The organism is Kocuria marina, assembly GCA_014652975.1.
GTDB lineage: Bacteria > Actinomycetota > Actinomycetes > Actinomycetales > Micrococcaceae > Kocuria > Kocuria marina.
Genome location: BMZV01000005.1, coordinates 1 through 114,044 on the forward strand (window position 1 = coordinate 1; position 114,044 = coordinate 114,044).

The 114,044-nt window shown below is 69.5% G+C and carries 108 protein-coding genes, 1 tRNA gene and 1 riboswitch (1 of these 110 running past the window's edge); of the genes, 53 read left to right on the forward strand and 56 right to left on the reverse strand.

The window, feature by feature from the left end; all coding sequences use genetic code 11:
• Positions 1–136 precede the first annotated feature (136 nt).
• Both IE157_RS10650 and IE157_RS10655 read left to right on the forward strand, forming a co-directional pair.
• Complete coding sequence (locus tag IE157_RS10650; RefSeq protein WP_193519946.1) at positions 137–1,327, forward strand: NAD(P)/FAD-dependent oxidoreductase; 1,191 nt, start codon at positions 137–139, stop codon at positions 1,325–1,327.
• Between the two features lie 52 nt (positions 1,328–1,379).
• Positions 1,380–1,619 (forward strand): VOC family protein, encoded by a 240-nt coding sequence (locus tag IE157_RS10655; protein WP_064845656.1) that lies wholly within the window; start codon positions 1,380–1,382, stop codon positions 1,617–1,619.
• A gap of 209 nt (positions 1,620–1,828) precedes the next feature.
• Here the strand turns inward: IE157_RS10655 and IE157_RS10660 are convergent, their stop codons facing one another.
• The 4 genes from IE157_RS10660 to IE157_RS10675 form a co-directional block, all read right to left on the reverse strand.
• Positions 1,829–3,019, reverse strand: coding sequence for a cystathionine gamma-synthase (locus tag IE157_RS10660; protein WP_193519947.1), 1,191 nt, complete (start codon positions 3,017–3,019; stop codon positions 1,829–1,831).
• A 31-nt stretch (positions 3,020–3,050) separates the two neighbouring features.
• On the reverse strand, positions 3,051–4,358 hold the full coding sequence (locus IE157_RS10665) for an aminotransferase class I/II-fold pyridoxal phosphate-dependent enzyme (RefSeq protein ID WP_193519948.1): 1,308 nt from the start codon (positions 4,356–4,358) through the stop codon (positions 3,051–3,053).
• A 74-nt stretch (positions 4,359–4,432) separates the two neighbouring features.
• Positions 4,433–6,922, reverse strand: a complete 2,490-nt coding sequence (gene metE, locus IE157_RS10670) for a 5-methyltetrahydropteroyltriglutamate--homocysteine S-methyltransferase (RefSeq protein WP_193519949.1) — start codon at positions 6,920–6,922, stop codon at positions 4,433–4,435.
• Between the two features lie 197 nt (positions 6,923–7,119).
• Complete coding sequence (locus tag IE157_RS10675; protein ID WP_318281439.1) at positions 7,120–8,073, reverse strand: methylenetetrahydrofolate reductase; 954 nt, start codon at positions 8,071–8,073, stop codon at positions 7,120–7,122.
• Positions 8,074–8,153: 80 nt separating this feature from the next.
• Positions 8,154–8,270, reverse strand: a riboswitch (SAM riboswitch).
• A gap of 49 nt (positions 8,271–8,319) precedes the next feature.
• On the opposite strand from IE157_RS10675, the gene IE157_RS10680 reads away from it, so the two are divergent.
• Both IE157_RS10680 and IE157_RS10685 read left to right on the forward strand, forming a co-directional pair.
• A complete protein-coding gene (locus tag IE157_RS10680; protein ID WP_193519951.1) occupies positions 8,320–8,724 on the forward strand; it encodes a hypothetical protein in 405 nt (134 codons plus the stop codon).
• A complete protein-coding gene (locus IE157_RS10685; RefSeq protein ID WP_193519952.1) occupies positions 8,724–9,230 on the forward strand; it encodes a hypothetical protein in 507 nt (168 codons plus the stop codon). The genes IE157_RS10680 and IE157_RS10685 overlap by 1 nt, the downstream gene beginning before the upstream one ends.
• 118 nt (positions 9,231–9,348) lie before the next feature.
• On the opposite strand, the gene IE157_RS12965 is transcribed toward IE157_RS10685, so the two are convergent.
• Complete coding sequence (locus tag IE157_RS12965; protein WP_318281440.1) at positions 9,349–10,197, reverse strand: thermonuclease family protein; 849 nt, start codon at positions 10,195–10,197, stop codon at positions 9,349–9,351.
• A 366-nt stretch (positions 10,198–10,563) separates the two neighbouring features.
• Here IE157_RS12965 and IE157_RS10695 point away from each other — a divergent pair, with 366 nt between their 5' ends.
• From IE157_RS10695 to IE157_RS10750, 12 genes are all read left to right on the forward strand, one after another.
• Positions 10,564–11,433: a fructosamine kinase family protein gene (locus IE157_RS10695; protein WP_193519953.1), complete on the forward strand. Its 870-nt coding sequence runs from the start codon at positions 10,564–10,566 to the stop codon at positions 11,431–11,433.
• Positions 11,434–11,605: 172 nt separating this feature from the next.
• Positions 11,606–12,112, forward strand: coding sequence for a MarR family winged helix-turn-helix transcriptional regulator (locus IE157_RS10700; protein ID WP_085106588.1), 507 nt, complete (start codon positions 11,606–11,608; stop codon positions 12,110–12,112).
• Positions 12,109–13,395 carry a polyprenyl synthetase family protein gene (locus tag IE157_RS10705; protein WP_318281441.1) on the forward strand — a complete coding sequence of 429 codons (1,287 nt, stop codon included), beginning with the start codon at positions 12,109–12,111 and terminating at the stop codon, positions 13,393–13,395. Before IE157_RS10700 ends, IE157_RS10705 begins: the two co-directional genes overlap by 4 nt.
• Positions 13,396–13,406: 11 nt before the next feature.
• Entirely contained in the window at positions 13,407–14,306 is a 900-nt protein-coding gene (locus tag IE157_RS10710; protein ID WP_098053666.1) for a phytoene/squalene synthase family protein, read from the forward strand.
• Entirely contained in the window at positions 14,303–15,931 is a 1,629-nt protein-coding gene (gene crtI / locus IE157_RS10715; RefSeq protein WP_035964988.1) for a phytoene desaturase family protein, read from the forward strand. Before IE157_RS10710 ends, crtI begins: the two co-directional genes overlap by 4 nt.
• Entirely contained in the window at positions 15,931–16,296 is a 366-nt protein-coding gene (locus IE157_RS10720) for a lycopene cyclase domain-containing protein (RefSeq protein WP_193519954.1), read from the forward strand. Before crtI ends, IE157_RS10720 begins: the two co-directional genes overlap by 1 nt.
• Positions 16,293–16,712 carry a lycopene cyclase domain-containing protein gene (locus tag IE157_RS10725; protein WP_193519955.1) on the forward strand — a complete coding sequence of 140 codons (420 nt, stop codon included), beginning with the start codon at positions 16,293–16,295 and terminating at the stop codon, positions 16,710–16,712. The genes IE157_RS10720 and IE157_RS10725 overlap by 4 nt, the downstream gene beginning before the upstream one ends.
• Entirely contained in the window at positions 16,702–17,577 is an 876-nt protein-coding gene (locus IE157_RS10730) for a prenyltransferase (protein ID WP_193519956.1), read from the forward strand. The genes IE157_RS10725 and IE157_RS10730 overlap by 11 nt, the downstream gene beginning before the upstream one ends.
• Positions 17,578–17,726: 149 nt before the next feature.
• Positions 17,727–18,089, forward strand: coding sequence for a GntR family transcriptional regulator (locus tag IE157_RS10735; RefSeq protein WP_098053664.1), 363 nt, complete (start codon positions 17,727–17,729; stop codon positions 18,087–18,089).
• Positions 18,086–19,021, forward strand: a complete 936-nt coding sequence (locus IE157_RS10740; protein WP_318281442.1) for an ATP-binding cassette domain-containing protein — start codon at positions 18,086–18,088, stop codon at positions 19,019–19,021. The genes IE157_RS10735 and IE157_RS10740 overlap by 4 nt, the downstream gene beginning before the upstream one ends.
• A complete protein-coding gene (locus IE157_RS10745) occupies positions 19,021–19,734 on the forward strand; it encodes a hypothetical protein (protein WP_193519957.1) in 714 nt (237 codons plus the stop codon). Before IE157_RS10740 ends, IE157_RS10745 begins: the two co-directional genes overlap by 1 nt.
• Before the next feature lie 139 nt (positions 19,735–19,873).
• Positions 19,874–20,689, forward strand: coding sequence for an alpha/beta fold hydrolase (locus IE157_RS10750; RefSeq protein WP_193519958.1), 816 nt, complete (start codon positions 19,874–19,876; stop codon positions 20,687–20,689).
• 125 nt (positions 20,690–20,814) lie between these two features.
• Here IE157_RS10750 and IE157_RS10755 read toward each other — a convergent pair whose 3' ends face one another.
• Positions 20,815–21,792 (reverse strand): LLM class flavin-dependent oxidoreductase, encoded by a 978-nt coding sequence (locus IE157_RS10755; RefSeq protein ID WP_193519959.1) that lies wholly within the window; start codon positions 21,790–21,792, stop codon positions 20,815–20,817.
• A 280-nt stretch (positions 21,793–22,072) separates the two neighbouring features.
• Between IE157_RS10755 and IE157_RS10760 the strand changes: the two genes are divergently transcribed.
• From IE157_RS10760 to IE157_RS10775, 4 genes are all read left to right on the forward strand, one after another.
• Positions 22,073–22,783 carry an alpha-ketoglutarate-dependent dioxygenase AlkB family protein gene (locus IE157_RS10760; RefSeq protein WP_064845637.1) on the forward strand — a complete coding sequence of 237 codons (711 nt, stop codon included), beginning with the start codon at positions 22,073–22,075 and terminating at the stop codon, positions 22,781–22,783.
• 141 nt (positions 22,784–22,924) lie between these two features.
• Positions 22,925–23,452, forward strand: a complete 528-nt coding sequence (locus IE157_RS10765) for a flavin reductase family protein (protein WP_193519960.1) — start codon at positions 22,925–22,927, stop codon at positions 23,450–23,452.
• Between the two features lie 222 nt (positions 23,453–23,674).
• Positions 23,675–24,334, forward strand: coding sequence for a flavin reductase family protein (locus IE157_RS10770; RefSeq protein ID WP_193519961.1), 660 nt, complete (start codon positions 23,675–23,677; stop codon positions 24,332–24,334).
• Between the two features lie 152 nt (positions 24,335–24,486).
• The gene (locus tag IE157_RS10775; RefSeq protein ID WP_193519962.1) at positions 24,487–25,041 is read left to right on the forward strand and encodes a YceI family protein; all 555 of its coding nucleotides are present in this window, start codon (positions 24,487–24,489) and stop codon (positions 25,039–25,041) included.
• 96 nt (positions 25,042–25,137) lie between these two features.
• Here the strand turns inward: IE157_RS10775 and IE157_RS10780 are convergent, their stop codons facing one another.
• Both IE157_RS10780 and IE157_RS10785 read right to left on the reverse strand, forming a co-directional pair.
• Entirely contained in the window at positions 25,138–25,389 is a 252-nt protein-coding gene (locus tag IE157_RS10780) for a hypothetical protein (RefSeq protein ID WP_193519963.1), read from the reverse strand.
• A gap of 40 nt (positions 25,390–25,429) precedes the next feature.
• Positions 25,430–26,185 (reverse strand): cell division protein CrgA, encoded by a 756-nt coding sequence (locus IE157_RS10785; RefSeq protein WP_193519964.1) that lies wholly within the window; start codon positions 26,183–26,185, stop codon positions 25,430–25,432.
• 189 nt (positions 26,186–26,374) lie between these two features.
• Here IE157_RS10785 and IE157_RS10790 point away from each other — a divergent pair, with 189 nt between their 5' ends.
• Positions 26,375–27,016: an anthranilate synthase component II gene (locus IE157_RS10790; protein ID WP_064845633.1), complete on the forward strand. Its 642-nt coding sequence runs from the start codon at positions 26,375–26,377 to the stop codon at positions 27,014–27,016.
• 91 nt (positions 27,017–27,107) lie between these two features.
• On the opposite strand, the gene pknB is transcribed toward IE157_RS10790, so the two are convergent.
• The 7 genes from pknB to IE157_RS10825 are packed head-to-tail and all read right to left on the reverse strand — an operon-like array spanning position 27,108 to position 37,022.
• The gene (pknB, locus tag IE157_RS10795) at positions 27,108–29,078 is read right to left on the reverse strand and encodes a Stk1 family PASTA domain-containing Ser/Thr kinase (RefSeq protein WP_193519965.1); all 1,971 of its coding nucleotides are present in this window, start codon (positions 29,076–29,078) and stop codon (positions 27,108–27,110) included.
• Positions 29,079–29,083: 5 nt separating this feature from the next.
• Positions 29,084–30,895 (reverse strand): protein kinase domain-containing protein, encoded by a 1,812-nt coding sequence (locus IE157_RS10800; protein WP_193519966.1) that lies wholly within the window; start codon positions 30,893–30,895, stop codon positions 29,084–29,086.
• On the reverse strand, positions 30,892–32,334 hold the full coding sequence (locus IE157_RS10805; protein ID WP_193519967.1) for a peptidoglycan D,D-transpeptidase FtsI family protein: 1,443 nt from the start codon (positions 32,332–32,334) through the stop codon (positions 30,892–30,894). Before IE157_RS10805 ends, IE157_RS10800 begins: the two co-directional genes overlap by 4 nt.
• The gene (locus IE157_RS10810; RefSeq protein WP_193519968.1) at positions 32,331–34,061 is read right to left on the reverse strand and encodes an FtsW/RodA/SpoVE family cell cycle protein; all 1,731 of its coding nucleotides are present in this window, start codon (positions 34,059–34,061) and stop codon (positions 32,331–32,333) included. The genes IE157_RS10805 and IE157_RS10810 overlap by 4 nt, the downstream gene beginning before the upstream one ends.
• Entirely contained in the window at positions 34,058–35,650 is a 1,593-nt protein-coding gene (locus IE157_RS10815; RefSeq protein ID WP_193519969.1) for a PP2C family protein-serine/threonine phosphatase, read from the reverse strand. The genes IE157_RS10810 and IE157_RS10815 overlap by 4 nt, the downstream gene beginning before the upstream one ends.
• A gap of 3 nt (positions 35,651–35,653) precedes the next feature.
• Entirely contained in the window at positions 35,654–36,175 is a 522-nt protein-coding gene (locus IE157_RS10820; RefSeq protein WP_193519970.1) for an FHA domain-containing protein FhaB/FipA, read from the reverse strand.
• 1 nt (position 36,176) lies between these two features.
• Entirely contained in the window at positions 36,177–37,022 is an 846-nt protein-coding gene (locus IE157_RS10825) for an FhaA domain-containing protein (RefSeq protein ID WP_193519971.1), read from the reverse strand.
• 281 nt (positions 37,023–37,303) lie between these two features.
• On the opposite strand from IE157_RS10825, the gene IE157_RS10830 reads away from it, so the two are divergent.
• Entirely contained in the window at positions 37,304–38,035 is a 732-nt protein-coding gene (locus tag IE157_RS10830; protein WP_193519972.1) for a hypothetical protein, read from the forward strand.
• 169 nt (positions 38,036–38,204) lie between these two features.
• Here the strand turns inward: IE157_RS10830 and IE157_RS10835 are convergent, their stop codons facing one another.
• Entirely contained in the window at positions 38,205–40,253 is a 2,049-nt protein-coding gene (locus IE157_RS10835) for an NADPH-dependent 2,4-dienoyl-CoA reductase (RefSeq protein WP_193519973.1), read from the reverse strand.
• A gap of 698 nt (positions 40,254–40,951) precedes the next feature.
• On the opposite strand from IE157_RS10835, the gene IE157_RS10840 reads away from it, so the two are divergent.
• Positions 40,952–41,536: a Dps family protein gene (locus IE157_RS10840; RefSeq protein WP_035964961.1), complete on the forward strand. Its 585-nt coding sequence runs from the start codon at positions 40,952–40,954 to the stop codon at positions 41,534–41,536.
• Between the two features lie 172 nt (positions 41,537–41,708).
• Here IE157_RS10840 and IE157_RS10845 read toward each other — a convergent pair whose 3' ends face one another.
• The 4 genes from IE157_RS10845 to IE157_RS10860 all read right to left on the reverse strand — a co-directional run bounded on the left by IE157_RS10845 (position 41,709) and on the right by IE157_RS10860 (position 46,371).
• Positions 41,709–43,331 carry an SLC13 family permease gene (locus IE157_RS10845; protein ID WP_193519974.1) on the reverse strand — a complete coding sequence of 541 codons (1,623 nt, stop codon included), beginning with the start codon at positions 43,329–43,331 and terminating at the stop codon, positions 41,709–41,711.
• Between the two features lie 58 nt (positions 43,332–43,389).
• The gene (gene serA / locus IE157_RS10850; protein WP_193519975.1) at positions 43,390–44,586 is read right to left on the reverse strand and encodes a phosphoglycerate dehydrogenase; all 1,197 of its coding nucleotides are present in this window, start codon (positions 44,584–44,586) and stop codon (positions 43,390–43,392) included.
• A 127-nt stretch (positions 44,587–44,713) separates the two neighbouring features.
• Entirely contained in the window at positions 44,714–45,829 is a 1,116-nt protein-coding gene (locus IE157_RS10855) for a glycosyltransferase (RefSeq protein WP_064845621.1), read from the reverse strand.
• Between the two features lie 5 nt (positions 45,830–45,834).
• The gene (locus tag IE157_RS10860) at positions 45,835–46,371 is read right to left on the reverse strand and encodes an LbetaH domain-containing protein (protein ID WP_193519976.1); all 537 of its coding nucleotides are present in this window, start codon (positions 46,369–46,371) and stop codon (positions 45,835–45,837) included.
• A 564-nt stretch (positions 46,372–46,935) separates the two neighbouring features.
• On the opposite strand from IE157_RS10860, the gene IE157_RS10865 reads away from it, so the two are divergent.
• Genes IE157_RS10865 through IE157_RS10880 form a run of 4 tightly spaced genes read left to right on the forward strand, consistent with a single transcriptional unit; the run spans position 46,936 to position 51,889 of the window.
• Positions 46,936–48,282: a polysaccharide biosynthesis tyrosine autokinase gene (locus tag IE157_RS10865; protein WP_193519977.1), complete on the forward strand. Its 1,347-nt coding sequence runs from the start codon at positions 46,936–46,938 to the stop codon at positions 48,280–48,282.
• A gap of 17 nt (positions 48,283–48,299) precedes the next feature.
• The gene (locus IE157_RS10870; protein WP_064845618.1) at positions 48,300–49,712 is read left to right on the forward strand and encodes a hypothetical protein; all 1,413 of its coding nucleotides are present in this window, start codon (positions 48,300–48,302) and stop codon (positions 49,710–49,712) included.
• Positions 49,713–49,727: 15 nt separating this feature from the next.
• The gene (locus IE157_RS10875) at positions 49,728–50,636 is read left to right on the forward strand and encodes a glycosyltransferase family 2 protein (RefSeq protein ID WP_318281443.1); all 909 of its coding nucleotides are present in this window, start codon (positions 49,728–49,730) and stop codon (positions 50,634–50,636) included.
• Positions 50,630–51,889 carry a lipopolysaccharide biosynthesis protein gene (locus tag IE157_RS10880; protein ID WP_193519979.1) on the forward strand — a complete coding sequence of 420 codons (1,260 nt, stop codon included), beginning with the start codon at positions 50,630–50,632 and terminating at the stop codon, positions 51,887–51,889. Before IE157_RS10875 ends, IE157_RS10880 begins: the two co-directional genes overlap by 7 nt.
• A 482-nt stretch (positions 51,890–52,371) precedes the next feature.
• On the opposite strand, the gene IE157_RS10885 is transcribed toward IE157_RS10880, so the two are convergent.
• The 4 genes from IE157_RS10885 to IE157_RS10900 all read right to left on the reverse strand — a co-directional run bounded on the left by IE157_RS10885 (position 52,372) and on the right by IE157_RS10900 (position 56,291).
• The gene (locus IE157_RS10885) at positions 52,372–52,758 is read right to left on the reverse strand and encodes a zinc-binding dehydrogenase (protein WP_318281444.1); all 387 of its coding nucleotides are present in this window, start codon (positions 52,756–52,758) and stop codon (positions 52,372–52,374) included.
• 120 nt (positions 52,759–52,878) lie between these two features.
• Positions 52,879–53,880, reverse strand: a complete 1,002-nt coding sequence (locus tag IE157_RS10890) for a GDP-L-fucose synthase family protein (RefSeq protein WP_167319209.1) — start codon at positions 53,878–53,880, stop codon at positions 52,879–52,881.
• Positions 53,881–53,939: 59 nt separating this feature from the next.
• Positions 53,940–54,980, reverse strand: a complete 1,041-nt coding sequence (gene gmd, locus IE157_RS10895) for a GDP-mannose 4,6-dehydratase (protein ID WP_035964951.1) — start codon at positions 54,978–54,980, stop codon at positions 53,940–53,942.
• A 51-nt stretch (positions 54,981–55,031) separates the two neighbouring features.
• Positions 55,032–56,291 (reverse strand): glycosyltransferase family 4 protein, encoded by a 1,260-nt coding sequence (locus IE157_RS10900; RefSeq protein ID WP_144998517.1) that lies wholly within the window; start codon positions 56,289–56,291, stop codon positions 55,032–55,034.
• Between the two features lie 523 nt (positions 56,292–56,814).
• Between IE157_RS10900 and IE157_RS10905 the strand changes: the two genes are divergently transcribed.
• The 8 genes from IE157_RS10905 to IE157_RS10940 all read left to right on the forward strand — a co-directional run bounded on the left by IE157_RS10905 (position 56,815) and on the right by IE157_RS10940 (position 66,429).
• On the forward strand, positions 56,815–58,488 hold the full coding sequence (locus IE157_RS10905; protein ID WP_318281445.1) for an alpha/beta hydrolase family protein: 1,674 nt from the start codon (positions 56,815–56,817) through the stop codon (positions 58,486–58,488).
• Positions 58,476–59,621 carry an alpha/beta hydrolase gene (locus IE157_RS10910; protein ID WP_193519980.1) on the forward strand — a complete coding sequence of 382 codons (1,146 nt, stop codon included), beginning with the start codon at positions 58,476–58,478 and terminating at the stop codon, positions 59,619–59,621. The genes IE157_RS10905 and IE157_RS10910 overlap by 13 nt, the downstream gene beginning before the upstream one ends.
• On the forward strand, positions 59,618–60,073 hold the full coding sequence (locus IE157_RS10915; protein ID WP_312918751.1) for a holo-ACP synthase: 456 nt from the start codon (positions 59,618–59,620) through the stop codon (positions 60,071–60,073). Before IE157_RS10910 ends, IE157_RS10915 begins: the two co-directional genes overlap by 4 nt.
• 82 nt (positions 60,074–60,155) lie before the next feature.
• Positions 60,156–60,410, forward strand: a complete 255-nt coding sequence (locus IE157_RS10920; protein WP_064845610.1) for an acyl carrier protein — start codon at positions 60,156–60,158, stop codon at positions 60,408–60,410.
• Positions 60,403–61,608, forward strand: a complete 1,206-nt coding sequence (locus IE157_RS10925; protein WP_082943188.1) for an acyl-CoA dehydrogenase family protein — start codon at positions 60,403–60,405, stop codon at positions 61,606–61,608. Before IE157_RS10920 ends, IE157_RS10925 begins: the two co-directional genes overlap by 8 nt.
• Positions 61,605–62,546 carry a class-II aminoacyl-tRNA synthetase family protein gene (locus IE157_RS10930; RefSeq protein WP_193519981.1) on the forward strand — a complete coding sequence of 314 codons (942 nt, stop codon included), beginning with the start codon at positions 61,605–61,607 and terminating at the stop codon, positions 62,544–62,546. The genes IE157_RS10925 and IE157_RS10930 overlap by 4 nt, the downstream gene beginning before the upstream one ends.
• Entirely contained in the window at positions 62,543–63,652 is a 1,110-nt protein-coding gene (locus IE157_RS10935; protein ID WP_193519982.1) for a DUF1839 family protein, read from the forward strand. Before IE157_RS10930 ends, IE157_RS10935 begins: the two co-directional genes overlap by 4 nt.
• Positions 63,649–66,429 carry a glycoside hydrolase family 2 protein gene (locus IE157_RS10940; protein ID WP_193519983.1) on the forward strand — a complete coding sequence of 927 codons (2,781 nt, stop codon included), beginning with the start codon at positions 63,649–63,651 and terminating at the stop codon, positions 66,427–66,429. The genes IE157_RS10935 and IE157_RS10940 overlap by 4 nt, the downstream gene beginning before the upstream one ends.
• Before the next feature lie 162 nt (positions 66,430–66,591).
• Here the strand turns inward: IE157_RS10940 and IE157_RS10945 are convergent, their stop codons facing one another.
• Both IE157_RS10945 and IE157_RS10950 read right to left on the reverse strand, forming a co-directional pair.
• A complete protein-coding gene (locus IE157_RS10945) occupies positions 66,592–68,343 on the reverse strand; it encodes an alpha/beta hydrolase (RefSeq protein WP_193519984.1) in 1,752 nt (583 codons plus the stop codon).
• A 215-nt stretch (positions 68,344–68,558) separates the two neighbouring features.
• Positions 68,559–69,512: a serine/threonine-protein kinase gene (locus IE157_RS10950; protein WP_318281446.1), complete on the reverse strand. Its 954-nt coding sequence runs from the start codon at positions 69,510–69,512 to the stop codon at positions 68,559–68,561.
• Positions 69,513–69,636: 124 nt separating this feature from the next.
• On the opposite strand from IE157_RS10950, the gene rlmC reads away from it, so the two are divergent.
• Complete coding sequence (rlmC, locus tag IE157_RS10955; RefSeq protein ID WP_193519985.1) at positions 69,637–70,776, forward strand: 23S rRNA (uracil(747)-C(5))-methyltransferase RlmC; 1,140 nt, start codon at positions 69,637–69,639, stop codon at positions 70,774–70,776.
• A 167-nt stretch (positions 70,777–70,943) separates the two neighbouring features.
• Here the strand turns inward: rlmC and IE157_RS10960 are convergent, their stop codons facing one another.
• The 4 genes from IE157_RS10960 to IE157_RS10975 all read right to left on the reverse strand — a co-directional run bounded on the left by IE157_RS10960 (position 70,944) and on the right by IE157_RS10975 (position 74,341).
• A complete protein-coding gene (locus IE157_RS10960) occupies positions 70,944–71,474 on the reverse strand; it encodes a gluconokinase (protein WP_231885481.1) in 531 nt (176 codons plus the stop codon).
• Positions 71,475–71,479: 5 nt separating this feature from the next.
• Positions 71,480–72,709 (reverse strand): D-mannonate dehydratase ManD, encoded by a 1,230-nt coding sequence (gene manD / locus IE157_RS10965; RefSeq protein ID WP_193519986.1) that lies wholly within the window; start codon positions 72,707–72,709, stop codon positions 71,480–71,482.
• Between the two features lie 188 nt (positions 72,710–72,897).
• Positions 72,898–73,476, reverse strand: a complete 579-nt coding sequence (locus IE157_RS10970) for an MFS transporter (RefSeq protein ID WP_193519987.1) — start codon at positions 73,474–73,476, stop codon at positions 72,898–72,900.
• Positions 73,477–73,624: 148 nt separating this feature from the next.
• The gene (locus tag IE157_RS10975) at positions 73,625–74,341 is read right to left on the reverse strand and encodes a FadR/GntR family transcriptional regulator (RefSeq protein WP_318281461.1); all 717 of its coding nucleotides are present in this window, start codon (positions 74,339–74,341) and stop codon (positions 73,625–73,627) included.
• Positions 74,342–74,549: 208 nt separating this feature from the next.
• Here IE157_RS10975 and IE157_RS10980 point away from each other — a divergent pair, with 208 nt between their 5' ends.
• From IE157_RS10980 to IE157_RS10990, 3 genes are read left to right on the forward strand one after another with little or no spacing between them, the layout of a single operon-like run.
• Entirely contained in the window at positions 74,550–75,464 is a 915-nt protein-coding gene (locus IE157_RS10980) for a proline iminopeptidase-family hydrolase (protein WP_193519989.1), read from the forward strand.
• Positions 75,461–76,933, forward strand: coding sequence for an APC family permease (locus IE157_RS10985; protein ID WP_193519990.1), 1,473 nt, complete (start codon positions 75,461–75,463; stop codon positions 76,931–76,933). The genes IE157_RS10980 and IE157_RS10985 overlap by 4 nt, the downstream gene beginning before the upstream one ends.
• A gap of 3 nt (positions 76,934–76,936) precedes the next feature.
• Positions 76,937–77,857 carry an acetamidase/formamidase family protein gene (locus IE157_RS10990; protein WP_193519991.1) on the forward strand — a complete coding sequence of 307 codons (921 nt, stop codon included), beginning with the start codon at positions 76,937–76,939 and terminating at the stop codon, positions 77,855–77,857.
• Between the two features lie 41 nt (positions 77,858–77,898).
• On the opposite strand, the gene IE157_RS13115 is transcribed toward IE157_RS10990, so the two are convergent.
• From IE157_RS13115 to IE157_RS11005, 3 genes are read right to left on the reverse strand one after another with little or no spacing between them, the layout of a single operon-like run.
• Positions 77,899–78,060 carry a substrate-binding domain-containing protein gene (locus IE157_RS13115; RefSeq protein ID WP_368809807.1) on the reverse strand — a complete coding sequence of 54 codons (162 nt, stop codon included), beginning with the start codon at positions 78,058–78,060 and terminating at the stop codon, positions 77,899–77,901.
• Complete coding sequence (locus IE157_RS13120; RefSeq protein ID WP_368809803.1) at positions 77,994–78,191, reverse strand: substrate-binding domain-containing protein; 198 nt, start codon at positions 78,189–78,191, stop codon at positions 77,994–77,996. The genes IE157_RS13115 and IE157_RS13120 overlap by 67 nt, the downstream gene beginning before the upstream one ends.
• A 21-nt stretch (positions 78,192–78,212) precedes the next feature.
• Positions 78,213–78,734: a LacI family DNA-binding transcriptional regulator gene (locus IE157_RS11005; RefSeq protein ID WP_318281447.1), complete on the reverse strand. Its 522-nt coding sequence runs from the start codon at positions 78,732–78,734 to the stop codon at positions 78,213–78,215.
• 7 nt (positions 78,735–78,741) lie between these two features.
• Between IE157_RS11005 and IE157_RS11010 the strand changes: the two genes are divergently transcribed.
• The 3 genes from IE157_RS11010 to IE157_RS11020 all read left to right on the forward strand — a co-directional run bounded on the left by IE157_RS11010 (position 78,742) and on the right by IE157_RS11020 (position 81,227).
• Complete coding sequence (locus IE157_RS11010) at positions 78,742–79,134, forward strand: rhomboid-like protein (RefSeq protein ID WP_318281448.1); 393 nt, start codon at positions 78,742–78,744, stop codon at positions 79,132–79,134.
• 261 nt (positions 79,135–79,395) lie between these two features.
• Complete coding sequence (locus IE157_RS11015; protein WP_064845601.1) at positions 79,396–80,007, forward strand: GntR family transcriptional regulator; 612 nt, start codon at positions 79,396–79,398, stop codon at positions 80,005–80,007.
• Complete coding sequence (locus tag IE157_RS11020; protein ID WP_064845600.1) at positions 80,004–81,227, forward strand: MFS transporter; 1,224 nt, start codon at positions 80,004–80,006, stop codon at positions 81,225–81,227. The genes IE157_RS11015 and IE157_RS11020 overlap by 4 nt, the downstream gene beginning before the upstream one ends.
• A gap of 79 nt (positions 81,228–81,306) precedes the next feature.
• On the opposite strand, the gene IE157_RS11025 is transcribed toward IE157_RS11020, so the two are convergent.
• Entirely contained in the window at positions 81,307–82,056 is a 750-nt protein-coding gene (locus IE157_RS11025) for a sulfite exporter TauE/SafE family protein (RefSeq protein WP_193519995.1), read from the reverse strand.
• 149 nt (positions 82,057–82,205) lie between these two features.
• On the opposite strand from IE157_RS11025, the gene IE157_RS11030 reads away from it, so the two are divergent.
• A complete protein-coding gene (locus IE157_RS11030) occupies positions 82,206–83,222 on the forward strand; it encodes an urea transporter (RefSeq protein WP_193519996.1) in 1,017 nt (338 codons plus the stop codon).
• Here IE157_RS11030 and IE157_RS11035 read toward each other — a convergent pair.
• The 10 genes from IE157_RS11035 to IE157_RS11080 form a co-directional block, all read right to left on the reverse strand.
• On the reverse strand, positions 83,183–84,244 hold the full coding sequence (locus tag IE157_RS11035) for a HoxN/HupN/NixA family nickel/cobalt transporter (protein WP_193519997.1): 1,062 nt from the start codon (positions 84,242–84,244) through the stop codon (positions 83,183–83,185). The genes IE157_RS11030 and IE157_RS11035 overlap by 40 nt on opposite strands.
• An 18-nt stretch (positions 84,245–84,262) precedes the next feature.
• Positions 84,263–85,264, reverse strand: a complete 1,002-nt coding sequence (locus IE157_RS11040; protein ID WP_305142865.1) for an urease accessory protein UreD — start codon at positions 85,262–85,264, stop codon at positions 84,263–84,265.
• The gene (gene ureG / locus IE157_RS11045) at positions 85,261–85,872 is read right to left on the reverse strand and encodes an urease accessory protein UreG (protein ID WP_035964924.1); all 612 of its coding nucleotides are present in this window, start codon (positions 85,870–85,872) and stop codon (positions 85,261–85,263) included. Before ureG ends, IE157_RS11040 begins: the two co-directional genes overlap by 4 nt.
• 34 nt (positions 85,873–85,906) lie before the next feature.
• Positions 85,907–86,728, reverse strand: a complete 822-nt coding sequence (locus IE157_RS11050; protein WP_064845596.1) for an urease accessory protein UreF — start codon at positions 86,726–86,728, stop codon at positions 85,907–85,909.
• On the reverse strand, positions 86,728–87,213 hold the full coding sequence (ureE, locus tag IE157_RS11055) for an urease accessory protein UreE (RefSeq protein WP_144998489.1): 486 nt from the start codon (positions 87,211–87,213) through the stop codon (positions 86,728–86,730). The genes IE157_RS11050 and ureE overlap by 1 nt, the downstream gene beginning before the upstream one ends.
• 146 nt (positions 87,214–87,359) lie before the next feature.
• Positions 87,360–89,087 (reverse strand): urease subunit alpha, encoded by a 1,728-nt coding sequence (gene ureC / locus IE157_RS11060; RefSeq protein WP_064845594.1) that lies wholly within the window; start codon positions 89,085–89,087, stop codon positions 87,360–87,362.
• Positions 89,084–89,407 (reverse strand): urease subunit beta, encoded by a 324-nt coding sequence (locus IE157_RS11065; protein ID WP_098053625.1) that lies wholly within the window; start codon positions 89,405–89,407, stop codon positions 89,084–89,086. The genes ureC and IE157_RS11065 overlap by 4 nt, the downstream gene beginning before the upstream one ends.
• Before the next feature lie 13 nt (positions 89,408–89,420).
• Entirely contained in the window at positions 89,421–89,723 is a 303-nt protein-coding gene (locus IE157_RS11070; RefSeq protein WP_035964916.1) for an urease subunit gamma, read from the reverse strand.
• A gap of 330 nt (positions 89,724–90,053) precedes the next feature.
• Positions 90,054–90,350, reverse strand: coding sequence for a hypothetical protein (locus tag IE157_RS11075; RefSeq protein WP_064845592.1), 297 nt, complete (start codon positions 90,348–90,350; stop codon positions 90,054–90,056).
• Between the two features lie 46 nt (positions 90,351–90,396).
• A complete protein-coding gene (locus IE157_RS11080; protein WP_318281449.1) occupies positions 90,397–91,728 on the reverse strand; it encodes a DUF2254 domain-containing protein in 1,332 nt (443 codons plus the stop codon).
• A gap of 120 nt (positions 91,729–91,848) precedes the next feature.
• Between IE157_RS11080 and IE157_RS11085 the strand changes: the two genes are divergently transcribed.
• A complete protein-coding gene (locus IE157_RS11085; RefSeq protein WP_193519999.1) occupies positions 91,849–92,454 on the forward strand; it encodes a class I SAM-dependent methyltransferase in 606 nt (201 codons plus the stop codon).
• 33 nt (positions 92,455–92,487) lie between these two features.
• Here IE157_RS11085 and IE157_RS11090 read toward each other — a convergent pair whose 3' ends face one another.
• The 3 genes from IE157_RS11090 to IE157_RS11100 are packed head-to-tail and all read right to left on the reverse strand — an operon-like array spanning position 92,488 to position 94,384.
• Positions 92,488–92,835, reverse strand: a complete 348-nt coding sequence (locus IE157_RS11090) for a GNAT family N-acetyltransferase (RefSeq protein ID WP_193520000.1) — start codon at positions 92,833–92,835, stop codon at positions 92,488–92,490.
• Between the two features lie 29 nt (positions 92,836–92,864).
• Positions 92,865–93,875, reverse strand: coding sequence for a pirin family protein (locus IE157_RS11095; protein ID WP_193520001.1), 1,011 nt, complete (start codon positions 93,873–93,875; stop codon positions 92,865–92,867).
• Positions 93,872–94,384: a carboxymuconolactone decarboxylase family protein gene (locus IE157_RS11100; protein WP_193520002.1), complete on the reverse strand. Its 513-nt coding sequence runs from the start codon at positions 94,382–94,384 to the stop codon at positions 93,872–93,874. Before IE157_RS11100 ends, IE157_RS11095 begins: the two co-directional genes overlap by 4 nt.
• Before the next feature lie 304 nt (positions 94,385–94,688).
• Here IE157_RS11100 and IE157_RS11105 point away from each other — a divergent pair, with 304 nt between their 5' ends.
• Both IE157_RS11105 and IE157_RS11110 read left to right on the forward strand, forming a co-directional pair.
• Positions 94,689–95,159 (forward strand): MarR family winged helix-turn-helix transcriptional regulator, encoded by a 471-nt coding sequence (locus IE157_RS11105; RefSeq protein ID WP_064845586.1) that lies wholly within the window; start codon positions 94,689–94,691, stop codon positions 95,157–95,159.
• 129 nt (positions 95,160–95,288) lie between these two features.
• Entirely contained in the window at positions 95,289–96,419 is a 1,131-nt protein-coding gene (locus tag IE157_RS11110; RefSeq protein ID WP_144998483.1) for a DUF808 domain-containing protein, read from the forward strand.
• On the opposite strand, the gene IE157_RS11115 is transcribed toward IE157_RS11110, so the two are convergent.
• Positions 96,397–97,536: a saccharopine dehydrogenase family protein gene (locus IE157_RS11115; protein WP_144998481.1), complete on the reverse strand. Its 1,140-nt coding sequence runs from the start codon at positions 97,534–97,536 to the stop codon at positions 96,397–96,399. The genes IE157_RS11110 and IE157_RS11115 overlap by 23 nt on opposite strands.
• Before the next feature lie 88 nt (positions 97,537–97,624).
• Positions 97,625–98,368, reverse strand: a complete 744-nt coding sequence (locus IE157_RS11120) for a hypothetical protein (protein WP_064845583.1) — start codon at positions 98,366–98,368, stop codon at positions 97,625–97,627.
• Positions 98,369–98,497: 129 nt separating this feature from the next.
• On the opposite strand from IE157_RS11120, the gene IE157_RS11125 reads away from it, so the two are divergent.
• From IE157_RS11125 to IE157_RS11135, 3 genes are all read left to right on the forward strand, one after another.
• Complete coding sequence (locus tag IE157_RS11125; protein WP_193520003.1) at positions 98,498–99,337, forward strand: arylamine N-acetyltransferase family protein; 840 nt, start codon at positions 98,498–98,500, stop codon at positions 99,335–99,337.
• A gap of 239 nt (positions 99,338–99,576) precedes the next feature.
• Entirely contained in the window at positions 99,577–101,064 is a 1,488-nt protein-coding gene (locus IE157_RS11130) for an LGFP repeat-containing protein (protein ID WP_318281450.1), read from the forward strand.
• A gap of 168 nt (positions 101,065–101,232) precedes the next feature.
• The gene (locus IE157_RS11135; RefSeq protein ID WP_193520004.1) at positions 101,233–101,445 is read left to right on the forward strand and encodes a DUF2087 domain-containing protein; all 213 of its coding nucleotides are present in this window, start codon (positions 101,233–101,235) and stop codon (positions 101,443–101,445) included.
• Positions 101,446–101,624: 179 nt separating this feature from the next.
• Here the strand turns inward: IE157_RS11135 and IE157_RS11140 are convergent.
• The 3 genes from IE157_RS11140 to IE157_RS11150 all read right to left on the reverse strand — a co-directional run bounded on the left by IE157_RS11140 (position 101,625) and on the right by IE157_RS11150 (position 103,618).
• Positions 101,625–101,708 (reverse strand) — tRNA-Leu (locus IE157_RS11140).
• A gap of 119 nt (positions 101,709–101,827) precedes the next feature.
• Entirely contained in the window at positions 101,828–102,691 is an 864-nt protein-coding gene (locus IE157_RS11145; protein WP_162230035.1) for a metal-dependent hydrolase, read from the reverse strand.
• 288 nt (positions 102,692–102,979) lie between these two features.
• Positions 102,980–103,618, reverse strand: coding sequence for a YdcF family protein (locus IE157_RS11150; RefSeq protein WP_318281451.1), 639 nt, complete (start codon positions 103,616–103,618; stop codon positions 102,980–102,982).
• 117 nt (positions 103,619–103,735) lie between these two features.
• Here IE157_RS11150 and IE157_RS11155 point away from each other — a divergent pair, with 117 nt between their 5' ends.
• A complete protein-coding gene (locus IE157_RS11155) occupies positions 103,736–104,212 on the forward strand; it encodes an acyl-CoA thioesterase (protein WP_064845578.1) in 477 nt (158 codons plus the stop codon).
• A 33-nt stretch (positions 104,213–104,245) separates the two neighbouring features.
• Here IE157_RS11155 and IE157_RS11160 read toward each other — a convergent pair whose 3' ends face one another.
• From IE157_RS11160 to IE157_RS11170, 3 genes are all read right to left on the reverse strand, one after another.
• Positions 104,246–104,782 carry a DUF2617 family protein gene (locus IE157_RS11160; protein WP_318281452.1) on the reverse strand — a complete coding sequence of 179 codons (537 nt, stop codon included), beginning with the start codon at positions 104,780–104,782 and terminating at the stop codon, positions 104,246–104,248.
• 198 nt (positions 104,783–104,980) lie between these two features.
• Positions 104,981–106,030 carry an aldo/keto reductase gene (locus tag IE157_RS11165; protein ID WP_193520006.1) on the reverse strand — a complete coding sequence of 350 codons (1,050 nt, stop codon included), beginning with the start codon at positions 106,028–106,030 and terminating at the stop codon, positions 104,981–104,983.
• The gene (locus IE157_RS11170; RefSeq protein ID WP_064845576.1) at positions 106,027–106,662 is read right to left on the reverse strand and encodes a tetratricopeptide repeat protein; all 636 of its coding nucleotides are present in this window, start codon (positions 106,660–106,662) and stop codon (positions 106,027–106,029) included. The genes IE157_RS11165 and IE157_RS11170 overlap by 4 nt, the downstream gene beginning before the upstream one ends.
• Positions 106,663–106,767: 105 nt before the next feature.
• On the opposite strand from IE157_RS11170, the gene IE157_RS11175 reads away from it, so the two are divergent.
• Both IE157_RS11175 and IE157_RS11180 read left to right on the forward strand, forming a co-directional pair.
• Positions 106,768–107,214, forward strand: a complete 447-nt coding sequence (locus IE157_RS11175) for a YsnF/AvaK domain-containing protein (protein WP_064845575.1) — start codon at positions 106,768–106,770, stop codon at positions 107,212–107,214.
• A gap of 196 nt (positions 107,215–107,410) precedes the next feature.
• Positions 107,411–107,956 carry a histidine phosphatase family protein gene (locus IE157_RS11180; RefSeq protein WP_193520007.1) on the forward strand — a complete coding sequence of 182 codons (546 nt, stop codon included), beginning with the start codon at positions 107,411–107,413 and terminating at the stop codon, positions 107,954–107,956.
• Between the two features lie 13 nt (positions 107,957–107,969).
• On the opposite strand, the gene IE157_RS11185 is transcribed toward IE157_RS11180, so the two are convergent.
• Entirely contained in the window at positions 107,970–108,803 is an 834-nt protein-coding gene (locus IE157_RS11185; RefSeq protein WP_167318880.1) for a formate/nitrite transporter family protein, read from the reverse strand.
• 341 nt (positions 108,804–109,144) lie between these two features.
• On the opposite strand from IE157_RS11185, the gene IE157_RS11190 reads away from it, so the two are divergent.
• Positions 109,145–114,044, forward strand: partial view of an NAD-glutamate dehydrogenase gene (locus tag IE157_RS11190; RefSeq protein WP_193520008.1) — the 5' portion only. The gene runs 182 nt beyond the window's last position; 4,900 of the gene's 5,082 nt are visible here — the first part of the coding sequence; its start codon is at positions 109,145–109,147; its stop codon lies beyond the right edge, outside the window.

The window sequence follows — 114,044 nt, forward strand, 5'->3', positions numbered from 1 at the left end:
TGGGAGAGTAAGACACCGCCGGGATTAACATGAAAGAAAGAAGTGGTCGAGGCCGCACCCCCTTAGGGGCGCGGCCTCCCACCATTTAACACGCCGGAACGCTGTAGTGTCTGGGGCTATGGTCGTTGAAGCAGCTGTGAAGCCTCCGAACCGAGCGCGCGTCGTCGTGGTGGGCGGTGGCAATGGCGGGATCGCCCTGGCCTCGCGCCTGAATCGCAAGGGCGAGAGCGACGTCGTGATCGTTGAGCCCCGCTCGGAGCATTTCTACCGCCCGCTCTTGTCCTACGTGGGAGCCGGCCTGGCGACCCTGGGCGATGCACGGCGGGAGCAAAGCAAAGTCATGCCGGAGGGATCCACCTGGGTGCGCGACGTCGTGACACGGGTCCATCCCGAACTCTCCACGGTGACCCTGGGCAGCGGCGCGACGATCGGCTACGACCAGCTCGTGCTCGCCGCCGGCTCGCGTCCCGACTGGGACTTCATCCCGGGATCGGCTGAGGCCGTCCTGTCCGAGAACGCGTCCACTAACTATCTGTTCGATCTCGCCCCGAAGACGTGGCGACTCGTGGACGGCGCCACCTCGGGGACCGCTGTGTTCACGATGCCCGACACCACGTGCCCGTGTGCGGGGGCCGCCCAGAAGATTCTCTACATGGCGTGCGATCTGTGGCGCAGCCGCGGTTTCCTGGACGACATGCGGGTGGTCCTCACCGTCCCGGAAGACACGATCTTCGGCGTCCCCGTCGTGGACGATGAACTACAACGGGCGGTCGACGATTACGGGATCGAGCTACGCACGCGTACCCGTGTCCGGTCGGTGGACTTGAGGACGAGCGCGATCACGATCGAATCCGACGGTGCCACGGAGGACATCTCGTACGACTTCCTGCACCTCACGCCCCCGCACATCGCCCCGGACTGGGTGGTGGATTGCGGCCTTTCCACCGAGGGAGCGCGCGGGTTCGTGGACGTGGATCCCGGGACGCTGCGTCATCGTCAGTACGAGAACGTCTGGGCACTCGGGGACATCGCGGCCACCCCGGGCTCCAGTTCCGGTGGTGCGCTGCGGAAGCAGACACCGGTCGTCGCGCAGAACGTCCTGTCCGCGATGCGCGGGCAGCCCGCCACTGCCCGGTACTCCGGGTACACCGTGAGTCCGTTCACCGTCTCCCGCCGCACGCTGGTGCTGGCGGAGTTCACCGCGGACGGCACCCCCAAGCCCAGCAGCAAGGTGTTCGACCCGCGGAAGGAACGCAGGTCCACGTTCCTCTTCGACCGCTGGGGCCTTCCTTGGATCTACTGGCACCGCATCCTGCGGGGTAAGTGACGCTTCGCGCTCCCCCGCCCGGAGCGACCCCGCACCGATCACCGACCCCGAGGTGGGATCCCATGCAGAAAAGATCATCCCGCACGTGTGGTGCCAGGGCACCGCGGAGGAAGCAGTCGCGTTCTACCGGAACGCCCTGCCGGACTGCATGCTCGCCGGTTCGTCCCGGTATCCGTCGGAGGGGGTGCCCGATTTCCAGCAGACGTTCGCCGGCGAACTGCTCACCGCGGATCTGCGGATCGGGGACTACCACGTGGTCCTCATCAACGCGGGTAACGCATGCTGGAGATGAAAAAGCTGAGTATCGCGGGGCTGCGCGGGGACTGACTCCGAGGATCCCGCGCGTCTGCCTCTGGGGCGGCCCGCGCAGGTCGTTTCGGTCAGTTGCACCGGGCAGGTGGCCGACGGCTGCATTCTCGGGGGCCACCTGCCCGGGCCAAGATCGACGGTCCCCTGTCCCAGGTCGGGGTCGACGCGTCCCTCTTCCGGGTCAGGACCGGTTCACCTGGCTGCGCCGAGCGCCCGGTCCAGGTCCGCCAGGTGATCCTCGATGTCCTCGATCCCCACGGACAGGCGCACCAGATCCTCGGGAACCTCGTACGGGGTGCCCACCCGGGAACCGTGGGTCATGCTATGGGGCACGCACGCGAGGGACTCTACACCCCCCAGGCTCACCGAGAGGTTGTAGAGCTCAGTTTCGCGCACGAACGCGTGGGCGGCCTCGATGCCCCCGGCGGGCCGGAATGAGATGATGCCGCCGAATCCGCCGGTGAGGGTTTGTGCAGCCAGCTCGTGCTGCGGGTGTTCCTCGAGACCGGGGTAGTTGACCTCCAGGACGTCGGAGCGTGAGCGCAGGAAGCGGGCCACCTCCAGCGCATTCGAGCAGTGCCGTTCCATGCGCAGCGGGAGGGTCTTCAACCCCCGGGCCGCGAGGAACGAGTCGAACGGGCCGGCCACCGCGCCCCCGGCGAACTGCTGGAACCCGATGAGCTCGGACAGCGGCTGACCCCGCCACTCGGTGTCACCCACGACCACGGCACCGCCGAGCACGTCCGAGTGCCCGCCGATGTACTTGGTCGTGGAATGCACGACCACGTGGGCGCCGAGCACGAGCGGGTTCTGCAGGGCGGGGGACGCGAAGGTGTTGTCCACGACGAGGAGGGCGTCGGCGTCGTCGGCCACCTGCGCCCACGCGGCGATGTCCGCGACGCGCAACAACGGGTTGGACGGCGTCTCGAGCCACAGGACCTTGGTGCGTCCGGGGAGGACGGTCTCCGCGGCGTCGGACGCGGAGGCGGACGGCACGAAGCCGTGCTCGATACCCCACTTGGACAGCACCTGGTCCACGAGGCGGAACGTGCCGCCGTAGACGTCCGAGGCGAGCACGATGTGATCCCCCGGGGCAAGGACCGCGCGCAACAAGGCGTCCTCCGCGGCCATGCCGGAGGCGAACGCGAAGGCCCGGGTGCCCTGCTCGAGGGAGGCGAGCTGTTCCTCGAAACCGTTGCGTGTGGGATTGGAACCGCGGCTGTATTCGTGGCCCCCGGTGCGGAACTGGTTCACGCCGTCCTGGACGAACGTGGAGGTCTGGTAAATGGGCGGGACCACGGCGCCGGTGGTCGGGTCGGGCTGTTGGCCGTCGTGGATGGCGCGCGTGGCGAGTCCGGGCAGGCGGGTGTCGGTGCGGATCATGGGGTGGTCTCCTTCGGGGGGTGCGGGCAGCTCAGTGGGCCGCGGTGGTCGACGCCGAGCGGGGCTGCGGTGCGTGCGCCGGGGCGATGACCGACAGGGCTTGGAAGAGATCGGCCGTGAGATCGGCTTCGTCCTCGAGCCCCACGCTCACGCGCAGGGTCCGCTCGGTGATCCCGCTCGCGCGGAACTGCTCGGGCGTGAGGCGGCAGTGGGTCATGCTCGCGGGGTGCGCCACGAGGGTACGGACGTCACCGATGTTGGCCGCGAGTTTGATCAGACGCAGCGAGTTCACGGCATGCTCGACCTGTTCCGGGGTTCCCTTGAGGTCGATCGAGAACACGCCGCCCACCCCGCGGTAGCCTCCGGTCTCCCGCAGCTGTTGCTGTCGCGGATCCCCGAAGCGGGGGTGGTGGACACGCTCCACCGCGGGATGCTCGGCCAGGGTGAGGGCGAGTCGCTCCGCCGTGGCGGACTGGCGTTCCACGCGCACACCCAGGGTCGTGATGCCCTGCAGGATCTCGTGGGCCGTGGTCGCGCCCATGCACGGGCCCAGGTCGTTGAGGTACTTGCACCGGGCCACACCCAGCAGCGCACGCCGGGCACCGAAGACCTCCACGGGGGAACGGTCCCCCCAGCGGTGGTGCTTGCGGGTCAGCCACGGCCACCGTTCGGGGTCCTCGGTGGGGTCGAAGGACCCGGTGTCCACGAGCACACCGCCCAGGGGCCCGCCGTGTCCCGAGAGGTACTTGGTGGCCGAGTGCACCACGAGGTCCGCACCGTGGCGCCCGGGAGTGTAGAGGTGCGGCGTGGCCACGGTGTTGTCCACGATCACGACCACACCGTTGCGGTGCGCGATCTCCGCGATCGCCTCGAGTTCGGGCAGTTCCGTGAGCGGATTGGCCACGGATTCGAGGAAGAACACGCGCGTGCCGGGGCGCAGGGCATCCTCCCACTGCTGCGGTTCGCGGGGATCCGCGAACGTGACCTCCAGGCCCGTGTCCGCGAGGGTGTCCGTGAGCAGGTCCACCGTCCCGCCGTAGATCCGCGAGGAGACGACGACGTGCGCGTCCTTCGCGGGCCCGGTCAACGTGAGCAAAGCGAGGCTCACCGCGGCTTGTCCCGACGACGTCGCGACCGCGCATTCCCCTCCCTCCAGCCGCGCGACCTCGGCCTCGAGCGCCGCGACGTTCGGATTACCCGTGCGGGCGTACGTGAAACCGCTCGCGCGCTGGGCGAAGACCTCACGGGCGTCGGCCAGGGTCTCGAACGCGTACGCGGCACTGTGGTGGATGGGCCGGACGATGGGTGTGCCCAGCGGTGCGGGGGTGGCTGCGGTCATGGTCTTCTTCCTTCCTCGGCGCACCCGGTGGCCGCGCGGCGGCGGCCACCGGGTGGACGTTCCCTACGGGTGAATCAGCGCTGCGCCGGAGTATCCGCGGCAGGGGTCGACGACGCGGCGACAGTGACGCTCCCGGACACGGTCGTCGCGTCGTTCGGGTCCACGTTCGCCGGTGCACCTGCGGGCGCGCCGGCCGTCCGAGCGGCGTCGTCGGCGGAGAGTTCCGCGCGCACGGTGACCGCCGCGGCGACCAGCCGGTCCAGTGCGGCCTCGGTCTCGGGCCAGCCGCGGGTCTTCAACCCGCAGTCGGGGTTAACCCACACGCGCTCGGCGCCGATCTCGTGCGCCGCGTGGCGGATGCGCCCCGCGACCTCCTCGAACGTGGGGACCCGGGGCGAGTGGATGTCCCACACGCCGGGACCCACGTCCCGAGGGAAGTCGGATGCCGCGAGCCCGGTCACGATGCCCGAACCGGAGCGGGACGCCTCGAGCGTGGTGACGTCCGCGTCCAGGGCGTCGATCGCGTCCAGGACGGTCTCGAACTCCGAATAGCACAGGTGGGTGTGGATCTGGGTGTCCGCGGCCGCCCCGCCCGTGGCCAGGCGGAACGCCCCCACGGACCACTCGAGGTACGCCGGGCGCTCGGCCGCCCGCAGGGGCAGCAGCTCGCGCAGCGCGGGCTCGTCCACCTGGATCACGGGCGTTCCCGCGCGCTCGAGATCCGCGATCTCGTCCCGCAGGGCGAGTGCGACCTGGTCGGCGACCTCGGCGGCCGGAGCGTCGTCGCGCACGAAGGACCACGCGAGGATCGTGACCGGCCCGGTCAACATGCCCTTGACGGGGCGCTCGGTCAGGGACGCGGCGTACGAGGTCCAGTCCACCGTGATCGGCGCGGGGCGCGAGACGTCCCCGAACAGGATCGACGGGCGCGTGCAGCGCGATCCGTAGGACTGCACCCAGCCGTGCTGCGTGGTCACGAAACCGTCCAGGCCCTCCGCGAAGTACTGCACCATGTCGTTGCGCTCGGGTTCGCCGTGCACCAGGACGTCGAGCCCCAGTTCCTCCTGGACGCGCACCGTGTGGGCGATCTCCGCGCGGATCGCGTCCGTGTACTCGGCCTCCGTGATCCGCCCCGCGCGGTGGTCCGCCCGGGTCTTGCGGATCTGCGGCGTCTGCGGGAAGGATCCGATGGTCGTGGTGGGCAGCACGGGCAAGCGCAGACGTTCGCGCTGGGCAGCGCGGCGCTGTTCGGCGTCCGCGCGCTGGCGGTCCGCGTCCTGCACCGCGGCGGTGCGCTCGCGGATCTCGGCCTTGTGAGTTGCCGGGTGCTCGGCGCGGGCCGCGCGGATCGTGGCGTCCTCGTCCAGGGTGTCCCGGATGGCATCCCAGCCGTGCTCGACGCCGCGCGCGAGCCCGACCACCTCGGTCACCTTCTGGTCCGCGAACGCGACCCAGCTGGTGACGTCCGGATCCAGTGCGGTCTCGCGGGCGACGTCGTGCGGGACGTGCAGCAGCGGCGTCGCGGTGCCCACGGCCACCGGCCCGCGGGCCGCGGCGCGCAGCCGGTCCAGGGTCTCGACGGCGCGCGCGAGGTCGGTGCGCCACACGGTGCGTCCGCCCACGACGCCGCCCACGACGGGGCGTTCGCCCCATGCCTCGAGTGCCTTCTTGCCGGGGACGTCCCCGCGGTCGAGGTCGATGGCCAGGGCGTCGACGTTCGTGTGGGCCAGGGCGAGCTGGGCGTCCTCGCCGGCATCGCCGTAGCCCACGGTCACGAGGATCGCGGGGCGCTGTTGCTCGTTCGAAAGTTGGGTGTAGGCGCTCTCGAGGGCGGCCACGAGTTCGGTGCGTTCCACGCTCCACCCGTCCGCGGCGAGGGCCGGCTCGTCGAGTTGCACCCATTCGACGCCGGCCTCAGCCAGGGCTCGCAGGATCGCGGCGTATTCGGCCACGACGTCGTCGAGGCGCTGCAGGGGGTGACTTGCGACGGCATCGGTGGTCTCGGGGCGTGAGAGCAAGAGCAGGCTCACGGGGCCCACGAGGACCGGGCGGGTGGTGATCCCGGTGGTCCCGAGGGTGGTCCGGTAGCGGGACACGAGACTCTCGGGGTTCGCACGCAACGGGGTGTCCGGGCCGATCTCGGGTACGTAGTAGTGGTAGTTGGTGTCGAACCACTTGGTCATCTCGAGCGGCTCCAACCGATCGGTGCCGCGGGACAACGCCGTGATCAGCTCGATCCCGCGGGGCGTGTCCGGGGCGGCGGGCTCGTAGCCGTCCGCGATGAACCGCGCGGGAACCGCGCCCAGCGCCAGGGACGTGTCCAGGACGTGGTCCACCGCGAACCCCTCGGACGGCACAGCGTGATCCGCGGTGAGGCCGAGTTCGGACAATCGCGTGGCGGTGCGCTCACGCAACCGGGCGAGGGTGTCCAGCACGGTGGTGGCGGGGTGCTGTTGCGGGTCCTTCCAATAGGACTCGAGTGCGCGCTTGAGCTCGCGGTCGGGGCCGATGCGGGGGTAGCCCAGGATCGTGGCGGCGGGGAACGGGACGGGCTGGGTGCTCATGGGAACTCCTCGGAGCTGGTGTGGGGTATGGCGGTTAGGGGGTGTGATGAGCCGCGGCAACGGGTGTGCTCCGGCGCGGCGGGGTAAGGGGAACGTCAGCGTGGGTGGTGCCGCTACGAACGATTTTCGGCCTGCCCGGATGTGGCGGTCGAAGCCAACACGATCGGTTCACGGGTCGGTCGGGGCTGGTGCGGCGGTCAGGCCGCGGGGCTGCGGCCTCGGTATTCGCGTGCGGCATCCCGGACCCGCAGGTGCTCCAGGATGGTCAGCGCCGCCTCGGGGCGGTTGAACGTGTACAGGTGGAAACCGGCGCAGCCCAGATCCATGAGGTCGTCGATCAGGGACAGGGTGGCCGCGACCCCTCGGTGGCGCAGTTTCTCAGGAGTGTCGGCGCGCAGGAACCGGGTGAGGCGTTCCGGGACCCGGACCCCGGTGATCTCGGTCATGCGCTGCAACCGTTGCGGGTTGCTCAGCGGCATGAGCCCGGCGACCACGGGGATGTGGATGCCCTCCGAGCGCGCGCGTTCCAGGAACGTGGCGTAGTCCTCGGGTTCGTAGAGCACCTGCGTGATCGCGTAGTCCGCACCGGCCTCCTGCTTGTCCCACAGGGACGCGAGATCCGCCTCGAAGTCGCGGCCTCGCGCGGGGGACGGGTAGCACGCCACCGACACGGACAGCGGTCGCTGACCCGGGCGGAACCCGGTGCCGAAGCGACGTCGTTCGACGTCCCGGATCAGCTCCACCAGTTGGGAGGCCCGGCCCAGGCCACCCGCGGGGGTCCGCCATTCCCCGGTACCCAGGGGCGGGTCGCCGCGCAGCGCGAGGAGGTCGCGAACGCCGTCGTCCAGCAACTGGTCCACGGCGCGCTCGAGACCCGCGCGGTCCGTGCCACCGCACGTGAAGTGCGCCATGACCGGGGTCTTGGTCGTGCGGCGCAGGTGGCGCAGCGCCTCGCGGGAGACGCCGTGATGGCCGGCGTGACCGTGGGTGACGGAGAAGAAATCCGGCCCGGCCTGGGCCATGGCGTCGATGTTGCGCCACACAGTGTCCGGGTCCGCGGTGGGCCGCGGCGGGAACACTTCGAACGAGACGAGCGTGGAGCGGCGCGGGCGCCGGACCAGCCAGGACGTCCCCGTGGGCGGGCCAGTCACGGGCGCGGGTTCTGACGCTGCGAGGGGTGCGGGCATATAAAAAATCCTCCGGCCTTAGGACGCCGGAGGACGAGCTCCGAGCGCCGTACTTGCCGACCACGCGGTTGCGCGGCGGCCGGATCCTCATCTGGGGCACCCCACTACAGCTGGAGGGTTGCCGCCCGGCTAGCCAGAGCTTCGCACCGGGACTCATGATCCTTTGTTACGAGTAAGCGTAGCACAGCCCCGTGACGAGGCCCACGAACGATGACGGAACCGCCGGCCTCCCGCCGCGCTCGTCTTCCCAAGCGGGCGGAATGGACCGCACGGGGGCACCTGGGCCCTGCCGTGGTCATCCTGCCCCACGACGTGCAGGACATGAAGATGCCCGAGTTGGGACCCGAGAACTGGCTCTTGCGCTCGATAGCCGTCGCGCCGTCGACCGCGGAAGCCTCGGAGCAGGACAGTGTGACGCCGTCGCCCTCCGTCACCGCCACGCCCACCGCGAGCGAGGCGGCGGTGACGGCCGGGGCACTCACCCAGACGTTCACGACCCCGGGCGGGACCACGAGTTTCCGATACCCGACGAACTGGACCGTGGCTCCCTCCGCGACCTCCATCCCGAGTACGGTACGAGGGACGTCCGGGATGCCCGCCACGAGAAGGTCCTGATGCTGTCGCTGCGGCCCGACGCCGGCATCGCGAGCCCCGCGATCCCCCCGCACGAGACCACGCTGGGGACTTTCCCCGGGGCGCGCGATGCACATGGCACTCCGTTGCGGATCGCCGCCGGCCCGTTCCCGGGGCAGGCCCCGGGTGTGAACATGGCGGTCGTCTACGGCATCACGCCCGCCGCGGAGGCTGGGGACACCTTCGGGTTCGTCCCGCGGGGTGACGGCACCACGGTCTCGTTCGAGGGCACGCACGAGGGCGGCCGCAACGATGCCGTGGACATGGACGCGGAGACCCGGGAGTTCCTGTCCGGGGGCCGGTTCCGGCAGGAGATCCTCCCGGTCGTGCAGTCGTTCACCATGGCGCCGGCCGCGGGCGGGTCCGCGTCCTCGCAGGCACCCGCTCCGACGACGACGCCGTCCCCCTTGCGCAGCGCGACCGCCAACCCCGGTCGTCACGAACCCTGGGACCTGCCGGGAGCGACGTCGTCCACGCAGGAACCCTGAGTTCGGGCCGCCGTGCATCCGGCGGCTCGCCGGTCGCGTGACGAAAGCGCGGCGAAAAGCAGGGACGCCCACCCGGTCAACCGACCGGTTGGGCGCGCCTTGGCGTGTCATCAGCGACTCAGCACGGGTGCCAGACCTTGCCTCCCGGTTCGTAGCACCGGGGGCCGGTGTAACCGGGATAGCCGCCATCACTCTCGGGAGCCGGGGGCACGTGGGGTGCCGCCGGCAGCTGCGGGGCAGCAGGTACCCGGGGCGCGGCCGGTAGCTGAGGTGCCGCGGGCTGCGCGGGGGCGGGGTCGTAGTTGTAGCTCGGTTGCGGAGCGGGATTGGGTTGGGGTGCCGGATCGCCCACGGCGACCTCGTCCTCCACGACCGCGGGAGGCGCCTCGAGCGTCGGCGTGGGAGTGGGTGTGGAGGACGGGGTGGGACTCGGCGTCGCGCTCGGGCTCGCGGTGCTCGAAGTTGTGGTGCCGGGGGATGCGGATTCCCCCGGCGGCGCGCAGTCCTGCTTCGGGTCGAAGAAACCGACCTGCATGGCCTGGGCCACGTTGTACGCGCTGTCCATCTCTCGCCGGTACGTGCTGTTGGCGCCCACGGTCATGGGTGTTGCCAGGCCCGCCTTGACGAGTGCCTGGTTGACGTTCAACCCGTCGTCGTCGCGGGTCACTCGGGCGAGGGTGCGCCCGTAGCGGTCCGTGCGTTCCACGTCGTAGTCCAGGTGGATCGTGGTTCCCTTGGGCAGGAGGTCCTCAAGCTTGGCCGTGGCCTCGTCCGCGAGGCACTCGCCGGGCTGACCGTCCCGCGCGACCTCCGGGGTATTGATGTTCAGCAGCCGCACCCGCGTGGACTTCCCCGCGATCGTGGCGTCCAGGGTGTCCCCGTCCACCACGCGTTCCACCGTGGCCACCGAGTCGTCCGGGGTGGGCGCGGACTCTGCGGCGCCGCCGCACGCGGTCAGGGCGAACAAGCTCGCCAGGACGACGGTGCTCGCACGGGCCCTCGGACCGGCGGCCCACCGGCGGCGGGCAGGATGGTGAATGGTCTCGGCAGGCATCGCGGTCCCGGGTCTCGGAGGAAGCACCCGGCATCATGTCGGTGCATTTGCAACGACGTTATTGTGCCAGAGGGTGTTCACCCTGCAGGGATCGGCGATCCGTGTCGCGTCACGTGATGCCTAGTGGAGTAAAAGCACCTGGGGGTGCCTCAAAACTGCTTTAGCTCAGTAAAAGCAGAGGGGGGGGTGAGGCGGAGCTAGGTGTCGGGCGGGGGATGCGCTCGGGGCAGCGGGTGGGCGCGGGGTGGTGCGCTGTGCGGCATGGTGTAGACAAGACGCATGGCCACCATCGATGAGCTTCCCGGTGAGATCGTCGCGGACCTGCGTGTGAGCGATGCCCGTCCCCTGAGCGGCGGGGACACCGCCCACGCATACTGGCTCGAGACCCCGGACGGGCCCCTGTTCGCCAAGACCATGCCGGGTGCCCCGGCGGGCGTGTTGGCGTTGGAGGCGGCGGGACTCGAGGAGCTGCGCGCCGTCGCCCCCGCCGAGGTGCGGGTGCCCAGGGTGCATCACGTGGGCGATGAGGCCCTGGTGCTCGAGTGGATCGACGAGGGTCCCGGACGGCAGGACCGTGCCACGGAACGCAGCATGGGGGCCGGTCTCGCGGCCATCCACCGCGCGCGAGCCCCGCACGTCGGGTGGCTCTCGGCGGAGCTGCCGGAACGCATCGGCTCGTTCCCGGTGGATCTCACGCCCACGGACGACTGGGCCGACTTCCTGTTGCACCGCCGCATCGAGCCGTTACTGCGCGCGGCGATCGACGCGGGACACCTGGACCCCGCGGCGTCGGACCTGCTGGCGCGCGTGGCGCCGCGAGCGGACGAACTCGCGGGCCCTCCCGAGCCCCCGAGCCTGCTGCACGGTGACCTGTGGGCAGGCAACCGCGTGGTCGATCGCAACGGGACGAACTGGCTCATCGATCCGTCCTCGTTCTACGGACACCGCGAGTACGACCTGGCCATGATGCAGCTCTTCGGCGGTTTCGGGCGGGAATGCTTCGCGGCGTACGACGACGCCTACCCCCTCGCGGACGGCTGGCACGACCGGGTGCCGTGGTACCAGTTGCCGCCGCTGCTGGTGCATGCGATCAGGTTCGACGGTGGTTACGGCGGGGCGGTCCTACGGGCCCTGCGCAGTCTGATGTGACACTACGGGGCGCGTCCATCACCCGCTGAGGACAGGGCGTTCTCGGCCGATGACTGCTACAAGGCAGGTGCGGACAACGTTTTCCACCCGCGTGACATGGTTGGACACGTCCCCCGCACGTGCAGCATAATGTTTACTAGATTGTCTAGTTATCCACAACGCGAGGGACGCGATGGAGAGCAGTGCAACGTGGTACGGGCCGGTGAGCCCGCAGTCGCGTGCGCTGCGCCGGGTGGTCGTGCTCAACGCGGAGATCGCGTACGAGATCCGCCGCATCTTGGGGCTCAAGGGAACCGATTACGCGGCCATGGCCATGCTCATAGTCCATTCCATGGGGCCCACGGAACTGGCTCACGCACTGCACATCACGACGGCCTCCGCGACCGCGGTGGTGGACCGACTGGTGCGCGCGGGTCACGTGGTCCGGGAGCCCGTGGAGGGGGATCGACGCCGGATGACTGTGCGCGCGGTGACCTCGTCCAGGGAGCGGACCCGGGAGCACGTCGTGCCGGTAATCGGGATGGTCGAGGACGAGCTCGACGCCCTGGATGAGCCCGGGCGTGAGGCCGTCCTCCGGTTTCTGAGAGGTACCGAGTCCCGTCTGGAGGAGTACTTGGAAGACTTGCGCGGGCGCGCGGACCAGGCGTCCCAGGACGATCCCGGGGCGGGTGGGTCATGACCGAACGCGTACGCACCGCCCGGTCCCGTGAATCCCACCGAGCGGCTCCCGGGATCCCGTCCGTTGCCGATCCTGGGGCCTCCCCGAGTGTCGCCCCCGCCGACGACGCCGCCTGGTGCCGTTTCCGCACCGCCGTGGGGGAAGAGCTGGACGCGTTCTTCGCGGCCCCCGCGAATCGAGTTCCCACGAGCCCGGGTTTCGGGGTGCTGTGGGAGCGGGTGCGCGAGCACATGGTGGGCGGCAAGCTCATCCGGCCGCGACTGACTTGGATCGCGTGGTCCTCCTTCGCCGGGGGCGCGGGGGATGGATCGAGCGCGCCTGACCTGCTCGTCGCGCCGGACGCCGGGGATGCCGAGGAGACGCCGGGTGTGCGCGATGCGGCCGGAGACGGGAACCACACGGCGGGCGACCGGGAGACAGAGGTGCCGAACCCCGAGTGCGTGCGCCTGGCGGCGTCGTTCGAGATGCTGCACGCGGCCCTGCTGGTCCACGACGACGTGGTGGACCGCGACTGGCTGCGCCGGGGCATGCCCACGGTGGGAGAGCTGTTCCGCCGTGACGCGGCCCGCGCCGGCGCACCCGAGCACGAAGCGGAACACGCGGGGGCCTCGGCGGCGATCCTCGCGGGGGACCTGTTGTTGGCGGGGGCACTGCGGCTCGCGACCACGTGCGCATCGGACCTCGCGCGGTGTCGCGCCGTGGCGGACGTGGTGTTCGACGCCGTGACCGCCTCCGCGGCCGGGGAGCTGGATGACGTGCTGTTGTCCCTGCATCGCTTCGGCGCCGAGCACCCCGGGGTGCAGGACATCCTGGACATGGAGCGGCTCAAGACCGCCACGTATTCGTTCGAGGCCCCGCTGCGGGCCGGCGCACTGCTCGCGGGTGCTCCCGCGGACGTCGCGGAGCGGCTGGCCCAGGCCGGCGCCATGCTGGGCGTGGGGTACCAGGTGGTGGACGACGTCCTGGGGACGTTCGGTGACCCGGGACTGACCGGCAAATCGGTGGACGCGGATCTACGTTCGGGCAAGGCCACCGTGCTCACCGCCCACGGGATGGGGGTACCCACGGTCCGCCGGGTCCTCAGGGACCTCGCGGCGGAACGCACCACGGTGCATCACGCGCGGGAAGCGCTCACGGCCTCCGGCGCCAAGGACGTGGCCGTGGAACTGGCCACGGATCTCGTGGACCGCGCCCGGACCACCCTGGACGAACTGCCCCTGCCCGCGGCGCAGCGCGATCAGCTCGTCGCGCTGTGCCACCACGTCCTGAACAGACACTCGTAGTGAGGACCCCCATGCCGGATTCGGACGCGCCGCCCCTCTCGTCGCTTCGCCTGTATACCGCCACGGCCCTCGCGGCCTCCGGGTCGGTCATCGGCCGGTACTCCACATCCTTCTCGCTGGCGTGCCGCACTCTGCCGCCCGCCGTGCGCCGGGACATTGCGGGGATCTACGCGCTTGTACGCGTCGCGGATGAGGTCGTGGACGGCACCGCGGGCGCCGCGGGCCTCGAAGCCGCCCGCGTGCGCACCGCCCTGGACGGGTACGAAGCGGCTGTGAACTCGGCCCTGGCCACGGGATTCGCCACGGACCTGGTGATCCACGGCTTCGCGGACGTCGCCCGCCGTCACGGTTTCGGGCGGGAGCTGACCGAACCGTTCTTCGCGTCCATGCGCGCCGACCTGGACGTGGCCGAGCACGACGGCGCGTCGCTCGAGTCGTACATCTACGGTTCCGCGGAGGTCGTGGGACTCATGTGCCTCGAGGTGTTCATGGACATGCCCGGCACACGGGCGGACACCCCTGAGCAGCGGGACATGCTGCGGGCCACGGCCCGTCGGCTGGGAGCGGCCTTCCAGAAGGTGAATTTCCTGCGTGACCTCGGGGCGGACCACGACCAGCTCGGTCGCACGTATTTCCCGGGCGCGGACCCCGCCCACTTGGACGAGACCCAGAAGGCGCAGCTGCTCGCGGACCTCAATGCGGATCTCGACGCCGCGATGCCCGGGATCCTGGCCCTGGACCGGCGCGCTCGCCGGGCAGTCCTGATTGCGCACGGACTGTTCGCGGAACTGTCCCGGCGGATCGAACGCGTCCCCGCGCGGGAACTGACCAGACAACGCATCAGCGTGCCCACCGCGGTGAAACTGCGGATCGCGGCGCGCTCCCTCTCGGATTCGGTGGTGACACGATGACACGGACGGTGGTGATCGGCGGCGGTTTCGCGGGCCTGGCCACGGCGGGGCTGCTCGCCCAGGACGGGCACCGCGTGACCCTTCTGGAACAACAGGACATCCTGGGTGGGCGCTCCGGGCGGTGGTCCGCGGAGGGCTTCTCGTTCGACACCGGCCCCAGTTGGTACCTCATGCCGGAGGTCATCGACCGGTGGTTCCGGCTCATGGGCTCCAGCGCCGCAGCAGAACTGGACCTGCGCACCCTGAGCCCGGGCTACCGCACGTTCTTCGAGGAGCACCTGGACGAGCCACCGACGGACGTGGTCAGCGGGCACGCGGAGGAACTGTTCGAGCAACTGGACCCGGGATCCTCCCGTGCGCTGCGCATGTACCTGGACTCCGGCGCGGAAGTCTACGAGCTCGCCAAGAAGTACTTTCTCTACACGGATTTCGCGCACCCCCGTGAGCTCATGACCCCGCAGGTGCTCAAGAACCTCCCGCGGCTCGGCACACTGCTGACCCGGTCCATGAAGGGCTACATCGACCAGCGGTTCACCGATCCGCGGGAACGCCAGATCCTGGGGTACCCCGCGGTGTTCCTGGGCGCCTCGCCCTCGAGTGCTCCGGCCATGTACCACCTCATGAGTCACCTCGATCTCACGGACGGAGTGCAGTACCCCGTGGGTGGGTTCAGCGCGCTCGTGGACGCGATGGCCGAGCTGGTGCGCGCGGCCGGGGTCGAGATCGTGACCGGGGCGACCGTCACGGGGATCGACGTCGAGCGGGCACCGCGCTCCGTGCGTTCCCAGGTGGCTGCCGCCCGTTCACGACGTCGCTCGGCCGGCTCCGTGCGCGGCGTACGTTACCGTGCGACGTCATCGGCCTCGAATGCGCCGCGGACGGCGGCCGACGGTGCGGAGACCACCGTGCCCGCCGATCTCGTGGTGGGTGCCACGGATCTGCACCACATCCAGACCAGGTTGCTGCCCGAGCGGTACCGGGCCCCGGAATCGCGGTGGAAGCGCCGGGACCCGGGGCCGTCCGGGGTGCTCGTGTGCCTGGGCGTGCGGGGGAAATTGCCGCAATTGGCCCACCACAACCTGCTGTTCACGGCGGACTGGGACGACAACTTCGCGCGCATCGGTACCGGGCGGGAGCTCGCGGAGGAGACCTCGATCTACGTGTCCATGACGTCGGCCACGGACCCCGCTACTGCGCCCGAGGGGGACGAGAACCTCTTCATCCTGGTGCCCGCACCGGCCGTCCCCGAGTGGGGTCGCGGCGGGATCAGCACGCCGGAACGCCACGAACCGGGTTCGGAACAGGTCGAGCGGGTCGCGGACGCGGCCGTGGCGCAACTGGCCCGCTGGGCGAAGATCCCGGATCTCGAGTCCCGGGTCGTGGTGCGGCGCACGTACGGGCCGGGGGACTTCGTCGCCCAGTTCAACGCGTGGCGCGGTTCCCTCCTGGGCCCCGGTCACACGCTCGGCCAGTCCGCGATGCTGCGCCCCGGCGTGACCGATCCCGGGATTCGGGGCCTGTTCTACGCGGGGTCCTCGGTGCGCCCGGGGATCGGCGTGCCCATGTGCTTGATCTCATCCCAGGTGGTGTGGGACGCCATCCGCGAGGACAGCGGGGTGTCCTGATGTATTTGCTCATGCTGCTCGTGTTCCTGGGGTGCTACGCGCTGATCGACCGGCGGTGGAACCTCTACTTCTGGTCGGGGTACAAACTGCGGGCGTGGCTCGTGCTCGTCGTGGGGGTCCTGTTCTTCCTCGCGTGGGACGTTGTGGGGATCGTCAACGGGCTGTTCTGGCACGGCGAGAACTCGCTGACCCTGGGGATCTTGGTGGCCCCCGAACTGCCCCTCGAAGAGGTCTTCTTCCTGGCATTCCTGTGCTACCAGACCATGATCTACGTGCTCGGGGCACCCGTGCTGTGGCGGTGGCTGCGCGACCGGCGGGGCACCGCGGCGTCGTCGTCCGAACTGCGAGGAGGTCACGGAGCGTGACGTACTGGAGCGTGAACTTCATCTTCTTGGGCATCTCGGCAGTGGTGCTGCTTGTGGCCGTGCTCGTGCGGCGGCCGCGGGGGCTGTTCTGGGGATCCCTGGTGGCGTCCTTCGTGCTGCTCGGGGTGCTCACCGCGATCTTCGACAACCTCATGATCGCCGCCGGGATCATGACTTACACGGAGCACAACATCTCCGGCGCGCAGATCGGACTGGCCCCGCTCGAGGACTTCGCGTACCCGTTCGCGGGGGTGCTCCTGCTGCCGGCGCTGTGGTTGTTGCTCGGTGGTGCCCGCCAAGAACGCGGTGCCCGTGAAGAACGTCGTGCCGGCGACGGACGCGGGGCGCACGACGGACGCGGCGCTCGCGGTGCCCGAACGCCGGGGGCTGAGGAAAGGGGAGTCCGTGCTGAGTAAGCTCTTCTGGGCCTCGCGCCCCCTGAGCTGGGTGAACACCGCGTACCCGTTCACCGCGGCGGTGCTGCTGACCAGGGGCATCCCGTGGTGGCTCGTGGTGCTCGGCACGGTGTTCTTCCTGGTGCCCTACAACCTGGCCATGTACGGCATCAACGACGTCTTCGACTACGAGTCCGATCTGCGCAATCCCCGCAAGGGCGGGGTGGAGGGTGCCGTGGTGGACCGTGCCGCGCAACGCCCCGTGTTGCTGGCCTCGTGCCTGGTCCCGGTGCCCTTCGTCCTGGTGCTCCTGGGGTACGCGGTGGCCACGGGCAACTGGGTGTCCATCGCGGTGCTCGCGGTCTCGCTGTTCGCCGTGGTGGCGTACTCGTGGGCCGGGCTGCGGTTCAAGGAACGCCCGTTCGTGGACGCGATGACGAGTGCCACCCACTTCGTCTCGCCCGCGGTCTACGGCCTGACGCTGGCGGGCGCCACGTTCACACCGGGACTGTGGGCGCTGCTCATCGGGTTCTTCCTGTGGGGCATGGCCTCCCAGATGTTCGGCGCGGTCCAGGACGTGGTCCCGGACCGGGAGGGCGGACTCGCGTCCGTGGCCACGGTGCTCGGGGCCCGGCCCACCGTGTGGGTGGCCGCGCTGCTGTACGCCCTGGCGGGCGGGCTCATGGTGTTCACCGAGTGGCCAGGCCAGCTCGCCGCACTGCTCGCGGTGCCGTACCTGCTCAACGTGCTGCGCTTCAGCGGTGTCACGGACACCGATTCCGGGCGGGCCAACGCGGGGTGGAAGACCTTCCTGTGGTTGAACTACCTCACCGGTTTCCTGGTGACCATGCTGCTCATCTGGTGGGCCGCGGTGCGCCCGGGCTGACCCCGGCCGGTCGCTCGACGCCGCTCGCCCCCTCCCGGGGGCGGGCGGCGTCGTCGTTCTCGTCCTGATCCGATCCGTGAACCCTTGACCGCCTCGCCGGTTGTGTGGTTCATTAGTAAAGTAATGAACCAAGGAGCTGGAAGTTCTCCATGACACCCAAACAAGACGGTCGCCCGATCTTCATGGTCCTGGCCGATCAGATCGCGGACGACATCCTCCAGGGCAACTACCCGGTGGATTCCGCGGTGCCATCCACCAACGAACTCGCCGCGTTCTACCGCATCAACCCCGCGACGGCGGGGAAAGCGCTGGGACGCTTGGTGGATCAGGGAGTCCTGGAGCGGCGTCGTGGGATCGGGACGTTCGTGGCCGCGGATGGCCCGGACATCCTGCGAGCGCAGCGCCGGGAGGCGTTCCATGAAGACTTCATCCAACCCGCCGTGGCCGAGGCCCGGAGGCTCGGACTCACACTCGACGACATGGTCGCACTCATCAGAAAGGTCTCGCCATGAGTTCTCCCGTACGACACACGGATCACCGCGAGAGCGCGCCGGGGCAGGGGATCCGGATCAGGAACCTGAACAAGTCCTTCGGCAAGAAGCACGTGCTGCGGGACATCACCGTGGATTTCGCGCCCGATCGGGTGCACGGGCTGCTCGGGGCCAACGGCGTGGGTAAGACCACGCTGATGTCCGTGATCCTCAATCACACGTTCCGCAACTCCGGTGAGGTGCTGATCGACGGTGAGGATCCGCGGGAGAACGCGCGGTTGCTCGAACGCACGTGCTTCGTCCACGAAGACCAGAAGTTCCACGACGACGACACCCCGGCCTCCCTGCTGCGCATCCTGCCCACGTTCTACCCCGCGTGGGACACCGACCTGGCCGAGCGCCTGGCGCCCCGGTTCAAGCTGCCGATGAGCACGCGCACCACCAAGCTCTCCCGCGGGCAGCGCAGCGCGCTGGCGATCGTCATCTCGCTGGCCGCGCGGGCGCCGTACACCTTCAGGGACGAGCCGTACCTGGGGCTCGACCCCGGGCACCGCGCCCTGTTCTACGAGGAGTTCGCCCGCGCCATGGCCGAACACCCGCGCACCGTGATCCTCTCCACGCACCTGATCGACGAGGTGTCCGACCTGCTTGAGAACGTGGTCATGATCGAGGACGGCCGGGTCACGGTGGACGCGGACATCGACGACGCCCAGGACAGCGCGTTCGTGCTGCGCGGACTCGAACCCGTGGTCCGGGACGTCGTGGGCGCTCGCAGGGTCCTGCGCGAGTACCGACTCGGCAACATCCTCTCCGTCACCGTGGACGGCACCGCGACCGCTGAGGACCGGCGCCGCGCGGACGCCGCCAATGTCTCGGTGGAACCCGTCACCTTGCAGGAACTCGTGGCCGCGCGGGGCATGCGCGGCACCGACGACGCAGAAATGAGTGTGTGATGCAGTACGCCCGCCGGAACCTCGCGCTGTACCTGACCAACCGACTCAACTCCTTCGTGGTGGCCCCGGCCATCCTGATCCTGGTCGCGATCCTCACGGTCGTGATCGGGCTGATCATCGGCATCCGCACCGTTCTGCCCCTACCGCGGCCTGTCCAGGACGGATTCCAAGCCAACCTGGCCGTGTTCTGGGCCCTCCCGGGCTTCCTGATCTCCCACGGCGCGCTGACCGCCAACCGGGGTTTCGCCGGCGCGCTCGCGTTCGGCAGCACCCGCCGGAACTTCTGGGCGGGCGCGGCCATGGGTTTCATGATCACGCCCCTGGTGGTCGCAGCCGTGGGTCTCGTGATCCTGGCCGCGGAGGCCGCGACCGGGTTCGGGCTGGGGATCAGTTTCCTCACCATTCACGCCCTGGGTGACGGCAACCCCCTGATCGTGGCCGTGACATTGTTCCTGCTGAGTCTCATGAGCCTCTTCGCGGGCATGAGTTTCGGCGGGATCTACCGCGCGGCCGGGGTGATCTGGACCGTGATCTCGATCGTGGCCGTGGTGCTCGTGGCACTGGGTCTGCTCGCCGCGATCGTAGCCTGGCCGGACTTGTGGTTGGACCTTGCGAGCGAGCTCGGACGGTGGGGCATCCCGCTCGGCCTCGTGGTCGTCACGCTGATCGCCGGTCTCGCGAGCCGCGCGGTGGTGCGGTACGCGGAGATCTGAGCTCCCGGTACGACGCCGCTCGCTCTCTTCCCGGGGGTGGGCGTCGTCGTCGTGTGCGGGCCGTGTCGTGCGGGCGGTGCGTGGACTGCACCCCTGGCATCACCCGCTCCCGGGCCACCCCACCTGACATCATGGCCCCATGAGCCGATCGACATTCACCACGCACACCGCCCACGTCAATGACACCGAGCTGGCCTACACGGACGAGGGCCGGGGCGAGTCCATCGTGCTGCTGCACGGCCACGCGTACGACCGCTCCATGTGGGACGGGCAGGTCACGACTCTCGCGGAGCAGGGTTGGCGCGTGATCGCCCCGGACCTGCGCGGGTTCGGCGAGTCCCAGGTCACCGAGGGGATCGTGTACACCGAGGAGTTCGCCGCGGACATCGTGGCGCTGCTGGACGAGCTCGGCCTGGAGACCGTGATCCTGTTGGGCTTCTCGATGTCCGGTCAGGTGGCCATGCAGATCGCCGCGTCGTACCCCGAACGGGTGAGCGCGCTGATCATCAACGACACGGTGCCCACGTCCGAGGACGCGGCGGGGCGGCGTCGTCGTCATGTGGCGGCGGACGGGATCGTGCGGGACGGCATGGAGACCTACGCGCAGAACGTGCTGTCCAAGATGATCGCGGAGGAGAACGTGGAGCGGCTGCCGGAGGTCGCCGAGCGCGTGCGTGAGATGATCCGGACCGCCCCGCTCGAGGGCTCCACCGCGGCCATGCGCGGGCGCGCCGAACGCAACGATTTCACCGAGACGCTGCGCGCGTGGGAGAAGCCCGCGCTCGTGATCGTGGGGGACTCGGACGCGTTCGACAACGGCGCGGGCCAGGTCATGAGCGAGCTGCTGCGCCACGGTGAGCTCGTGGTGGTCCCCGCGAGCGGGCACACGCCCAACATGGAGAACCCCTCGGAGTACGACGCCGCTCTGGGTGCCTTCCTCTCGCGCCTCGTCTGATCGGGCGGCTCGCGGGTGCCGCTCACGGGCGGAATGGCGGGCGAACATCTGAGTCCCGATAATGCCTCGGAATCGCGATCCGGGTGCTTTATCGGGGCATGGATGTACCCGGGGATGCCCGGCGCTCAGTTCCAGTTGTCGGCGAGCAGCTCCATGGCTGTGAGGACGTCCGGTTGACGCGTGGCGGTGGGGGAGATCATCAGCTCGTCCGCATCAGCGTGTTCTGCGAACCGGTGCAGGTAGTCCACCACGGTGTCCGGGGTGCCCGCGCCGGTGTAACTGATCATGTGCAGGATCTGCGCGGCAGCGGGGGAGGCCATGACCATGTCCATCTCCTCGTCCGTGAACTCCCGGCCGCGGCCCACCATGGCCTTGACCCGGGAGCGCTGGGTCGCTTCCAGTTGACGGGCGGCGTCCTGCGCGTCCTCGGAAATGATCACGTTCACCGCGGCGATCACGTACGGCTCCGCGAGCTGTTCGGACGGCTGGAACTGGGACCGGTACGCGGCCACGGCGTCCACGAGGGCGTCCGGCGCGAAGTGCGATGCGAACGCATAGGGCAGTCCGTAGGCCGCGGCCAGCTGGGCCCCGAACAGGGACGAGCCCAGGATGGTCAGCGGCACGTTGGTCCCCGCACCCGGCATCGCCTGCACTCCCGGGATGAGTGAGTTGCCGGTCAGGTAGCCCCGCAGTTCCTTGACGTCCTGGGAGAAGCTCTCGGCGGATTCGGGGGAACGACGCAGTGCGCGCAGCGTGCGCGGATCCGTCCCCGGGGCGCGACCGAGCCCCAGGTCGATCCGGCCGGGATGCAGCTCCGCGAGGGTGCCGAATTGTTCCGCGATCGTGAGCGGGGAGTGATTGGGCAGCATGACGCCGCCCGAACCGAGCCGGATGCGTTCCGTGTGCGCGGCCACGTGGGCGATCAACACTGCCGGTGCGGAGGACGCGATCGTGGGCATGTTGTGGTGCTCCGCGTACCAGACCCGCGTGTATCCCAACCGCTCCGCGTGCCGGGCAAGGGTCACGGAATCCGCGAAACTCTCACCCACCGATTGGTTCTCGCGCACGGTGGCGAAGTCGATGACCGATAGGGGCAGTGCCATGAATGAAACCCTTTCCAGAGAAAACTTGCTGTAGGAATAACGGGCTCACGGGGCCCGATATTCCGCGGGCCGCTGCTCTCCCGGGTGTGCTGAACGGGTTGCTCGGGGTGGGAGGGGATGAGCGGGGAGCGGGATGAGGGAGCGCCTACCCGCAGACTCGGGGCCACCACCGGACCCGGACTTGCCGGTTCAGTTCTCGGGGCGCCCTGCTCGGATCGCCCCAGCCGGCGCCTGGCGGCGCGCGTTGTGGGTGTCGGGGGTCGGTCCTAGGCTCACGGGCATGGCCGAGTACGAGGTCACCGAGCTGTTCACCGTCCCCCGCGAGCCCACCGTGCTCGCGCCCGGGGCCGTGCACGTTCCCGATTGGCTCCCCGTCGCCCGGCAGCACGATCTCGTGGCCGCGTGCCGTGACTGGGTGCGCTCGGCCCCCATGCGTCACCAGGTGATGCCGGGCGGCGGTCGGATGTCCGTGCAGTCGGTCATGCTCGGCGCGAATCGGACCCCCTACCGCTACGGGGCCACCGGGGGAGCGGAGGTCGCGGCCCTGCCGGACTGGCTCGTGGATCTGGGTGCGCGGGCCGTGGCGGACGCGTACGGGGTGGTGGACGCGGGAGATGTGGGCGTCCCCGAAGTCGAGGACGTCGTCCGCGGTTTCGTCCCCGACTCCGCGCTGGTCAACTACTACGACGGCGCCGCGCACATGGGGATGCACCAGGACAAGGACGAGTTCTCGGCGGCGCCCATCGTGTCCCTGTCCCTGGGGGACACGTGCACGTTCCGCTTCGGCAACACCGAGACCCGCACGGCTCCGTACCGGGACGTGGAACTGCGCTCGGGGGACCTGTTCGTGTTCGGCGGACCCTCCCGGTACGCGTTCCACGGCGTGCCCAAAGTGTTCCCCGGCACGGGTGGCCTGCACCTGGGGTTGAAGAACGGCGGGCGGTTGAACATCACGCTACGCATGACGGGTGGACACCGGCGAGCGCGCTGACGTGCTGAGAGCGACCCCGTCTGTCGGCACACGAGGGCGGGCGCCCCGCTCGAACGCGAGGGTCTGCGCGCCGCTCGGCCACGAGAACCGGTGCCCCGCTCGGACCCGGGGCCGCGACGGGCGCGATGACACACTGGGGTCATGCAGAACGAGGCCCTGGATCCCCGCCCCACGGACGTGCAGGTGGAGCGCTACCGCACCCTGGCCGCCGATCACGCGGTGGGGGTGGGCGTGGTGTGCTCGCGCTACCGGGGCAAGGACCACGCGATCACCGTCACGGCGTTCGCGGATGTCTCCTACGATCCGCCCACCATGCTCGTGTGCCTGTACGACATGGGCCGCATGTGCGAGGCCGTGGAGAGCACCGGCACATGGACCCTATCCCTGCTGAACGCGGATCAGCGCTCCGTGGCGAATTGGCTCGCGAGCCCGGGCAACCCCGTGGACGGACTGCTGGACACCGTCCCGTTCCACCGCACCGAGCGCACGGGGACGCCTGTGATCGACGGGTGCCTGAGCTGGTTCGAGCTGGACACCGTGTCCACCCACACCGCGGCAACCCACCTGGTGGTCGTGGGGCGTGTCACGGCCATGGGCCGAGGGATGGACGCGGGTGCCGCGGACCGTCCCCTGATCCATTTCGCGAGGGAGTACAAGAGCATCGGGTGATCCCGGCCGCGGGTGGGCGTACGGTGAGAAGTGGGGGATCGCTCGTCGCACGGTGCGCAGCGGTGGTGTCCCCCCAATGTGACGTCTCATTGCGCCGTGTGGCCCAGAATGTGGACTACGAAATCATGTGTTGGACATGAGATGCCTGGCAGGATTTAGCCTGTCCGGATAACGGCGGCCGGACCGCCGATCCGGGAACACAGCCGTGTGAGAGGACCCACCATGCCGGACCGCGTCAGCCAGAACACCTCAGCAGCTCCCGAGACCCCCGACCACGGCCAGGGGTTGGACGGTGTCCCGGCATCCGGGGGTGAGGCAGAACGGGTCGCCGCACATGCCGTGGACCTCGTGGCCCCCACGGAGGCGCTGCACAGCGATCCGCGCCTGACGGAAGGGTTCAAGTCCGCGTTCGGTCAGCATCCCGCGGGCATCGCGATCATCACGGTCGCCGGGCCGGAAGGCCCCGTGGGCCTCACGGCGTCCTCCGTCTCCTCCATCTCCGCCGACCCTCCGATCCTCGGCTTCTCGCTGCAGGCCAAGCGCGGTTCAGCGGCCGTCGTGGCAACGGCCGATTCCTTCGTGGTGCATTTCCTGGATTCGGACAACGTGGAACTCGCACGATCCTTCGCCATTTCGGGTGCACCCCGTTTCGGGGACGACATGGAGTGGACCACGCTGTCCACAGGCGAGCCCCGCTTGCTCGGGGTGCGCCGCGTGCTGAGGGCCATCCCGCTCGCGCGGATCAAGGCCGGGTCGGCGCTCGTGTTCAATGCCGCCGTCGTGGAGGTCCTGGGTGAAGAGGGCTCGGGCAGCCCGCTTGTGTACCACCAGCGGCAGTTCCACGGCCTCAGCGACAGCTCGGTGCTGGACCTGCACCTCTGACGGGCGGGCCTTCGCCGTGCCGTGTGTGACGCTGTTCACCCAAAGTTTTCTCCAGAATAGGTTGACGCATCAAACAGCGGGTCGTAAATTAGTTTCCGAAGCAACCAATTGGGCCGTCCGACGACGGCCCGCCCGATGCCAAGGAGAAACGAATGACCACGCTCGAAGGTATGACCCCCGGAACCTGGACCCTGGACCCCGCCCACACGGAGGTCGCGTTCTCCGTCCGCCACGCCGGTATCTCCAAGGTGCGCGGTGTGTTCAGCGACGTCTCCGGTGAACTCAACGTGGCCGAGGACGCTTCGCAGTCCAACGGCCAGGTGGTCGTGGGGATGAACTCCGTGGACACCAAGAACGAGACCCGCGACAACCACGTGCGCTCGGCCGAGTTCTTCGACGTGGAGAACCACCCGCAGATGACCTACAAGATCACCGGCTTGGAGCTCAACGACGGTGAGGGCACCGTGACCGGCGAGCTCACCCTGCGTGGCGTGACCAAGCCCGTGAAGCTGGATGCCGAGTTCAACGGCGTGGCCGTGGACGCCTTCGGCACCACCCGCGCGGGTTTCACCGCCTCCACTTCGATCTCCCGCAAGGAGTTCAACGTGACCTGGAACGCCGCTCTCGAGGCCGGCGGGGTCATGGTCTCCGACAAGGTGCGCATCGACCTGGACGTGGAGTTCACCGCTCCGGAGTCCACCAACTGAACGACTCGCGCCCGAGCGACTCGCTCCCCGCGTAAACAGTGCCCCACCGGTTGTCCGACCGATGGGGCACTTGCGTTCCGCGGGGCAGGAGCGCGGCTAGCGCAACGACTGCACGATGAAGTAGATCAGCGGCACGAGCACGAGTCCCACGAGCGCGATGCGCCGCACCCTCACCTCCATACGCGCGGGGTTGATCCGGTACCCCTCGCGGCGGGTTTCGTTCGCGCCTCGGCGCGACGACGCCTCGGACAGGGGCCCCGGAGCGGCGTCGTCGTCCGGGAAGTTCCGATCGGAGGGCCCGGCGCCCCGCCCGTCATCGGGTGACGAGGGGTGAGGGGAAGTGTTCACGAGGCCTCCTGCGGGGCGCGAGTGCGGATCGGTGGCAGGGTCAACGCCATCTGGTGGTCATGATGAGCCCCGCCAGCATGAACCCGAGCCCGATCACCAGATTCCACACGCTGATCCCGGGGATGGGCACCATGCCCTGGAACAGGTAGTAGGTGATGATCCACAACAGCCCCAGGATCATCAACCCGATCATGACCACCTTGTACCACAGCGGCGTGGGCTGGTAGTCGGTGGACCGGCGCTCGCGCTTCTCCGCCTTGGCGGCCTTCGCCGCACGACGTCGCTCGTCCCGCTGCAGCTTCTTGCGCGCCGCGGGCGTCTCCGCGTCCTTGCTCGTATCGGACGTGCCGGCGCCCGGCTCGTCGGTGGACCCGGCCTCGCCGGATGCGTCCGCTCCGGACGTACCGGCACGGGCCCCCTTCATGCCGGATTCGTTCGCTACAGCGGTCCCGGAAGCGGACACGGATGCCGCGGCCGCCCGCTTCTTCCCCGCCCGGTCCTTACCGACGGACGTCGTCTTGCCAGCGGGCACAGCCGGGTCCCCGGACGCATTCCCGGTACCGGGCGCAGCGGCGTCGTCGGCGAGACCGTGGTCGGTCGCCGCATCCTTGGTGGAGACGGCCGAGGACCCGGATTTGCGCGCGGCAGAACGCTCGAAGGACGCGGCGGCGCTGTTGCGGGGAAGGATCTCCGCCGCGAGGGCGGCGAGTTCGCGGTCCCGTTCCGTGAGGGCGAAGTCCTGTGTGTCGTCCTGCGACTTACGGGATCGACCGAAGCGCTTCTTGGGCTCAGACACTGGCGTTCTTTCCTCCTGCTGCGTGGGCACCACGTCCGGGCGTGGCCCGGGGGTGGGCTCGCGGCCGTGGCGGCCCGCGGGTGCGGCGGGGACCGGTTCCTGCCGCGAGATCGGCGTTCAGTCTATCCGCCCGAGCGGGCGTAGACTGGCGCGAGTTCTGTCACTTGGTAAACGCGCAGGAGTTCTTGAGTGTCTGTGAAGATTCTCGTCGTGGATAACTACGACAGCTTTGTCTACACCTTGGTGGGGTATCTGCAGCAATTGGGGGCCCAGACGACCGTGGTGCGCAACGACGACCTGGACGTCGCCGCGGCCACCGCTCTCGCCGGTGAACACCAGGGTGTCCTGCTGTCCCCCGGCCCCGGTGCCCCCGCGGACGCCGGCGTGTGCGCGGACCTGATCCGCTGGGCGGAGCACACCAGGACACCGTTGCTCGGCGTGTGCCTGGGCCACCAGGCGCTCGGTGAGGTCTACGGCGCTCGCGTGGGCCACGCCCAACAGCTCATGCACGGCAAGACGTCCCAGTTGGTGCACCACGGGGACAGCGTCTTCCCCTCGGTCCCGTCGCCGTTCACCGCGACCCGGTACCACTCGCTCGCCGTGGCCGCGGACACCGTCCCGGACTGCCTCGAGGTCACCGCGACCACCGAAGACGGGCAGGTGGTCATGGGTCTCAAGCACCGCTCCGCCCCGCTGCACGGTGTGCAGTTCCACCCAGAGTCCGTGCTCACGGAGGGTGGCTACCTCATGCTCGGCAACTGGCTCGAGGAAGTGGGCCAGCACGGTGCCGCCGCAGCGGCCGCGGGGTTGTCCCCGCTCATGACCGCCTGAGAACCAGTTCCGTCAGAGGCACCCGGACCGCACACTCCGTCGGAGCGAGGTCCGTCGAAGCAAGGCCCCGCACAGTAAGGCCCGGCCGATCTCAGCCGTCGCCCCCGCGGGATGCGGTGGGGCGACTCGTGGGCTGGGGCTGCGTGGGTTGGGGTGCGGCATCCGTGGGTTCGGCGGGAGTCGTGGGTTCCGTCGTGGGCTCGTCCTCGTTCGTCGGGGACGGGGTGGGGCTCGGCGTGGGCGTCACCTTCCGGGCCACCGTGAGCGTGATCGTGGATCCCTGGCTCACGGAGGACCCCGCGGGAGCGGACTGCCGCAGCACCGTGCCAGCCTCAGCATCCTCGGTCTCGCGGATCTCCACGTCGTAGTTGAGCCGCACGTCGTCCGCCCGCAAGACCTGTTCGGCCTCCGCGCGGCTGCGGCCGACGACGTCCGGGACCGTGACCTTGCCCGTGGACACCTGCAGTTTGACCGCGCTGTCCCGGGCCACCGAGGCGCCCTGTCCGGGATCGGTCGAGAGCACCACGTTGTGGGGCACGGTGGCGCTGTTGACCGTGCTGACCGGGCCCGCCGTGAGGCCGGCCTGCTGCAGGGACTGGCGGGCGTAGTCCAAGGATTGGCCCACGAGATCGTTGGGCACGGTCACGTTCTCGGGCCCCTCGGAGACCACGACGGCCACCGAGGACCCCTGGTCCACCTGGGTCCCCGCGGCGGGGCTCATGCTGATCACGTGCTTGTCCGGCACGCTGTCACTGTGCTGCGTGGTGAACGTGGGGTTCAGCCCCGCGTCCCGCAGGGTGTTCTCCGCCGTGGTGCTGTCCATCCCCGTGACCTGGGGGACGCTCACCTGCGCGACCTGTTCGACCTGCTGGTCCTGCCACCACCGCACGCCCAGCACGGTCCCGCCGACCAGCAGCGCGAGCACGAGCAGCAGCACCACGGGCACCACCCACAGGGACCTGCGACGGCGCCGCTCGTACGGCGCGGAGGCGGACGCGGGGGCGGCGACGGGCGCTGGGTCGTCGGCCGCGGCGTCGTCGTCGAACCGGCCGTACTGTGCGGAGACGGTGGGCTCGGCGTCCTCGCTGCGTCCCGCGGCGGTCACGGCGGCGGCCGGGGTACCGGCGCCCACCGCGGGCAGGGTCTTGGTGTGAGAGTCGGCGGTGTGGGTGACGTCGATGGGCTGGGTCGCCCCGAGGTTGCCGGGCAGTTGCCCGCCGAGTTCCCGCAGCGACCGGCGCATCTGCCCGGCATCCACGAACCGGTCCCGGGGGTCCTTGGCCAGGGCACGCTCCATGAACCGGTCCACGGCGGGCGGCAACTGCGGGTTCAACGCCGACGGCGCGGGCGGCGCGTCCCGCACGTGCTGCGCGGCGATCGCCACGGAGGATTCCCCCACGAACGGCGCGCGCCCGGTCAGCAACTCGAAGAGCACGCACGCGGCGGAGTACAGGTCCGAACGGGGATCCACCGCGGCCCCGCTGGCCTGTTCGGGGGAAAGGTACTGTGCGGTGCCGAGCACGGCCTGGGACTGGGTCAGCGCGGCCTGCGTGTCCTCCACGGCACGCGCGATCCCGAAGTCCATGACCTTGACGCTGCCGTCCGGGGTGACCTTGACGTTGGCGGGTTTGATGTCCCGGTGCACGATCCCCGCGCGGTGGCTGAAGGACAGGGCGTCCATGATGCCGAGCATGTACTCGATGGCCTGTTCCGGAGTGACCCCCGGCCCGTGCATGAGTTCCCGCAGTGTGCGCCCGGGGACGTATTCCATGACGATGTAGGGGCGCAGGACACCGTCCGGGCCCTGGGGGCGGATTTCCCCGGTGTCGTAGATGGCCACGATCGAGTGGTGGTTGAGGGACGCCACGGCGTGGGCCTCGCGCTGGAACCGCTCGTGGAACGTCTCATCCGCGGCCAGTTCCGGACGCAGGATCTTGATGGCCACGCGGCGGCCCAGGCGAACGTCCTGTCCCACGTGCACCGTGGCCATGCCACCGCGGCCGATGACCTCACCGACCTCGTACCGGTCGTTGATCAGATCCGGCAGTCCCGACGTCCCCATGCGTGTCAGCCGCCCGCGCCGCTGACGGGAGCGCTCGGAGCCGCGAGCGCCCCGTCACCGGTGCCCTGCACGGGGTTGGACTGCCCGGATCCTGCCTCGGTGCGGGCGCTCTGATCCGTGGTCCCCTGGGCACCGGTGTCCGCCTGGGTGTTCGCCCCGTTCTGGCCGGTCTCCTCGGCACCGTTGGTGGCTCCGTTACCGGCCCCGCCGTTGTCCGCGCCGTCGCCGTTACCGGCGCCGTTGCCCCCGCCGTTGGTGGGAGCGGGCTGAGCGGTCTGCTGCGGTGCCTGGGTGTTCTGGTTCTGCTCGGGCTGTTGCTGCGGTGACTGCGTGGCACCGGTGCCCCCGGTCCCGGCCCCCGGGGTCGTCTGGGCACCCGGGGTCCACGCGACGTACATCACCACGGTGGAACCGACCTTCACCCGCGAACCGGCCGCGGGTTCCACGGAGACCACGGTGTTCTCCGCCTGACCCGTGCCCTGCTGCAGCCGCTTGTCCACGTTCACGCCCATGGCGGTGATCTCGGAGGCGACCTGGTCCGCGTCGCGGCCCACCATGTTGGCGGGCAACACCACGGTGTTCGCGGTGGGGCTCACGGTGGAGGACGTGACGGTGCCCGGTGCGGGGGAGCCGGAATCGCCCCGCGAGGAGAAGAAGTACACCCCGGCCACGGCCAGGGCCACCAGAAGTGCGAGCAGCGGCAACAACCACGCCCACACGGACGTCTTGCGCCGCTCACCCTGCGGGGTGGAACCGCGCTGCGAGCTCGGTGGCCGGTTCACGGCGTCGAACTGTGCGGTAGAGGGGTGGGCGCTGTACTTGGGGTCCGGCTGGGCCGCGGCCGCGGCCGAACCGGTCACTCCCGCGGCGGCCGTCCCGGATATGGGCCGGGTGCTCGGTCCCGAGACCGGTGCGATGGCCTCGGTGGGCTGCTCGTCGGAGAAGTCCTGGGACAGGAACGGCTGCATCCCCGGGACCATCGTGACCGCGGCCGTGACGTCCCCGCGGCGCAGCGCATCCACGGCGTTGGCGAGCTTGCCCGCGTTCTCCGGGCGTTCCTCCGGGTCCTTGGCGAGCATGGACATGATGAGGGCGCGCACCGGGTCCGGGATGGAGTCCGGCAGCGCGGGAGGGTTGTCGTTGACCTGGGCCAGGGCGATCGCGATCTGGGATTCCCCCGTGAAGGGGCGCCGGCCGGCGAGCAGTTCATAGCCGATGATCCCCAGGGAGTAGATGTCCGAGGAACCCGTGGCGGTCTGACCGGTGGCCTGCTCGGGGGCCAGGTACTGGGCCGTGCCCATGACCTGGCCGGTGGCCGTGAGCGGCACCTGGTCCGCTAGCCGGGCGATGCCGAAGTCGGTGACCTTGACGCGGTTGTCCGGGGTGATGATCAGGTTGCCGGGCTTCACGTCCCGGTGCACGAGCCCTTGCGCGTGCGCGGCGGCCAGGGCGCGGGCGGTCTGGCCGATGTAGTTCAGGACCGTGTCCGGGTCCAACGACTTCTGCCGGTCGATGATATTGGACAGCGGTTCGCCGGGCACGAGTTCCATGACCAGGAACGCGGAGCCCTCGTCCTCGCCGTAGTCGAAGACGTTGGCCACACCCGGGTGGTTGAGCAGGGCGGTGTGACGGGCCTCCGCCCGGAACCGCTGCAGGAACGTGGGATCCCCGTTGTACTCGTCCTTGAGGATCTTCACCGCGACGATCCGACCCAGGACCTGATCCTTGGCCTTCCACACCTCGCCCATGCCGCCGATGGCAATTCGTTCCGTCAGGGCGTAACGACCGCCCAGGGTGGTGTTCGACGATGGTCTCACTTGTTCAACACCGCCTCGAAGAGTTGCCGTGCACTGGGGCTGGTCAGGGAAGACCCTGTGGTGACGTCCACGTCCTCGACCACCACGGCCACCGCCAACTGGGGGTCGTCGGCGGGCGCGAATCCAGTGAACCACGAATCGTTCAATCCGTCCCTGCCGATCTCCGCCGTGCCGGTCTTCCCGGCCACCTCCACGCCGGGCACGGCCGCGCCGGACGCGATGCCGTTACTGACCACGGAGGTCATCAGGTCCTTGACGGTGCCCGCGGTCTCCGCGTCCGTGGAGCGGCGCAGCTGCTCGGCCTGGAACTGGTCGATCACGGACAGGTCCGAGGAGCGCACGGTCTTGATGAGGCTGGGACGCATCATCACACCGTCGTTGGCTATAGCCGCGGAGGTCATGGCCACCTGCAGCGGGGTGGTGCGGACGTCGTACTGCCCGATCGAGGACAGGGCGAGCTGGGCCTGATTCATGTCCTCGGGGAACACGGACGGGGTGACCTGCAGCGGGATGTCCAGGTTCTGGCCGTAGCCGAAGTTCTGCGCGGTCTGGCGGATCTTGTCCTGGCCCAGGTCCATGGCGATGTGCGCGAACGGGGTGTTGCAGGACTGCTCGAGCGCGAAGCGCAGGTCCACCTGGGAGCGCGCGGCACACCCGCCCTGGCGGTAGTTGGGCAGGCTAACTGTCGTGTCCGGGAGCGGGAGCTCGTTGGGGTTCGGCAGCGTGGTGTCGGTCGTGTACTTCCCGGACTCCAGCGCGGCCACGGTGTCGATGATCTTGAACGTGGAACCGGGGGAGTACAGGTCCCCGCTGATCGCGCGGTTCACGAGCGGCTTGTCCGGGTCCGCGTTCAGGGACTGGGCGGCTGCGACCACCTGGTTCGTGTCGTGCGAGGACAGGGCGTTCGCGTCGTAGCTCTTGCGGGAGACCATGGCCTTGATCTCGCCGGTCTTGGGGTCCACGGCCACGATGGAGCCGTTGTGACCCTCCAGTGCGTTGTACGCGATGCGCTGCAGCTCGGGGTCCAGGGTCAGCTCCACCGAGGCGCCCTTGGGTTGGTTCCCGGAGAACAGGGACACCACGCGGTCGTAGAACTGGTCGTCGGACGCGCCCGAGAGCTGGTCACCCATGGCGGATTCGAGTCCCGTGGCCCCGTAGACCAGGGAGAAGTACCCGGTGAGGTTCGCGTACAGGGGGGAGTCCGAGTAGACGCGCTGGTGCGCGAAGTCGCCGTCCGCGGGCACGGAGCGAGCGATCTCCTTCCCGCCCACGAGGATCGAGCCGCGGTCCCGGCCGAACTGTTCGTACAGCGTGCGGTTGTTCCACGGGTTGGCCTGGAGGGCGTTGGCCGCGAAGAACTGCACGTACGTCAGTGTCAGTAGTAGCACCACCATGATGGCCACGGCCATGAGCCACATGCGCCGGATCGCCTTGTTCACCGGGTCCCCCCTTCCTGATCGTGCGCGTTGCCGCCGGATGCGCCGCGTTCACCGGACGACGACGCCGCGTCACCCCCGGTGCGGTCGCTCCGGGAGGCGCGCGTGGCGCCGTAGCCGGCGGAACCGCTCGAGCGATGCGTGATCCGCGAGATCGCCTCGGTCGCGGATGCCGATTCCGCCGCGCCCGGGGACGCCGCGGCGTCGTGGGATACGGACGTGGTCCGCGACAGCGACGGGGTGGGCTCCGTGGCCGGCTCCCGGGCCGGGGCGGCGTCGGCGCCGTCGGTGCGGGTGCGCTCGTCGTCGCGGCGTTCCTCGCGGGCGCGGAGGCGGCGCTCGAAGGTCGCGAGGTCCTCGTCCGTGGCGGGACCGGTGACCACGGGGCGCCGCGCGCTGTGGGAGATGGCCAGCAGGATCGCCACGATGATCCAGTTGGACAGCAGGGACGACCCACCGGCGGACATGAACGGGGTGGTCAGACCGGTCAGCGGCAGCAACCGCGTGACACCGCCGATCACCACGAGCAACTGCAGCACCATGAGCGAGGACAGGCCCGCGGCCAACAGCTTGCCGAACGCATCACGGGTACCCAGGGCCGCGCGCAACCCGCGGGTCGCGAAGAGCAGGAACATCACCAGGATCGCGCCGAGCCCGATCAGCCCGAGCTCCTCACCGAACGCCGTGATGATCATGTCCGAATTGGAATAGGAGACCAGGTCCGGGCGCCCCTGACCCAGGCCCTGACCGAACAGTCCGCCGGAGGCCAGACCGAACAGTCCCTGCACGATCTGCGCCGAGCCACCGGGGGAGCGGTTGTAGACGTCCGGGTTGAAGGCGTCCAGCCACGCGTCCAGGCGCAGGGCCACGTGGGAGAACATGCGGCTCGCGGCGAAACCTCCCACGGCCATGAGCAGCACGCCCAGCACGATCCAGCCCAGGCGTCCCGTGGCCAGGTAGACCATGGCCAGGAACAGGCCGAAGAACATGATGGCGGTACCCATGTCCTTCTGCAGCACCAGCACGCCGATCGCGATCACCCACGCCGCGAGCATGGGGGCGATGTCCCGGAACCGGGGCAGGCGCACGGGGCCGATCTTGCGCCCAGCCAGCAGGATCAGGTCCCGGTTGGTCGAGAGGTAGCCCGCGAAGAAGATGGCCAGCGTGATCTTGGCGATCTCACCGGGCTGGAACGTGCGCCCGGCCACCGAGATCCACAGTCGGGCGCCGTTGATCTCCACGCCGAGGCCCGGGATCATGGGCAGCAGCAGGAGCACGGCGGAGAGCAGCAACATGATGTACGTGACGTTGCGCAGTCGCCGGTGGTCCTTGAGCAACCACAGCACCACGCAGCACGCGAGCATGGCCACGCCGGTCCACACCACCTGGGTGTTGGCGGCACTCTGGTTGGTGGACAGGTCGATGCGGTGGATCATCGCCAGCCCGAGCCCGTTGAGCGCCACGGCCAGCGGGAGCAGGTAGGGGTCCGCGTAGCGCGCACGGATCCACAGCACCACGTGCACCAGCAGGGCGCCCACGCCCAGCACGGTGCCGCTCATGATGATGTGGCGGGGATCCGCTTGGGCGCGTTCGGGATCCACCAGGATGTTGGCGCCCATGCCGATCGCCAGGGCCACGAGCAGCAACAGCAACTCGGTGATCCGCCGCGGCCTGGGGCGCACGGGAGCCTCTGTGCCGCGCTCGGGCGCGGCGTTCACGGTCGAACTCATCGGTTCTCACCCCCGGGGGTCCCCGAGGCACCGGGGGACGTGCGCGGGGTGGCCGAGCCACTCGGCGACGCGCTCGCGGACGGGTTCGGTGTGGGGGTCGTGACCGTCACCCGGCCCGTGGGGCGGGGTTCGGGTCCGCGCGAGGACTCCAGGTCCGCGACGATCTGTTCGGCCTCCTCGCGGCTGCCCGCGGGGATCGTGGCGCGCACGCGGTCCTGCGCGTACTGGGACAGGGAGTCCACGGGGATCTCGGTGGTCGCGCTCAACTCGCTCAGCGAAATGGGACCCAGGGACTGCGAGACCCCCTGGAACACGGCCACGTGACCCCGGTCCTCACCCACGTAGTACTGGGACGAGGTCCACGCGCGCGCACCCCACCCGCCGAGCAGCAGCGCGAGGGCGAGCACGACGACGCCCACGATCCACGCCGCACGACGGCGTTTGGTCCCGCGCGCGGGGTCGTCACCCTTGCGACGCAACAGGCTGCGTACCTCGGCGGGATCGGTGGTCACGTCCAGCGTGGAGGTCGCGAGCATCGTGGCGCGGCGCTGGATCGCCGAATCCGAGACGGTAGGGATACGCCCCGTCTGGGTCGCGTTCGCCGCGGCACCCACGAGCAGGTGGGGACGCTCGGCCAGGTCCCGGCGCAGCACGGAGGCCGAGGACTGGGTGGGCTGCGATGTGGTGTGGGGGTAGCCGGGTTCGCGGTAGTCGGTGCCGCCGCCGGCCACGGGGGAGTCCATGGGTCCGTCCCAGTGCTCCACCTCGGACTCGCTCATGAGTTGCTCATCCGACGTGCGGGACTGATCCGGCACGGCCCCCTGGCTCTCCCCGGTCATGGGGTGGGCCTCGCTGCCCTGGGGGACCTCGTCCACCTGCACCACAACCACGGTCACGTTGTCCGGGGCCCCGCGGTCCAGGGTCAGTTCCACGAGGGAGTTCACGATCTGGTTCAGATCCCCCGTGGAGCGCATCACGTTCTCGATGGTCTGAGCGTTCACCACCGCGTTGAGGCCGTCGGAGCACAGCAACCAGCGCTCACCCACGGCCGGGCGCACGGTGCGCACCTCGAGTTCGGGGGAGGCGTCCACGTCACCGAGCACCCGCATGAGCACGTTCTTGTGGGGGTGGGTCTCGGCCTCCTCGGGCTGCAACCGGCCCTCGTCGATCAGCCGCTGGACGAACGTGTGGTCGGTAGTGACCTGCTCGAAACCCTCGGCCTCGGACAATCGGTACGCGCGGGAGTCCCCGATGTGCGCCACGCAGATCTCGTCCCCGTCGATCAGCAGGGACGTCACGGTGGTGCCCATCCCGCCCAACCGTGGATTGGACTGCACGAGTTTCGCGAGGTTCTGGTTGGCGTTCTGGATCTCGTCCGCGAGCACGGTCTCGGCGTCACCGTCGTAACCGGCGTGGTCCAGGTGGGTCAGGTCGATCACCGCGGAGGCCGAGGCGACGTCACCCCCCACGTGACCACCCATCCCGTCCGCGACGACGGCCAGGTAGCGGCCGGCGTAGGCGGAGTCGTCGTTCTTGGAACGGGCCCGGCCCACGTCGGAGCGAGCAGCATATCGGAAAGCAATGGGCATGGGCTACGGCCTCAGTTCCATCACGGTGCGCCCCACCCGGAACCGGGCACCCGGGTCCACCACGGTGGCGCGGGACAGTCGCTGGTCCTGCAGGTAGGTGCCGTTCGTGGACCCGAGGTCCTCCAGGAACCACTTGGATCCCTGCGCGAACAGGCGGGCGTGGCGCCCCGAGGCGTAGTCGTCCTCGAGCGGGATGGTGGCCTCTGCGGAACGGCCCAGCATCACGGGGGCCGATCCCAGTTGGAAGCTCCGCCCGGCGAGCGGGCCGTCCACGACCACGAGCTGTTGCGCGCGCGTACGCGCACCCCCGGTGGTGGGGGCGGCGGGGCGGGGGTTCTGGGGTGTCTCCTGGCGGGGTTCCCGTGCGCGGGCGTCACGCAGTTTCTCGCGACCACCGCGCACGGCCGCGCGGGCCTTGCCGCCCACGGTCAGGTCACGCGCCTGGGAGAAGACCACGGCGGCGATGAAGATCCACAGCAGCGCCAGGAATCCGTAGCGCAGCAGGGTCACGGTCAGTTCGGACACGTCAGCGCCTCTCCCTCGGGAGCATCAGTCGGAAGGTCAACCTGGTGCGCCCCACGGTGATCACGGAACCGTCCACGAGCTGGGCCCTGCCCTGGATCCGCTGGCCGTCCACATAGGAACCGTTCGTGGAACCGAGGTCCACGGCCAGGAAATGGTCCCCCTGGCGCCGGATTTCGAGGTGCTCGCGGGAGACCCCCGTGTCCTCCACGGTCACGTCCGCCTGCGCGGAGCGGCCCACGCTCACGCGGTCCGCGTTGAGCGTGAAACGTTCGGCGCCCACCTGGATCACGGGCACCGGTTGCAGCCCGGCCTGGTCATCGACCGGGTCGTGATAGCCGCCGGGAACGTGGCCCGCAGCGTCGTCGTCGGCCGAATGAGCGGCTTGGCCATCGCGCGGGCGGGCGTGCGGGGCGGGCGCCGGGGGTTGGGGTGCGCGCGCGGAGGTCCCGGCGTCCGCGGGAACCTCCGGTGTGCTCGTGCGCTCGAACGAGGACAGGATGTCGAAGTGGCCGGCCTCGAGTTCGGACTGGCGCATGAAGCTCACGCGCACCGCGCCCTGCAGGGTATAGGCCTGCGAGCGCGCGTGACGGATGACGACGTCGCACAGTTCCTCGGCCAGTTGGACGCCCCATTCCTGGGCCCGGGGGAAGTCGTCGTCGGAGAACTCCACGGTGAAGACGTTGGGTGCCATGGTGCGGCCCGCGGGAACGGTGAAGGACTCCTGGTCCAGTTCACGGCGCAGGGCGCTTGCGATCTCCACGGCCTCGACCCGCTTGCGAGAACCCGCGGTGAAGGCGGTGCGGACCACCTTCTCGATCCCGTTCTCCAGCCCGGTCCAGAAACCCATCCCGCCTCCTTCCTCGGTCAGCCAGTGGCGCTGCGCGGCGTGCGACCGCAGGGGGCGGCGGTACACACGGTCATGGACAGTGTTCAGAATAGTAGCCGGACAGGCTGAGTGGGCGGTGACAGCGCGCGTGATCCCGCTGGGAGCGCGCCCGGCCGGGCAGGACGCGGTGGCCGGCCCGGCGCGTCGCGGCGTACCGCGGTGCAGCGCGGGTGGTCAACACACTGCGACTTCTACCGACGGACCCTCGACCCGGTCCCCCGGGGCGGGCGATACTCGGGACCATGAAGCGACCCCAGAAGATCCTGACCCTCGGTTCCGCCGCACTGCTGAGCGCCTCGTTGCTCGTGGGCTGCGGGAACACCACCCAGAACCAGGCCCCCGCGCAGACCGACGCGACCCAGGGCGCCGGGGACGCCACCCCGGCGGCCACCGGCACCACGCAGGACGCGGCCACGCCCGACGCGACCGGTGCATCCCCCTCCGACACCGCGTCCGCCACGGACAGCGCCTCGCCGTCCGACAGCGCCTCGCCCACGCGCAGCGCGTCCGGCAGCGCGAGCCCGAGCGGTTCGGCGTCCGGCGTGGCCGTCAACGGCGGGCAGGCCGCCGCGCTGGCCGCCGTGGACTCCGCGCTGGCCCAGCACCAGGGTGGTGACGTGGTGGAGATCGACTACGACCGCCGCGCGGACAAGTTCGAGGTGGACCTGATCGCGGACGGTAACGCCCACCAGGTCACGGTGGACGGCACGGGCAAGAACGTCCAGGAGGACCGTGCGGACGGCCGCGCGGACGAGGACGACGTGGCCGAGCTGCGTGCCGCGGCCGTGGGCGCGAAAGACGCGATCAAGCGGGTCTTCGAGTCCGCCGAGTCCGAGTCGGGCACCAAAGTGCTGGACGAGGCCTCCCTGGACGAGGACGACGACGTCGTGCGCTGGGAAGTTGAGCTCGACATCGACAACCGGGACAGGGAGTACACGGTCAACGTGCAGGACGGCAGCGTCACCGCGCGCTGACGTCCCGGGGCGCCGCTTACATACCGTCTTGCCCCCCCTCGCGCCTGTCGCTTCGTGGGGGGAGGCGGGGGCGGATCACCGGGGACGCCCCTATGAGCCGCTGACCGAGCGCCCCGCTGCACACTGACAGCGGGGCGTTCTGTGATCGCGTCGTGACTGCGACGCCGTATCAGGGCAGCGACGCGGCCAGTTCCACGGCCTCACGGATCGCGCGTTTCGCGTCCAGTTCCGCCGCCACGTGCGCGCCGCCCACCACGTGCACGGGGCGCTCCCCGTTCTCTCCCGCGAGTTCCCGGGCGAGCTCGGCGCGGGGTTCCTGGCCCGCGCACAGCACCACGGTGTCCGCGGGGATGATCCGTTCGATCCGGTCCTCGGTGTCCGGGTCGCCAGTCTGCGACGCATCCCGCTGCGCGGGCGCCAGGACGTGCACGCCCTGTTCGTCGATCCGCACGTACTGCACCCCGGTTACGAACTCCACGTCCGCCATGCGCAGTTCGGCGCGGTGGATCCACCCCGTGGTGGTGCCCAGTCGCGCTCCGGGCTTACCGGCGCTGCGCTGCAGCAGGGTCACGCGCCGTCTCGGTTTCGACGGCGCCGGGGCGAGCAACCCGCCCCGCGCTTCCAGCGAGCGGTCCACTCCCCACTCGGTGTAGAAGTCGGAGTGCGGGTCGTGCGTGAGGAAGTGCGCGACGTCGAATCCGATCCCGCCGCCGCCGACGACCGCCACGCGCTCACCCACGGGGGCGCCGGCCAAGACGTCCTTGTACCCGAGCACCGTGGGGCCGTCCTCCCCGGGGATGCCGGGGACGCGTGGGGTCACGCCGGTGGCCACGACCACGCGGTCCGCGAAGGCCACGTCCTGCGCGGTGGCGGTGTGCCCCGTGTGCACGGTGACCCCCAGCTCGGCCAAGCGCGTGCTGAAGTAGCGCACGGTGTGGGCGTAGTCCTCCTTGCCCGGGATGCGCAGCGCCAACTGGAACTGGCCGCCCAACTCCGGTTGCTCCTCGAACAGGGTCACCCGGTGACCCCGCTGCGCCGCGGCCTCCGCGAAGGCCAGCCCGGCCGGTCCGGCACCCACCACCGCGATCCGCTCCGCGGTGCGCGTGGGGCCCAGCACCAGCTCGTCCTCGCGCATCGCGCGCGGGTTCACGAGGCATGACATGCGGCGGCCGGAGAAGGTGTGGTCCAGGCACGCCTGGTTGCACGCGATGCACGTGTTGATCTCCGCGGGGCGCTGCGCACGGGCCTTGGCCACGAATTGCGGGTCCGCCAGGAACGGGCGGGCCAGGCACACGAGGTCCGCGTCCCCGCGTTCGATCACCGCTTCTCCGATCTCCGGGGTGTTGATCCGGTTGACCGCGGCCACGGGTAAGCTCAGGTGCTCGCGCAGTGCCCTGCTGACCCATGTGAACCCCGCGGGCGGCACGCTCGTGGCGATCGTGGGGATCCGGGCCTCGTGCCACCCGATCCCCGTGTTGATGATCGACGCCCCCGCGGCCTCGATCTCCCGGCCGAGCTCCAGGACCTGCGCGAACTGCTGGGCGTCCGGCACGAGGTCCAGCGCGGAGAGCCGGTACATGATGAGGAAGTCCGGGCCCGTGGCCTCGCGCACGCGCCGGACGATCTCGGTGGCGAACCGGCGGCGAGCGGCGTCGGACCCGCCGTACCGGTCGGTACGCTCGTTCGTGTGGGCCACGAGGAACTCGTTGATCAGGTACCCCTCGGAGCCCATGATCTCCACGCCGTCGTAGCCCGCGCGCTGCGCGAGGTGCGCGGCGTTCGCGAAGTCCTCGACCGTACGCTCGACCTCCGCCGTACTCAGCTCGCGCGGCGTGACCTTGTTGATGGGAGCGCGGATGGCCGACGGCGCCACGGCGTCCTCGTGCATCGCGTACCGTCCGCTGTGCATCAGCTGCAGTGCGATCAGCCCGCCCTCGCCATGTACCGCGTCCGTGACCGTGCGGTGCGGATCCAGTTGGTCCTCGCGGCTGAGGTGCGCACCGCCGCGGCGGGCAGCGCCCTCCGGGTTGGGGGAGATCCCGCCCGTGACGATCAGCCCGGCGCCGCCGCGCACGCGTTCCACGTAGAAGCGCGCGAGCTCGTGCTCACCGCCCGGGACCTCCTCGAGGCCGGTATGCATGGACCCCATGATCACGCGGTGGGGCAGGGTCAGCGGACCCACGCGCAGCGGGGACAGAAGATGGGGATAGGAACTCATCCGATACTCCAGGTCTCAGGTATTTCTTCCACCCTAGAGCCCGTGAGCTGGATCACCAATCCGACCGGGCCGTGGCAGCTACAACTGGACCACGGATCACGCCACCGCCGTGAGGGGGTACCGCCAGGGCGGCGCCCACGATGGGGATGAACGCTCCCAGGAACATGAGCATGGTCAGCGGGGTCGCGAGCGGCACACCGAGCAACCACAGCCGACCGCGATCGCGAGCATCTCGATCACCGCCACCGCAGCGGTGCCCCGCACGTAACCACCCAGGATGCGCACGGTGTCCCGGCCGGTCCGGCGTAGCTTCTCGGTGTGGCGCGGCGGAAACCAGCTCAGCAGGAAACCCCCCGATCCGTTCGGCGTCCGCGGCGGGATGGGTCGAGGGGTCGGTTCAGGCGGAGTTCACCGCCCGCATCTGGGCGGCTCGCGGATTCCCGCTCGCGTTCCGTCAGCGGGGTGTCGTGCCGCCGCACCGTAGAGGCGCTCAGGACCCAGAGCACCGTGGAGGCGCTTCGGGACCAGAGCGCCGTCGGGCCGATCTTCCGGGCACCCCGAGGCCACGAGCGCCCCAGGGCGGTGGCTCCCGTGTGACCCCTGGTGCAATGCTCGCGTCCTTGTTATTCTGAATACATCAAAATAAGACGGCATGGCGTGGTTCCACCCCGGGACCACCGCCCCACGAGGAGGTTGTCATGGCCAAGAAATCCACGAAGAACGCCAACTACACCGTTCCGGGTCTCACCACGGAGCAGGGCCACGGTGTGGCCGAGATCCTGCAGCAGCGGCTGCACGCGCTCAACGACCTGCAACTGACCCTCAAGCACGCCCACTGGAACGTGGTGGGTCCCAACTTCATCTCCGTCCACGAGATGCTGGACCCGCAGATCGAGGAGGTCCGCGGGTACGTGGACGAGCTCGCGGAGCGCATGGCCACCCTGGGTGTGTCGCCGAATGGTCTGCCCGGCGCCATCGCGGCCGAGCGCACGTGGGACGACTACGACGTCCAGCGCGCCTCCGGCGTGGAGCACCTCGCGGCACTGGACCTCGTCTACGACGGCGTCATCACCGACCATCGGGATGCCCTGGCCCGCATCAGCGACGTGGATCCCATCACCGAGGACATGCTGATCGCCCAGGTCCGCGGGCTCGAGCTCTTCCAGTGGTTCATGCGCTCGCACATCGAGTCCGATTCCGGCGTGCTGGAGAACTCCGCCGCCCGCACGGAGAAGGACGCCGCCAAGGCCGTCAAGCGCGGCCGGGTCGCCAAGAAGAAGTAACCACACATGTAGTAGAAGGACCCCCGGATCCGCATCATGCGGGTCCGGGGGTCCTTCCTCTGCGGTCGGGTGCCGCCGCACGCTGTCGTATGCCTTGGAGAACGACGACGCCGCTTGCGGTCACCCTGCTAAGGCGGCGCCGCGCCGTCGTCGCCGGATGGGTGACCGCGGGTCAGAACGCCAGGTTGAACACCCACACGCCCAGGGTCATGGTCGTGGCGGTGATCAGGACCAGGGCGATCAGGTTGAGCCCGATCCCGCCCTTGATCATCTGCCCGATGGTCACGTACCCGGAACCGAACGCAATGGCGTTGGGCGGGGTGGCCACCGGCAGCATGAACGCGCACGTGGCGGCGAGCGCCACGGGGATCGCCAGGAGCATGGGGTCCACGCCGATCCCCATGGCCACACCGCCGGCCACGGGCAGGAACGTGGCCGCGGTGGCCGTGTTGGACGTGAGCTCGGTGAGCAGCAGGATGCCGCCGGCCATGATGAGCACGAGCAAGACCACGGGCAGTCCGCCGAGACCCTGGGCGCGCTCGCCGATCCACTCGGTGAGCCCGGAGGTGGAGAACTGCGCGGACAGGGCCAGGCCACCGCCGAACAGCAGCAGCACGCCCCACGGCAACTTGACCGCGGAGTCCCAGTCCAGTAGGCGGACGCCCGGCGCCGCACCGGCCGGGCACAGGAACAACAGCAGCCCCACGGCCATGGCGATGCCGGCGTCGGAGATCATGGGATCCGCGAAGAGCACCGGCACGAAGACCCAGGACAGCGCGGCGAGCACGAAGATGGCCAGCACGCGCTTCTCACCGGGGGACATGGGGCCGAGCTTGGCGAGTTCGTCGTTGATGAGTTCCTTGCCGCCGGGGATCTCGGTGATCTCGGGCTTGAACAACACCTTGGTCAGCAGCACCCAGCACAGCGCGAGCAACACCACGGCCAGGGGCACGCCCACGAGCATCCACTGACCGAAACCGATCGTGATGTCGTGCGCGTCCGACAGGTAGCCGGCCATCAGGGTGTTGGGCGGGGTGCCGATGATGGTCCCCAGCGAACCGATCGACGCCGCATACGCGATCCCGAGCATCAGCGCGGTGCCGAAGTTGGACTTGACGATCTCCTCCTTGACCTCGGTGTCCTGGGGGTCGATCTCCTCCGGGGCGGGCGCGGCGGAGGTGCCCTGCGCGGCGTCGGCACCGATCTTGGTCACGAGCAGCAGCACGGACACGCCGATCGGCAGCATCATCACGGCCGTCGCGGTGTTGGACACCCACATGGACAGGAAGCCCGTGGCCACCATGAACCCCGCGATCATCTGCGTGGGCTTGGTGCCGATCACCTTGACGGTGAGCAGGGCGATCCGCCGGTGCAGGTTCCAGCGCTGCATCGCGAGCGCGAGCAGGAACCCGCCCATGAACAGGAAGATGACGTTGTTGCCGTAGGATGCCCCGACGGCGTCGAACTTCACGTCCGTGCCGAGCGTGGGGAACACCACCAGGGGGACCAGGGCGGTCGCGGGCAACGGCAGGGCCTCGGTCATCCACCACACGCCCATGAGCACGGCCGTGGCGGCCGTGAGCCGGGCGGCGTGGGGGACGTCCTGCGGCATCAGGGTGTAGATGAGCACCGCGAGCAACAGACCGCCCGCCAGGCCGATCCAGCGCACGGTGCGGGTGCGGGGTTTCTCCGCCTCCGCCCGTTCGCCCGGGGACTGGAAGTCCACCTCCTCACCGCGGTGAGGGTCCGGGTCCATGTTCTGCAGGTGCGCGCCGGGTACGGCCGGGTGACTCATGATGTCTCCACATCGTTGTGGGGGAAGGGGCGGTCACCCCAGCGTACGGCAGCGTGGTTCAGCTGACCGTGGCCACCCGGATGGTTTCGGGCAGGGCCTTGACGGCCGCCACCACGTCCTCCGTGACCCCGTTGCCGCAGTCCGTGACCAGATAGCCCATCTGCCCCTTGGTCACGAGCTGCTGGCGGTCCACGTTGATCCCGTGCTCGCCGAGCACCGCGTTCACGCGAGCCAGCACGCCGGGCAGGTTGCTGTGGATGTGCAGCAACCGGGTGCCGTGGATGTGGGGGTCCAGCTGCACCTCGGGGAAGTTCACGGACAGGCTCGTGGTGCCGTAGCGGCAGTAGTCGATGAGCTTGCCGGAGACGAAACCGCCGATGTTCTCCTGGGCCTCCGCCGTGGAACCACCCACGTGCGGGGTGAGGATCACATTGGGCAGCCCCTGCAGCGGGGACTCGAACGCCTCGCCGGCGGCCTTGGGCTCGGACGGGTAGACGTCCAGGCCCGCCCCGGCCAGGTGGCCGGAGACGAGGGCCTCGCGCAGGGCCTCGATGTCCACCACGTGACCGCGGGACAGGTTGAGGAACAGGGAACGGGGGCGCATCTGGCGGAACTGCTCCCGGCCGAACATGTTGGTGTTGCTCTCGCGCCCGTCCACGTGCAGGGTCACGGTCTCCACCGTGTTCAGCAGTTGCTCCAGGGAATCGCACTTGGTCGCGTTGCCCATGGCCAGGCGGTCCACGATGTCGTAGAAGTAGACGTTCATCCCGAAGGCCTCCGCCACGACCGACAACTGCTTGCCGATGTTGCCGTAGCCCACAATCCCCAGGGTGCGGCCCCGCACCTCGTGGGAGCCCTTGGCGGACTTGTCCCACACGCCCTGGTGCATCGCGGAGTTCTTGTCCGTGAGGTGACGCGCCAGCGCGATGATCTCACCCAGCGCGAGCTCCACCACGGAACGCGTGTTGGAGTACGGCGCGTTGAACACGGCCGTGGCGGTGTCCGTGGCGGCGGTGAGATCGATCTGGTTGGTCCCGATGCAGAACGCACCCACGGCCTTGAGGGTGGGGTGCGCCTCGAACACTTCGCGGGTCACGCGCGTCTTGGAGCGGATCCCCAGCAGGTCCACGCCGTCCAGCGCGGCCATCAGTTCCTGCGGGTCCAGGGCACCCTTGCGGGTCTCCACCTCGAAGCCGCGGCTACGCAGCGAGTCGACGGCGTCGGTATGAATGTTCTCGAGCAGTAAGGCCTTCACCCGTCCATCCTACGGGGTGGGGCGCGGGCGCCCCGTTTCACGTCGTAGCATTCCGGGTCACCCCCGAGCGCGGCGCTCGCACGCGGGGTGACCCGGCGGCGTCGTCCTCCGGGACCGCGCCGTCCGCTCAGTCCCGGTACGCGCCCAGCAGCTTCTCGACGACGGCGCGCATCCCGTACTCGCGCGCGATCGTGTCCGCGGCCGCCCGACCCGCTCGCCGTCGCCGCTCGGGATCGGCGATCAGCTGCGCGAGGGCATCTTCGAGGGATGGCTGGGTGTCGTCCACGACCGCGCCGGACCTCGTTCGCGCGACCGTGGGCGCGAGCCCGCACGTGTCCGTCACGACCACGGGCAGCCCCGCGGACATGGCCTCGAGAACCGACATGGGGTACGGCTCGTGGACGGAGGGCAGGACGTACACGTCCGATTCCGCCATCCACTGCGCCGCGCCCGCGGAGTCCACCGGGCCGGCCCACGTGAGGCGCTCGCCGAGGCCCGCGGCCGCGATCGCCGCGCGCACCGCGTCCCCCTGGCCCTCATCCGGGCCCACGAGCGTGAACGTGGCGCGCGGGAACCGCTCGGCCAGGGATCGCGCGGCGGCCACGAACGCGAGCGGACGCTTGCGCTCCTGCAGACGCGCGAGGAACAGCACGCGACACTCGTCGTCTTCCCGCGGCACGCGGGGGCGCGAGGATACGGGCATCCCATTGTGCAGTTCCATGAGGTTCACGGGCCCGCGGGCGACCTCGGTGAGGTCCTGTTCCTCCTGGGGGGTGAGATAGCAGACCCGGTGCGCGTCCCGCAGCACCCGCCGGGTCAGCAGTGCATCCAGGGGCCCCGCGAGGGGATTCTCGGACGGGTCGATCATCCCGTGGGTCTGCAGGACGGTTCGGGTGCCCGCGCGCTCCGCGAGCCACGCGGTCGGCAGGGTCAGCAGGTCACGCGCCGTGTGCACGTGCACCACGTCCGCGGTCGGCGCGACCCGGCGCAGCCACGACAGCATGGCCGGCGAGGTGAGACCCGCGAAACCCGCACCCGGCAGGGCCTGGACGGGACGGAAGAGCTGCGTGCGCACGCCGTCGCGTTCGGTGGGCAGGGGCGCGCCCAGATCGGAGCCGGTCGCGGCGAGGATCACGTCGTGTCCGGCGTCGGCGAGCGCGCGGCACTGGTTGAGGGCCACCGTGGTGGGCCCGCCGTACGCGTTGGTGCCCGAGACCAGGGCGACGACCTGCAGGATCCGCATGCCGCTCACGCCTTCGTGGCCACGGGGGCGAGCACGCGCGCCCCGGCCGGGACGTCCCGCGTGACGAGCGCGGTGGCTCCCACGACGGCGCCCTCGCCCACCGTGACGCCGCGCAGGACGGTGGCTCGCAGGGCGATCCATGCGCCGTCGGCCACGGTGATGGGGGCGTTGTCGAACTCGAAGGCCGGGTCGTCCGCGCGGTGGCTGCCCGTGCACAGCATGGCGCCCTGCGACACGCACACGTCCGAGCCGATCGTGATGGGCTCCAGGTTGAGCAACCATGCGCCCACGCCGATCCACGAGTTCTCGCCCACGGTCAGTTTCCACGGCCAGTGGATCCGCACGTCGTGGCGGATCAGTGTGCCCTCCCCGATCTGCGCGCCGAAGGCCCGCAGGATCCGGGTGCGTACGCTCGGCGGGCACAGGACGGACCGTTGCAGCGGTTCCGCCACGAGGGCCCACGCGGCGCACTGCAGCCTTCCCCGGCCCTTGTCGTAGCCGCGGCCGGTGAAAGTGGCCAGGCGTCTCGTCGTGTGTGTCATGGTCTCCCCCTGTCGTCGAGCCGCAAATAGGGCTGCGCTCTGCGCGCAACCGGTCCGCTCTCCCCGCGGGCGCGCGGCTACGGGATCCAAGCTTGGCACACTGTGCTCGTCGATCCGCCTGCTTCTGACCCCATAAGTGGAGACACCGGGGGTAATGCCGTCGCTTCGTCCTCGATATCTCCTCGACGCCGACGGGCGCCTGGGGCGGGGTCCTTGCCCGCATGCGTACGGGAAGACTTTCCGCAACGGCGCAGGTCGCGTACTGTCTCGTTGCTGAGGGCAACGTACTTGTCGTGGGAATGTTTCTGCTTCTGCGAACAGTTTTGCAGCCCTCATTTCCTGCGGGTTCCAATTGCTGTCGAGATCTGCCGATGAAGGTTTATCCCCCAATTCGGGTACAAAATAATTCCAGAGAAACTACCTGCGTGTTCATCGACATGATTTCGCGCGTTAGACTGAGGCCCATTACAGGGGAGCGATGAAGAGACTGGTGGGACGTGCTCGGGGGCTGGGCAGCGTCCGAGACGAACCGTCTTTCATTGTGATCAGGGGCTGGGAGGGCACATGACGCTGCATGATTACGTCGATATTTTGAAGAAATGGTGGAAAACCGTCATCACACTGACCGTGGTGGGCTTGTTGGCCGGGGGGATCTACGCCTTGGTGTCTCCGGACACGTACAAGGCCACGTCATCCCTCTACGTCTCCATTCCCGCGAGTGACTCCGCCACGGAGTTGAACCAGGCAGCTACGTACCTTTCGCGAGAGCTGAAGTCGTACGCGACCGTGGCGACGTCCCCCTACATCCTCAAACCCGTCGTCGAGGACACGGGTGTGGATAAGACGGTCGCGCAATTGCAGGACATGTTGGACGTCACCAATCCGACGGCCACCTCCATCATCCAGGTCGATGCCACCACGGACTCACCTCAGGAGGCCCAGACGGTTGCCAACGGGGTCGCGGATCAATTGACCAGAGGGGTCGGGTCACTGTCCCCCGAGGTCGCCAACCGGGGAGGCGCCGTTCAGGCCACGGTTCTCAGCCGGGCGCAGCTCCCGGATGAAACCAGTGGCCTGCCGTCGTGGCTCTATCCGTTGTTCGGTGTGGTCGGCGGCGCGCTGTTGGGCGTGATCCTCGCCTTCGTGTTGGAGAGTCTGGTTCGGCGGCCGCGGACCACGACGGAGCTGCGTCGTGTGCCGGGTGCGTCGCTGGTCGCGTCCGTTCCGCGACTGAAGCACAGGACTGACGCGCGCAGCTTCTTTCCCGCGGGTGGCGAATCCGCGCCGGCGCGGGAGGTGTCACCTCACGTCACTTCGCTGCGCTCGCGCATCCAACAAGGTCATGCCGAGGTCCTGCCCCATGTGGCCGGCTGCGCGGTACTGGTGGTGACCGGTCAGCGTTCGGGCGACGGTGCCACCACGGTCGCCGTGGAACTCGCGCGTAGCTTTGCCGGTCTGGGCAGCCGCGTGGCTCTCGTGGATGCCAACCTCTCCGACCGCGGGGCAACTGTTTTGCTGGCCCAGCACAATCACCTCGGTGTCTCGGATCTCGTGGAACGTCGGGCCGGGGCAGACCAGAGCACTGTTCGTCTCGAGATGGGGCTGACCTTCCTACCCGCGGGTACGCCGACGCCGCGCCCGAGTGACCTGGTGTGCTCGGAACCGATGGCTGCGTTGGTGGGTGAGTTGCGTTCGGAATTCGACGTGGTCGTCCTCGATTGTTCCCCGTTGCAGGACTCCGTGGACGCGGCGGTGCTGGGCGAACTGGCGGATGAGGTCCTGCTGGTCACGGTGCCCGGGAAGACCTCGACCGATCAGCTGCAGTTCTCGGTTCAGGGATTCCGCGAAACGCCCGTGGCATTGGTGGCCAACCAGGTGCGCCCTTCGCGCGCACACTCCGGCGTTCTCTGAAGCCCACGATGAACACGATGACTCCTTTCGGCTGGGCCGTGTTCCTCCTGGGGGCCACGACCGCCGTGGGTGCGCTCGCGCTCATCCACATCTGGACCAGGGACCGGGTGGACGGGCTGAACCTGCGGATGTGGCTCGTGATCAACTTCCTCGTGGCCAACGTCCTGTCCGGATTCGCCCATGTATTGGGGTGGTCCAGGGACCGCGGATTCTACGAGGCCATGTCCGGTACTCCCGCAGGTGCTACATCCGGCTTGACCACGGCCGCCTGGTCGACCTTCTTGGGCATGTGTGCCCTCTGGGCGGGGCTGACGATCCCGCGGCCGCGGATCCTGGCCGCACACCGTGGTCCCCGACAGGTTCCCCGGCGCCCTCTGATACCCGAACAGTTGTATTCCTTCGTATCCCATCACCGGGTCAGCATGGGGGGCCTGGCTCTCGTACTCGTAGCAGCGGGCGCCGTGGGACTCGTGCGAGTGATGGGCGCCACGACCGACCAGACCGGCGGGCGGATCATTTCCGTGGACGGCGGCAATGCCCGCTACGCATTCCTGGCGGGTTGGCTGCCGTGGGGCATTACGATCCTGGTCTTGGCGCTCGCGAGCCGGAAGCGTGTGCCCGGCCCAGCGGTGTGGAACACCATCATCCTGGTGGCCGGGTTGGCCGCATTGGGCGTCAGCGCCACGTGGAACGGTGGGCGTTCCGAGATCGCCTACGTGGCATTTCCTCTGCTGGCTCTGATGCTGCCCCGGATCAACGTCCTGCGGTGGCCGCTGATCGTGGTGGGCGTGACCGTGTTCGTGGGGTTTATCATCGCGACCACGGCCCGGCGCGTAGGTGCCACCACGGACCCGTGGTCGTTCGTGGATTGGCAATGGGGGCGGTTCTCCATGGCCGCCTGGGCCGAGAACCACGTCCAGTTCCACGGGGCGCTCCACGGTGAGACCCTGTTGAGCGCCCTGCTCAACGTCCCGCTTGCGCTTCTGCATTTCGCGGGTATCCCGGCGGAGAATCCTTTCCGGTCCATGGTGCAGGTCTCGGGATACGACTTGTTGGGTGGGGAAGACCAGATTTACGTGGTTCCGGGGCTCAGCGCAGAAATGATCCTGAATTTCGGCCTGCTCGGTGCGATCGTCGGCTACTTCGTGTTGGGGCTGGTGTCTGCCATGGTCTCCGATGCCTACAGTCGCAGCCGGAGTGAAACCAATCGGTTGTTGTTGGCCACCGTAGGATCCACGCTCGTCTTCCAGGGCATCGTGGGGCAGCTGGAGTCCCTCGAGGTGTTCTTGACGTTGTCGATCCTGCCACTGTGGGGGTTGTGGATCGTTGAACGCATCTTCGGCCGTGGTGATACGAAATCACCGCCCGCGGGAATAAGATCTTCACCGGCCACGGAGCTTTCACCGCGGACACCGGCAGTTCACAAATAAATCAGCTCAACGGGTGTGGAGGGGCGACCTCCGCGTTCCCGGGGCTTCATCAACGGGGAGTGGACCACTTTGCCCAGGCTTACTGTCATCATGCCCGCCTATCGGGCGGGCGCCACCGTGGAGAGCGCCATGCGTTCCACGCTGCGGGCCATGCCGCGGGACGCGGAGTTGGTGGTGGCCGTGGACGGCCCGGACGGCGAGACCGAACGCGCGGCACGCCGCGTGACGGACCGCCGCGTCGTCGTCCGGACCGATGCCGTCAACCGGGGGACCGTGGCGTGCATGCGCCGGGCCCTGGAGTCCACGGACAGCGAGCTCGTGGCCCGCATGGACTCGGACGACATCTCCCTCCCGTGGCGTTTCCGGGTGGGCTTCCGGGCCGTGCGCCACGCGGACATCGTGTGCGGCACGGGGATCCGCTTCGGGCGGGGGATGCTCCCGCGCCCCGGGTACCCGGGCAGTCTCACGACCCGCGAGATCGGACTGCTGCTGCCGTTCGTCAACCCCCTGTTCCACTCGAGCATGCTCGCCACCCGGGAGGCGCTCGTAGCCGCGGACGCCTACGCGCGGCCCAACACCGCGGAGGACTACGTCCTGTGGCTCGACGCCCTGCGCGCCGGGGCCCGGATCGTGAAACTGGCCACCCCCGTGGTGGCCTACCGGTTGAGTGAGAGCCAGCTGTCGAGTTCGGACACCTACCTGGAGCGCATCGTCTCCGACCCCGAGATCCGGCGCGCGTGGACCGCGTGGGCCCACGCCTCCGGGCGGCCGTGGCTCGAGGCCAACGGCGGGGTCCCCGGATCCATCCGGGGCACGGGGGGACAGCTCGAGACCATCGTGGCCGGGGTGCGTCCCGGGACGCGGCACTACGCGCGGCGTCAGTTGGCGAGAGCCGCCACCCTCATCCCGGCGTCGGCATGCTGAACCAGATCAAGTCGCTCATCGAGCGCGCGATCCCGCGGATGTCCTCCGCGATCGTGATCCTCACGCTCGCCGCGTTCACGTCCCCGCACTACGTGGGTATCTACAACGTGGTGACCCTGCTCTACACGGCCATCCAGGTCACGATCGACTCCGGGGCCCGGTTCGCGGTGATCCGCGTGCTGACCGAACCCGGGGGCATGAAGATCATGAACCGCTACCGGGTGATCATGCCCGTCCTGGCCTTCGTGATCCTTACCGGGCTCATGCTGTTCCTTCTGCACAACGGGACGCTCGAGAACTGGGGCGAGTTCTTCCAGGTGCTGCCCGTGGCGCTCGCGCCCGGTTTCGGGGCCCTGGGTCTGCTGTACGTGGGCACGCTGCAGGCCACCAACCAGTGGGGGACCCTGGCCCGGATGCAGTTGCGGGCCTCCCTCGTGGGTCTGCTCGTGGGCGGGACCATCCTGGTGCTGACCCACTCGCTGCTGGGCCCGGCCCTGCAGCTGGCCGTCACGGAGGGCATGTTCGCCCTGCTGTGCTGGCGCCGTGCGCGCCTTAACACCCAGCCCCTGCCGCACTCCACGCCGGGCGAGCGTTCGATCCTCTCCGACATGGGCACGATGTCCGGCTACGCGCTGGTGTCCTGGTTCCAGGGCCAGGCCGAGCGACTGTTCATGGCCGTGTTCGCCGGCACCGCCGTCCTCGGTACCTACACCGCGGGCAGCGCCGTGGGCCGCGCCCCGGGGGACGCCCTGGCCGCGTCCACCGCGAACGTGGTGCGCGTGGGGATCGCGGACAAGGAGACCCCGGAGGAGATCCGGAGCGCGAGTGACCATTTGTTGCTGCGCGCGCTCATACTCGCGTTCGCGTGCGTGCTGATCGCCCTCACGGCGAGCGTGGTCCTCACGCCCCTGCTGGGTGGCGACTGGAAACCCGCGATGTCCATGGTGCCGTTCATCGCCATGGTGTCCTTCCCCGTAGTGCTGTCCTGGGCGGCCTCCGTGCTGCTCGTGCGCACCGGTGCGGCCTGGAAGACGTTCGTGGGTCCGGTGATCGGCGTGGTCTTCGGTGCGCTGATCGCATGGGTCGCGTCGTTCGACCTGCACCTCGCGGCCACGCTGCTGGTCATCCGTGAGTTCGCCGTGGTCCTCGTCGCATACGTCCTGGTGGGACGCAGTGCGCCGTGGCGGTCGTTCCTGGTGGCTGCGGTCCTCTCGACCATCGGGCTGACGGGCTGCTGGCTCCTGGTGGCGTAGGGCCAACGCACAACCCGTTCCCGGTCTGCGGACGCAGCATGACGCCATGACGACCTCGACCCCGGCGACCGGCCGGTCCACCTTCCTGCGCGGGCGCCTCGACGAGCCCGCGGTCACCGGCGGCGGGTCCCGCGGCGGCGTCGTCCTTTGAGGCCGCAACGGGTACGACGACCCCGCGCCCCTCCCGCTCCCCGCTCACCCGATGGTGGGTGGCCGCGGCGGGGGTGGTGCTGATCGGGGTGGTCGCGTTCAGTCGGCTCTACCTGGGGTACCACTGGCCCACGGACGTGACGGCTCGCTGCTGCTCGCGATCACGATCCTGGGCGTGGACGCGTGGCGTCCCGCGGTGCGGCGGGCGGTGCTCACTCGAGCGTGAGCACCGCCTCGATGGCCTCCTCGAGCACGGCGATCACACCGGTGCATTCGATGGCGTAGTCCGCTGCCCCTCCGGTGATCTCCCGGATCCGTTCCAGCGAGTCCTCCTACCCGGAATTGATCACGTGCGTGGCCCCGTAGCGCTGGGCGAGCTCCAGGCGGGAGTCATGCAGGTCCACCGCGATGATCGTGGCCGCGGCCGAATTGCGGGCAGCCATGATGGCCCCGAGCCCCACGGCGCCCACACCGTAGACCACCACGGATTCACCCGGGCCGGGATTCGCGGTGTTGAGCACGGCTCCCGCCCCGGTGGTGATACCGCACGCGAGGGGGCCCGCGAGTTCCAGGGGAACGGACTCGTCCACGGTGAGTTCTTCCCACCGGAACGGCGCATCGACGTGATCGACCACGTAGGCGTGGATGTCCATGGCTGCCTTCTCGAGCAGGGCGCTCGGCTCTGAACGCCGGGCTCCCCTGCTATTTGCGGTCGGCACGCCGCGGCCATCCCCGCGGGGCAGCGGAGACGGCCCGCATCGCGCGGGTCGTCACGGCATCATGCGGAGAGTTCGCCCATGACACGGAGTGTCCCCGCATTACGCGGGGCATCCCGTCGCTCAGGCGCCCCGCGCCTGCTCGCGATTCGCGCGGTACCAGGCCACGGCGTCGTCGAGCCCGGTGGGCAGGTCGATCGAGGCGGACCAGCCCAGCGAGCGCAACAGGGAGACGTCCATAAGCTTGCGGGGCGTCCCGTCCGGCTTGGAGGTGTCCCACGAGGTGGTGCCCTCGTACCCGGTGGCCGAGGCCACGAGGCCGGCGAGTTCTTTGATGGTCACGTCCTCGCCGGTGCCCACGTTGACCTGCTGGGGCCCGTCGTAATGCTCCATGAGGTACAGGCACGCCGTGGCCAGGTCCGACACGTGCAGGAACTCGCGCCGCGGTGAACCCGAACCCCAGTTGGTGATCTCGGTGTCACCGGCACGCACGGCCTCGTCGTAGCGGCGGATCATGGCGGGCAGCACGTGGGAGCCGGACGGGGAGAAGTTGTCCCCGGGGCCGTAGAGGTTGGTGGGCATCGCGGAGATCCACGGCAGCCCGTACTGGCGTCGCATCGACTGCACGTGCAGGATGCCGGCGATCTTGGCGATCGCGTAGGCGTCGTTGGTGGGCTCCAGGTACCCCGTGAGCAGCGAGTCCTCGCGCAGCGGTTGTTCCGCGAGTTTGGGGTAGATGCAGGAGGAACCCAGGAACAGCACGCGTTCCACGCCGGCGGTGCGCGCGGCGTCCAGGATGTTGAGCTGGATCCGCAGGTTGTCGGACAGGAAGTCCACGGGCTGGGAATTGTTCGCGCCGATCCCGCCCACCTTGGCCGCCGCGAGCACGAGGTAGCGCGGCCTGTGTTCGGCCATGAACGCCTCCACGGCCGCGCGGTCCCGCAGGTCCAGCTCACGGGAGCTCGCACCGATCAGGTTCTCGAAACCCTCGTCCTGGAGGTGACGCCAGATGGCGGAACCCACGAGACCGCGGTGACCGGCCACGTAGAACGGCGCGGAGCGGTCCAGCGCGCCGGGGGTGTAGGCGACGTCGTCGGTCGTGCGGGCATCGGCCGGGTCGCTCACCGTGTGCGGCCAGTGCTCCTGGCCGGCAGCGGTGTCCCGGCGGTTCGCCACGTCCGCGCTCACGCCGCGTGCTCCGGCGTCCAGATGCGCTCGGACACGGTGTCGATCCACGGGGAACCGGCGCACTCCAGGGCAGCGCGGTCCGCGTCCACCATGATCCGCGCGAGCTCCGGGGCGTGCACCGTGGCCTTCCACCCGAGCTTCTGCTCGGCCTTGGACGGGTCACCGATGAGCGCGTCCACCTCGGTGGGGCGCAGGTAACGGTCGTCGAAGCGGACGTGCTTCTCCCAGTCCAGCCCGGCGTGCTCGAACGCGGTCTCCAGGAACTCGCGCACCGTGGACGGGCGGCCCGTGGCCAGCACGAAGTCCTCCGGTTCGTCCACCTGGAGCATGCGCCACATGCCCTCCACGTACTCCGCCGCGTAGCCCCAGTCGCGCACGGCGTCCAGGTTGCCCATGTAGAGCAGGTCCTGCTTGCCCGCCGCGATCGCGGCCACGGCACGCGTGATCTTGCGGGTCACGAACGTCTCGCCGCGGCGCGGGGACTCGTGGTTGAAGAGGATCCCGTTCACGGCGAACATGTCGTACGCCTCGCGGTAGTTCTTGGTGATCCAGTAGGAGTAGATCTTGGCCGCGCCGTACGGGGAGCGCGGGTAGAACGGGGTGTCCTCGTTCTGCGGCGGGGGAGTGGCCCCGAACAGCTCGGACGTGGAGGCCTGGTAGAAGCGGCACTTCACCCCGGCGCGGCGCACGGCCTCGAGCAGACGCACCGTGCCGAGGCCCGTGGTGTCACCCGTGTGCTCGGGCTCGTCGAAGGACACGCGCACGTGCGACTGGGCCGCGAGGTTGTAGACCTCGTCCGGGTCTATCTCGCCCAGCAGCGTGACCAGACGGGCGGCGTCGGAAAGATCGCCGTAGTGCAGGAACAGCCGCGCCTGCGGGTCGTGCGGGTCCTGGTACAGGTGGTCGATGCGGGACGTGTTGAACGTGGACGCGCGGCGGATCAGTCCGTGGACCTCGTAGCCCTTGGCGAGCAACAGCTCCGCGAGGTAGGAACCGTCCTGCCCGGTGATGCCGGTGATGAGTGCTTTCTTGGTCATGAGTGGTCTCCCCTGTGTGACGTGGTACGTCGGGACGGGTGTCCCGGCCGATCAGGAATGCAGTGCCGCCGCAGGCGCGGTGGTCTCGGTGGGTAGCAGTGCGCGCAGCGCGGTGCTGAAGGCGCGGACCGCGGCGCCGGCGCTGAGCACGTCGCGCACGTAGCGGCGTCCGCCGCGGTGCGTGGCGCCGCCGGTCGCGATCCACTCCTCGTGCAGTTGCAGGGCGCCCGCCACGAGTGCCTCGGGATCCCCGGGCGCCACACGGATGCCCGCGTCCGCGGCGTCGAGCTCGGCGGCGGACGGGCTCTCGGCCTCGACGGCCGCGAGCACGGGACGGCCAGCGGTGAAGTAGCTCGTGAGCTTGCTCGGGACGCACATCTCCTTGAGCCCTGGTCGTTCGTTGACCAGCAGGACGTCCGCGGCGCGCAGCAGTCCGGCGTAGGTCTCGTCGTCGACCCCGGGCAGGACCTCGAAGCGCGGCGTGCGCCGGGCCAGCTCCTCGAGCTGCGGGCGCTGGTGCCCGCCGCCCACGAGCACGAATCGCAGCGGCGCTCCCGTGCGCTCGGCCACGTCCGCGGCCGCGGCGACGTTCGCGAGGTCCTGTTTGGCCCCCATGTTGCCCGTGTGCAGGACGACGACGTCGCCCGCGCCCCACCCGAAACGACGCCGTAGTTCGTCGGTGTCCACCGAGGGGGTCTGGGAGATGTGGGTCCAGTTGCGCACGGTGCTGATCCGGCGCGCGGGCACGGCCATCTCGCGGCGCAGGTAGTCCGAGAAGCGGTCGTGGATCACGACCACCCCCTGGCACGAGCGCAGGAAGGTGCTCTCGATACCGCGCATGACGCGCGCCACGGGTCCGCTCGCCGCGCCGGTCTCGGTGAGCCCGGCGGTGTAGATGTCCTGCACCCACGCGATCACCGGCGTGCGGTTCAGTGCGGCGCGCACCCGCACGATCGCGGACGAGAACAGGGCGGGGCTCACGACCACGACGGCGTCGGGATCGCCCCACGCGGCGGTCGCGGCACGCAGACCGAAGACGATCTCCATCCCCAGCCGGCGCAGCTGTCCGGCGTCGTGGGGAACGGGATGCGGCACGCGCAGGACGGGTACACCGTCGATCTCCTCGTGCGCGGCGCGGCGGTGCGAATACCCTTCGTGGACGCGCCACTGCGGGTAGTGCGGGAGACCCGTGATGACCCGGGCGTCCCATCCCTCCTCGCGCAGCGCGCGAGCCATGCCGGCGGTGTACGGGGCGATGCCCGTGTGTTCCGGTGAATAGTTGAGTCCGATGATCAGGACGCGTGCTGCCACGCTATCTCCTCCCCCATGAAAAGCGGAGCAACTCAGCCGCTGCCGCTTTTCCCGAATGGGCGGACTTCCCCAGTCCGCCTCCGCGCCACGTGGTGCAGCAATGCCTCATGGCTGTCCCACCGGGAGCGGTGAATGTCGCCGAAACACGAATCCCGCGTGTGCCGACGTTTGCCATCATAATCGTGTGCACAAGCACCTAACACCACAGTGATGACAATTCTGTGTGGGCTCATATAGGTACACGTCGGTATCGCCTCAGGTGGGAGCGCGAAAAACAGTGATCTTGATGTAAAACCACACATTAGGGGACGGTAATCTCGGTCACGACCGGTGTCTCCCTGGCTATGCTTTATGAGTGCAAACATGCACGACTCCCGCGGGGGAACGCGAAAGTGACGCGGAGTTCGGGGCATCGATCCGCACTTCGGGGTGGGGCCCGGTCTTCGAGAGGGCACCCATCACCACGGGGGACGTGCGAAGGGGCGCGGCTGAGGCGCACCGGAGCAGAACTGGGGGAGATTTCATGCGTATTGCCGGGCAGGCAACTTTCTTGACGGACCACGACCACACCATCCACGCGTGGGTCCACGGCCCCGCGGACGATCGTGTGCGCGGCGCCGTGATCGTGGCGCCGGCCTTGGCGCGCGAGGAGGTCGTGAGTCACCGCAGCATGCGCCTCGTGGCCGCGCGCGCCGCGGAATCCGGGTGGCTCGTGATCCGCCTGGCGTGGAGCGGGACCTCCGAATCCGGTGCGCGTCCGGCCCTGAGCAACCCGCTCGAGGTGTGGCACGAGGACCTCGCGGTGGCCCACAGTGCCGCGCGGGAGCTCGTAGGACCTGATCTGCCCGTGCACGGGATCGGGCTGCGCATCGGTGCGGGTGTGCTCGCGACCTCACCCCTGCCGTTCGATCGGCGCGTGCTGTGGGAACCGGTCTCGGGCGCCGTCTACATGCGCCAGTACACGGGCCTGCGGCGCACGAGCGGGTTGATCCTGCCGCCTGAGGTCCCCGACGGCGTGGAGATCGGCGGCGCACACTTCACCGACGCCGAAGCCGCGGCCATCCGCGCCCTACCGGATCCCCGCAAGATCAAGACCCCGGGTCTGATCACGGTGCGCGAGGAGGACCGGCGCATCGCCAAGAAGTTATACGGCGTGGCCGCGATCTACGCGAAGGCGAGTCCGGAGGCGATCGCCGCCCTCGTGGGTCGACTGGACGATTCCGTCCCCACCACGTCCCACAGGGAGGACTGGGTGGACGTGAGCGGCTGGCGTCCCACGACGACCGCGTGCTTCCATGTGGCGGAGTTCGGCGCGGAGGTCCAGGAGGACCTGCTGGAGCTGGGCCCGGACCACTTGCCGGCCTCCTACACTCACCCCGTGGGCCGCGACGGCACCGGGGCCGGCGCGGTGGTGCTCGCACCGCCGTCCGCGGACCCCAAGGACGGGCCCACGGGACTGTGGACCGTGCAGGCACGCCGACTCGCCGCGCGCGGTGTCCCCGCGCTGCGCATCGAGCGTCACCACTGCGGTGACGCCGCTGGCCTGGACGAGGTCAAGGACATCAACCCTTACACGGGGCAGGGCGTGGCGGACCTGGACCTGGGTGCCGCGTGGCTGGCCGAGCGCACCGGGGAGAAGGTCACCGGGGTGGGGCTGTGCGTGGGCGGCTGGCTGGTCGCCATGGCCCCGCCCACGAGCGCCATGACCACCCGCGTGGTGCTCAACAACGTGGCGTGGCGCGCGGCGGAGAGCTACTACGACAAGCTCTATCGCAACTGGGACGTGGACGCCGTGCTGGAACAGCTGCGCACCATGAGCGACGTGGAGGTCACCACGAGCTGGCGCACGCGCGCCAAGGACCGGGTGCGCCGCCGCATGCCGTACATCGCGTGGCTCGTGCTGGGCCGGCGCAACATCCCCAACGTTCCCGAGGTGGTCATGGAGTACGCGTCCCGGGGCGCCGAGGTCACGTTCTACTTCGGGCCGGAGGACGGTCTGCTCTTCCAGCAGGAACGCGGGGAGGAGGGTCTGGCCCGGTTGCAGCGCCAGGGCCGCCGGATCAGGGTGGCCCACGTGCCCGCCCTGGACCACTCCCTCCAGGCCCACGCCTCACGCCTCACGGCCCTCGAGATCGTGGACGCCGCCCTGGGCCTGAGCCCCTCACCCGCCGAGGAGGTCGTCCCGTGCGCCGTCTGAGAACACGCAGCGCCCGCGCGCTCGCCGGGTGCGCCCTCACGGCCGTGCTGCTGAGCGGCTGCGCGGCCGGCGGGTCCGGCGACCACGCGCCGTCCTCCTCCGGTGAGAGCCTGGGTTTCGACGACGCCGCGCTGTCCCGGGTGGGTTTCGCGGACCCGCAGCAACTCACGCAACCGTCCCACGGGATCACCGTGACGGGTGCGCGGGGGCTCTCGGAGCGGGCCGCGGAACTCGCGGTGAGCACGGACCAGGTCTCTGCCGAGGCCCCGGGCGGGCGCAACTCGGTGGTGGTGATCACCCCGCAGGACTACGACCCCGCGAAGAAGTACCCGGTGGTGTATCTCCTCCCGGGCAGCGGTGCCACGGAGGCCCCTGCCCTGCAGTGGTACGAGGCGGGTCAGGCCGAGCAGCTCACCCAGGGTCTGCCCGTGATCACTGTCATCGTGAGCGGGGGCAAGGTGGGCTGGTACTCGGACTGGGCGTCCCAGGAGGAACTCACGCAGAACTGGGAGACATTCCACCTGGACCAGGTGGTGCCGTGGGTGGATCAGCACCTGTCCACCAGGGCGGACCGCGAGCACCGCGTGATCATCGGCAACTCGATGGGCGGGTACGGCGCCATGCGCTACGCCGAGCAACGTCCCGATCTCTTCGGGGAGGCCGTGAGCCTGTCCGGGTTGCTGGACCTGTCCTCGGATGAGGCCAAGCAGACGATCGCCACGGGATCCCAGGAGGCCACGGGCCGCACCGATTCGGTGTTCGGCAACGGCTCGGTCACGACCGAGGAACAGTGGCGTGCGAACGATCCCGCGGTCCGGAGCGGGGAGCTCAAGAATGTCCACGTGCAACTCTTCGCTGGCCGGGGCAACGGCCAGGAGGGGGACATCGAACCCGCTCTGAAGGACACCACGGTGACCATGGCGCGCGAGCTCGAGTCACAGGGAGTGGATTACCAGTACACCGAGTACGGCCAGGCGGGCCAGTGCAACGGCGGCCACGAGTTCCCGTGCTGGACCCCCGCGGCCACGGTCGCCCTCGGGCGCTGGGCCGATCGGGTGGGCGTGAAGCGCACCTCGCCCCAGCCGTCGGTGCCCTCGGCATTCGAGGACGTGACCTCACGGAGCTCGTCGTGACGAGCGCGCCCGTGACCGTGACACGCGGGACCGAGGCCGGGGACGGTGTCGTCGGCGTACCCCGCGTGGGGTGCGACCTGCAGGAGGTCGCGCCCGTGGCCGAAGCGCTCGCGCAGCGCGGGCAGCGGTACCTGCGGGCACTGTTCGCGCCCGAGGAGATCGCCGACCTCACGCGTCCGGACGGACGCCCGCTCGCGGCGGAGTCCGTGGCGGGGCGCTTCGCGGCCAAGGAGGCCGTGCTGAAGGTCTTGCGCCCGAGCGCCGACGACGCCGTGGCCTGGCCCCAGATCATGATCCGCGCGGACGCCCACGGTGCCCCTCGCGTGGAACTGCGGGGCACGGCCGCCTGCCTGGCCCGCGGCGCCGGACTCGGGGCGTGGAGCGTGAGCACGTCCCACGACGGAGGCTTCGCGATGGCCGTGGCCCTGGCCATCCGCTCACCCCAGCCCTGACCGGAGGCCAGACCACCGCGCCGACCGGTACCCGGGGCGCGGACATCGAAAACCACCACATCAACCGAAAGAGGTTCACCCCATGGATTCCACCGCCATCGAGACCACCGTCCGCTCCGTGCTGGGCCAGCACGGGAAGCTGTCCGAGGACGCCGGGACGATCGCCGCGGATGCGGACCTGTACCGCGCAGGCATGACCTCCCACGCGTCCGTGAACGTGATGCTGGGCCTGGAGGACGAGTTCGACATCGAGTTCCCCGAGGAGCGCCTGACCAAGGCCACGTTCACGTCCATCAACTCCATCACCGAGGCCGTGGAGGCGATCAACAATGACTGATCATGCAGTACTGACCGACACCCCGCAGCGGGGTGCCGAGGACACCGACCGGGCCGAGCGGGTCGCCGCGCGCGCGGAGGCCGTGGCCGCCGTGGCGCGCGAGTTCGCGGACGCGGTGGACTCGGAGTCCCGGTTCCCGCGGGAGGCCATCGAGGAGGCCCGCGCCCAGGGCCTGTTGGCCGCGCCGATCCCGGAGGCGGACGGCGGGCTGGGCTACAGCATCACCGAGCTGTGCCGGATGCTCGAGCGCGTGGGTCGGGAGTGCACCTCCACGGCCATGATCCTGGCCATGCACCACTCCCAGGTGCTGTGCCTCACCCGCCACGCGGACACCGACTTCCTGCGGGGCTACACCCGCCGTGTGGCCGCCGAGGGGCTGTTGTTGGCCTCCGCCACGACCGAGGCCCAGATCGGCGGGGACACCCGCAATTCCACGTGCGCCGTGCGCCCGATCGAGGACGGCCGGGTGGCCCTGCACAAGAGCTGCCCCGTGATCTCCTACGGTGCGTACGCGGACGCGATCCTGGTGACCGCGCGGCGCAGCGAGGACGCGGCGTCGAGCGACCAGGTGCTGTTGGTGGTCGAGGCCGAGAACCTGCAGCTGGACCGCCAGCGTGGCTGGGACGCCCTGGGGATGCGGGGCACGTGCTCCGAGTCCTTCGAGCTGGACGCCACCACGCCCGCGGACGCCATGTTCACGGTGCTGTTCGAGACGATCTCCGCGCAGACCATGCTCCCGGCGGCCCACTGCCTGTGGGCCTCCGCGTGGTTGGGCATGGCTACCCAGGCCGGGCTCACCGCCCGGTCCGTGGTGCAGAAGGCCGCGCGCAAGACCCCGGGGACCACACCGCCGTCCGCGCTGCGGCTCGCGGAACTCGAGGTGCAGCTGCAGTCCATGACGGACGTGGTGCGCGCGAGCGTGGCCCGCTACGAGGCCGCGTGGGACGATCCGGCCGTGACCGAGTCCATGCAGTTCGCGATCGCCATGAACACCCTCAAGGTCTCGGGCGCGGAAGCAGTGCGCCGGATCGTGGGGGACGCCATGGTGATCGTGGGCATCACCGCTTTCGCCAATCGTTCGCCCGTGAGCCTGGCCCGGTTGTACCGGGACAGCATCGGGCCCTCGGTCATGGTCAACAACGACCGCATCCTGCTCCACACCGCCACACTCCAACTCGTTTCCAGGGGGCAACGATGAGCGCCACGGACACCACACAGGACCTCTCCCAGCTGCAGGACACCTTCCGCGAGGGCCTCGAGGCCCACGGCTGGTTCCTGCCCACCCTCGGGGACGGCGTGACCGGGCTCGGTCCGCAGGCCGAGGACGTCGTGCAGGGCATCGCCGCCGCGGCCCGCAAGGTCGCGGCGCGGCTGTCCCCGGACGCCGGCACGCGCCGGTTGCGCTTCCCACCGGTCAACGGGACCCGGTTGCTCGAGCGCACGGACTACGTCGCGTCCTTCCCACAACTGCTCGGGACCATCTCCGCGTTCGAGGGCGACAACAAGGCTCACCGTGAGCTGCTCGCCACGTACGAGGAGCACGGTGACTGGTCCGCCCAGCTCACCCCGGCCGGCCACGCGCTGGTCCCCGCGGTGTGCCACCCCTTGTACGCGTACCTCGAGGGCTCGCAGGTGGACGGCTCGGTGTTCGAGCTCGTGGGCGAGTGCTACCGCCACGAGCCCAGCCCGGACCCCATGCGTTTCGTGACCTTCCGGATGTTCGAGGCGGTGTGCCTGGGCACGCCGCAGGAGGCCCGGGAGCACCGCGAGAAGTGGCTCGAGGCGGGGACCAACCTGCTGAGCTCCCTGGGGCTCGAGGTCCAGGCGGACACCGCCAACGACCCGTTCTTCGGCCGCGCGGGGCGCCTGCTCAGCGCGGGTCAGCGCGAGGCGCAGTTGAAGTTCGAGATCCTCACGGAGGTCTACCCGGGGCATCCCACCGCGATCGCCTCCGCGAACCTGCACGAGGACCACTTCGGGGAGAGCTTCCACCTGCACACCGCCGACGGCGCCGTGGCCCACTCCGCGTGCTTCGGCTTCGGTCTGGAGCGGGTGGCCCTGGCCCTGGCCATGCGCCACGGTTTCGACACCGCCGCGTGGCCCGCGACCGTGCGTCAGGAACTGGGGTTGCCATGACCGCCGTGACCGTGAACCACGGTGGGTCGGCGGGTACCGCGTCCGTGCGGGAGCCCTTCGGCCACGAGGTCCTGGCCGTGCGCGGGTGCGAGTCGCTCACCGTGGCGAACGCACCGCGCTCCGTCCTGCACGACCCGGCGGAACCGTGGTCACCCACGAACTGCTACATGGACGTGTGGATCGGTCTCACCGCGACCCTCGGGTTGGACCCGCTGCCCATGCTCGGGGCCGCGTTCAGCGCGGACTTCCTGGGGGACCAGTGGGAGTTCCTCAAGCCCCGGCAGGAGGACCTTGAGACGCTCTACGGCCTCACGGTGGGGGAGTACGACACGTGGCGGCCCCTGGCCGAACACGTGCAGCTGGTGATGTCCCGCGGGGACGCCCTGATCGTGGAGGTGGACGCTTATCACCTCCCGGATACCGAGGGCGTGTCCTACGGGCGGGCCCATACCAAGACGTCCATCGTGCCGTTGCGCCTGGATCCGGTCGCGGGGGAACTCGTCTACCTGCACAACGACGGTGTCCACGTGCTGCACGGGGAGGACCTCGACAACGCGCTGGGCACGGGTGTGGGTTCCGGGTGGGTCCCGTACCCGTACGTGGAACTCGTGCGACTGGACGGCATCCGGTCCCTGGCGCCCGAGGCGCTGTGGCAGCGCGCCGTCGAGATCGCGCGGGGGCACCTGCGCCGCGCCCCGGACGCCGGGACGGGCAATACCGCGCACCCCGATCCGGCGGCCGACCGGCTCGTGGCCGCGATCCGGGAGCACGTCCCGGTGCTCGCCGAGCGGGGCATGGAGTACTTCCACCAGTACTCGTTCGCGACGACGCGCCAGGCCGGTCTCACGTCCGGGCTCGCCGCCCACGCGTGCCGGTACCTCTCCCGCGGTGCGCAGGAGTGGCCGAGCGACGTGGACGCGGAGCAGCTGATCGAGGCCGCCGAGCAGTTCGACGCCGCCGCCGGTGCGGCCAAGACCCTGCAGTTCAAGCTCGCCCGAGCGGCCTCGGGCAGGACACCGCGCATCGACTCGTCCGCGGAGGCGTTCGTGGCCGGGCACACCGCGGGCATGCGCGCGGTGCGTGAGGCCCTGGGCCTGGGGGAGTGACCGGGGTGCGCGACGCCGCGTGGACGCTCCGGCGCCTCGACCCGTCGCAGGACCCGGGCGATGCCCTGACTCGTGGGATTCCCGCGCGGGTCCCGGGGACGGTGTCCGGTGCCCTGCGGGACGCCCTCGGGGAGGACCGCGTGGCCACCGTGCTGGCCACTGACGGTCCCGACACCGTGTGGGAGTACCGCACCCGGGTCACCACCGCCGGTGGTCGGCACCGGTTCATGTCCACGGGCGTGGCCACCGTGGCGCAGCTGCTGGTCGCGGACCAGGTCGTGCACGAGTCCCACAGCGCTTTCGCGCCGTGGGACGTGATCGCGGAGCTGCCGTCCGGGCCGTGTGAGATCGCCCTGCGGATCCTGCCCACGGCGTCCGTGAGCGTGCCGCGCAAGCCGCGCGCCCGCTGGTTGTCACCGCTCGTGTCCGAGCGCTCCCTGCGGTGGCGCCGCACCCCGCTGATCGGCTCGATCGACTGGCCCGGTGCGCTGCCCGTCCTGGGCCCGTGGGGCGGCCTGCGCGCTGTCCCACTTCCTTCTTCCGCCGACGACGCCGCTCCCCACCCCTCGCTCGAACTCGTGCCGCGCGCAGTGCGCACACGGGTCGGGGGGGACGGTAGCGGCGTCGTGACCGTGGAACTCGCCGCGGGCGCGGGTACGACCCCGGATCTTCGCGCGGACACGGCCGGGAGCGCGGGCGCGGCCGCGGAGCTGGCGGACGTGGGATGCTCAGCGGACCCGGATGTTGCGGTGGCCCGCGGCGCTGCGGTGGAACATGCGCGTGAAACCGTACACATCACCGTGGAGCCTCCGTGTGAGGTGGACGCGCAACCGGTGACCGCCGAGCGCGTCGTGACCGCGTCCGATGCCACATCGCGCGGAACGCTCACCGTGGACGTGACCGTGCCCGACCCCGCGCTGTGGTGGCCGCACGGGATGGGCGAGCAACCGCTGTACCGGGTGCGGGTGCGCACCGGGCAGGGGGAATGCACGTACGCCGTGGGGTTCCGGACGGTGTGTGCCGAACCGCGGGACCGGGACCATCATGGCTTGGCCCTGCGGATCAATGACGTCCCCGTGTTCGCGAGGGGTGCCGTGTGGGCCGGTGCGGACCCCTTCGAGGTGGCCGCGGACCCGCAGCGCACCCGCGACGTGCTGGAACGCCTGCGCGCGGGCGGCAGCACCATGATCCGCGTCCCGGGAACGGCGTGCTACGAGACCGAGGACTTCCACCGCGCGTGCGACGAGCTGGGTCTCATGGTCTGGCAGGACGTGGCCCTGGGGCCTCAGGACCCGCCGGACGATCCCGAGTGGCGCGCCGGACTGCGTGATGAGGTCCGACACCTCGCCGCACGGTTGGCCTCTCATCCGTCCACGGTCGTGATCTCCGGGGGCACCGAGGTCATCCAGGCCCCCGTGCTCGCGGGCCGGCCCGCCGAGCAGTGGCGCACGGACGTGATCCTGCGGGACGTTCCCCGCGCGGTCGGGGAGGCCGGCGCGGACGTGGTGGTCGTCCCGTCCTCTCCGTGCTCGGACGCGGACCTGGACGCCGCGCAGCACGCGTACGAGACGGGCGAGGCCTCGGGGGAGCGGGCGTCGTCGTCGTCAACGATGCCGACCGCAGCTCCCACGGACGCGGCCGACGGCGTGTCCCACTATTTCGGGGTGGGGGCCTACGGGCGACCGCTCGAGGACGCGGTGACCCGCGGGGTGCGGTTCGCTGCGGAGGCGCTGGCCTTCGCGGTGCCGCCGGAACCCGCCGCGGTGCGGGAGCAATTCGGGACGGACGGTCCGCTGGACGATGGGGATTCCGCGGACGCGTGGCGCGCCGGTGTGGCCCACGATCCGGGGGCGGAATGGACCTTCGAGGACACCACCGCGATCTATGTCCACCGACTGTTCCTGGACCGGGACAGCGATCCGGACGCCGGTCTGGCAACCCCGGGGCAGCCCGCGTCCGACGGCGCAGGGACGGGTCACGTCGAGCGCCTCGAGTACGAGCGCGCCGCGCTCGCCCATGTGTTCCAGCGGACTTTCGCCCAGTGGCGCAGCGAGGAGTCGCCGTGCCAGGGAGCGCTCGTGCTCTCGGCGCTGTCCATGGCCGCGGGGCCCGGGTGGGGTGTCCTGGATGCTTCCGGGCGGCCCACCGCCGCGTGGTACGGGATGCGCCGGGCGTGCGCGCCCGTGGCCGTGTCCTTCCTCCCCGCCGGCGGCGACGGACTACCCGTCCATGTCTGGAACGACGGCCCGACCCCACTCACGGCCACACTGCGACTGACCGTGGCCACGGTGCACGGCGGCTGCCAGCAACCCCTCGACATCCCGGTCACGGTGCCCGCGCACGGTGAGACCGTGATCCGCGCGGACCTCGCGGACGGTACGTTCCGGGACCTTGACCACGCGTACGGTTTCGGCGAGCGGGAGTACGACGCCGTGTCCGCCCAGCTCGTGAACCCCTCCGGTCGCGTGCTCGCCCGGGACGTCCACCTGACCGGCGGACCGCGACGCAACGATGCACCCGATCCGGGACTCGACGCTCACTGGGTCAGGACGGAACAGGGGGAGTGGTCGGTGGCCGTGACGGCGTTCGGACTTGCGCGATTCGTGGCCCTGGACCTGCCCCGCGGGGCCGTGGCCGAGGACGGCTACGTCCATGTGCTCCCGGGTGAGACGGTGCACGTTCCGGTCAGCGGAGCTCTCACCGACGAGGGTCGTGCGGCCGCGCGGGTGCGGGCGCTGAGCGCCCCATCGGTACCGGTGGGCGCCGAGCCCGAGTAGCCGACGATCTCTCAACGGGCCGGGTGAAGCGTCACCTCATGACGGCCCCATGAGCCGCATCGACGAGAGAGCCCCGCACGTGCTGGCAACGCCACCCGTGCGGGGCTCCTGAGTCATTTGCCGGCGGTTGTCATCGGCCCGCTGTCCCGTACACGCCGCGGTTCACACCTCGGGCACGTACGCCAGGACGTAATCCACCATCCGGCGGCACGATTCCGTGGCGAACAGCGAGTGGTCCAACGGGTCCAGGACGGTGAGCGTGCTGCGCGGGCCCAGGCGCTGAGGTGTGACCCCGCAGTGCTTGGCATCGGCGGGTCCGAAGACCGCGTCCACCGTGAGTCCGGGGATCTTGGAGAGCCGGCGCAGCGTGGGCTGCGGGACGTCGATGACCCCCACCCCGGCCGCGAGCGCATTGACCCGAGGTGACGCGTTGCGGGCGCGGTGACGGGTGCCGCGTACCACGGTGCGCGCCGTCGTCCCCACGTAGGCGTTGAGCCCGGCCAGGACGGCATCCCAGCGGGAGCCGGCGGGTGCGTCGTCGGCGGCGGGAGCGGACGACGGCGCTGCCGCCGCCTCGTCCTGCCCGGGCAGGGTCGGGGCCAGGGGGCCGCCGCGCAGGCCCTGGCGCCAGTAGCGCCACGGTGCCCGCTGCCACGCGACGTTGTTGATGACCATGAGCGTGAGTCGTTCGCTCACGGTTGCGGGCAGTTCGTGGGCCGAGGCCACCAGGCCCCACGCGCCCAGACAGATGCCTGCCCCCAGGAGCGGACCGTCCGTGAGTTCGCTCAGGTGCATCACGAGTTCCCGGGACTCGGTGAGCGTGTGGTGAGCGTACGGGTTGGAGTCCTGCGTGATGTCCGAGCGCACGAGCTCGCCGGTGTCGGAGCGTTCGGCGAGCAAGCACACGGCGCCGCGCGCGGACGCGAGCAGCGCGGTGCGCAGCCACAGACCGCCGGAGGCCTCCATGACCTCCGAACCTGGGGAGATGAACGCCAGCCCGGGGGCGTCGTGGTCGCGGGTCACCGGCTCGGTGATGATGGCCGGGCGTCGGGCGGCCCCGCTGGTCGAGCGCCGCAGCACCACGGATGTCCCGGCCACGTCCACGGTGATCTCCTGCTCGGGGACCAGGCCGTCCCCGCCGGGACGAGCGGTGTCATCCGGCGTCGTCCCGGCCGGGGCGGCGTCCAGCGCGGTGCGCACGGTGGCGATCAGACGGGCGGGGACGGCGGCCGCGCGGGGGTGCACGTTGATCGGGAGGGCGCCTGCTTCTTCGTCGGACAGGATGCGGATCCGACGATCGGGACCGTCCGCGGGCTCGGGAAGCGCCTTGAGCGCGGCCGCGCCGTGCGAGGACAGCTGCAGGTTCATCAGTTCCGTGCCCTCGCTCACGCGGGGCGGTAGGTCGGGCCCGCCCATGCGGCGCAGTGCGCTCTGGTGGCGCACCCACTGCTTACCGGACACGGGGGCCAGCACCAGCCGGGAGGCCCAGCCATGATCCTCGGTGGCGGCGAGCACGGTGCCGCCCAGGCTGAAGCCCACCCCGTGGACGGGGCCGTGGGAGCTCGCCCAATCGCGGACGGTGGTCAGGTCGTCGACCCACAGTCCGGCGTCCACGGCTTCCTCGGCGGTGGGGCTCTGACCGGTCCCGGACCAGTCGAGGCGCACCACACGCCACCCGTGAGCGGCCAGCGCCCGGGCCGTGTGGATCATGCTGCGGGTCAGGGTCACGCGCTCGCGTCCCGGGGACCCCACGACGATGACGGTCCCGCCGCGCTCGGTGGCCGTGGGTTCGTGCACGTCCACCGCGATCCACCGGTTCCCGGCAGGCACCCACCCGTGGCGTACGGAGTCCTCCTCGCGAACGCGTGAGCGGTGGCCGGGCCTGGAACGGCGCAGCTGCGAGTACGTGAGCATGAATGATCCCCCAAGTAATACGTGTCTCCGCCGCGGGCGTCCGGTTCTTCCCCAAGAACCTCGGCGCGCTTGCCCCCTGACGAACTTTTGCCCAGACTAACCATTTTCCCCGGGACGGGCGGAGTGAACTGTGCAAAAGCATACGCCTTTGGCGCGTGATTCCGGGGTTCCCGAGGGGAAATGCCTGCCCTCCCTTTAGGGGGTACTTAGGGCAGTTACCGGGTTTTCGCGGGGTCCCGCAGGTCGATCCCGAAGACCCGCTTCACCGCAGTGGTCACGTGGCGGCCATAGCGCTGCGAGGACGGCGTCGAGGAGAACGGCAGGAACCTACCGGGGACGTCCGGGTGGGTGATCTTCCCGTGGGTGGGCCCGGACGTGGTGACCTCGAAGCCCGCCCCGCGCAACCGTTCGAGCAGTTCCCTGCGGTTGGTGGGATAGCGGGTGCCGCTGCCCCCGGGTTTCGCACCGGTGTGCTCGAGGGAGTCGGGGGTGTCCGCCCAGGTCTCGTCCGGGCGCCGGGCGATCGCCCACCCGCTGCGGTAGATCCCCACCACGCGGTGCTCCGCCCGGGTCACCTGCACGCACAGCCGGCCGCGCACGTAGTAGTCGGTGCGCCCGAGGTCCGCGGTCCAGGTGTCCTCGGGGTCCGCCACGACGGCTTGCAGCGCGCTCTCGCTCACGTCCCACACGCCCTGTACGACGACGCCGTCCGCGGGCACCTCGAGCGCCGGGGCCCCCGACAGATCGGAGTCCACGGTGTAGAACGCACGCTCGGGGGCAGTGGTGTCGGGGGTGATGCCCGCGCGCAACAGGCGAACGAACTCCGCGAGCTGCGGGTCCACCGTGAGCTCGCGTGGTGCTTCGGACGCGATGGGCGTGGTGGGTTCCCCGGCGGGGACCGTGCGCGGCCCGGGGCCCGGTTTGGGTACCCCGCCTGCTGCAGGAACAGCACGGGTGCCGTCCGCGCCGGGAACTGTTCGGGGCCCGGGACCTGACCGAGGCGTCCCGTCCGGCGCTGCTCCGGCCCGAGGTTCGGAGTCATCGCCGACGGCGTCCGCGTCCCCTTGCCGCTCGGAAGGACGCCACGAGGTGTAGTCCACCGGGCGGACGCCCAGTGCGGGGTCCTTGCGGCCGCGCATCGCGGCGGGGGAGGGGTGCGGGGTGCTCATGGCAGGTCCTCGGGCGGAAGGGGCGGTGTCCGTGCCACGCTGTCACGATACTGCCGGGATTACCAGCGGGCGGGCGGCCCGAGCGGGGAAGGGGCGCGTGCGGCGTCGTCGTAGAATCGAGCGGGTGGAATGCGGATATTACGACCGGGACCTGTGCCGATCCTGCACGGTGATCGAGGTACCCTACGCGCGGCAGCTGGCTCGCAAACAACAGCTCGTGCGCGACCTCGTGGATTCACACGGTGAGCCGCGGTGGCTCGAGCCGGTCGCGTCCGTGGAGGCGGGGTTCCGCAACAAGGCCAAGATGGTCGTGGCCGGGAAGGTCGGCGCACCGACCCTAGGCATCCTGGACCGCGGGGGCCGCGGGATCGACCTGCGCGACTGCCCGCTTTACCCCGAACCCGTGACGCGCGCGATCCACGCGCTCGCCGAGTTCATCGCGCGGGTGCGGCTGTTGCCGTACGACGTGGCCAAGCGGCGCGGCGAGCTCAAACACCTGATCGTCACGGGGAACCCGGACGGGCGGCTCATGATCCGGTTCGTGCTGCGCAGCACCGGGCAGCTGGCCAAGATCCGGGACAACACGGATCTGCTGCGCGAGCTCGTGCCGCACGCGGACGTGCTCTCCGTGAACATCCAGCCCGAGCACAAGGCCGTGATCGAGGGCGCCGAGGAGATCCTGCTCTCGCGGCAGGGCGAGCTGATCATGCCGGTCAACGGCATCGACCTGCGTGTCCGGCCGCGCTCGTTCTTCCAGACGAACACACGGGTCACGGAGCAGCTGTACCGCCAGGTCGCGGACTGGGTGGACGCGGTGGACCCGGCGAGCGTGTGGGACCTGTACTGCGGGGTCGGGGGTTTCGCGCTGCATGTCGCCGCTCCCACGCGCGAGGTCGTGGGCACCGAGATCTCCGCCGAGGCCGTGGCCTCCGCCCGGGACACCGCCCGCGCCATGGGGCTACCGGATGAGGGTCCGGGCTCCGTGCGTTTCCTCGCCGACGACGCCGCCGCGACCCCCGCGGATCTGCCCGGCACCCCGGAGCTCGCGATCGTCAACCCGCCCCGCCGCGGGCTGGAAGCGTCCCTGTGTGCGTGGCTCGAGAACTCATCGGTGGATCATGTCGTGTACTCGTCGTGCAACGCCACGACGCTCGCGCGGGACCTGGGCCGGATGCCGTCCTTGCGGCCCGTGGAAGCACGACTGCTGGACATGTTTCCCCACACCGAACACTACGAGGTCGCGGTCCTACTGCGCAGAGGGTGAGGGGCGGGACTACCGGTTCGATGCCGGCGACCCGGCGAGGCTGACGACGGCGCCGGGCCCGGCGTCATCGTCCCGGGTCGCGGACGGGCACGCGCATCGAAGAAGCGTCCCGGGGTGCCCTGTCGAGCACCCTGGGACGCTTCGGATGCTTGCCGCGAAGGCGTGGACTATGAGTTCGCCGCCGCGATGGCCCGCAGCTTGGTCACTGCCTCGTTCACCATGTCCGGCACGGACTGATCGATGTCGAGCTTGTAGCCGCCCTCCTCCTGCGCGAGCGGCTCGAGGGTGTCCAGCTGGGACTGCAACAGCGTGGCCGGCATGAAGTGCCCGCTGCGGCCCTCGATCCGCCGGGTCAGCACCGCCACGGACCCGTCCAGGTGCAGGAACAACGCCGACGGCGCTTGCGAGCGGATCCGTTCCCGGTACTTGCGCTTGAGCGCGGAGCACGCGATCACCATGCCCTCGTGCTGTTCACCCCGCTCGTGCAGTGTGCGGCCCACGATCTCGAGCCAGGGCCAGCGGTCGTCGTCGTCGAGCGGCGTGCCCGAGGCCATTTTCTGGACGTTCTCGATGGGGTGCAGGCTGTCCCCGTCGACGAAGTCCACACCCAGCTCGTGGGCCACGAGCGTGCCGATCGTGGTCTTGCCCGACCCCGAGACGCCCATGACCACCACGAGCGGTGCGATGTCCGTGCTCACCCCGCTCACCGGTCGTGCACCGTGCCGTCGGTGAGGCGGTTGTAGGGCAGGTGCGCGGTGGTGTACTCGTACTTCTCCGCCTCATCCTCGTTGATCTCCACGCCCAGGCCCGGGGTGTCGGAGGGGTGCAGCAGACCGTTCTCGAACGTCATGTGCTGACGGAAGACCTGGCTGGCCTTCTCCGAGTGAGGCATGTACTCCTGCAGGCCGAAGTTGTGGATGGCCATGCCCACATGCAGCTGCGCCGCGAAGCCCACGGGGGAGACGTCCGTGGAGCCGTGGAAGCCGGACTTGACCTGGTACATCGCGGCGTAGTCCATGACCTTCTTCAGCGGGGAGATCCCGCCGAAGTGCGTGGACGCGCAGCGCACGTAGTCGATCAGCTGTTCGGAGATCAGGTCCTTGATGTCCCAGATCGTGTTGAAGACCTTGCCGATGGCGAGCGGCTGCGTGGTGTGCTGACGCACCAGCCGCAGGGCCTCCTGGTTCTCCGCCGGGGTGCAGTCCTCGAGCCAGAACAGGTCGTAGGGCTCGAGCGACTTGCCGAGCTTGGCGGCCTGGATGGGAGTCATGCGGTGGTGGCCGTCGTGCAACAGGGACAGCTCCGGGCCGAACTCGTTGCGCACGGCCTCGAAGACGGACGGAATGTGGCGCAGGTACGCGCGGGTGTCCCAGTCCTCCTCCGCGGGCAGCGCGGCACGCTGTGCCGGCTGGTAGTCGGAGCGCTCGCCGGAGGCCTGCGGCTGGGCGGCCACGCCGTACAGCGCGGTGATCCCCGGGACCGAGGACTGCACGCGGATCGCGGTGTAGCCGTGCTCCTGCTCGGAGCGGATCGAGTCGAAGATCTCCTCGGTGTCCCGCCCGGAGGCGTGGCCGTACGTGGACAGCCCGCGGCGGGAGGCGCCACCGAGCAGCTGGTACACCGGCATGCCGGCCACCTTGCCCTTGATGTCCCACAGGGCCATGTCCACCGCGGCGATCGCGGCCATGGTCACGGGGCCGCGGCGCCAGTAGCCGGAGCGGTACAGGAACTGCCACGTGTCCTCGATGTTTGCCGGGTCGCGGTCGATCAGCAGGGGTGCCACGTGGTCGGACAGGTACGTGGCCACCGCCAGTTCGCGGCCGTTGAGGGTCGCGTCACCGATCCCGGTGACACCCTCGTCGGTCGTGAGCTTGAGCGTCACGAAGTTGCGTGAGGGACTGGTGACGATGACCTTGGCTTCGGTGATCTTCATGGTGTTTCCTCTCTGGAACGGTGGGCCCGCTCGATTATGGCGGATCAGCGTGGGGACGGGCCGGACCCGTCGCCGCGCTCGGACGGCACGGACGGGCCCTGGGTGGTCATGGGGTGGGAATCCCGGGCCGTGGGGCCGGGGCGGTCGGTGCGGGTCCCCGCGGGAGCCGGGACCTCACCGGGGTGCAGCTACTCATGGCGCAGCGAACGGTTGGCCTCGATGGACTTCATGATGTCCTTGAACTTTGCCTCCGTGAGCGGGTAGCCGGCCATGATGAGCATGACGATCAGGAAGACCACCGCGGGGATCAACCCGCCCGCGACCGCCATGCCGTTCACGGTGTCCGGGCTCTGCTGCGGGGCGTGCTGGTCGAACGCCACGACCACGAGCGCGTAGGACGCGATGGCCTGGCCCATCTTGCGGGTGAACCAGACGGCGGAGTAGGTGGCACCCTCGGTGTGGATTCCGGTCTTGTACTCGCCGTACTCCATGGTGTCGGCCTTCAGGGCCCATGTCATGGTGTTGAGCAGGCCCATGCCCACACCATTTGCGTGCGTCAACCGGGTGACGTGGTGGTCCGGGCTGATCAGCAGCTGGGCCGGATCCGGGAACGGCGTGTTCTCCGCGATGATCCGGGCGTCCACGTGCCCGTGCGGAAACACGATCGGCAGGTCCTCGACCTGCTCCAGGGGGTTGCGAGCGATCTCCCGCGTGGCGGGGTCGGTCGGCAACGAGCGGTCGGGGTGAGCTGCTATCGACGTTGACATGCTCTCATCACAGCCCGGCCGTCCCCCGCGCAACGGGTTGCCGTGAGTTGCTAGCCGGCCTGGATTCGGGTCCGGGCTTGCGGGTGTCCCCTCCGGGGTGAGTGAATGGACTGGTTCCGCACGAGCTGTTCCTACGTCACTCAGGTCCTCACCGAGTGGGCACTTCCGCTGCATCAACCCGGTGTTCGGCTCTGTGCACCGCCTTCTCGAACAGTTCCACATCGATACGAGCATGTTCGGCCCCGATCGTCCCGGCCTCCTCCTGGTCCCGACCGATGATGGCCCGTACCAGTTGCTCATGGTCCGACAGGGCGCGCAGCTCCATCTCGCGCATCCCGTCCACCGAGCCCCACAGATGCGCCGGGGCGGTGAGGCTGATCCTGGATTCCAATTCCAGGAGTACGTTCTGCAACGTCGCGTTGTGTGCGGCGGCGATGACCGCTTCGTGGAATCGCGCATCAGCTCGCTGTGATTCCCTGCCGGTTCCCGCTACACGGAACTGCTCCAGCCGATCTCGCAGAGCACGTGCGTCCTCATCCGTACGGTTCTCAGCGGCAGCGCGCGCGATCGTTCCGTGCAGCAGGCGCACCGCCTCGAAGACATCCAGCAGGTTCTCCCGACGAGCGGAGAGGGCGCGGTGCATCGACGCCCCGGCCGAGGTGGCCTGCTGCTCACGCACGAACGAACCGCCGCCTCGGCCACGGACGGTCTGCAACAAGCCTTGGTCCGACAGGTGGGCCAATGCGGTCCTGACCGTCACCCTCCCCACCCCCAAGGATGCCGCCAGGTCGCGTTCCGACGGCAGCCGACTGCCGGGCAGGTATTCACCAACGGCGATGGCGGTCATCAACCTGTCCACGACCATGTCCGCAGCACTGGAGGGCGCTTCCAGTGCGCCGTCGAGGACCGACGGGCGGTTACGCTCGGCCGGGCGAGTAGCGGGCGAGGTGGGGGGCATGGGATCCGGGCGCCTCTCGTCGTCGAAAAGGTCTTGTCATGGAACCTTTTATGGTCCATTCTGTTGCCACGACGCGAACGGTGTCGTGAATCATATTCAAGCAAAGGGAGTGCGCATGCCCAAGACTCGTGAAATGACGGTCCCCTTCGGGGAACACAGCACATGGGCGCATATCACGGAACCGGCGAACCCCGTGGAGGGGATGCTCCCTCTGATCGTCCTCCACGGTGGGCCGGGCATGGCGCACAATTACCTTCGCAACATCGCCGAACTCGCGCAGACCGGGCGCACCGTCATCCTGTACGACCAGCTGGGCTGCGGCAACAGCACCCACCTGCCCGACGCCCCGGCGGGGTTCTGGACCCCGCAATTATTCGTGGACGAATTCACGAACCTGGTCCAGCACCTGAACCTTCCCGCATACCACCTGTTGGGTCAGTCCTGGGGCGGGATGCTGGGCTCCGAGATCGCCGTGGAACGACCCGAGGGTCTCAGGAGTCTGGCCATCTGCAACTCACCCGCGGCCATGTCCCTCTGGGTCGAAGCCGCCGGACGGCTTCGTTCCGAGCTGCCGTCCCACACCCAGCAGGCCCTCGCGCGACACGAAGCAGCGGGCACGACCGACGACCCCGAATACCTGGCGGCCACGCAGGAGTTCTACCGCCGTCATGTCTGTCGCCTCGAGCCCACCCCGCGGGACTTCGAGGAGAGTGAGGAACAGATGGAGGCTGATCCCACCGTCTATCACACGATGAACGGGCCCAACGAATTTCATGTGATCGGCTCCCTGCGGGAATGGAGCATCATCGACCGGCTCGGCGCCATCGACGTCCCGACGCTGGTCCTCGCCGGTGAACACGATGAGGCGACTCCCCTCACCTGGCAGCCCTTCGTCGACGGGATCGAGGACGTACGCACCCATGTCCACCCGGATGCCAGTCACTGCGTTCACCTGGAGCACCCCGCCGAGTTCCGGGCCGTGATCGGTGACTTCCTGGCCCAGCACGACCCGGCCGGTGCGCAGTCATGACCGCGCGATCCCATGAGAGCGAGGACCGACAGGCGGCCTCGTTCGACGGCTCACACGAATTGAGCCCGCAGCAACAATTGGAGGCCTACGGGTACACGCAGGAGCTCAAGCGTTCGCTCTCCACGGTCGACCTGCTGATCTACGGGTTGATCTTCATGGTCCCGATCGCCCCCTGGGCGATCTTCGGGGTCGTCTACAACGCCTCCAACGGCATGGTCCCGTTGGTGTATCTCATCGGCCTCATCGCCATGATCTTCACCGCCGTGGCGTATCAGCAGATGGCCAAGACCATCCCCCTGGCCGGGTCGGTCTTCTCGTACGTGGGCCAGGGCATCCATCCCACCGTAGGGTTCTTCGCAGGGTGGGCGATCCTCCTGGACTATCTGCTGGTACCCACTCTGCTGTACGTCTTCGCGGCGGAGTCCATGGTCGGGTTGTTCCCCGGGTCCCCTCGCTGGGTGTGGGCCCTGGTATTCGTCGCGATCAACATGGTCATCAATCTGTTGGGCGTCGGTTCCATGAAGCTGGTGAACCGTGTGTTCCTGGCCATCGAACTCGTCTTCGTGGTGACGTTCGTGGTCATCGCCGTCAGGGCGCTGTCCGGCGACGTCATTCCCGGTGCGGCCCTGACCACGGACCCGATCTGGGACCCCAGCAAGGTCAGCGGGCCGTTGATCGCCGCGGCCCTGTCCATCGCCGTCCTGAGCTTCCTGGGATTCGATGGGATCGCCACGCTCTCCGAGGAAGCGACTGGCGGGCGACGGGCCACCGGCCGAGCCATGGTGTGGGCCCTGTTCATCGTTGCGTTCCTGTTCATCATCCAGACCTGGCTGGCCAGTGCCTTGGCCGGTGGCCGGGACTCGTTCGACGCAGAGGCGGAAGGCAACGCCTTCTTCACCATCGTCCAGGCGGCCGCCGGAACCGGGTGGATGAACGCATTCTTCGTGGTCAACGTCCTGGCCGTCGGGATCGCCAACGCCATGGCTGCGCAGGCGGCGACGTCGCGCTTGTTGTACTCGATGAGCCGGGACGGTCAGTTGCCCCGTTTCCTGCATACCCTCAACGACCGGCGCGTGCCGCGCAACGCCATCATCCTGGTCTCGGCGCTCTCGGCCGTCCTGGTGTTGTTCTTCGTCGGGCAGATCGACGTGTTGTCCTCACTCGTCAACTTCGGGGCGCTGTTCGGGTTCTTGTTGCTGCACGTCTCGGTGGTCGTTTACTTCGTGGTCAAGCACGGATCACGGAACTACGGGGTGCACCTGTTCGTACCGATCATCGGATTTCTCATCATCGGCTACGTCCTGTGGAATGCGAATGTGGAGGCCAAGGTCGGGGGCGTCGTGTGGCTCGCCATCGGCGCTGCGGTCCTCGGGTACTACCACGTCACAGGCAGGAAGACCGATCTGTCCGGGGAGTCGGACGTCGGAGCGGACAAGATTCCGGCCGCGGGACAGAAAGGCGGACAGTGAACCATGGACCACTTCCTCGACAACACGTACGGAAAATTCGAATTCTCGGCATCCGAGACTCCGGCACTGCGGATCGCACCCGGCACCGGTGAACGTATCGGGTTCGAGACCAGCGACGAGGTCTATCGTCAACTCCACGAGCACGGGGACATGGACAAGCTCACAGTGGGCATCAATCCCGTCACCGGGCCCGTCTACGTCGAAGGCGCCGAGCCCGGGGACGCTCTCGCGGTGACGATCCACGACATCCAGCTGATCGACCGCGGTTGGTCGGTCAGCCTGCCCGGATCGGGAGCGCTGCAGGACCTGATGGGTGCGGAGGTCTTCGCCCGCCGCATTCCCATCGACCACCAGGGTGCGCACGTCACGGACGGACACACGTTCCCGACCCGCCCTATGATCGGGTGCATTGGTACGGCTCCGGCAGAGGGCACGAACTCGACGATCATGCCCACCTATGGTCAGGGCGGGAACATGGATCTTACGGAGTGCCGCCCCGGCGCCGTGGTCTACCTGCCGGTCATGACCCCCGGTGCCTACCTGTCCATCGGGGACATCCACGCGATCATGGCCGAGGGTGAATCCTCGTTCGTGGCCATCGAGGCGCAGGGCACCGCCGTGGTGTCGGTGGACCTCGTCAAGTCGATGCCCCTCCGTGCGCCGCGGATCGAGCTCGAGGACGAGTGGGTATTCGTGGGCCTGGGGGAACCGGTGCAGGAGAGCATCAAACGCGGCTACGAGGACATGTTCCGGTTCCTGACGATCGACCATGGTTGGAGCGCGGGTGATGCCTACGCGGTCATGAGCGCCGTGGCCCATTCCCGGTTGGGTGGCCCGACCGGATCGTCCGACCCGGATCCGCTGCATCCGATGACGCCCATCGGGGCCGTGACGACCCACCGACTACCCAAGAGCGTTCTCTGACCGGGTGGTGATCGTCGGCGGGTCCGACGGGCCGCCGAGTGTCACGGCTCCACGAGCGGCAGCTCCGAGGACGCGCGCACCACCAGGGACGTGGGGGCAAGGACGGGTTTGGCCGCGGTGTGGGCGTCCCCGCGGATCATGGCCAGGAGATTGGTGACCGCCGTGCGCCCCATCGTGTACATGGGCGCGGCCACGGATGACAGCGGAGGGGCATCAGCTCCAGTTCCTGAACGTTGTCGAACCCCACGACCGCCACGTCCTGCGGGATGCGCACGCGGTGCTTCTGCAGCTCGTGGGCGAAGCCCATGGCCATGAGGTCGTTGTAGAGGACCACCGCCGGGACCCGGTGGGTGAGTCAGCGTTGTGCGGCCAGGGCACGGCCCTTGACCGTGGGCTCGAACGGGCCGGCGTGATACACCTTCAGTTCGAGTTCCGGGCCCGCTTCACGCAGCGCGCGCCAGCGCGTCCCGTTGGACCAGGACGCCTCCGGTCCGGACGCGTACATGATGGTGCGCCGCCCGGAGGATGCCAGGTCCTCGGCGGCCCGGCGCATGCCCCGGGCGTTGTCCGCCACCCCGGACGCCACCCCGTTGACCGCGCGGTTCACGATCACGGTGGGTTTCTGTTTGGCCATCATGCGGATCGCGGAGTCGGACATCCGAGAGCTGGTCAGCAGCACGCCGTCCACGAGCGGCAGGGCGCGCTCGGCGATGGAGCGTTCCAGCTGGTCCGATTCCCGGGTGTGGTTGAGCAGCACCGTGTACCCGGCCTCGGTCGCGGCGGCCTCCGCGCCGCGGATGAGTTCGAAGAACACCGGGTTGGAGATGTCCGTGAGCAACAGGGCGATCAGGTTGCTGCGCCGTGGCGACCCGGCCAAGGACTGGGTGCGCCAGGCACCCCTGACGTACCTGTACCTGGTGCTGCTCACGTTCACCACGTGGTTGCTGTGGAACACGAACGGGCGGTTGCGGGGAGCGTTCCTCGCGGAGCAGTCCACGAGTCTGCATCAGCTGGGCATCAATCCGGTGGCCGTTCTGCTGCGCAGCGCCATGTACGTCTTGCCCATCGAGCTCGCGGTGTGGTGGATCGCGTTCTCCCTGGTCGTGGCGCCCATGGAACACCGCTTCGGGTGGCGGCGTGTGTTCGCCGGCTTCGCGATCGGGCACGCGATCGCGGTGCTGCTGGGTTTCGCGTGCTACCGACTCGTGAATCCCGACGCCGCCGTGCACCACGAGGCGCGCGTCCGGGCTCGGCGGCTGTACGAGATGGAGCACTGATCCGGCACGGGCCTCGGTCCCGTGGGTTCGGATCGGCAGAGTTGGACCGCGCTACGGATTGCGACGGCGCAGCAGAGTTCGACGACGCTGCGGAGCCACTCGTCCCGGTTGCCCGAGTGACGTGCGACACTTAGTATGCAGCTTGTATCTATGCAACCCGCGGACTGATCGCCGCGGGTTGCCGCTCGCCCCACACCCCGGGGCACGCGGCCGTGCCAGCGGGTACGGAACCGGCCGGAGCGACGTCGAACAGGGAGCACCATGGCGTACAACGCGGCCGAGCGCGCGTACGAGCACGTCAAGGCCAGGATCCTCACGGGGGAGCTGGACGGGCACATGTTGTCCGAGGGCGTCTTCGCCACGGAGCTGGGGGTCTCCCGGACTCCGGTCCGTGAGGCGTTCCTGCGGCTCCAGGTGGAGGGGCTCATGCGGCTCTACCCCAAGCGTGGTGCGCTCGTGGTGCCGGTGGGCCCGCACGAGTCCCGCGAGGTGCTCGCTGCGCGGCGGGTCGTGGAATGCGCGAGCGTGAAGGAGGCGATCGGGGATCCCGATCTGCCCGACACCCTCGCCGACCTCCTGGAACAGCAGCGAAAGGCTGCGGGCACGCCGCGATTCGGTGAGCTGGATGCCGCGTTCCACACCGCTCTCGTGGAGGCCGCGGGCAACAGTCTGTTGAGCGGTTTCTACCAGGGGTTGCGGGACCGGCAGATCCGGTTGATCGCCACCGCGGTGCGCACGGCCCAGGAGCGGTCTGACGAGATCCTGGCGCAGCACGCGGAGATCGTGGCGGGCGTTCGGGAAAAAGATACGGAACGGGTGGAAGCCCTGTTGGCGGAGCATTTGCAGCGCGTGTACGAAGGGATCGTGTCATGAGTGTGAAACCCTGGATGAGGGTCAGTTCGGCGCTGTTGGCGGTGGCGTGGGGTGGCAATGAGTTCACCCCGTTGCTCGTCATGTACCGCACGGTGGAGGGGTACGAACAGGTGGCCGTGGACATGCTCCTGGCCGCGTACGTCCTGGGGATCGTGCCGGCCCTGTTGATCGGCGGGCCGTTGTCCGATCGGCACGGGCGGCGGGCACTGATGATCCCCGCGCCCATCCTCGCGATGGTGGGCAGCATCCTGTTGGCCATGGGGGCCGGGAGTCTGGTGCTGCTTTTCGTGGGCCGGGTCTTCTCCGGGCTGGCCCTGGGACTGGGCATGGCCGTGGGGACCTCGTGGATCAAGGAGCTCTCCGATCGGCCGTACGAGGAGCACCCGGAGCGGGTCTCGGGCGCTCGCAGGGCGTCCCTGTCGCTCACGGCCGGTTTCGCCCTGGGTGCCGTGATCGCAGCGACGCTCGCCCAGTTCGCCCCGCTGCAAACCGTGTTGCCGTACGTGATCAACCTCTTGATCTGTCTGCCCGCGGTCCTGCTGGTCGCGGGAGCACCCGAGACCCGCTACGCAAGCGCACCGCACGGCTCCCTCCTGTCCGATCTGAAGATCCCGGCCACGCGTCAGCACCGGTTCTGGTTCGTGGTGGCGCCGTCCGCGCCCTGGGTGTTCGGATGCGCGGCGTCCTCGTACGCGATACTCCCGGCGCTCATGGCGGACGTCGTGGGCCCGGACTACGGCATCGCGTTCTCGGGGCTCATGTGCCTGGTGGGCCTGGGCTGCGGGTTCTTCATCCAGCCCCTGGGCCGTCATCTGGACCGGGACGGTTCCATCCGTTCGCTCGCCGTGGGCATGGTCGCGGTGATCCTGGGCATGCTCACCGGGGTGGCCGCCGCCTCGACCCTGAACATCCTGGTGGTCCTCGCGGCCTCCGGGGTCCTGGGTTGCGGCTACGGGCTCGTGCTGGTCTCCGGGTTGCAGGAGGTCCAGCGCATCGCCCGCCCGGACGACCTCGCGGGACTCACCGCGGTCTTCTACTCCCTGACCTACATGGGCTTCTTCGTGCCCATGGTCCTCGCACTGATCGCCCGGTTCACGTCCTACCCGTGGCTGTTCGCCTCCGGTGCCGTGATCGCGGCCCTGTGCCTGGGCGTCATGGCCTACGGGCGGCGGCACGAGGTGCGCGACCTGGACGCGCTCGAGGCGGCGGCCGCGCGGTAGCAGGGGCAGCGGCGTCGTCGTCCCGTGACGAATGCGCCCGTACGGCGGGTGATGCCGGGTCGTCGCGGGGCGGCCGTGCTCAGCCGAGGACCAGGGTCGCCGCGCCGCGCAACAGGACGACGACGCCGCCCGCGGCCGCGAGCGCCATGGCCAGTTTCTGCGCGGTCGCCTTGGTGAGGTGGCGGGACAGCCAGGTCCCCACCGCGATCCCGGCCAGGACCGTGAGCACGAGCGCGCCCACGGCCGCGAGCGCGGGGACGGGCAGGGCGAAGTGCACCCCGGCCGCGAGTTTGGAGACCACCGACAAGGCCCCCATGGAGATGAATACGGGCTGCATCGTGGCCGCGAACCGGTGTTGGTCCCAGCGGGTCACGCGCGAGTAGATCACCATGGCGGGGGCCGCCACACCCGCGGTGGAGTTGAAGAATCCCCCGATCACCCCGGTCGGGACCATGGCCTTGCGACGGGAGAGCTCGGGGGTCGCGGGGGAGAAGCGCGTGACGGCGAGGCCCGCGAGCACCACCGCACCCACGGCCACCTGCAACCACGCGCTCGGCACCCAGCGCACCACGAGCGCTCCGGCCACGATCCCGGGCACGGCGGACGCGACCAGCACCGCCGCGTGCCGCCATTCCACGAATCGGCGCACGGACAGGGTGATCAGGAAACCGGAGCACGTGGTGGCCGCGTTCGTCGCGAGGACTCCCGGGCCGGGACCCATGATCAGGGACAGCACCGGTGCCACCACGAGGCCCACCCCGGTGCCGGACACCCGTTGCAGGACGGTACCCACGAGCACGGCGAGCAGGGCGGCGATGAGGATCAACATGGGCGGCTTCCGGTGAGCGGGGTCAGTGGTTCGAGGGTATCCGTGTGTGCGCCGCCGGGTGGCACCGCGTGGGATCCGTGGCGCATATCATGGGTGCTGCACCCGGGACATGGGTCGCGACCTGGGGATGACGGTAGGAGGATAGGGGCATGAACTTCCTCCGCGGCATCGTCCGGGCCCAAGGCCAGATCTTCCTGCAGGCCGGATGGGGCCCCGCGGTGTTCGCGCTCGCCGCCATGACGGTGGCGTCCGCGTGGTTCGCGCTCGCCGCGCTCGCGGGGGCGGCGGTCCAGGCAGGGTGTGCGCTGGCGCTCGCCGGGTGGGACGACGCGCGGGGCCTGCACCGTCTCCGGGAGGGCGGGACCCGGGCCCGGAGTGGCATCCCGGGACACGATCCCGAGAGCTCACGGGTCGGTGCGAGGGCCCTGGCCCGGAGCCGAGCCGGGGTGATCCCCGCAGAGGTAGACCAGGGATTGCACGGGTTCAACGGTGCCCTGACGGGGTGTGCCGCGGTGCTCGCGTGCGGGCCCGGGATCCCCGCGGCGTTGTGGACCCTTGCGGGTTCGGCGGTCTGCGCGCTGATCGTGTGGGGCGCCCCCAAGCTCTCGTGGCCCGAATCCCTTCCGCTGCTCACGGGGCCGTTCTGCCTGGTCAACAGCATCGCGGTGGCCGTAGCGGTCCCGTTTGAACGGACCCAGGGAGCCGTGGTGCCCCTGGGCTCCCCCGTGCACGACGTACTCGCCGGGGCCGTGCGGGGAGCGCACCAGGTAATCCTGGGCGGTTCCGTGCTGGGCGGGCTGTTGGTGCTCGCGGGGATGTTCGCCGCCGGGTGGCGGGCCGGTGTGTGGGCGGCGGCCGGGACCCTGGTGGGCACGCTCGCCGGGTTCGTGGGGATCGGGCAGGGCCCCGCCGCATCCGGGTTGCTGGGCTACGGCGCGATGCTCGTGACCGTGGCGCTCGGTGTCGCGTTCCCCGCCCGGGGGTCCCGCATCCTGCGGATCGGGGTGCCCGTCCTGGCCGCCGCGCTCACCGTGCCGCTGTGGTGGGTCATCACGGCCGTGGGGGTCGCGCCGTACACGTGGCCCTTCGTACTCGTCACGTGGACCGTTCTGGCGCTACGCTCCCGTCAGTGGAGGGCGGGGGAGGCCCGCCACGACGAGCGGTGAACCAGGGCGAAGATCCCCCACACCGCGAGCAGCCCCGCGATCAACAACAGTCCCGCGTGGCCCAGGTCCACGGAGGCCAGGAAAGTGGTGAGTGGATCGTTCAGGTCGAACGCGGTGTTGAGCACCCCGCCCACCGTGATGAAGGCGATGAACAGGGCGGAGACCGCGGAGATGCCCGTGATCACCGCGTTGAACCCGAGTTTGCGCACGGGATCGCGCCACGTGGAGCCATACATGCGCAGCACGGCCAGTCCGTTGAGGGAATCGCACAGGCACATGCCCGCGGCAAAGAAGAACGGCAGGGAGATCAGGGTCCACGTGGACACCCCTGCCACGGACGCGGACGCCGTGATGATCAACAGGGACACGGTGCTCGCGGTGTCGAAACCCAGACCGAAGAGGAAACCGAGCACGTAGATGTTGCGCGGGCTCTTGACCCGCTGCAGCGGCCGGTCCAGGACGCGGGCGATCAACCCCTGGGACCGCATGTCCTTCTCCGTGATCCGCTGCCCGTCCGCCACCGCGCGCCGCAGCCGCCACGACCGCACGCTCGCGGTGGCGTTGTACGTTCCCAGCACCAGCAGGAAGACCCCGGACACCGTGCCACCGATGATCCCCAGCGCGGTGTTCGCGGTGGTGCCCTCCTCGATGAACGAGGACACGAACGTGGCCCCGAGCACCACCAGGACTCCCGCGAGGATCACGACCGAGCTGTGCCCCAGGCTGAACGCGAGACCCACGCTCGCCGGTCGCTTGCCCTGGGAGATGAACCGGCGGGTCGAGTTGTCGATCGCGGCGATGTGGTCCCAGTCGTAACTGTGCTTCACCCCCGTGAGGTAGCACGTGACCACGAGTCCGATGGACAAGGGAACGGAACTCTCCAGGGCCCCGGCACCCAACATGCCCAGCGCGAGGACATGCAGCAGCACCACCGCGCCCAGGGTTGCGAGCACCCGGGAGCGCAGACTCCACTCACTCACTGCCGTGCGGGTCACCGCCGTACTTCCATCGGTGCGCGTCATCTCTACCTCCAACGGACGTCAGTACTTCCTCAGGTTCACGGGCCCCTGGCCGAAGAACCGTTCGCGAACCACGGCCACCGCGGCCAGGATCAGCTCGTCGATCTCCTGCGTCGAGTTGCCCAACACACGCAACGCGAACCCGGGCACGGCCAGGGCGGAGGCGCCGCCACGGAGGTGCCCCGCGCGCTCGGTGAGCAGCGCGCGGACGGCTGCCAGAGCGGCGTCGTTCACGCGGGGATCCAGGACCAGCAGCGAACCCACGTGGCTGAACCCCTCGAACGAGCCCACACCGTCAAACCCCGGCTCATCCCCGGAGGGTTCCAGGCGGATGTTGTCGAGCGCCACCGGGCGCCCGGACATCCGCACCTCGGTGCGCAACCGGACACTGTCGTAGCGGAACGGCTCGCCCGTGGGGGACCAGCCGGGCGTGACGACCTCCGCGAGCACCAGGGTCGCGGACGGGTCCATGTCCACGAGCGTGTGCTGCCGATAGCGTGAGTCCCGGTAGGCGATCAATTGGTCCGGCAGGTACTCGAGCCGCGCGCCCGAGCCCAGGCACACCGTCATCTCCTGGGTCGAAAGACCCACGGGGGTGCGGTAGACCTTGGTCGCGGACTGGGTGGTCAGCAGCAGGTCCGCGCCGTCCCCGACCGTGACGGCCACGCGGTAACGGTCACCGTCCAGGTACGCGCCGCCGGGATTGACCACCGTGTAGGTCACCTGCCCACTCGCGTCCAGGTAGTGCGGGCGCAGCACGCGCAGCGCCCCGCGGTGGAACTGGTGGGTTGCCACGGAACGCCCCGGGCGCGCCGTGATTCCCAGTTCCAGTTCACCGCGCCACGTCTCTCGCGCAGTTCCGGGGGACGACGACGCCGCGGTCACCGTGTTCGCCGATGCCGCCACAGTCAGCGTGGTCGCAGCTGTCCCCGCGGTCGTCGACGCCGACTCGGATGCGTCGTCCCGCGTGGCCGTCGGCGCGGCGGAGGCGTGCGTGTCGGTCACCGGTGCGGCTGGGTTCACGCGAGGTCCTGCATGAGGACGTCGTGGCGCAACCACTCGATCACGTGCTCGAGGCCCTCGTCCGTCTTCAGATTGGTGAAGCAGAACGCCTTGTCCCCGCGGAACTGGCGGGAATCGGCCTCCATGACCGTGAGGTCCGCCCCCACGTGCGGCGCCAGGTCCGTCTTGTTGATGATGAACAGATCGGACTTGATCATGCCCTGGCCGGCCTTGCGGGGGATCTTCTCGCCCTGGGCCACGTCGATGATGTAGATCGAGAAGTCCACGAGCTCGGGGCTGAACGTGGCGGAGAGGTTGTCCCCGCCGGATTCCACGAACACGACCTCGAGGTCCGGGTGCTCCTGCTCCAACCGGTCGATCGCCGCCTGGTTCATGGAGGTGTCCTCGCGGATCGCGGTGTGGGGGCACCCGCCGGTCTCGAGTCCCACGATCCTGTCCAGGGGCAGCACGCTGTTGCGGGAGAGGATCTTGGCGTCCTCGATCGTGTAGATGTCGTTGGTGATCGCCGCCATGGAGATGTCCTGGCTCAGCGCCCGGGTGAGACGTTCGATCAACTGGGTCTTGCCCGCGCCCACCGGTCCGCCGATCCCGATCTTCACTGCCGTCATGTGGTTTATTCCTCCGTACGTTCGATGGCGCGGTTCAGCTCATGAACATGCGCGCGCGTTGGGTTTCGTGGTGCATCTGGGCGATCTCCAACCCCGGGGAGACCACGCCCAGATCGGACATGTCGAGTGCGGAGATGCGTTCCCACGCGGCCGCGACCCGGGGGCGCAGTGCCCCCAGGGTGCGCTGGCCCGCGTTCTGCCCGATGGGGATCCCGCGCACCGCGTTCTGGGTCAGCGAGGTGAGGGTGGAGAACAGGAAGGCCTGCGTGATCGCTGCCGGGGGCACACCGTGGTCCACCCCGATCAGCGCGAACACGATCGCCTGGTGGCCGTGGCACGTCCCCTCCGCCACGAGGCGGGCGTAGCGTTCCAGTCCCGGGCCGGGTAGGGACAGCGTGCCGATCTCGAGCAGCCGGCGTCCCATGGTCAGCCCGGCTTGTCGCACCTGGGCCGGTAGGGCCTGGGCGAACATGAGGGCGTCGAGTCGGACGAGGCCGGCGTCGAAGTCGGAGTCGGGTGTCGCGTCCGCCGGGGCTGCGGGGGGATCCGCGGGCGACGCCGCGCCGTCGGCGGCCGCCAGCGCGGAAGGTGCCGTGCCCGCCGAGGCTCCGTTCGCCGTCGTCCCCGCGAACAACTCCGCGGTGAGCCGCACGGCCAGACCGTCCGCGTAGACGAGCTGGTGGTCGAGGAAACGTTCCAGCCAGTCCTGGAAGCTCGCTTGGTCCGACACGGTGCCACGTTCCAGGTAGGTCTCCATGCCGAACGTGTGCGCGAACGCCCCCGTGGGCAGCGCGGAATCGCAGATCTGCAGCAGCGGCAGGAGAGATCCCGCCCAGTCCTGTGCGTCCCCGGTCATTAGTGCGTGTGCTCCGCGTGGCGGAACGGGACCGGCATCACGCGTTCCTGCCGCTCGTACGGCACGCCGTGCTCGTCCAGGTACTGGGTCACCGTGTGGTCGAACTGCACCACCATGACCTCTGCGCCGTATTCGGAGGACGTGTCGAAGAACTGGGCCTGCAGGTGCCGGTTGCCCAGCCCGTGCGCCGTCACGCCCATCTCGGTGATGGTGCGCGGGGCGATCACGAGCACGTCCGTGGCCTCGACGGACACGACGACGACGCCGCGCTCGTCCCGGAGCAGGATGTCCCCGTCCTGGAGGTCGCCGGCCGCGCCGCGCGGACTGTCCAGGCGCAACCCCAGGGTGCGGCCGTGATCCGTGGTCACGCGCTGGATCCGCTTCACGAGTTCGGAACTGGGCAGCACCACCTTCTCCACGTGCAGCCCCTGCCGTTCGGAGGGGGACAGATCGGCCAGGTTGCCCAGGACGCGGTCGACGATCACGAGATCCTCCTTGTCGGGAACGTGTCGGGAATGGTTGGTCGGGGTGCCGGTGCCGGGGCGGCAACGACGGGCCCGTAACGACTGGTTGGCGGCGCCGGGTGCCAGCCGAGCGCCGTCGTCCGCGGATTGCCGGCGGCCGCTTGGGCTCAGAACAGGAAGTACCGCTGGGCCATGGGGAGCACGTCCACGGGCTCGCACGTGACCTTCTCGCCGTCCACGCGCACCTCGTAGGTTTCGGGGTCCACGTCCAGCTCGGGGGTCTCGCCGTTGAACGCGAGGTCGGACTTGCGCAGGGACCGGATGCCGTGGACCGCCTTGACGGTCTTCCGCAGACCGAGCTGCTCCGGGACGCCCGCGTCCACGGCCGCCTGGGACATGAACGTGATGGAGGAGGAGTGCACCGCGGAACCCAACCCGCCGAACGAACCGCGCATGGTCATGGGCTGGGGCGTGGGGATGGACCCGTTGGAATCACCCATGAGGGAGGAGACCACCTGCCCGCCCTTGAACACCATGAACGGTTTGACGCCGAAGAACGCAGGTTCCCACAGCACCAGGTCCGCGAACTTCCCGGCCTCCACACTGCCCACGTAGTCACCCACACCGTGGGCGAGCGCGGGGTTGATCGTGTACTTGGAGATGTAGCGCTTGAGCCGGAAGTTGTCGCCGCGCTCGGTGTCCCCGTCCAGCTTGCCGCGCTGCTTCTTCATCTTGTCCGCGACCTGCCACGTCCGCAGAATCACTTCCCCCACGCGGCCCATGGCCTGGGAGTCGGAGCTCGTGATGGAAAAGATGCCCATGTCCTGCAGCACGTCCTCCGCAGCGATCGTCTCCGGGCGGATGCGGGAATCCGCGAACGCCACGTCCTCGGGGATGTCCGGGTTGAGGTGATGGCACACCATGAGCATGTCCAGGTGCTCCTCCTCCGTGTTGCGTGTGAACGGCAACGTGGGGTTCGTGGAGGCGGGCAGCACGTTGGGGAACGCGGCTATCTTGATGATGTCCGGGGCGTGGCCGCCGCCGGCACCCTCGGTGTGGTACGTGTGGATGACCCGCCCGTCGATGGCCTTGATCGTGTCCTCCACGAACCCGGCCTCGTTGAGGGTGTCCGTGTGGATGGCCACCTGCACGTCGTAATGGTCGGCCACCTTCAAGGAGTTGTCGATCGCCGCGGGCGTGGCGCCCCAGTCCTCGTGCACCTTGAGCCCAATGGCCCCGGCTTTGATCTGCTCGGCCAGCGGTTCCACCGCACTCGCGTGCCCCTTGCCCAGCAGGCCCACGTTCATGGGAAAGTTCTCGACGGCGCGCAGCATGTTCGCGAGGTTCCAGGACCCGGGCGTGATGGTCGTGGCCTTCGTGCCCTCCGCGGGTCCGGTACCGCCACCGATCATGGTGGTGATCCCCGAGTTCAGGGCGGTAGCGAACTGGTCGGGGCTGATGAAGTGGATGTGGGTGTCCAGGCCCCCGGCGGTGAGGATGCGGCCCTCACCGGCCACGGCCTCGGTCGCGGGACCGATCACCACGTCCACGCCGTCCATGATGTTGGGGTTGCCGGCCTTGCCGATGGCCAGGATCCGTCCGTCCCGCAGCCCCACGTCCGCCTTGTAGATGCCCGTGTGGTCCAGGACGATCACGTTGGTGATCACGGTGTCTGCCACGGCCAGGTCACCCGGGGCGCCGTCGCGGACGGTGTTGCCGTCCTGACCCATCCCGTCGCGGATGACCTTGCCGCCGCCGAACACGGTCTCGTCACCGTGGCTCGTGAGGTCCTTCTCCACCTCCAGGAACAGGTCCGTGTCCGCGAGCCGGACGACGTCCCCCGTGGTGGGGCCGTACAGACCGGCGTACTGCTGCCGGGACATCTCGAAGCTCATGAGCGTTCCTCACTGTCCAGGGGGCCGTTGACGGCGTTGCGGAATCCGAACACGGCACGGTCACCGGCCATCGCCACCAGGCGGACGGTCTTCTTGTCCCCCGGTTCGAAGCGCACAGCCGTGCCGGCGGGGATGTCGAGGTGGAAGCCGCGGGCGGCGTCGCGATCGAAGCGCAGCGCCGGGTTGGTCTCCGAGAAGTGGAAGTGGGAGCCCACCTGCACCGGGCGGTCGCCGGTGTTGGTGACGTCCAGCTCCACGGTGTCGCGGCCCTCGTTGCACACCACGGGGGTGTCCGCCAGGACGTATTCGCCAGGGATCATGGGAGTCTCCTTCCTATCGGATGGGGGTGTGGACGGTGACGAGCTTGGTGCCGTCCGGGAAGGTGGCCTCCACCTGGACGTCCGAGATCATCTCGGGCACACCCTCCATGACGTCGTCCCGGCCGAGGATGGTGGTCCCCCAACTCATGAGGTCCGCCACCGTGCGGCCGTCCCGGGCGCCCTCGATCAGTTCGTAACTGATGATCGCCACGGCCTCCGGGTAATTGAGCTTCAGGCCCCGGGCCTGGCGTCTGCGTGCGAGGTCCGCGGCGACGACGATCTGCAGTTTCTCCTGCTCGCGAGGGATCAAGTGCATTGCGGCTCCAAGGATGGTCAGAAGGACGTCCGGCAGGGAAAGAAGACTACCTAACAACCGGCATGATACACCTGACGCGTGAAAACACACTCCGTAGTGCTCCGTCGTGTTCTTAGGAGTTGCCCGGGAGCCGTCCGGGCCTGCGCTCGGAGGTGCCCGAGTGGCACAGGTCGCCGGGCCCGGTCGACGACGCCGCGCAGTGCCCGACGCCGCGTTGGGTGCGCTCCGCGGGTACGACGACGCCCGGGCTTCGTGTGCGGAACCCGGGCGGCGTCGTCGTGCAGTGGTCGTGGCGCGTTCGCTACGCGCGGGCACCACGAAGGATGGAGCCTACAGCTTCCACTCCCAGGCCTGGTCCACGAAACCGGGCGCATAGACCAGGGTTCCCGTTTTCGCGGGCACGTCCAACACGATCTTGCCGGTCGCACGCTCGGCGGGCCCCATCTCCGGGATCCGCTCTGCATCGGGCAAGCACATGTAGGACGCGGCTGATGCCACCGAGTTCGCCGTGGTCCCGGCCGGAGTGATGAATTTCCATTCGTGCGGATTGAACATGTAATCAGTGCCGTAGAGGGCCTCTTGGAACTGTTCCCTCGGGCCGGTCTCAGCGGACACATCGAGGGTCACGAAGTGCCCGTTCTCGGGTTTCTGTGCGTAACCCGGCGGGGGCGGGTCACCGACTGTGGTCGGCGGGATCCGTGTGGTCGGAGGACAGGGAGCGGAGGTGGCGTAGATCCTCGGGGTGTATGTCCTTCTGTGCTTCGAGCCCGTCGAGCAGCAGTTGCATCTGTCGCTGCAGGGCCGGAACCAGATCGGGGTGCCCCTGGTCCCGCAGGTGGGTGATCAGCATCCGCAGCCCCCGCAACATGGTGGCGGCCACGTCCGGCTGGTCGAGGCACGTCTGCCGGAGCTGATCGAAGGCGTGGGCGATGTATTCCTCATGGGAGAGGTTCCAGGGCTGGACGAGCACCCGGCGGGATCCGTCCTGCAACGCCGGGGGCGGAAGTGGAGTGATGAGCAACGTCCGCATCAGACTCCCCAGCCGCAGGATGACCTCCACGGCGGTCGTGGGGTCATTCACGGCCGGACTCAGGGCACGCAGCCCGATGTCCACGAGCTGGCGGACGGAGAAGTCGACGTCCTGGAGGGTGGTGCGCATATCGGACACGCCGATCGACTCGGCGAGACCCTTCCTGCTGGCGGCCGAGGGGCGGGGCCACACCGTCAACAGGGGTTCACCGGCGTGGATGTAAGCACCCACGCGGGTGTCCATGCGCACGGTGGTGCCGGGGGAGGCGGCCGCGAGGAGCTGGCGGATGTCCACCTGGCTGATCCATCCGCTGCGCGTGGCGGGAATGACTGCGGCGTCATCGGGGGCATCGTGGAAGTCCCGGGGATCGACCTCACGCATCCCGGAGGGCACTTCGTCAAGTGCGGCGGCCACCTTCTCTCCCTCGTCCGCGATGACCCGGGCCACGTTGCCCACCTGGAGCCCGTGGGCCAGGTGATCCAGGTGCATGATGATGCCGATCACGGTGATCAGCGTCAGCACCACGGCGAGCGTCAGCGACACCTTCGGCGCAGGGGCCGTGGTCTCCCCGCTGACACTGGGCAGCGCCAGCACGCAGTAGAAGAAGGTGGCCACGAGCAGGCCGATCACGCGCTGACTCAGCCGGTCCCGGATGAAGGACCGCATGACCCGTGGGGAGAACTGGCTGCTGGCCAACTGCAGGCTGACCACGGTCAGGGAGAACACCACGCCCACGGTGGTGATCATCGCCCCGGCCACGGTGGCCAGCAACCACGTGGCCGCGTTGCTGCTCATCTCCAGCGTGAACGGCACGTGGGTGTCGTACCCCAGGGCGTGATCGACGGACGTCGCGATGATTGCCAACACGATCCCGCCCAGCATGATGATGGCGGGATAGAGGAACAGGCTCTCCTCGAATCGGTACCGCAGCGCCGCGAGGCGCAGCCGCCACGAGACACCTCCACGTCCAGCCACTGTCTGTCCTCCGAGCATTGTTCGCCGACGAGCCTGCCGATCGTCAGCCTACCCAGACCGTTCACGGAGGCGGGCACGCGGAGCGTGGGCAAGGGGGCGGCACCTCGATAGCCTGGCCTCATGACGGAACAGAACAAGTGGCTTGCCCGGGTGGCTCGGAACCCCGGGCATTCCCAGTGGTACATCGAACGGTTCCGCACCATGGCCGCGCGCGGGGAGGACATCGTGGGGGAGGCCCGGCTCATCGACGCCATGGTTCCCCGCGGCGCTCGCATCCTGGATGCCGGGTGCGGAGCGGGGCGGCTGTCCGGGTACCTACACGCGGCCGGGCATCGGGTGGTCGGGGTGGACGTGGATCCCGAGTTGATCGACGCCGCCCGGCAGGACTACCCGGGCCCTGAGTATCGCGTGGCCGATCTCGCCGTACTGGCCGACATGGACCTCGGGGACGCCTTCGACGCCATCGTGTGCGCGGGCAACGTGGTCACGTTCCTAGCGGAAAACACCCGGCGGGACGTGCTGCGCGGCTTCCGCAGTCACCTGGGTCAGGACGGCCGCGCGGTGGCCGGTTTCGGCGCGGGGCGCGGCTACTCCGCCGAGGAGTTCTTCGCCGACGCAGCTGCGGAGGGTCTCACACCGCAACTCACCCTGGCGGGGTGGGACGTACGCCCCTGGTCCCCGGACAGCGAGTTCCTCGTGACCGTGTTGGGACCCGCGGCCGGGTGAGTGGAAGCGGCTGTGCTGAGGCGCCGATAGAAGTTACCGATTCATCCCCGACAACGCCTGCAAGTGCGTCGGGCGGACCGCAGTGGCGTGGGGCTGGTAGTCGTCGTGCTTGCCGAGCCAGGACTTGATGTAGGGGCACACCGGGACGATGGTCTTCCCATCGGCGATGGTGCCGTCCAAGGCCACCCTCGAGAGCATGGACGCGAGACCCTGACCGCTGTAAGCGTCGTCGACGGTCGTGTGGTAGAAGATCCGCCGCGGCTCGTCGGCGCCGTCGAACGGCAGGTAGTGCGCCTCGCCGATGACCGCGTCACCGTCGAGGAGTTCGTAGCGGTGCCCGTCGGCGTTGTGGCGGACGGTGATGTCGGATTCGGTTTCCACGGGACTCTCCTGGGTGGGATCGGGCGGGCTCAGCCGCGGGGTCGCAAAGTGACGGTGGGCAGAGTCGGGGCCGGCAGTGGCGCGGGCTGACCGTCGGGAAAGGGGCCGAAGCGCGGGTACGGGGTCCCGTCCGAGTAAGTTCCGGACTCTGGGGTGGGGTCCGGTTCGGCGTCGATCTCGGCCTGCCACTGCTCACGGTAGGCCATGACCTCCTCGTGGGTGCGGCCCACGAAGTTCCACCACATCACGATCTGCTCCCCCAGGGGCTCCCCGCCCAGGAGCATGGCCCGCACGGGCTTCTCGTCGGCGGTTAGGACCACGCTGTCCCGCCCCGTGGGGAGGTAGGCCAGGTGGTCCTCCGGGATCGGCGCCGAGTTCAGGCTCAGGTCCCCGGTGTCCACCAGGACCCCGTGCTCGAAGGACGGGTCCAGGTCCAGGTCCAGTTCCGTTGCCGGCTCCATGAGGATCTCGGCGGCCACCAGCGGGGGTGTGTAGGTGTTCACCGGGGACGTGGATCCGGCCAGCTCACCGATGAATATCCGCAGCTCGGCGCCGTGGTTCTTCACGGGCTCTGGCGTGTAGTGCTCGAAGGTCGGTGCCATGTGACGGGTGTCGTCCGGCAGGGCGTACCACAGCTGCACGCCGTGCAGGGTGGTGGTGTCCGGGGCGGAGAACTCCTGGTGGGAGATCCCGCGCCCGGCGATCATGAGGTTGACCTCCCCGGGGCGCACGTCCGCGCTGTACCCGGCGGAGTCCAGGTGGGAGATGCCGCCGGTGAACAGCCAGCTCACCGTGGCCAGGCCGGTGTGCGGGTGGCGCGCCACGGACATGCCCCCGGTGTCCGCCACGGGATCGGGGCCGTAGTGGTCCAGGAAACACCACGCGCCGATGAGACTGCGATGGCGCTGGGGGAGGGTGCGGCGCACGGTCATCGCCCGCGGGCCACCCAGGGGCACGTCCCGCGGGGTCAGCAGGGCCGCCCCGGCACCGATCGCCTCGGTGCACAGGACCTCTTGCGGGTTGCGTTCCAGGTTGGTCATCGCGCACCTCCGCTGCTCGTGGTCGCACCGGCCGGCGCGGACGCAGTCTTACGGGGACGGACGGGGTGTCCGGACAGGATGGAGATCCGGTTGAAGGCGTTGATCGCGATCGCGGTCCACTGCAGGGCGGAGTACTGCTCGTCGTTCAGTGCTTCCCGGGCCGCGGCCTGCTCGGCGTGCCGCGTGTTCTCGTCGGGCAGCAGGGTGACCGTTTCGGCGATGATCAGGGCGGCCCGTTCCACGGCATTGAAAAGAACGGTGTCACGCCATGCGGGGAGCACTGCGAGTTGCTGCGCGGTCACCCCGGCAGTCTCGGCCTTGCGGACGTGCAGGTCCAGGCAGAACGCGCACCCGTTGAGCTGGGACACCCGCACGTTGACCAGTTCCACGACCGAGGCGGGGATGCCCGCGTCCTCGGCCGCGGCCCCGACCTTGCGGGAGAAGGCGTTGACCGCCCGCCAGCTGGAGGGGTCGGACTTGTCCAGGAAGAAGCGGTCCTGCTCGGTCATGGCGGCTCCTCGTGGTTTCGCGCGCCGGCTGCGTTCGCCGGAGACGACGACGCTGCTGTCGCGGCCTCCCGGCGCGGGTCCGGGATGCGACGGGGCGGTCCGGGTGGAGATGAACTCATTTGAACAGAAATATCTTCCTCGCAAGACTAACTTGCGGTCGGGGTCCGCTCAAGGGGTCGGGACAGGGTGCGGGGCTAGGGGTGGCCGCGCAAGAAGATTCTTGGACAAATGTTTCCGTGGCGAGGTAAAATCATCCCTCAGCTCAACGAGTTCTAAGGGCTCGAAGGGCTCGAAAGGGGAGATCATGACCGCGCACACCGACACCGCTGCCCAGGCGGTGGACCCCGTGACCCTGTGGGGCCAGGTGATCGAGGGGTTCCAGAGCACCAACAAGAACCTGCACCGAGAGGTGGCCGCGGCCCATGCGTTGAACGCCGCGGAGGCCGAGGCGTTGCTGCGGCTGACGCGCACCCCGCACCAGCGCATGCCCATGGCCGAATTGGCCCGTCAGGTGGCCTTCAGCACCGGCGGTTTCACCAAGGTCGCGGACCGGCTCACCAAGCGCGGCCTGGTCCGGCGTGCCCCGTGTCCCGAGGACCGGCGCGTCGTCTACCTCGAGCTCACCGCCGAAGGCCGCACCACGGCAGGGAAGGTCCGTGATCTCGTGGCCGAGACGATGACGGCCACGTTCGTGGACGTCCTGGGCCCCGAACGCGCCGTCGTGGTCGCACAGGCGATGGCCGATCTGCACCGCAGCGGAATCGACCGCGCGTAGCGGTCTCGGCGACCGAGGCGCGAACTACCTCGGACAGGGGCCGATGCCGCTCGTGGTTCGCGCCGGCCGCGGCACCCTTTACGCTTGTCCTTAATCGAGATAGCTGAGCACATGGATTGAGGGAGCCTGATGGCCGCTGGACTGGCTGCGCTGCTGGATGACATCGCGGCACTCGCCAAGCTGACCGCCGCGAGTGTGGACGACGTTGCCGGGGCGGCGGGGCGTGCGAGCGCCAAGGCCGCGGGCGTCGTCGTCGACGACACCGCGGTGGCCCCGCGATTCGTGCAGGGTGTTAACCCCAAGCGGGAACTACCGATCATCAAGAAGATCACGATCGGCTCCCTGCGCAACAAGCTGCTGATCATCCTGCCGGTGGCCCTGATCCTGAGCCAGTTCGCGCCGTGGTTGCTCACGCCGCTGCTGATGCTGGGCGGCACGTACCTGTGCTTCGAGGGCGCGGAAAAGGTGATCGAGCACCTGTCCCACCAGGAGCACGCCCCCAACGAACCCGCCGCGGACCGCGGTCCGGAGGCGGAGAAGAAGATCACCTCCGGGGCGATCCGCACGGACCTGATCCTCAGCGCGGAGATCATGGTGATCGCGCTCAACGAGGTCTCCCACGAGCCGTTCCTGACCCGCACGCTCATCCTGATCGTGGTGGCGATCTTCATCACGGTGCTCGTCTACGGCGTCGTGGCCCTGATCGTGAAGATGGACGACATCGGCCTGGCCCTGGCCCAGAAGGACTCCGAGGGCGCCCAGAAGTTCGGCCGGGGCCTGGTCAAGGCCATGCCCACGGTGCTGTCCGTGATCTCGATCGTGGGTGTCTTCGCCATGCTGTGGGTGGGCGGGCACATCATCCTGGTGGGCATGGCCGACCTCGGGTTCACCCCAGTGTACGACTGGGTCCACCACCTGGGCGAGTCAGTGCACCACGTGGCCGGGGTGGGCCCCGCGCTCGCGTGGCTCGTGGAGACGTTCTGCGCCCTGGTGCTGGGCATCGTGTGGGGTTCCATCATCGTGGGCATCGTCCACGTGCTGCCCTTCGGCAAGAAGCACGGCGACGACGACGTTCACTCCTCCGATGCCGCCGGCCGTGAGTCCTCGGATGCCGACGACGCCGTGTCTACCCACCGGGGGAACGTCGCCGCGGTGCGCGGAGCGCCGTCGTCCGGGGTCTCAGCGACCGGGGCGTCGTCATCGGCAGATCCTCACGTGGAAGGCGGCTCGACCGCGGTCAGCGAGCCGCCCCGGGGCTGACCTCCCGCAACCCCGCCGAAGCGCACAGCTCCACGAGGCCTTCCATGCCGAAGGCCTGCAGCGGGCCCACCACCCCGCGCGCCCGTGAACGGTCCTTGAGCACGTGCTCCGCGCCGGCCGCCAACAGGTGGCCGGTGAGCGTGTAGACGTTGGGACCCGCCACGCGGACCTCGGACACGGTCTCGCCCCGGGAATCGGTGGCCACAGCGATGGCCAGGGAGGACGACTTCACCCGCTCACTGGCACTGGGCCCACCCTCGGAACCGGTCAGGGCGGTGATGCCCTTGCCGAGCGCCTTGCGGGCCAGGGACGAGGAACCGGCCACGGCCATCACGGGCAGCGCAGCCTTCATGACTGGCCCCGGCGCGGAGAACCACCCGTTGAACACCTCGATGTTCGCAACCTTCGGGAACGCGTCCGGCAGGAACACGATCTCGCTCCCGGGGACCATCACCGTGTTGCGCTTCGCCCCGTCCACCGTGAACGTGTGTTGCCGCGGTATCCGCCCCGGCTTCTTCCACCGGTGATCACGCCACACCAGGAACGGTTTGCTCAGCTCTTCGAGCATGGTGGTCATGGTCCCGCCGCTCAGCCCGGTAGGGCCCGCCCCGGGGGCGAAGTAGCCCACCCGCAGGGTCTCGGCGCGGTCCCCGGCGCGTTCCAGAGCCAGGGATCCCGCGAGGATCCCGGGCACGTAGTCGTAACCGAATGCGGGCAGCATGGTGCCGCGGGGCGCATCACCCGGTGCAGCGGCGTCGTCGGGCGCGGCGGCAGGATAGCGCTCCTGGAGCCGACGCACGAAGCCCACCTCACCCGTCGAGTCCAGGTAGTGGGCACCCTGGGCCGCGGCGGCGTCCGCGGCCACGTCCCCGAGTCGCTCGAAGGGACCCACGGTGGTGACCAGGACGTCCCCCTCGGAGACCAGCGCGCGGACGGAATCGGGCTCGGCCAGGTCCGCGGTCCGCACGTCCAGGCCGCCCAGCGTGCAGGCCAGCTGGTTCAGGGGCCGTTCGCGGCGCCCGGCGAGGACGGGGCGCACTCCCCGTTCCACGAGGGACTCGACCACCAGGCGGCCGGTGTATCCGGTGGCTCCGAAAACCACCACGTGAGCGTTCATGGGTGTCCTCCTGCGCTGGGACGGACCGCAACGGGTGCCGTGCGGGCTGGTTCGTCACGTTACGGGATCGGGCCGGAGTGCGCGACGATTACGCGGGCTCCCCGCGCACCACGTCCACGTGCACGTGGTCCAGGTGGCGCAGGATCTCGTTCGCCGGCGCGGGCGCGTTGTAGAGGTGCCAGCGCCCGGCGGGGGAGCGCGAACCCCAGACCATGTCGTCGAAGATCACGTACTGGACGTCCAGGTCCTCGGCGTGGGCCACGAGCCAGTGCGCGAGCTGCCACCCCTGCCGGCGGTTCTCCTCCGTCACGGGGCGGAAGAACACGTCGACGGCGCGCCCGTCGTAGTGCGTGGAATTCTCGCCATGTCCGTGGCCCACACCGCCCGGGGCGAAACCGCCGAGGCTCAGGGGGCCGAAGACCTCGATCATCGCGTCCCGGACCGCTTCGGCCCGGGGCGTCAGCCCGGAGGGGGTGATCTCCTGCGCCTCGAGTCCCTCGCTGCTGTGCCCGCGGCAGCGCAGGCTGGGCCCGGCGTCGTCGGGCGGGCCGTGCGTGAGACGCTCCATGACAGTCGGCTCCACGCCGGGTGCCGCGGAGGCGTCCGCACCGCGCACGACGGCGGTGGTCGCGGCTTTGGCCTCCTCGCGGGTCAGAGGGACGTCCCCGTCCTGCGTGGTCACCGTGCATTCCGCCCTGCCCAGTGCGGGAGGGGCACTCGACACGATCGAACGCAGCGGTCCCGAACCGGCCCACACGGCACCCACCACGAGGGCCAGCACCACGAGCAGACCCCACATCCAGCCGGCGACGCGTCCCGGAGCGCGGCTCATGAGGGGGACGGGGACGTGGTGTGCGGATGCATGACGGGTCCTTGTCGGGGTGCGGTCGTGTGTCACCATGATGCCGGGTCAACCTTGCCGTGCCCCGCGTACCGGCCCGCTCCCGTGCCCCCGGAGGTCATGATGAACGAACGCCCCGCGTCCCCGTGGCGGATCGAGGACGTGGACGTCCCCGGCTACCTCGCGGCATTGGACGTCGACGCCGCGCAGCTCGCCGCCGCCCCGCGGGACCTGAGCCTGCTCGAACGGCTGCACCGCGCCCATGTTTTCACGTTCCCGTTCAGCAACGTGGAGGTGCTGCTCGGACAGCATCCCGGGGTGGAATTGGCGACCGTGCAGGACCAACTCGTCCGACGCCGCCGCGGCGGGTACTGCTTCGAGCACTCGCAGTTGTTCGCGGCCGTTCTGGAAACGCTGGGCTTCACCGTGCGCCGCGCCCTGGGCCGCGTGCGTTCGTTCGACAGCCCCCGCACCCACATGACCGTGCTCGTGGACCTCGCCGGCACACGCTACCTGTGCGATCCCGGCTTCGGTTTCAGCATCACGGGTCCCATCCCGTTGGATGACGGCGCGCGCCGCGTGGAGGGGGACCGCACCTTCTCGATCGGGCGGGTCACGGACGAGGGCTGGCCCGTGTGGTCGTTCGAGCGGGACGGGGCCATGGAACACGTGCTGGACGAGTCCACCATCCACCCCGCGGACGTGCGGATGGGCCACCTGCAGACCTCGACCGGTGCGGAGTCCATATTCCGCCATCACCTCATGGTCATGAAGCACACCCCGCGGGGCCACGTGACCGTGACCGAACACGGCACCACCGTGCGCACCCCTGGGCGGCCGACCCGGCAGCGGGAACTGACGGCCCCGGAGATCGTGACCGAGGTCCGGGATCTGGGCGTGCGGATCACCGAGGAGGAAGACGCGCAGCTCACCGACGTCGTGACCCGGATGAGGGGCTGATCGGGGCGGGATCGGCGGCCGCGGGCGGCCAGTCGTGGGGGGGGGCGACGGCTGCGAGCGGCCGGGACACCAAAAATTAACGCGGCACGGGCTTCGCGTTCGCAAAATTCGATCACGCCGATGGCATGATCTTCACCTGGCTGAGCATTTCCCCCGATGCTCGGCCAGCGCTGCGCCCGGAATGAGCTGACCGAGCGGGCCACAACTGAATACCCCCCCCATGTAGAAAGCAGCCCCCCATGCGTTTCTTCCGTTCCTCCGTGGTGCCCGCGGCGGCCCTCGCCGTGGTCACGGCGCTGTCCCCGTTGGCGCTCTCCCCGTCATTCCTGGCCCCGGCGAACGCCGCTCCCGCAGTGACCGCTCCCGCAGTGACCGCTCCCGCGGTTCCCGCGGTCCGGACCGCGCCGCGGGTTCCCGAGGCGCCCGTGCACGCGGCTCAGGCCCCCGCCCTTCCCGCGACCGCCCATCACAAACCCTTCAAGGCCGCGGGCAAGAACTCGAGCTACCACATCTACACGAACGGCATCGACCGTTCGAAGGCCGTGGGTGTGCTGTTCTACCTGGGCGGCGACTACGACAACCCCGGCGAGACCTGGGTGCACAGCCCCCAAGGGACCGCGCTCACAGCACTGGCCGCTCAGGCCCGCAAGAAGAACATGATCCTGGTGGTCCCCATCTCCCCGGACCACAAGCTCAAGCCCAACGGCATCACGTGGTGGGAGGACGCGGACGGCAACGGCGACTACTTTCGCGCGCTCAAGGACAGCCTCGTGAAGACCTACGACCTGGACACCTCCCGCGTGTGGCTCGCCGGCTACTCGGGTGGCGCGGAGTTCATCACGTACGAGCTGCTGGCCGATCGGCAGAACTGGATCCGTGGCGGCGGTGCGACAATCATCGGCGGCGGCGGTGCCAGCGGCATGCAGACCGCGCCGAGTGCCGCGGTGCGCTCCCTCCCGATCACATGGCACGCGGGGACCAAGGACGTGGCCGGCAGCACCAACCCACCCACGTGGTCCGCGTCCGCCGCCGCAGCCCAGGGCATGAAGCGGTTCCGGGCGGACGGGTTCACCCGCGCCTCCCTCAAGACCCTGCAGGGCTACGACCACGACGACTACGACATCGTGGGCCTGATCGCCCAGGGTTTGGCCACGCTGCCGCCCGCGCCGACGACGACGGGCCAGACCGCCACACGGGGCACCCCTCAGACGTCCTGGCTGCGCGGGGCCATCCGGACCGACTACGTCGCCACGGGTGGGATGGGGGCATATGGGCAACCGACGTCGGCGGAGAAGCCCACGGGCCGCGCGGGCGGGGTCTACCAGGGCTTCACGAAGAACTACACGTATTACTGGAGCCCCGCGACCGGCGCCCACCCCGTGAAGTGGGGGACCGGCATCGGTAACGCCTACAAGGCTGCCGGTCTGGAGCGCGGGTGGGGCTATCCCGTAATGGCGGAGCGCAAGATCCCCGGCGGCGCCTACCAAGACTTCCGCAACGGCAACGCCCGCTACCGCGCCATGTACTCCCCGGCCACGGGCACCCGCGTGATCAAGCTCAGCGGCGGGATCGGTACGGCCTGGCAGAAGGCCGGGCACGAACACGCGTGGGGGTACCCCGCGACCGACGAGTACGCCGTCTCCGGCGGTATGGCCCAGCGCTTTTCCCGCGGTGTGGTGGCCACGTGGCACCGCTCCACCGGTAAGGTCACGGTGAGTCGGGGGTAGCGGTACCCGACCGGTACCCCGGACGCACGGCAACCACCGTGCGTCCGGGGCGTGCCACCCGGGGTGTTGCGTCCATGGTCCGGACGAGGGCGTGATGCCCCGGCCCCCGCGCAGGGACACGACCGGCGCCTGCAGTTTCTCGGCCAGCGCGCGGATCTGATCCGCAGCGTGCCGGACCTGCCCGTGCGCTGGGTCGACGACGTCGTGGCCGCGGTGGCCCGGCGGGTCGTGCGCCCCGGGGAAGCCGTCGCGGAGTCCGCGCTCAACGGGTGGCTGCGGATGTTCGTGCTCGACGCCGCGTTCTTCCACCGGCACGCCGTGGACACGGGAGTGCTCAGGCGCGCCCCGGACGGGGCCCGGTACGAACTGACCGAGGATTGAGCGGGGGCGGCGGCGCGAGGGGCCGGCCGCACCATCGATACGGAGAGTTCCCGCGGTCTCCGTCGGCTTCGGTTCTACGGAGCCGTCCGGTGGGGAGCGCCGGATAACGGTTGCCTTCGACCGACCCCGCGAATGACGAAGTCCCGTCCGACCTTCCGGTCGAACGGGACTTCTTGCGGTGCGCGAGGGGGGAGTTGAACCCCCACGCCCTCTCGGGCACACGGACCTGAACCGTGCGCGTCTGCCTATTCCGCCACTCGCGCTCGTTGTTCCACGCGGCATTCGCCGGTGAGCAACGTCGAAAAGAATACCTGACGCGTGCGACGTTTGGCGAATCGCGGCGTCGTCGAACTCTCGGTAGGGGCGACGGCGCTGTGGCGCCTCAGATGCTCACCGTGAGTCCCGCCCACGTGACGCCGGCGCAGAACAGTCCGGCGAGCGCGTAGAGCGTCACCGGGACCAGCAGGGCGATCTCCCGGGCGGAGCCCGCGTTGCCGAGCACGGGGAAGCGCACGAACGAGCGGCCTTTGTAGAACGTGGTAGGCAGCGGCAGGGACGTGCGCAGGGGCCACAACAGGTGGATCCCCTGGGTCGTGAGCAGGTCCCCCAGCATGTGCACGGCGCATCCGAGACCCACGGCCACCACGAACCAGCGCGGGTCCTGCGGGGGATTCGCCGCGACGAACGCCCCCAGTAGGATGCCCACGATCCAGTTCGCGTGGGAGAGCCGGTCCGGGACGAACGCCAGGACCTTCACCGCGCACGCGATGAGCAGCACGGACAGCACCGCCGCCAGGGGCCAAACCTGTCCTGGTAACGACGCCGCGGCGTCCGGGATCTCTCCCGCCTGACCTTCCGTCCCCGGCCAGGAGAAGGAGTTCCAGCGCAGGGCGTCCCCCACGGGGACGGACGCGCGCTGGGACAACAGCGCGAGGACGATGATCAGGAGCAGCCCCACGAGCGAGTGTGTGGCCCTGCGGTGGCCCCCGGAGAGTTTGCCGACCGCCCGGGCCACCCACGTGGACAGTGGCGGGAGGGAGCGGGCGACCGTGCCCCCGGGGTGGTCGAGATCCGGGAGCAGGGCCGCGCCGGCGCAGATCAGCGCGCCGGTGATGACGCCGGGGTCGCCCACGGGCATCACCCCCAAACCCACCGGAACGGAGACGTCGGCGAGGTGCACGGTGTAGGTACCGGTCAGCGCCACCCACGCGGCTGCACCGCACGCGGCATGGCTGGGGCCCATCATCGGGGGAACCTGGGCATGGTGGTGGTCCTCTCAAGACCTCGGGGAAGAAGCAAACCCCAGGGTAGGAACCGGTTCCGACCTGCATAAGCGGCTGCGGAGGCCGCCTCGGCGACCTGCTCGGATCCGCACTGTGCGCGGCAGTCGACCACCGCGCGTCCATGCCCCGTGCCATCCGTTCACGACGGTCGGTGCACCGCGCCTCAGTCACCCGCGTGGGGCCATGTCCTGCCCTGCCGAACCAGCGTGGGTGGGCCCGCGCACCACCCCTCGATTCGTGAGCGTGAAGCGTCAGTCCAGAGACTTGGGGTTCCAGGGGAGCTGCTGATTGCACCCCGGTGTGAGCCAGGCCTTGATGAAGCCGCCCGTCTGGTGCAGGTACTGCATGAGCAGGCTCTTGCCCGTGATGTGGAAGTCCACGGCGGACATGCGTAGCTCACCGGGATAACAGCGGGAGAGGATGAGCCGCGATCGGGGCACGTGCTGGGTGAAGGTCACGGCGGTCACGGTGTCCCACCCGCGTTCCTCGAAAAGCTTCTGCAGCTCCATGGCCTCGCCCTGGGTCGTGGACGGATCCGGTTTGAAGCAGATCACCTCCACGCCCTCCCGGGGCGCGCAGAACGGGCGGGTCGAGTAGTACTCCTGCATCTGCGGTGGTTCGTACGGCTGGGGGTCCGGGGCGGAGATCACCAGCGTGTCCGCCACGTGCTGGTTGAACACGAGGTCCTCCGCGTAGGCCATACGGGACGTGTCCGGCGGTCCGAGCACGAACACCGCGTCAGATCGTTTCGGCGGATCCACGCGGGGGTTGTCCAGCACGGCGTGGCACACCGCGAGCCACAGCACCACGAGGATCGTCAGGACGGTCAACACCAGCAGGGGCCACCGCCGCTTCTTGGCGAGGGTCTGCTCGGGGGCCGCGTGTGCCACGGATGTCCTTCCGATGTGGGGCTTTACAGGAATGCCGCGGATATCATCTCATCCAGCGGAACCCCTTCCGAGGCTTCTGCATCTCGTACCGGTAAACACCCACCAAGGAGTCAGCTCATGCGCTCGAACGACCACCTCGAACGTTCGATGACCTGCCAGGTTCCGCTCCGGTGGGGGGACATGGACTCGTACGGCCACGTGAACAACGTGGAGGTCGTCCGTGTGCTCGAGGAAGCGCGCATCGCCGCGTTCGGCGTCCCCGTAGGCACGGGCGAGCAGGTCCTGCCGGCCAAGATCCCCTTGTTCTCAGTGCTCCCGGAGGGCACCCAGGCGCTGATCGCCGAGCACCGGGTCAAGTACTTGCGCCCCCTGGCGTACCGCAACGTCCCCGTGGATGTGCGCGTGTGGGTGGTCTCCGCCCGGGCCGCCACCCTGGTCCTGGGATTCGAGATCCTCGACTTCGCCGACGGCGCTCCCTGCGTCCGCGCCCAGACCCAGCTCGCGTTCTACCTCCCGAGCACGCGCACGGTGGTGCGCCTGACCCCCGAACAGCGCGAACTGCTGGAACCGTATACGGCGCCGTCGCCGTTCTGACCTGCGCACACCCGCGCACCGCGCCGACGCCGCTCAGGCGGCGAGCTTCACCGGGGTCCGCAACCGCAGCTGCGCGCGGGTGCGCAGGATGTGGCCGCTTTCCGGCAAGACCCGCCACGTCCACCACAGCACGGCGTGGGAGTCCGGGTCCGCGTGGCACATGGCAGCGGTGACCGCCGCGGGGTCCTCGGTGTCCTGGACGCACACGGCCAGGGGTGCCGCATCCAGGGTGTCGTGCAGGCGCGCGAGCTCCCGCTGCAGACCGCGAGGGGAGTGCTCGGTGACTGTGCAGCCCACTTCCACGTGCGAGGCGAACGGCGTGGGGTGGGCGATGCTGCACAGCGTGGGCAGTTGCGCTGCGGTGTCCTCGAACAGACCCACGGTCTCGACCCACTGCTCCCCGGCGTGGGTGATCACGCACTGGTGGTGCAAGGAACCCACACGCAGTTCCACGACCGTGTGCTCGTCCACTCGCAGCGAGCGCCCGGCCGGTGCGTCCAGCACGCCCAGGTCCGTGCGGTACCCGAACTGTTCCGGGCGGCACACGACATGCCCGTGCAACGGGGTCATCCAGCGATGCTCCATAGCCCTGTTCTCCCTCTTCGGCCCCGCGGCAGTCCGCCGCATCGGCTTCACAGAAGAAAATATCCACCAAGCAGGGGCGCGAGCAAGCACCGGAAGGTCACCGTTTGATGACGACGCATATATGCCACCCGGGCCCACACGGACGCGGCGCGTGCCGGAACGGCCGCGGTGACAGGGGCTGGATCAGGGCAGCGGACGGCCCCGCGCCGCCGTCCACAGTGCGTACCAGTCCTCGTGGGTCATGAGCTCGGCGGCCCGCGGCGCCTGCGCGCACGCGGCGATCCGCTGCGGGTTCAGGGTCCCCACCATCGGGCGGATATCGTACGGGTGGCGCAGCAACCAGCCCACCACCACGGCCTCGCGGGACACGCCCATGCGCTGGGCGAGCTGCTCCACGAGGGCGCTCGTCCGCCGTACGGGGTCCTCGTTCACACCGCCGGAAGACGACGCCGCACCCCCGGCCTCCGCACCGCCTATCCCGTCCTCCCCGGACGAGGCAGCCGGCGCGGACGTAGCTCCGGACGCGGGCGCGGGTGCACCCGAATAGATCCCGCCGGCCATGGCACCCCATGCCTGCAACTCGATCTCGTCCGCGATGCACTGGGCGAGCAGCCCACCGGGGAACGACACCCCGGTCCCCTCCGGGTGATTGGCGAGCACCTGGGACTCCACGAAATCGCGGTGCGCCAGGCTCATCTGGATCTGCACCGCGGTCACGGGCACGCTCAACAGTTGTTGGAACGCGGCCACGTGATGCGGCGTCATGTTGGACAGCCCCACGGAACCGATCAGGCCCTCACGGTGCAGTTCGTCCAGGGCCCGCGCGGTCTCGCCCAGGGGTGTGAGCGGATCCGGGCGGTGCAGGAACAACCGCTCCACGTGGTCCACGCCGAGCCGCTGCAGGGACCCCTCCAGGGAGGACCGCACGGAGTCACGGTCGAGTCGGTAGTGGACGGGTGAGTCCTGGGGCCCGGTGTTACCCGGCAGCTTGATCCCGCACTTGGTCTGGATCCGCACCGCGCGCCGTAGCAGGGCGTCCTCGGCCAGGATGCGACCGAACAGGGTTTCAGAGGCGCCGCCGATGTAGATGTCCGCGTGGTCGAAGAGTTCGAACCCGGCCCGGTGCGCGGCGTACACGGCCTCGCGAGCGACGTCGTACTGGGACGCCGGGACGGACTCCTGACCCCAGGAGCCACCCAGGGTCATGCACCCGTAGATCAGGGGAGTGCTCACGGGCGCCCGCCCTGCTGCTCGGCGCCGTGGCGCAGGCGGGCGGCCTCGGCGAACGCGGCGGCGGCCTCGTCGAGTTTGCCCGTGCTCTCGTAGACCGTTCCGAGCTCCGTGAAACAGTCGGAGCGGTCGCGCAGGGAATCGGGGACCTCCTCGTAGAAGTCCACGGCGCGGTTGTAGGCGGTCACAGCCTGCGCGTTGCGCTGGGTCTCGCGGTAGACCCGTGCGAGGTTGCTGTAGCAGTCGGCCTGGTCGCGGGGTTCGTGGGGGGCGTCCAGGTACTGGCCCAGGGCGTCCAACAACTGGGTCTCGGCCGCGCGCAACTCCCCGGTCTCGACCAGCAGGGACCCCAGGATCAGGTGCGCGCGGGCCTTATGCTTGCCACTGCCCGGGAGCTGGGAAAAGTACTCGAGCGCGGTGCGGTATTCCGCCACGGCTTTGCTGGTGCGTTCCATGACCACGTAGATGTGGCCCAGGTTGTAGTGGCACGCGGCGAGTTCCTTGGCGGTGTCGCCGGATTCGTGGAACAGCTCGATGGCCTGCCGGTACGCGGTCTCCGCGAGGGCGTGCTCACCGCGGTCCTCGGCGTCCAGAGCACGCGTGAAATAACCGTTGCCGTCATCCGAGTAACTCATCAGATCAACCTCCCGGGACCCAGTAAGAATCTAAGGATGCTACATGGTGAGCCGATTCGGAACCCGGCTGCTAATCTCAAAACCACACTCTCCCAGGAGGTCAGGATGGCAGTACAGAACACCGCACCGGGGCAGGACTCGCGCGACCCCCGCCACGCAGCAGCCCCGGACGACGAGCATGCTTCCGTGATCCGTCACGAGGAGCGTCTGGTGATCAACCGCGAGGAGGAGGTCACCGGCCGTGCCCGGCTGCGCAAGTACGTGGTGAGTGAGCCCGTCCGCCAGGAGGTCACCCTCGCCTCGGAGGAGGCCAACGTGGTGCGCACCCCCATCACCGAGGAGGAGCGTCAGGCGTTCCTGGACGGTCGCGAGCTGCCCGTGGGTGAGGACGAACTGATCCTGTACCGCACCGAGCCCGTGGTGCAGACCATGCGGGTCCCGTACCAGCGTGTCCGACTGGTCGCCGAGCGCGTCGAGCGCACCGAGGTGATCGAGGAGACCCTGCGCAAGGAGCGTGTGGACATCGAGACGGACGAGCGCCCCGCGCACTGAGCCACGCGGCGTCGCCCGCGGCAAGAGCTTCCAACGGACCGGCATCTCCGAGCGGGGTGCCGGTCCGTCGTCGTCCGCCCTCGCGACGGAACCCCCGGTCCGCGGCACCCGCGGTGGGCGCGGCGTCGTCCGCGTCCCCGCCACAGGGGGACGACGCCGCTGCGGCACCCGGGTGCCCGCGGGGTAGTTTGGTGGGGTGAGCGAAACGACCCTGACCCTGATCCGCCACGGCCAGACGGACTGGAACCTGCAACGGTTGTTGCAGGGCCGCACGGACATCCCCCTCAACGACACGGGCAGGGAACAGGCCCGCGCGGTGGGCCGGGAACTCGCGGCGTCGGGGCGACACTGGGACGCGCTGGTCTCCTCTCCCCTGCAGCGCGCACGGGAGACGGCCCGGATCATCGGGGCGCAGCTCGGACTCGCACCGGCGGGGACCTACGCGGACCTCGCGGAGCGCTCCTTCGGGGACGCGGAGGGCTACGACTGCACCGGGATGACAGAGGACGAGCGGCACGCGTTCATGGAGGAGCACGGTGAGGCGGCCGAGCACGTGGTGCAGCGGGGGATCGCGGTACTGCGCGAGATCGCCGCGCGGTACCCGCAGCAGGACGTGATGATCGTGGCCCACGGGACGTTCATCCGCCTGACTGCGGGCCGGATCCTGGGGGTCGAGCTGCCGAGCCTGCAGAACGGGGAAGTGCTCGAGGTGACCACGCAGCAGCTGGCTGCCGCCCCCTGACCGACCTACCGGACTACTGCTCTGCGCCGGGGCGAGCGGCCGCGGTCTCGGTGGCCTCCGTGCGGGCCGGACGGTGCGCGTACATCAGCGCGAGTCCGGTGAAGACGAAACCACCCACCAGGTTGCCCAGCAGCACAGGGATCTGGTTCCAGATCCACCAGTCGCCCAGCCCCACGTCCGCGCCCATGAGCATGCCCATGGGGATCATGAAGAAGTTGACCACGGCGTGCTCGAAGCCCAGGCCGAAGAACGCCATGATGGGCAGCCAGATGGCGGCGATCTTGCCGATGGTGTCCTTGGAGACCATGCCCATGAACACGCCCAGGGACACGAGCCAGTTGCACAGCACGGCCTTGACGAACACCGTGACCATGCCCGCGAAGCCCATGGCCTGGTAGGCAGTGGTCTTGGCCGCGGCGGTGTCGGCGAACTTCTTGCCCAGCGCGCCGGCGTCGTGGGAGCCGAAGCCCGTGAGGGTGCCCGCGTAGAGCAGGGCGAACAGCGCAGCCCCGATGATGTGGCCGATGGTCACCATCAGGCAGTACCGGGCCACGGCCGACCACGGGACGAGTCCGCGCAGCGCGGCCATGGGGGTCAGGGCGAAGCCGCCGGTGAGCAGCTCCATGCCCATGAGGATCACGATGGTGATGCCGGCGGGGAAGAGCAGGGCGCCCACCACGGGCGAGCCGGAGCTCACGGTGGCCGACACTGCGAACGAGGTGGTGGCCGCGAGCACGGCACCGCCCAGCACGCCGCGCAGCACGAGGGCGCCGGAGGGCGCTGTGGCCTTGGCCTCCCCGGCGGTGACGGCGTTCGCCACCACATCCGATGGGTTCACGTTGGTCATGACTGCTCTGCTTTCTGTCGTGGGGGGGGGCGGGCCTGCGCCCCGGCTGCGGGGTCAGGGGCACCCGCAGTCGCCGGTGGGCGGGGTGCGAGGGGAAAACCGTAACTGCATGAGTGTAGGGCCGTGCAACGCTCGCGCGAACACGCGCGGCGTCTGGTCCCGGTGCTCGCGGGGTCCTATGGTGGTGGAACATGCGGCAGTGTGGCCGTGGGTTAGGCAGACGTCATGGGTTCCGGGGCGAGCGGTCCGGCGGAGGTCTGTGCGCCGTGCCCCACCGGGCACCACGAGCCACGCCGTGGAGTGACATCCCAACTCAACGACAGCTAAGGCGTGATGCAGCAGTGACCTCTCCTCAAGCCACCACCCAGGCCATCCCCACGGTGTGGCAGCGGCCGCGATGGAGTGCAGAGCAGGCGTGGCTCAACGAGTACTACCGCTCGGTCCCGGACGCGGACATGGCGGGCACGGACCAGCAGGTGCTCACGGAACGGGCGGAGAGCCACCGGGAGGTCGGGCGCAGCCGCCGGACGGACGAACTGTGCATCGAGGTCCGGGAGGACCACGGGGACACCGTGCTGTACATGGTCACCACGGACATGCCGTTCCTGGTGTCCACGCTGACCACGGAGATCGCCGCCAACTGGGGCGGCGCGAAGCTCGTGCTGCACCCGCTGCTGCTCGCCGCACGTGACTCCGAGGACGTGCTGAGATCCCTGGGGGAGGTCCCCAACATCTCCGCGGTCTCCTCCGGGGACACCACCTCGATCCCCATCACGGACGAGCTCGTGGGCGGCGCCGCCGGTGGGCGCTCACACACCGCCGTGGAGTCCTGGATCCGCGTGGAGCTGCACCGCACCCTGGACGAGCAGGCCCGCGGGGAGCTCGCGCGCCACATCGAGGCGCTCGTGGCGGACGTGCGCCGGGTTGCGGAGGACCAGGAGGCCATGCTGGAGCAGACCCGACGCATCGCCGACTCCCTCGCGCCCCTGGAGGACATCACGTTCGAGGACGGCTCGCGGCTGCCGGACGTGGGCGCGTCCCAGGAGTTCCTGGAGTGGCTGCGCGGCGGCAATTTCGTGTTCATGGGCATCAAGCGCTACGACCTCGAGGTGGACGGCGAGGACGCCGTGCTGCACTCGCGCCCGGACACGGGCCTGGGGCTGCTGCGGGAGCAGGGCACCGAGGGCCATGCCCAGAAGCTCACGGGCCTGGGCAGCGCCCATGCGCGCGACCACCAGGTGGTGTTCGTGACCAAGGCCAACCGCCGCTCCTCGATCCACCGCCGCGAGTACCTGGACTACATCGGGGTGCGCACGTTCGCCGAGAACGGGGATGTGGATGGCGAGTACCTGATCCTCGGGCTGTTCTCCCGCCACGCCTACTCGGTCCCGGCCCAGCAGACCCCGCTCGTGCGCGAGAAGGTGCAGCGGGTGGTCGAGCGCTTCGGCTTCCTCCCGGACTCCCACTCCGCCCGTGACCTCATGGGCATCATCGAGGACTACCCACGGGACGAGCTGTTCCACATGTCCGCGGAGAAGCTCTACGAGACCGCGGGGGGTGTGCTGGGGCTCAACGAACGACGCCAGACCCGTCTGTTCCTGCGCCAGGACACCTTTGGGCGCTTCATGTCCGCCGTGGTGTTCCTGCCCAGGGACCGCTACAACACCTCGGTGCGCCAGCGCATCGAGGCCCAGCTGTTCGAGGTCTTTGACGCCGAGGCCATCGACTTCGAGGTGCGCCTGACCTCCTCCTCCCTGGCCCGCCTGTTCTTCCGCATCCGGCTGCCCTACACGGGTGAGGTGCGGGACTTCGACCACGAGGACCTCGAAGCCCGCCTGCGCGCGGCGGTGCGCTCCTGGCCCGAGTCCCTGGGCCGGGCGATCGGCCTGGAGTTCGAGGATGACAAGGCCGGTGCGCTGGGCCCCGTGTGGGAGAACGCGTTCCCGGGCTCGTACCGCGAGGACTACGAGATCGAGGAGGCCATCCAGGACCTCAAGCGCTGCGAAGAGCTGTGGGGCCGCGACCCTGACCTGCCCGCGGAGGTGCGCGTGGCGCAGACCGCGGACGGCCAGGTCCGGCTGAACATCTACCTCACCCAGGCGCTGTCCCTCACCGAGCTGCTGCCGCTGCTGCACAACATGGGCCTGACCGTGCTGGACCAGCGCCCCTACACGGTCACCCCCGCGGACGGGCGCGAGTTCCAGCTCTACGACTTCGGTGTGGAGCTGCCCGAGGGTGTGGACCCCCAGGGCCCCGAGGACGCCAAGACGGAGGACCTCATCGAGCACACCCTGTGCGCGGTGCTCTCCAACCGCTCCGAGTCGGACAGCCTGGACCGCCTGGTGCTCACCGAGCGCATGGGCTGGCGCACCGTGGCCGTGCTGCGCGCCTACGTGCGCTACCTGCTGCAGCTGAACTACCCCAACTCGTTCGAGTTCATCGCGGACACCCTGGTGGACTACCCGCGGGCCACCCACGAGCTCGCGGAGCTGTTCTCGGCGAGCTTCGACCCCTCCCGCTTCACCGACGACGACGCCGCCCGCGACGAGGCGCGCAACGGCGCCCTGGAGCGCCTGGCCGGGGTGCTCGACGGGGTCCCCAGCCTGAATGCGGACCGGCTGTTCCGCGCGCTCGCGGACGTGGTCACGGCCACGCTGCGCACCAACGTGTTCCAGAGCCGGCCCACCATGGCGTTCAAACTGGACCCGGCGGCCATCCCCGCGGCCCCGCAACCGCGCCCGGCCTTCGAGATCTGGGTGTGGTCCCCGCGCGTGGAGGGCACGCACCTGCGCTTCGGCCAGGTGGCCCGCGGCGGTCTGCGCTGGTCCGACCGGCGCGAGGACTTCCGCACCGAGGTGCTGGGGCTGGTCAAGGCGCAGATGGTCAAGAACGCGGTGATCGTGCCCACGGGTGCGAAAGGTGGGTTCTTCCCCAAGCAACTGCCGGACCCCGCGACCGACCGCGAGGGCTGGCTGACCGAGGGTCGGGAGGCCTACAAGCTGTTCATCGCCTCCCTGCTGGACGTCACCGACAACATCGAGCGCGAGGCCGAGACCGGCACCGCGCAGGACGGGACCGGCGAGACCGCGCGGGACACGGCGTCGTCGTCCCGCGGTGATGCCACCCCGGGCTCCGAGGGCGGTGCGAGCGAGTCGGCCGAGACCTCCGGTGTGGCCGGGGACACCGTGGTGCACCCCGAGAACGTGGTGCGCCGCGACGACGACGACTCCTACCTGGTGGTCGCCGCGGACAAGGGCACGGCCGCGTTCTCCGACACCGCGAACGCGATCTCCCTGGAGCGCGGCTTCTGGCTCGGTGACGCGTTCGCGTCCGGTGGGTCCGTGGGTTACGACCACAAGGCCATGGGCATCACCGCCCGCGGCGCGTGGGAGTCCGTCAAGCGCCACTTCTTCGAGCTGGGCGTGGACACCCAGTCCGAGGCGTTCACCGTGGTGGGCGTGGGCGACATGTCCGGGGACGTGTTCGGCAACGGCATGCTGCTGTCCGAGCACATCCACCTGATCGCCGCGTTCGACCACCGGGACATCTTCCTGGACCCCACCCCGAACGCCGCGGCCTCCTACCAGGAGCGCGAACGGCTGTTCACCGCCGGGCGTACCTCGTGGCAGGACTTCGACCGGGACGTGATCTCCGAGGGCGGCGGCGTGTACTCGCGCCGGGACAAGTCCGTGCCCATCACCCCGCAGGTGCGCGAGGCGCTCGGGATCGAGGACGACGTCGAGTCGCTCAGCCCGCAGGAACTCGTGCGCAGGGTGCTGCTCGCGCCCGCGGACCTTTTGTACAACGGTGGCATCGGTACCTACGTGAAGGCGTACACCGAGACCAACCAGGAGGTCGGGGACAAGGCCAACGACGCCATCCGCGTCAACGGCGAGGACCTGCGCGTCAAGGTCATCGGTGAGGGCGGCAACCTGGGGGCCACCCAGCTCGGGCGCACCGAGGCCGCGCTGAACGGGATCCTGGTCAACACGGACGCGATCGACAACTCCGGCGGCGTGGAGTCCTCCGACCGCGAGGTCAATATCAAGATCCTGGTGGACGGCATGGTCCAGGCCGGCCTGCTCTCCACGGACGAGCGCGCGGAGTTCATCGAGTCCATGACGGACGAGGTCGCCGAACTCGTGCTCCGCACCAACGTGGCCCAGAACGTCCTGCTGACCACCGAGCGCGCTCGCGGTGTGGAATTCACCGAGACGTTCATCCGGCTCATGCACTGGTTGGAGAAGCACGCGGACCTCAACCGGGAGCTGGAGTTCCTGCCCTCCGACTCCGAGCTGCGCGAGCGCGCCGCCCAGGGCCAGCCCCTGACCGGCCCGGAGCTGTCCGTGCTCACGGCGTACGCGAAGATCCAGCTTTCCGCGGCACTCGTGGACAGCCACCTCGCGGACGACCCCTGGTTCCACCGCACGCTGTCCCAGTACTTCCCGGCCCAGATCCGGGAGCGCTTCGATGACAAGCTGGACACCCACCCGTTGCGCCGGGAGATCATCGCCACCGTGGTGGCCAACCAGATCATCAACTACGGCGGGATCGCCTTCGCGTACCGCGTGGTGGACGACTCCGGTTCGGACCTCGTGGACGTGGCCCGCGCGTTCACTGTGGCCATGGAGATCTTCGAGCTCGAGAGCTATGCCACCCGCCACGCCCAGCTGGACGCGGACGTGCCCCTGGAGCTGTGGAACCGGATGTCGCTGCGCATGCGGCGGCTGCTGGACCGCGTGGTCCGCTGGTTCCTGCACCGCCAGGACACCGACTCCGGAATCCAGGAGCTCGTGGAGATGTACCGGCCCATCGTGGCACTGCGCTTCGGCAACGACCGCTTGCTGGGCGAGGAATCCGCCGAGCGCGCCCGGACCGAGGCCGAGCTCGCCGAGCGCCAGGGCGTGCCCCGCGCACTCGCCGTGGAATGGGCGGAACTGCTCGACGCGTTCGCGCTGCTCGACGTCGCCCGGCTCGCCCAGGCGCAGGGCATCGCGGGGTACGAGCCCGGCGACGCCGCGGCGTCGTCGGACGACACCGCGCAGGGTTCCGGCGAGGGTGTGACCGTGCAGATGATCGCCCGCGTGTACTTCGCCCTGTTCGACCGCTACGGCCTGGAGAACCTGCTCAACCGGATCACGGCCCTGCCGCAGACCACGCGGTGGGAGAACATGGCCCGGATCGCCATGCGCGAGGACCTGTACTCCACGCTCGTGGCGCTCGCGGGTCAGGCCCTGGACT

Bases quoted from the DNA above. Each gene is read 5' to 3' on its own strand.
- IE157_RS10815 (WP_193519969.1), bottom strand. From the start codon at position 35,650: ATGCCCATTGCTTTCCGATATGCTGCTCGCTCCGACGTGGGCCGGGCC.
- IE157_RS10765 (WP_193519960.1), top strand. From the start codon at position 22,925: ATGCAGAACGAGGCCCTGGATCCCCGCCCCACGGACGTGCAGGTGGAG.
- IE157_RS10680 (WP_193519951.1), top strand. From the start codon at position 8,320: ATGACGGAACCGCCGGCCTCCCGCCGCGCTCGTCTTCCCAAGCGGGCG.
- IE157_RS10660 (WP_193519947.1), bottom strand. From the start codon at position 3,019: ATGATCCGCACCGACACCCGCCTGCCCGGACTCGCCACGCGCGCCATC.
- metE (WP_193519949.1), bottom strand. From the start codon at position 6,922: ATGAGCACCCAGCCCGTCCCGTTCCCCGCCGCCACGATCCTGGGCTAC.
- IE157_RS10980 (WP_193519989.1), top strand. From the start codon at position 74,550: ATGCCCAAGACTCGTGAAATGACGGTCCCCTTCGGGGAACACAGCACA.
- IE157_RS11030 (WP_193519996.1), top strand. From the start codon at position 82,206: ATGAACTTCCTCCGCGGCATCGTCCGGGCCCAAGGCCAGATCTTCCTG.
- ureC (WP_064845594.1), bottom strand. From the start codon at position 89,087: ATGAGCTTCGAGATGTCCCGGCAGCAGTACGCCGGTCTGTACGGCCCC.
- IE157_RS11130 (WP_318281450.1), top strand. From the start codon at position 99,577: ATGCGTTTCTTCCGTTCCTCCGTGGTGCCCGCGGCGGCCCTCGCCGTG.
- IE157_RS11020 (WP_064845600.1), top strand. From the start codon at position 80,004: ATGAGTGTGAAACCCTGGATGAGGGTCAGTTCGGCGCTGTTGGCGGTG.
- pknB (WP_193519965.1), bottom strand. From the start codon at position 29,078: ATGGGGACGTCGGGACTGCCGGATCTGATCAACGACCGGTACGAGGTC.
- IE157_RS10775 (WP_193519962.1), top strand. From the start codon at position 24,487: ATGACCACGCTCGAAGGTATGACCCCCGGAACCTGGACCCTGGACCCC.
- IE157_RS11115 (WP_144998481.1), bottom strand. From the start codon at position 97,536: ATGAACGCTCACGTGGTGGTTTTCGGAGCCACCGGATACACCGGCCGC.
- IE157_RS10695 (WP_193519953.1), top strand. From the start codon at position 10,564: ATGGCCACCATCGATGAGCTTCCCGGTGAGATCGTCGCGGACCTGCGT.
- IE157_RS10845 (WP_193519974.1), bottom strand. From the start codon at position 43,331: ATGAGTCACCCGGCCGTACCCGGCGCGCACCTGCAGAACATGGACCCG.
- IE157_RS10830 (WP_193519972.1), top strand. From the start codon at position 37,304: ATGAAGCGACCCCAGAAGATCCTGACCCTCGGTTCCGCCGCACTGCTG.
- IE157_RS10835 (WP_193519973.1), bottom strand. From the start codon at position 40,253: ATGAGTTCCTATCCCCATCTTCTGTCCCCGCTGCGCGTGGGTCCGCTG.
- IE157_RS10990 (WP_193519991.1), top strand. From the start codon at position 76,937: ATGGACCACTTCCTCGACAACACGTACGGAAAATTCGAATTCTCGGCA.
- IE157_RS10920 (WP_064845610.1), top strand. From the start codon at position 60,156: ATGGATTCCACCGCCATCGAGACCACCGTCCGCTCCGTGCTGGGCCAG.
- IE157_RS11050 (WP_064845596.1), bottom strand. From the start codon at position 86,728: ATGACCGGGGACGCACAGGACTGGGCGGGATCTCTCCTGCCGCTGCTG.
- IE157_RS10760 (WP_064845637.1), top strand. From the start codon at position 22,073: ATGGCCGAGTACGAGGTCACCGAGCTGTTCACCGTCCCCCGCGAGCCC.
- IE157_RS11070 (WP_035964916.1), bottom strand. From the start codon at position 89,723: ATGCACTTGATCCCTCGCGAGCAGGAGAAACTGCAGATCGTCGTCGCC.
- IE157_RS10700 (WP_085106588.1), top strand. From the start codon at position 11,606: ATGGAGAGCAGTGCAACGTGGTACGGGCCGGTGAGCCCGCAGTCGCGT.
- IE157_RS10860 (WP_193519976.1), bottom strand. From the start codon at position 46,371: ATGACACACACGACGAGACGCCTGGCCACTTTCACCGGCCGCGGCTAC.
- IE157_RS11155 (WP_064845578.1), top strand. From the start codon at position 103,736: ATGCGCTCGAACGACCACCTCGAACGTTCGATGACCTGCCAGGTTCCG.
- IE157_RS11035 (WP_193519997.1), bottom strand. From the start codon at position 84,244: ATGACGCGCACCGATGGAAGTACGGCGGTGACCCGCACGGCAGTGAGT.
- ureG (WP_035964924.1), bottom strand. From the start codon at position 85,872: ATGACGGCAGTGAAGATCGGGATCGGCGGACCGGTGGGCGCGGGCAAG.
- gmd (WP_035964951.1), bottom strand. From the start codon at position 54,980: ATGACCAAGAAAGCACTCATCACCGGCATCACCGGGCAGGACGGTTCC.
- IE157_RS10930 (WP_193519981.1), top strand. From the start codon at position 61,605: ATGAGCGCCACGGACACCACACAGGACCTCTCCCAGCTGCAGGACACC.
- IE157_RS10750 (WP_193519958.1), top strand. From the start codon at position 19,874: ATGAGCCGATCGACATTCACCACGCACACCGCCCACGTCAATGACACC.
- IE157_RS11110 (WP_144998483.1), top strand. From the start codon at position 95,289: ATGGCCGCTGGACTGGCTGCGCTGCTGGATGACATCGCGGCACTCGCC.
- IE157_RS10720 (WP_193519954.1), top strand. From the start codon at position 15,931: ATGTATTTGCTCATGCTGCTCGTGTTCCTGGGGTGCTACGCGCTGATC.
- IE157_RS10925 (WP_082943188.1), top strand. From the start codon at position 60,403: ATGACTGATCATGCAGTACTGACCGACACCCCGCAGCGGGGTGCCGAG.
- IE157_RS10975 (WP_318281461.1), bottom strand. From the start codon at position 74,341: ATGGTCGTGGACAGGTTGATGACCGCCATCGCCGTTGGTGAATACCTG.
- IE157_RS11095 (WP_193520001.1), bottom strand. From the start codon at position 93,875: ATGACCAACCTGGAACGCAACCCGCAAGAGGTCCTGTGCACCGAGGCG.
- IE157_RS10735 (WP_098053664.1), top strand. From the start codon at position 17,727: ATGACACCCAAACAAGACGGTCGCCCGATCTTCATGGTCCTGGCCGAT.
- crtI (WP_035964988.1), top strand. From the start codon at position 14,303: ATGACACGGACGGTGGTGATCGGCGGCGGTTTCGCGGGCCTGGCCACG.
- IE157_RS11170 (WP_064845576.1), bottom strand. From the start codon at position 106,662: ATGAGTTACTCGGATGACGGCAACGGTTATTTCACGCGTGCTCTGGAC.
- IE157_RS10945 (WP_193519984.1), bottom strand. From the start codon at position 68,343: ATGCTCACGTACTCGCAGCTGCGCCGTTCCAGGCCCGGCCACCGCTCA.
- IE157_RS10740 (WP_318281442.1), top strand. From the start codon at position 18,086: ATGAGTTCTCCCGTACGACACACGGATCACCGCGAGAGCGCGCCGGGG.
- IE157_RS10855 (WP_064845621.1), bottom strand. From the start codon at position 45,829: ATGCGGATCCTGCAGGTCGTCGCCCTGGTCTCGGGCACCAACGCGTAC.
- IE157_RS10950 (WP_318281446.1), bottom strand. From the start codon at position 69,512: ATGAGCACCCCGCACCCCTCCCCCGCCGCGATGCGCGGCCGCAAGGAC.
- IE157_RS10905 (WP_318281445.1), top strand. From the start codon at position 56,815: ATGCGTATTGCCGGGCAGGCAACTTTCTTGACGGACCACGACCACACC.
- IE157_RS10665 (WP_193519948.1), bottom strand. From the start codon at position 4,358: ATGACCGCAGCCACCCCCGCACCGCTGGGCACACCCATCGTCCGGCCC.
- IE157_RS11125 (WP_193520003.1), top strand. From the start codon at position 98,498: ATGATGAACGAACGCCCCGCGTCCCCGTGGCGGATCGAGGACGTGGAC.
- IE157_RS11120 (WP_064845583.1), bottom strand. From the start codon at position 98,368: ATGAGCCGCGCTCCGGGACGCGTCGCCGGCTGGATGTGGGGTCTGCTC.
- IE157_RS10810 (WP_193519968.1), bottom strand. From the start codon at position 34,061: ATGAGTTCGACCGTGAACGCCGCGCCCGAGCGCGGCACAGAGGCTCCC.
- IE157_RS10985 (WP_193519990.1), top strand. From the start codon at position 75,461: ATGACCGCGCGATCCCATGAGAGCGAGGACCGACAGGCGGCCTCGTTC.
- IE157_RS10745 (WP_193519957.1), top strand. From the start codon at position 19,021: ATGCAGTACGCCCGCCGGAACCTCGCGCTGTACCTGACCAACCGACTC.
- IE157_RS10770 (WP_193519961.1), top strand. From the start codon at position 23,675: ATGCCGGACCGCGTCAGCCAGAACACCTCAGCAGCTCCCGAGACCCCC.
- IE157_RS11185 (WP_167318880.1), bottom strand. From the start codon at position 108,803: ATGACCAACGTGAACCCATCGGATGTGGTGGCGAACGCCGTCACCGCC.
- IE157_RS11015 (WP_064845601.1), top strand. From the start codon at position 79,396: ATGGCGTACAACGCGGCCGAGCGCGCGTACGAGCACGTCAAGGCCAGG.
- IE157_RS10755 (WP_193519959.1), bottom strand. From the start codon at position 21,792: ATGGCACTGCCCCTATCGGTCATCGACTTCGCCACCGTGCGCGAGAAC.
- IE157_RS10685 (WP_193519952.1), top strand. From the start codon at position 8,724: ATGCTGTCGCTGCGGCCCGACGCCGGCATCGCGAGCCCCGCGATCCCC.
- IE157_RS11105 (WP_064845586.1), top strand. From the start codon at position 94,689: ATGACCGCGCACACCGACACCGCTGCCCAGGCGGTGGACCCCGTGACC.
- IE157_RS11175 (WP_064845575.1), top strand. From the start codon at position 106,768: ATGGCAGTACAGAACACCGCACCGGGGCAGGACTCGCGCGACCCCCGC.
- IE157_RS10705 (WP_318281441.1), top strand. From the start codon at position 12,109: ATGACCGAACGCGTACGCACCGCCCGGTCCCGTGAATCCCACCGAGCG.
- IE157_RS10840 (WP_035964961.1), top strand. From the start codon at position 40,952: ATGGCCAAGAAATCCACGAAGAACGCCAACTACACCGTTCCGGGTCTC.
- IE157_RS11100 (WP_193520002.1), bottom strand. From the start codon at position 94,384: ATGACCGAGCAGGACCGCTTCTTCCTGGACAAGTCCGACCCCTCCAGC.
- IE157_RS10970 (WP_193519987.1), bottom strand. From the start codon at position 73,476: ATGTCAACGTCGATAGCAGCTCACCCCGACCGCTCGTTGCCGACCGAC.
- IE157_RS11085 (WP_193519999.1), top strand. From the start codon at position 91,849: ATGACGGAACAGAACAAGTGGCTTGCCCGGGTGGCTCGGAACCCCGGG.
- IE157_RS10880 (WP_193519979.1), top strand. From the start codon at position 50,630: ATGCTGAACCAGATCAAGTCGCTCATCGAGCGCGCGATCCCGCGGATG.
- IE157_RS11145 (WP_162230035.1), bottom strand. From the start codon at position 102,691: ATGATGGGCCCCAGCCATGCCGCGTGCGGTGCAGCCGCGTGGGTGGCG.
- IE157_RS11160 (WP_318281452.1), bottom strand. From the start codon at position 104,782: ATGACCCCGTTGCACGGGCATGTCGTGTGCCGCCCGGAACAGTTCGGG.
- IE157_RS10865 (WP_193519977.1), top strand. From the start codon at position 46,936: ATGACGCTGCATGATTACGTCGATATTTTGAAGAAATGGTGGAAAACC.
- IE157_RS10825 (WP_193519971.1), bottom strand. From the start codon at position 37,022: ATGGGTTTCTGGACCGGGCTGGAGAACGGGATCGAGAAGGTGGTCCGC.
- IE157_RS11025 (WP_193519995.1), bottom strand. From the start codon at position 82,056: ATGTTGATCCTCATCGCCGCCCTGCTCGCCGTGCTCGTGGGTACCGTC.
- manD (WP_193519986.1), bottom strand. From the start codon at position 72,709: ATGAAGATCACCGAAGCCAAGGTCATCGTCACCAGTCCCTCACGCAAC.
- IE157_RS10935 (WP_193519982.1), top strand. From the start codon at position 62,543: ATGACCGCCGTGACCGTGAACCACGGTGGGTCGGCGGGTACCGCGTCC.
- IE157_RS10710 (WP_098053666.1), top strand. From the start codon at position 13,407: ATGCCGGATTCGGACGCGCCGCCCCTCTCGTCGCTTCGCCTGTATACC.
- IE157_RS11065 (WP_098053625.1), bottom strand. From the start codon at position 89,407: ATGATCCCTGGCGAATACGTCCTGGCGGACACCCCCGTGGTGTGCAAC.
- IE157_RS10870 (WP_064845618.1), top strand. From the start codon at position 48,300: ATGACTCCTTTCGGCTGGGCCGTGTTCCTCCTGGGGGCCACGACCGCC.